Below are 115343 nucleotides of genomic sequence, written 5' to 3'. Positions count from 1 at the left end.
CGCGCTGGTAATGGCGCTCAGCGGATTGCGCAGTTCATGCCCCAGCATCGCCAGGAATTCATCTTTTGCCTTGTTTTGCTCAACGGCCAGCTTTCTTTCCCGCATCTCCAGGATCAGTTTGGCATTGCTTGCTTCCAGTGCCGTGGTGCGCAGGCGCAGCGTTTCGGTTTGTTCTTTCAGTTCTGCATTTTTTTTCGCAAGCGTCACGAAGACCGAGACCTTGGCCTGCAATACCTGGGGGATAATGGGAGTGAACAGGTAGTCCACCGCGCCCTGCTGGTAGGCCTTGAGCTTGTTGATCTCATCTGCCAGGAAGGCGGTAACAAAAATAATGGGGATGCCGGACGAGCGCGGGCGTTGGTGGATAGCCTCGGCGGTCTCAAAGCCGCTCATTCCTGGCATATTGACATCCAGCAGGATCACAGCGAAATCGTCCTGCAGCACATGCCGCAGCGCCTCTTCGCCGGAGCGGGCGCCGATGACGGAACAGCCATTATCTGCCGCCCAGGTTGAAAGCAGATCGGTTAACGCGAACAGGCTTGCAGCGTCATCGTTTACGACTAAAATCTTTGGTGCATATTTCGACGACACGCTATTCCTCGATCACAATTTTTAAGATGAATATATTTGACGTCACACCCCGGACAGGGCAAAACCTTGAAAAAAGGCCTAAAAAAATTAATCCTCTAATAATACTGAACAATTGCAATAGAATAAGAAATTGCAGTAAATTATGTCACCGCTTGCACTTGAAGGGAAAGGAAATTGCAGTTTTTCCGGACACCACTTTCATTTCCCTGTAGCAAAGTTTTTAACGTCTCTTCCGCGCAACAGCCGCCACCTTCAGTTGGAGTTTAGCCTGTATGAACACGATTACCGATATCTCCGATGCTCTCGATCCAAAACTTTTGCTGGCAGCGCTGACGGCCCTGAAAAAAGGCGATTTTTCCATCAAGATGCCTTCAGACCTCACCGGCCTGAACGGAAAAATTGCCGACACACTGAATGAAATCATTGAAAACAGTGCGCACATGGCCAAGGGGATACAGTCCGTCAGCCAGCTGGTCGGCCAGGAAGGCCGTTTGCTGCAGCGCGCGATGGCAGTGCGGGCCGAGGGTGATTGGGGCACCATCGTCAATTCCGTCAACTCGCTGATTGACGATCTGGTGCGCCCGACGACTGAAATGGCGCGCGTCATCGGTGCGGTGGCAAAGGGAGACTTGTCGCAGAGCATGGCGCTGGAAGTAGATGGACGTCCGCTGCAAGGCCAGTTTCTGAGCGCCGCCACCACTGCCAATACGATGGTGAACCAGCTGAGTTCATTTGCCTCGGAAGTGACGCGGGTCGCGCGTGAGGTGGGTACCGAAGGCAAGCTCGGCGGGCAGGCCAACGTGCCCGGCGTGGCCGGTATCTGGAAGGACTTGACTGACTCGGTGAACTCGATGGCAGGTAACCTGACATCGCAGGTGCGTAACATCGCGGATGTGACGACGGCGGTGGCCAATGGTGACTTGTCCAAGAAAATCACGGTGGACGTGCGCGGCGAGATTTTGCAGCTGAAAGACACCATCAATACGATGGTGGACCAGTTGCGCTCATTTGCATCGGAAGTAACGCGGGTGGCGAGGGAAGTCGGCACCGAAGGCAAGCTCGGCGGCCAGGCCTATGTGCCGGGCGTGGGCGGCACATGGAAGGATCTGACCGACAACGTGAACTTCATGGCATCCAACCTGACAGGCCAGGTACGTAACATCGCCGAAGTGACCACGGCTGTGGCCAACGGCGACTTATCTAAAAAAATCGCCGCCGACGCGAAAGGCGAAATCCTCCAGTTGAAAGACACGATCAATGTGATGGTGGATCAGTTAAGCTCGTTCGCATCGGAAGTGACGCGCGTGGCAAGGGAAGTCGGTACCGAAGGCAAGCTTGGTGGCCAGGCGCAGGTGAAAGGCGTAGGCGGCACGTGGAAAGATCTGACCGATTCGGTGAATTCGATGGCGGGTAACCTGACTGGCCAGGTGCGTAATATTGCCGACGTGACGACCGCCGTGGCCAATGGCGACTTGTCCAAGAAAATTACCGTGGATGTGAAGGGCGAGATCCTGGAACTGAAGAACACCATCAACGTGATGGTGGATCAGTTGAACTCCTTTGCGTCTGAAGTGACGCGCGTAGCGAGGGAAGTGGGTACCGAGGGCGAGCTGGGCGGCCAGGCGAACGTGCCGGGCGTCGCAGGTACCTGGAAAGATCTGACCGATTCGGTGAATTCGATGGCGGGTAACCTGACCGGCCAGGTGCGTAATATTGCCGACGTGACTACCGCCGTGGCCAATGGCGACTTGTCCAAGAAGATTACCGCCGATGCGAAGGGCGAGATTCTGGAACTGAAAAACACCATCAACGTGATGGTGGATCAGTTGAGCTCGTTCGCATCTGAAGTAACGCGCGTAGCGAGGGAAGTGGGCACCGAAGGTGAACTGGGCGGCCAGGCGAACGTGCCGGGCGTCGCAGGTACTTGGAAAGATCTGACCGATTCGGTGAATTCGATGGCGGGTAACCTGACCGGCCAGGTGCGTAATATTGCCGACGTGACGACAGCGGTAGCGAATGGCGACTTGTCGAAAAAGATTACCGCTGATGCAAAGGGCGAAATTCTGGAACTGAAAAACACCATTAACGTGATGGTCGATCAGTTGAGCTCGTTTGCATCTGAAGTAACGCGTGTAGCGAGGGAAGTCGGAACCGAGGGTGTATTGGGTGGGCAGGCCAATGTGCCCGGTGTGGCCGGCACGTGGAAGGATTTGACGGATAACGTCAACTTCATGGCGTCCAACCTGACAGGCCAGGTACGTAATATTGCCGATGTGACGACCGCGGTGGCGAATGGCGATCTGACCAAGAAGATCACCGTGGACGTGAAAGGCGAGATCCTGGAACTGAAAAACACCATTAACGTGATGGTGGATCAGTTGAGCTCGTTCGCGTCTGAAGTAACACGCGTAGCGAGGGAAGTCGGTACCGAAGGTAAATTGGGCGGCCAGGCGCTGGTGAAGGGCGTGGGCGGCACGTGGAAGGATTTGACGGATAACGTCAACTTCATGGCCTCCAACCTCACCGGCCAGGTGCGTAATATTGCTGAAGTGACGACCGCGGTGGCGAATGGCGATCTGTCCAAAAAAATTACCGCCGACGTGAAGGGCGAGATCCTAGAGCTAAAAAATACCATCAACGTGATGGTGGATCAATTGAGCTCGTTCGCGTCTGAAGTAACACGCGTGGCAAGGGAAGTGGGTACCGAAGGTAAATTGGGCGGCCAGGCGAATGTTTCCGGCGTAGCCGGCACATGGAAGGATCTCACCGATTCGGTGAACTCGATGGCGGGTAACCTGACATCACAGGTGCGTAACATTGCTGACGTGACGACGGCGGTGGCCAACGGCGACTTGTCCAAGAAAATTACCGTGGACGTGCGCGGCGAGATTTTGCAGTTGAAAGACACGATCAATACGATGGTGGACCAGTTGCGTTCTTTTGCATCGGAAGTGACGCGGGTGGCGAGGGAAGTGGGTACCGAAGGCCGGCTCGGCGGCCAGGCGAACGTGCCGGGCGCTTCCGGCACGTGGAAGGATCTGACGGATAACGTGAACTTCATGGCGTCCAATCTGACCGGCCAGGTACGTAACATCGCCGAAGTAACGACGGCGGTGGCGAATGGCGATTTGTCCAAGAAAATTACCGTGGACGTGAAGGGCGAGATCCTGGAATTGAAAGACACGATCAACGTCATGGTGGATCAGTTGAGCTCGTTCGCATCGGAAGTGACACGCGTGGCGCGCGAAGTGGGCACAGAAGGAAAGCTCGGCGGCCAGGCGCAGGTGAAGGGCGTGGGCGGCACGTGGAAAGATCTGACCGAAAACGTCAACTTCATGGCAGCTAACCTGACTGAGCAGGTGCGCGGTATCGCCGGCGTGGTGACGGCGGTGGCGAAAGGCGACCTGCAAAAGAAACTGACCGTGGCGGCGCAGGGGGAAATCGCCTCGCTGGCCAATACCATCAATGAAATGACGGACACACTGGCGGTGTTTGCCGACCAGGTGACAACGGTGGCGCGCGAGGTGGGCGTAGAAGGCAAGCTTGGCGGGCAGGCCAGCGTGCCGGGCGCATCCGGCACATGGAAAGATTTGACCGAGAACGTCAACCAGCTTGCCGCCAATCTCTCCACCCAGGTGCGCGCGATTGCTGAAGTAGCGACCGCGGTGACCAGGGGCGATTTGTCGCGCTCCATCCAGGTACGCGCGCGCGGCGAGGTGTCGGATCTGAAGGACAACATCAATGAGATGATCCGCAACCTGAAGGAAACTACACAAAAAAATGCGGAACAGGATTGGCTCAAGACCAACCTGGCGCGTTTCACCCGTTTGCTGCAAGGCCAGCGGGATCTGGGCACGGTCACCAAGCTGATCCTGTCGGAACTGGCGCCGCTGGTATCTGCGCATCATGGCGTGTTTTATATGATGGATTCGTCCAACGATACGTCGTTGCTGGAAATGATAGCAAGCTACGGCTACCGGTCCAGCAGTAAGCTGCCGACATCGTTTTTACCGGGAGAAGGGCTGGTAGGACAGTGCGCGCTGGAAAAAAACCGCGTATGGCTGACCAATGTGCCGCGCGACTATATCAAGGTGTCGTCGGGACTCGGATCGGCGCCGCCGACCAATATCGTGGTGCTGCCTATTTTGTTTGAGCAGCAGGTCAAGGCAGTCATTGAAATCGCATCGCTGGACAAGTTCACGCAAACGCACATGGGTTTCCTCGACCAGTTGATGGAATCGATCGGCGTGGTCTTGCACACGATTGAGGCGAACAGCCGCACGGAAAGTTTGTTGAGCCAGTCGCAGTCGCTCGCACAGAAGCTGCAGCAGACCAACCAGGAACTCGCCGAGAAAGCGCGCCTGCTATCCGACCAAAATATCGAGGTGGAACGCAAGAACCGCGAGGTTGAGCAGGCCAAGATTGCGCTGGAAGAAAAAGCAACCCAGCTGACGCTGTCGTCCAAATACAAATCGGAATTCCTGGCGAATATGTCGCATGAATTACGCACGCCGCTGAACAGCCTGCTAATCCTGGCGCAGCAGCTGAGCGACAATCCCAAGGGTAACCTGTCCGATAACCAGGTGGAATATGCCAGGACCATTTTCGGTTCAGGCAGTGATTTGCTGACGCTGATCAACGATATCCTGGATCTGTCGAAAATTGAATCCGGTACGGTAACGCTGGAGCTGAGCGAATCGCGTTTCCCGATACTGGCGTCGTATGTGGAACGCACCTTCCGCCATATGGCCGAAGCAAAAAATATCAACTTTGCGATTGGGCTTGACCAGGGTTTGCCGGCATCGATGCGCACGGACACTACGCGCTTGCAGCAAATTTTGAAGAACCTGTTGTCGAATGCCTTCAAGTTCACTGCACATGGAGAAGTGCGGCTCAACATCGGCCTCGTGAGCTCCGGCTGGACGCCGGATCATCCGCAGTTGCGCAGTGCGGATTCTGTGCTGGCCTTTTCTGTTTCGGATACCGGTGTCGGCATTGCCGCCGACAAGCTCCAGCTTATTTTTGAAGCCTTCCAGCAGGCAGACGGCAGTACCGCCCGCAAATACGGCGGCACCGGCCTGGGGCTTTCCATTAGCCGGGAGCTGGCAAGGCTGCTGGGCGGCGAAATCCGTGTGACCAGTTCAGTCGGCTCTGGCAGCACGTTCACGCTGTATCTTCCTTACAGCGGCAGCGGCGTATTGAACTTCGGCAGCACGTTTTCTTCGGTGGAAAGCACATCCTTGCTGCAGCCTGGCGCCTTTACTATCCAGGATGCGATGAGCAAGGCTGCTGCAAAAACCACAGGTCCTCTGCTGGAAAATTATGCCGAAGCCGATGCCGCATTCGACGACAGGAACCTGATTGCCGGCGGCGATCCAGCGCTGCTGATCGTCGAGGATGACGTCCGCTTTGCAGAAATCCTGCTGGCTTATGCGCGCGAAAAAGGCTTCAAAGGCATCGTCAGCCATAGCGGCGACGCCGCGCTGACGCTGGCCCGCGACTATTCTCCCACCGCCATCCTGCTGGACATAGACTTGCCCGACTGCGACGGTTTTACGGTGCTGGACAGGCTGAAGCGCGACCCCGGCACCCGGCACATTCCCGTGCATATCATGTCCAACTCGAATGAACGAGAACGCGGCTTGCAGCACGGCGCCATTTCCTACCTGACCAAGCCGATCAAACGCGAGCGCCTGGAAGAGGAATTCAACCGCATCCAGCAATTCCTCAGCCGTGGCAAGCGCAGCCTGCTGGTGGTCGAGGATGAAGAACTGCAGCGGACGAAAATCGTGGAATTGATAGGCGAGAGCGACGTCAGCATCACCGCTGTCGACAGCGGCAAGAAGGCGATAGAAGCCTTGCAAACCGCGCATTTTGACTGCATGGTGCTCGACCTGACCTTGCCGGACCTGGATGGTTTCGAACTGCTGGAAATGATCAGCAAGGACAAGAAGTTGCGTGACCTGCCTGTCATCATCTATACCGCCAAGGAGCTGAGCCGCAAGGAGGTGACAAAGATACGCAAGGTCGCCAAGACCATTGTCGTCAAGGATGCCCGCTCACCGGAAAGGCTGCTGGATGAAACGGCATTGTTCCTGCATCGTTCGCCTGCCAGCCTGCCTGAAATCCAGAGGAGGATGCTGGAAGACATGCATGCTTCGGAAGGCGGGCTCGCCGGCCGCAAGGTGCTGATCGTCGATGACGACCTCAGGAATATCTTTGCACTCACCACCGTGCTGGAAAGGCAGGAAATGGCGGTCGTCTTCGCGGAAAATGGCCGGGATGGCATAGAAATGCTGCAACAGGATCCGGAAATTGAAATTGTGCTGATGGACATCATGATGCCGGAGATGGATGGCTACGACACAATGCGGGCAATACGCAAGCTGCCCGAATTCAAGTCGCTGCCGATTATCACGCTGACGGCAAAGGCAATGAAAGGGGATAGGGACAAATGCTTTGAAGCCGGTGCTTCCGACTACATCACCAAACCGGTCGACAGCGCGCAGTTGCTGTCGCTGATGCGCGTGTGGCTGCCGGAATAATGTCCATGGCCGCGACGCCGACACTGGAAGAGATAGAAGTCGACCTTCTGCTGGAAGGCATCTACCGGTATTGGGGGGACGATTTTCGCCATTACGACAGGCGCATGCTGACGCAAAAGATAGGCGGCTTCATGCAGGATCTGGCGATCCGCAACCTCTCCGCCTTGCAGGAGCGTGTATTGCACGATCCCAAGACCCGCGAACTGCTGTTGCAGCGTCTGGTGCTGCGTCCCGGCCGCCTGTTCGACAATCCGAGAAAATGCCATTTCGTGCGGGATGCGCTGGTGCCGCGCCTGCGCACCCATGCCGAAGTGAATATCTGGGTGGCCGAATGCGGCAGCATGGCGGAGGTCTGTACCTTAGCTATTTTGCTGGAAGAGGAGGGCCTGTCGGGCAAGACCCAGATATACGCAACATCGGCGAGCGAGCTGGCACTGCAGGAAATAAGGCACACCGGCTTTACCGGCGAAGAGCTGGAAGAATTCGACGTCAGCTACCGCGACAGCGGCGGAAAACATGCGTTGACGGAATACATGAGCAGGGGCAGTCCTGAGAGCGAAGGCGGTGAAAATCGTTTTTACCTGCGCGAGGACCTGTCGAAAAACATCACCTGGTCGCCATTCAGCCTGGGCACGGACGCTTCCTTCAATGAGTTTGAGCTCATCATGTGCCCGCATGGCCTGTACAAATTCGGGCCGGCATTGCGACGGCGCGCGGTCGGCGTATTTGTTGACAGCCTGTCCAGCTTCGGCGTGCTGGACGTTCCTTCGAGCACAATCAAGACGCTGGAACTGGAAACGCGCTTCGCGCCGCTGTCGCCTGAGTTCGCACTGTTCCGGCAGAACTCACGGCTGCCGCACTGACCGACGTCATCTACTTTCTCCTGCACATTCCCGGCGTTTTTTTTAAACCACGTACCGGTTATTGCTGAAACAGGTCGCCTTGCAGCAGGTATCCGTCCTCCTCCTGCTCTCCCGCTTTGCTTAGTGCATTGGCGCGCACGCCCAGCAGCCGAAATTTTTCGTCCAGCGGCACCCGGCGCAGGCATTCGCCAGCGGCACGGCGTATTTTATCGGCATTGGAGGTAGCAGAAGGTAGCGTAACGTCGCGAGTGACGATGCGAAAATCGGTGTAGCGGATCTTGATGCCTACGGTGCGGGTCACATAACCCTTGCGGACAAGATCATCGGACAGCCGGGTGCAGAGTTCGGTAAAAATCGTGGAAAGCCGATCCCTGTCATGCTTTGCATGGAGGTCGCGTTCAAATGTGGTCTCGCGGCTGATACCTTTCGGCTCTGAACTGGTGCTGATCTCGCGGTCGTCGATGCCGCGTGCAACCTTGTGTAGCCACGCAGAATACCTGGCGCCGAAATTGGTCTGCAGTAGGTCCGGATCGGCGGCGGCCAGATCGCCCACCGTGTGGATGCCCAGGCCGGCAAGCCGCTCGGTCGCCTTGGGACCTATGCCATTGACCTTTTTAACATTCAGCGGCCAGATGCGGGCAGGGATGTCGTCCATGGACAGGATGGTCAGTCCATCGGGCTTTTCCAGGTCCGAACATATCTTTGCCAGCAATTTGTTCGGTGCTACGCCGATTGAGCATGACAGGCCCGTTGCCTCTTTCACCGCGTTCTTGATGCGGGTTGCCAGAAAATGCGTCTCTTCGTCATGTCCGCTGAAATCGATGTAGATCTCATCAATGCCCCGGTTTTCTATTTTCGGCACGATATCAATAACGGCCTGCTTAAAGAGTTTGGAATAATGGCGGTAAGAATCAAAGTCGGTCGGCAGGATGAAGGCATCCGGCGCCAGCTTGGCCGCCTTCATCATCCCCATGGCGGAAAAAACGCCCAGCTGGCGCGCAGCATAGGTGGAAGTGGTGACGACGCCGCGCCCCACATAGTCGCGCAGCCTCGCAAATTCGCGGCTGCCATCCGGCAAATCTACCGGCTTATTGGATGAACGGCCACCGATGACGACGGGTAGCCCGCGCAATTCCGGATAGCGCAGCAACTCCACGCTCGCGTAGAAGGCGTCCATGTCCAGATGGGCGATGCGGCGTTCTCCTTGCGATTTCATTCTGTCTTAACTGGCTTGTCAAATATACTGTGTAGGCATTCAGTATAGCGGGGCATGCAAGGGTGGGCAAGGCCACCCTGTATTGATGGAGTGTTGCAGGAGCCGGCATACTAAATATCCAGGAACGTTCTCGTCAGCGTTAGACATCGCACGGAAGAAGATACAACGGCAACCGACTATGTTAAATCAATATCAAGTATGCAATTACCGCGGATTTTTCGGTTCGGAGCGTCATCATGAGAAAACTGTTCTACTGGATAAGCCTGAGCCTGTCTTTGCTATTGGCAAGCGGCGCGCATGCATGGCAGCCGGCATCGCCTGCAGCGCTGGTTTGCAATAGCGGCCAGCAAGTGTGTGTAGGGGAATCCGGCCGCGCCTGTTACAGCCCATCGGATGGGCAAACCTGCAACCAGGGCATGGTATGCAACACCAACCAGCAGATCTGCGCCGGCAAGCAGGGCAAGTATTGTTACGATCCGTCGCAGGGCCAGACCTGCTCTGCCGGCCTCGTGTGCTCCGCCGGCCAGCAGTCGTGCAGCGGCCAGTATGGACAATCCTGCTTCAGCGCTTCCCAGGGGCAGTCCTGCAATCAGGGGCTGAGCTGTAATAGCGGCGAATTGATTTGCGCCAAAAACGGCACCGCGCTTTGCTATAACCCTTCGCAGGGCCAAACCTGCAATTGACTTTCTGCGGGATGGCCCTGAATGAATGCGCAACAGCACGGGCCGCACATTGCAGCCGGTGCCGCCTTTGTCAAGGCTTGCGGAAACGCAGGATGAACTGGTCGGTCTTGCCGCGAATGGAGGCGTCAAAGATGGCGGCATTGCGCGGATCTGCCGGATTGCGCAGCAGCTGCGATTCGCCGTCAAGGACAAAACCGACTGCGGTCACTTCCTTCTTGACCAGCGCTTCGTCGATACGGTGCAGCTTTGCCATGCCGGCGTCATCCAGCCCTGCGGCAGCCGCATGGTCCAGCACTACATATATACCGCCTGGCTTGAGCGCGTCGAAGGCCGCCTTGTTCAGTTGAACAGCGCCATCGGCGCCGCCCCAGATATGGATGTCATGATAGTTTTGCGAAGTCCACACCAGATCCGCCTTTACCGGCACATTCAGCGTAGCGCCGTTGCCAATCGCTTCATGGACATTGCTGCGTCCCGCTTCGGCGGATACGGGCGGAGGAAGAGGGCGGCCTTTAAGCTTGTCGATCAACAATTGCGGGGTGACGGCATACACCGTTCCCTGCGGCCCTACGGCGGTGCTGAGGACGCGGGTGAAATACCCTTTTCCCGGAAAGTAATCGACCACAGTGTTACCGGGTTTGACTTGCGCAAACGCGAGCATGTCAGCAGGTTTACGGTCTGCATCACGCGCCGTGTCCTCAGCCGGACGACCGGTGTCCGCGGCAAGCGCTGCAGCAGAAGTCAGATCAGCCGCGTGAACAGCAACTGTCGATATGAACAGCGTGCTCGCAACGCAAATTATTCCAAGTACATGGCCCTTGAGCCGGATAGGCAGCAGTTTCATGTTGAGTCTCCAAAGTTTGTTGTGGGCAGATGATATCCCGGGGTAGAGAAATTTGCTGGATTTGCCATTTCCAGAAAAGCAGCCGGATTCAGTCGGATATACCGTGTTTGAGGCTGGCGTCACTCTGAACACGGTCTTTGCATAAAATTCAAAACAAATTTGTATCAATTTATTAAAAGTATCAAAAAAACACCGTTCAGGTTTACACTAAGCGTGTTGAAATATTTCACTGAAGAACAAAAATATAGCAATTACGAAGCAGCGACACTAACCGCAACAGGATTGCAATGACCACGTTTGACGTTAACAAATTACTGGCGCCGATAGGCGCTCCTCAGGGATGCGGCGAAGATCTGTCCTTTTCACGCGAGCTGGATGCCATCGTCGAAGCCAGGCGTTTTGAAGATTCGTCACTGGACCAGGGGGAATGGGTCACAGAAGTAAAAACAGCAGACTGGCCCTTTGTCATCAAGCATTGTGCATCGCTGATAGAAACCAGGAGCAAGGACCTGCGGTTGGCTGTATGGCTGACCGAGGCCAGCGTCAAGGTCGAGCATTTTTCCGGCCTTGCCAGTGGATATCAGTTGCTGGCCGGTTTGTTCGACCAATACTGGGAAGGCATGTATCCGTTGCCGGAAGACGGCGACCAGGACCAGCGCGTAGGCAACCTGTCCTGGATACTGGCGCGCTCCACGCAGTTGGTCAAAGAAATACCTGTTACCGAAGGCCGCGATACCTCGTATTCCATCATCGATTTTGATGCGGCACGCGCACGCGCGGCGAATGCGGAAAAGATTGCGATGGAAGGCGGACGCCCGGAAGAAGGACCGAAACTCGGTGACCTGGAAAATGCCCGCCGCAAAAGCTCCAGGCCTTTTTTTGAGAAACTGCTGCATGATGCCCAGGCCAGCCTGGCCGCGTTGCAGCAGCTGGAGCAGTCAGTGGACGCACGCCTGGGAGTGGATGGGCCCGGTTTTTCTGCCGCCAGGGACGCACTGCAGGGCGCACTGAAAACCATTACCCGTTTCGCGCAGGAATCCGGAGTGCAGACCGGTGTGAGCCAGACGAATGAGGAAGAAGCCGGAATGCCGCAAGAATCAATTGAATCCATGCATAAGACCGTGCCGCCTACCGGCGCCAACGGCCCTATCCAGACGCGCGCGCATGCGCTGGCGCAGCTGCGCGCAGTCGCCGATTTTTTCAGGCGCACGGAGCCGCACAGCCCGGTAGCCTACCTGGCAGACAAAGCCGCTCATTGGGGAGAGATGCCGCTGCATACCTGGCTCAGCACGGTCATCAAGGACGCGGCTTCTCTATCTCATGTAGAAGAATTACTGGGATTACGCAATCCTCCAGAAAACCAGTAATGCCGGCGACGTAAGCAACACAGCCGTCCATGCGACAAAAAAGGCAGGGAAATTTCCCTGCCTTTTTTGTCGGCTTGATTTACCGGCTTGATACGCCGGCATTGATTGAACGCATCGGCACCTACTGTGCAATACGAAACTCTATGCGCCGGTTGCGCGCCTTGCCCTCGGCGGTGTCATTGCTGGCCACAGGCCGGTCCGGCCCCTGGCCCGATGTGCTGATCATGTCGGCTGAGACCCCCTTGTCGGACAGATAGGATTTCACTGTCTCGGCGCGCGTGCTGCTCAAGGCAATATTGCTTGCCCTCAACCCTTGGTTGTCGGTGTGGCCGATGATTTCCAGTTTCTTGTTTTTCAACTTCAGCAACGGAATGCTCAGCTCATCCAGGATGGTCTTGCCAGTCGGCGTCAGCGCAGCCTTGCCAACTTCAAATTCAACAATACGGTTTCCCAGCGTTGTATCCAGCAGGTTCTGCTCAGACGCTGATACGCGCAGACCGTTATTCACTGTGTAGGTCGGGTTGAGGCTGGTGGCAATATCGCTGGCAATCTGCTGCCGCTGCGCTTCATTGCCCACTTCGCCACGCACGCTGACGGTATTGCCATCTACCTTCAACTGACCGCGGCTGATCATCTTCAGGCTGGGGCTGATCAACTTTTGCACATAGGTATTCCAGTTGGCCGGCAGCACGACTGGGCCGACTGCGATCTGGTCGACTACATTTTCCGCGCCATACAGGTCGCGCAGGCGCGCCAGGATGCCGGCCTTGCTGGTTTCATCAGGCACGGTGCCGCTGACAAGGATCTGCCCCGGCTTGGGCGTGGCGACAGGCAGTGCAGCTTGCTGCGCCATGGCCGCGCCTGATGCCAATGATATTGATAAGAGGGCGATGTACAGATAACGCATGGCCTTAGGTTCCAATAAAAGTAGTGCGAAACGAATCCAGCGCGGACTTGAGCGAGAGCTCGGGCTGCACTAGGTAGCTGGACAGTTTTTTGAGGCCGTAATCCGCATTCACCTGGTCTTCAACCCATTGCGTATCGTCAAAGGCAATATGGTGTTCTTCGCCTATCTGCGGATCCAGGATGGCTTGCAGCGTACGCGCAGAGGCGCCGCTGAAACCCAGCACCATCGCCGGATGCTTCTGCAATTGCGTGCAAAACAGCGCGAGTTCAAAATCGGCCCGCATCAGAAAAGGCGTGATCAGATGCATCCAGAACGCCGCCACCAGGTAGCGGTACATGGAATCTTTTGGCAAAGGCAGGACGAGGCTTTTTTCCAGTCTCGTGGTGGTGCTGCTCATGACAGGCTGTAGTAACAGTCCCAGTGCAATCAGCAATTGGCGGCCGTTACCTTTGAATCCGCCTTGCGCGAGCATATTGTCCAATCCTCCCAGCGTCTGTATTTCCAGGAAATCGGCAAACGCCGCTTCATACGCATTGCTGCGCAATTCCATGTCTACTCTCGTAGAAGACAGGTTCTGCAAAGGGACGACAGGATCGGGGGCGCTGACGATGCTGACACCCTGAACCGTGAGCCGGTTCCACAGCCGCGACAGGATCACGGGGCTGCAGCTGACAAATTCAGCCGGATCCTCGATTTCCATTGCACTCATCGTCAGGAATGGAAAGCGCCTCTGCGCCATATCGCTGCTGGCGATAATATGGCCGGCAATCGCACGCTTCCGGCGTGGGCCGATGAATGCAAAGTCCAGCGGTTTGGCGCCGTCGTAGCCTATCTTCCAGCGCGGATCGGTTGACAGCAGCGACATGGTTTGCGCCAGCCACTCATCCAATACGTCTATCAGCGGGATATTGTCGGCAGCCTTGATGAAATCGCCACGGCTGGGTATCTTGCCGAAATAGCCGACGCGGGCTTGTGTCGTAGTATTGCTCATTTTACTGCCCCCATTGCTACGGGCGTAGCATTGACTGCTGCAGGCGGAATACCTCCCACGCCTGCTCCTGCCTGCTGCTCAATGGCAGGCGGGCCGCCGCCGAGCACTGTCTCAGGCAATTTCATGCCGCGGAAGCCTTTGCCTTGCGGATTGCTGTTATCTGCCGAAGCATCCGGCTTGCTGATGATCTTCAGATCGACCGCCACAGTGATATTGCCATTGGCCCAGCTAAGCTGGAATACGCCGCCGTCCTTGCGCTTGTTGGTCGCCGCATCGATCAGCCGTTTGAAGCCGAACTTGCCCGGGAAATTGACGATCTCGATAACACGGCCATCGAAGGTCGTTGCAGTAACGCGTGCGCCCGGCGTTCCCTGAGCGTTGGGCCAGATAAGGTTGGTCCATACCGCCTGGGTGTTACGGTAACGCAGCTGCTGGCCGTCAATCTCTATGGTGTATTCGGTAGTTCCCGGAGCGGCATTCGGCAGCATCTGGAATGCCCACTGGCCTTCGCCGCCGTTAGCCGATGGCACGCCGCCGGCGCTGAGCGGCGCCACCCAGCTTGCAAAATTGCCCGTCACGGCGGGCGCCAGTGTGATACCCATATTGGCCCAGGTCCTGGCGACAAGCGTGTCGCCGCGACGCACGACCAGCGGCCCCATGGATGCGTTGACGAATTTGGCAATCGCGCCCTCGCTGCCGAATATCTGGCCTATCTCCGGTGAACTGGCTTCCACTTTGGATTCCGTGGCAAAAGGATATTTGTTGGCCAGTGTTTTCTGGAACGGTTCATAGACCTGGGCCAGCCAGATCTTGTTCATTTCAGACTCGGTCGGCTTGATGATCACGGCAAACGTCTGCATCAGCGGTCGGACAAGAATAGGGCGCAAGGTTTGCTTTTGCGCATCCGTCATGCCGATTAGCATCTGCTCGTCCACATATTTCAGTGTATCCGCCAGCTCGGAGCCGTTGCCGTCCAGCGTCTGTTGCATCAATTGCTTGGCCCCCGGACCGGTATCGCCCTGGTTTTTCAATTGGTTGAAGCGGCTGCGCAGCTTCGATAAATCATCCATATAGCCGCGTAGCAAAGAAGCATCCTTGTCCTTGACGACGACCAGCTTGGCAATGCCGGAAAACTCGCGGCCTATCGGCCCCACTGGAATGTCCGTCTTGGGTGCATTGATATCCAGGCTGATATTCATCTGTGACGGCGCCTGCCTCAGGATGGTTTCCTTGAACCAGCCAATGAAGCCGCGCTGGGCGCGCTGTATGCCCGCATCCACCATTGAAGGATTGTCCCAGGAGGTTTCCTTGTACACGGTATTGATCAGCTTGCTGATCGGGGAAGACTGTGGATCGCCGAGCCGGTTCATCGCATTGACGGCGGCACCGAAACCGTTCAGGTCCGCCACGGTAATGCCCTGCATGAATTTTTGCCATTCCTTCGTGTATTCGGCCTTGTATTGGTCAACCAGCGCCTTCTGGATTTGCTCAGGACTGCCTTCCAGCGTCAGGTCATCCTTGGCCGAGGTTTTCAGCACCCAGTCCGCGCTTTGCAATTCCTTGTTGGCAGCTTCCTTGAATGATTCCGAGACGAACTTTTCCCAGGCTTCGCGGGTGAATGTACCGGGAATCGCATAACTGCCCGCAATCAGTTCCTTGTCCTGGTCGCCGACGATACGGGCTACTGTGACGGCAGGGAAGCGGGTCGAGGCGCGCGCCTTTACATCTGCATACACGCGGTCGCGGGCCGGCATGCCGCGCACGACGCGGCGCAGGTTTTCACGCGACTGGTCTACTAGCGACAGCTTGTTGTCGATGACCGGCCAGGACGGATCACCGATTTGTGCGAGGTAGAAGCTGATGACACGTTCCGCACTGCGTATCATGTCGTCGCGCGTCATGGTGCCGCGGTTACTCTCCAGCCAAGAGCGCCAGAAACGCGTCAGCTGGTCGTTCAGATGACCAGGCTCGGCATGCGTACGGTCGCCCAGCATCAGGTAGGTTTTTAGCGCCTTGTAGGCATCTTCGACATTGGTCGGTGAAGCGTCTTCATACGGGCGCGGCACCTTGCCAGCCGGAGCGGCCGCAAGCTGACCCAGGTTTGTTGCCGTTGCGGATGCGCTTACGGCTGAGGCCACCGCTTGCGGCGGCCTCGCCATCGGCTCCAGCTTGTCGCCGGCCGCATTCATATCGGTAAGAAAGGATTCCAGATTTGCAGCAACCGGTTTCAGCATGACTTCCTTGATGCCGGAAAAATATTCCTCACGCAGCTTGCTCTCCAGCAGGTCGCCCTGATAGAGCCCGAACCCCAGCGACAAGGGCCGGATATCATGATATTTTTCCAGCTGTTCAATTCGTTCCTGCAGCACTTCCAGCGCCTCGAAGCGCGATTGCAGATCCAGCTTCCTGTCTTGCAGCCGGATGGCCTTGTCCAGATCCGCCTGCACATTCATCGTCAACTGGCGGTTGGCGACGTAAGACCAGCTCCACGCCGCCAGGGACAGGCCGACCAGCGCAGTAGCCGCGAAGAAGGCGGCATAGCGCAACCGTATCTTGGTCCTGCTGGCGTATTGGGCGACCAGGTCTTTGTCCGCAAAAATCACCTTGCGGAACAGGTCCAGCAGGAAGAAGCCGTGCTGCGAGGTGATCTCGGTTTTCTGCGGCCTCAGCAGTTTCAGGTTGAAGCGGTCGGCAATGCGCTCTGAAGAGGCGCTGACCGCACTGCCTTCCTGCAAGGCGCTAGTTAGGTAAAAGCCGCGGAACACAGGCTTGAACTGGAAAGGATTTTCTTCAAACAACGTGGCAATGAAAGCCCGCAGCGAATTCTTGATCGAAGAAAACTCCAGCGGAAAAGTGAACACGCCCGGAGGCATGCGGTCGCCGCGGTTCATCGACATATTCGCCAGGCTCATCTGCTTCAGGCCGTCATACAGCTCATCGAAGCTGCGGTCGAAGAAATCCAGCACATCCTGGTTGGTGTTCTTTTGGTTGTAGGGCAGGGTAGCGCCCCATACGCGGTCTTTTTCAGATCGCTCCGTGTCGAGGAAAAATTCGCTGAACCCGGCAATCAGGTCCGCCTTGGTAAATACGATATAGACAGGCGCGAATACTTCCAGCCGTTCGGTCAATTCCTGCACGCGCTGGCGCAGGTTTTTTGCCAGGTTGATGCCGAATTCTGGCCGGTTGCTGGTCAGCTCGGTAATGCTGACGGCGATGATGATGCCGTTGATCGGCGCCAGCTTGCGGTGTTTTTTCAGCAGCGACAGGAAGCCGAACCATTCTTCGCGGTCCTCATCGTGGATCGCATAACGGCCCGCCGTATCGAGGATGATGCCATCGGTCGTGAAAAACCAGTCGCAATTGCGGGTGCCGCCTATGCCATGCACGACTTTGCCGTTTTTGTCCGCAAACGGAAATTGCAGGCCCGAATTGGCAATTGCCGTGCTTTTGCCTGCGGCCGGGTTGCCGATGATCATATACCACGGCAGCTCATACAAGGCTGCCGATCCGGATACCAGTCCCAGCTTGGAAGTCTTGATCGTGGAGATGGCTTCCAGCATGCGCTTGCGTATGGTTTCAACCTCGTTGCGGCGGAGACCGTCCGCCTGGCTCTGCGCTTCATCAGTCTGTTGCTGCAGCATGTTGCCCAGGCGCTCAGCTCCTTGTCTGGCTTTCCAGCGCCGGTAAAGTGTCGCGGCCAGCCACAGCAGCAGCGCAACACCCAGCAAAATGCCTACCCATACAAGGCCCACCTGGAGACTGCTGGCGCCTATCAATAAAAATGCAGCGAGCGCTGCAAAACCGATAAAGACCAAGGTACGGGTATCAGTTAAAAACCGCCAGATTCGTTGCATAATGAGTCAATCTTGTTAATGTTCAATGTTTGCTAGGAATGTGTCACCGGCGCCGTTTCGGTAGCCGCCTGCTCGACCCAAGTGCTGATCGCAGCGACAGCCCGCTCGTGACTATCCTGGTTACTGATGCATATCGCCGCTGCCGCTCCGTTGGACACTTCGTGGTGGGCCAGCGCCAGCGCCGCGATGCCCGCCGCAGCACCGATCTCTCCGCAACCGGAGGCGACTTTCAGGTATTGCGTATTGGGGTCCAGATCGGGGAAAAGTGCTGATCCCGCAGTGATCAGCTCTATCATCCTGTTGCTGCGGTGATCGGTATCGGAAGAAAGCAGGGCCACGTCGACAGCCGCAATCTTGCCATCATCAAGCGCCTGCCGGATCATGTCGGCCAGCAGCTGTTCGCCGGCAAAGCCGGGCGCATCGACAGACTTCTTGCGTGCATCCTGTGCGAGCCTGTGCAGCTTTGCACTGCCATTCACAGCAAACTGTCCGGCCTGCTGCGCATCCGCCAGCAGCAACCCGGCGGCACCTTCGCCTGGAATCAGCGCAATGTTTCCTTGCGGGTCGAGCAGCTTTCCTTCTTCTTCCCATTTGTCTACCGTAGCGGCATCGATATGCGATTCGCAGGCAACGACAATGGCAAGGCATGGCAGCGACTGGCGGAAAGAGTCGAGCATCAGGCGATCTATCGCCGCAAGCGCGCGGGACGGCATTGGCGGCGAGTCAACTGTCAACAGCAATTTTTCCACCGGCCAGCCTTGCTCCAGTACCAGGTGGCTAAGCCACTGTGCCGCGCGGCCTCGCTGCTCTGCGGGCCAGGAACCGGGCAATTGTGCGATAAGGCGTAGCGGCGGCAACAAAATCGCATCCCGTCTTTCAGGGCGCGCGGCAAGATAGTCCGCCAGCAAAGCATGGCCGATCAGCCGTTGCGCCAGTTCAGTAAGCACGGCAGTTCCCAATGTCAGGGCGCGCAACTGCTCATCGGACCAGCTGATGCCCGGCAGGCCGGCATTGATCGCCCACTCAGTAAGGGCGGCCGACTGCCTATCCGTATCGATGTCCTGAATACGGCCGCTCATGATAGGGTAGCCATTACGGTCGGTCAGTTCGGTATCCAGATTAAAGGCTGCCTTGTTCGATGCCAGGCTGGCGGCAAGTTCCTCGGCGGAAGAGCCGCGCGCGGTGCGCAATGAAGAAGCCAGTATCGCCAGCGACAGTTCCTTTTCCTGCTCTGCTGCAGTATCCACTGCAGGGGCATGAGCGGATGCGGACTCCGTGACTGCGGCAGTGCCGGCTTCTGGCTGCGCGGTCGCCAGCCCCCAGGCCTTGACGGCCAGCCAGATCGCTATCAGCACGCCTATGGGCGCTGCAATAAAATAAAAAGCAACCTCGGAGACGCTGGGCATGCGGTTGCCGGAGCGCCAATAGTAGACGACGGCCAGCCATACCAGCGCAAATGTCCCTACGATTATCAAGCCTCGGCCTAGCCATCCACGCATCAAATTGTGTCCCTCATAACATTTACTTACAATTAAGTATCTACGTGCTAGTCAGCTATCGATTAACCCAGATCCACCGTTGTCTGCTGGCTCGCAATCAAGGTCGCGCCACACGCGGTCAGGTCGCCGTGCCGCGCAGCAGGCTTGCCATCAATAATCACGGTCGGATCGCCGCTGACGATGACGGTGACTGCATGTCCAGGCAGGGGGCAGGTCACCTTGTCGCCTACCCGCGCGATCGGCGTACCGCCGCTGTCGCTCTGGGTAGAGGCCTCGATAACCAGGCCGCCGTGCGTGGTCTTGTCGCCCAAGCGGATAAACGGTTTCGCCATATCTTTCCCTTTAGCTTTCTACTTTATTTCTTCATTACCCGCGGTAGGCGCAATTCAGTGTGGCCGAAGTCCATCATCTTCCAGTGTCCGCCCCAGGTCAGGCCCACCGATTCAGCGACTTCGCCAAACAGTTCATACCCCTTCATGGCCCACGCGTCCTTTTCGGAAATCACCAATTTTCCGTCTCTCAGGAACGCGCAATCCGCTGCCAGGCCGTATTGATGGTAGCTTTGGAATGCGGCTGCGTTGGTCACATTGGAGCCCAACTTTGCCAGCATGTCCTGCCGCTCCGGACTGCGGTAGCCTTCAATAATCGCCATGTCGTAGCCGTGCTTTTCCTTCATGATTTTAAAAACCAGCAGCAGGCGCTGCGTGAAATCAACATTCAGCAGTTCCCAGTTGCGGCTGGCGGAACCCAGCATAGGCCGCTGCTGCAATACTTCCTGCGTCGAAAAAAGTGCCGGCGGCAAAGGCGCCGGTGCAACCAGTTGCTCCCCCTTGAGCAATTCGGCGATCTGCAGGTTCACTTCTCGGACAGGCGTTTCAAATCCATCCAGCGTATTGCGTTGGCTTGCGACCATCGCCACCAGCGGCGGCACACCGAGAATCGCGGCGCAGATCAGCATTGCCAGGTAATGTTTCTTCGCCGTCCTCGCCGCTTCCCCTGCGCTAAAACGGGCCGTACTTCCGACCAGGGCCGAAGCCTTGCCGGCCTCCGTTTCCAACCGGGAAATCTTTTGGCCCAGCAACAGTCCGGCGCGGGCGATTATGGCCGCCAGCGCTTCGCGCCCGGAAGGGAACAGCAGCAGCCACGCTGCCAGGCAGGCAAGGGAAAAATAGACGCCAACGATCAGGAAAAGCACGTCATTTCACCTGTAATTGTTACTTACAAATTGAAACTTATTAATATGCATTGCTAATTCAATAATTGGTATTATGTCCACGGAACGACCGTAATTTACCATGCATTTACATTCTAGCAATGCCGTAATTGTAACTAATTCCCCAGCATTAACGTCTGTATTAACGTCTCTCTGCCACAAGGAGTTTTTATTTTGGGAAGCCCCGAAGAAGCCAAGCGAGGTCCATCCAAGCCGAGTCTTTTATCGACGTCCGACGATGCCAATACCGCCAGTAATCCGGGCAAAAATATTTTGTCCGATCTCGAAAATGGCGGCAAAACCAGTACCCCTGGGAAGATTGCCAAACCCGGCAGCAACCGGGCCTGGGGCATAGCACTCGCGGCAATTGTAGTCGTCGGCGCCGGCGCGACCGCCTTGCTTTATGGTAATGGCGAAGGTGCCGCTCCCCGCACCACGATGGCTACCGCGCCAGTCCTGGCGCCGGCGCCTAAAACACCTGCGGCAACCCCGGAACCCGCGCCGGCATCAGGCACGTCGCCCGTCATCGTTGCCACGGTAGCCGGTGCAGATGCGCCACCGGCTTCAACACATAGTGCGGATGAAGATACGGGCAGGATGTCCGGCCTGGCCGCACTGATTGTCGACGATCCGGCGGAAGCGAAAGCAAAGAAAGCGGACGAGGCTCCGGCAAGCCCGGCGATGGCCGCAAAACCTGCGGCAGCCGTGAAGAAAAAACCGGTCGCTGTAAAAGAAAAATCCAAAGCAACCGCTGTCGCACTGGCGTCCCACGCAGAAAGGGAAAAAGCAAAGAAGACGCCGGTAAAGTCGGTGGCGGCAGTGGCGCATGCCAAGGCATCGGATAAGGTAAAAGCAAGACCGCTTCCGGGTAATCCCGCAAACGATAGCGACGTCGCCTTGCTGACGGCAATCGTCGCACATGACAAGGCCGAACCATTTGCGTCCCTTCAGAACACCGCGGGCTCCGCCAAGGCAAAACCGGATGGACGCAACCGCGATATTGTTGAAAGGAAAGCCGGCGATACGACCGAAAGCCTGCTGCTCCGCTGCAAGCGATTGGGCTCGCTAGAAGGCGGATTGTGCCGCTCCAGGATATGCGCGGGCCATTGGGATACCGATGCAGCCTGTTCGTCTTCCGGCACCCAGCCAAAGGTATCCAGTGCAGACAACTGAATCAATTTCAGATTCAGATCCGGGCAAACAGCTTATATCGCCATACTAACCTGATGAAATAGTAGCCACGATGCCAGAATTTTCTTCTCTCTCCAACCCGCTGAATGTACTTAACGGTCTTAGCGTGGGCAATATCAGCAACGCGGGTAATGCCATTGTCAGCGCGCTGGCCGGTGCCTTCGCCAGTGAAAGCCGACTCTATGCACTCAGCCTGCCTAATCCGCCGGAAGAAAGCGGCATATTGGATGGCAGCTTGCTGGTAGAGGGGTTTTCTGCCCGAGAAGAATTGCACGGCACGGGAATGCGCGACATCGTGCTGCTGTCCGTCAGCGCGCACCTTGAACTGAAACACTTGCTGGGACAGGTGGCCAGCCTGCAAATCAGCCTTAGCGACGGTACGCGCGCCAGCTTTAGCGGGCTGGTAAACCAGGCTGCGATGCTAGGCAGCGATGGCGGCCTTGCACGCTACCGCATCAGGCTCGTACCCTGGATCTGGCTGCTAAGCCAAAGCCATACCAGCCGCGTGTGGCAAGACAAGAGCGTTGTTGAAATTATTGAATCGGTGTTCTCCCGCTATGCCGCGCATGCTGCATGGACCTGGAGCGACGATGTTACAGCCTTCATGGCAGACGCCAGACCGCGCAGCTACGTGGTGCAGTACCGCGAAAGCGACTACGATTTCGTGCGCCGCATCCTGACGGAAGAAGGGCTGAGCTGGCGTGTGGAAGAAAATGCAGATGCTCCCAGCAGCCACCAGCTGGTGCTGTTTGCAGATAGCACTCAGGCCGGTGCGACACCGGAAGACGCCACCAGCAAGCACGCGCTGGGCGGCTCAGGCATACGCTTCCACGGCGCGCGCTCACGCGAAGAACAGGATTCCATCCAGGCGCTGGGCGCAAGGCGCGTTCTTAACGTTGCAATTACCACTGTGCTCAGTATGGATTACAAAGGCAAGCAAGCAGTCAGCGCCAGCGTGCCTACTCATCACGTGTATGGCGGCAAGAATGCGCCCGTGCTGGAAAGCTACGACGCGCCCGGACTGTATGCATGGGCCGACGCGGGAGAAGCACAACGTTACGCCCGCCTGCACCAGGAAGCCCACGAAGCCCGCAACAAAACCTGGCTGGCACGTTCCACGGTACGCACCCTGCGCCCCGGCACGCGCTTCACGCTGACCCAGGGGCCGCTGGAAAGCGTCGGCCAGGAAGACCCTGAATATATGGTGCTGGAAGTCGCCAGCGCCGGCATCAACAATCTTCCACGGCCGGCACAGGAAGGCCTGGCAGAATTGTTCGGCCCGCTGCCTCAATTACTGCAAAGCTGCTTGGCCAGTATTTCTGCCACTGGAAAGGCAAGCACATCCCTTGCACAAGACTTGAGCGACGCAGCGGGAGAAGGGCAGGTTGGCAAGCAAATGGGACAGGTCATCGCACAAGCGTCCAGCCTCGGTTACGCCAACCATTTCACGGCAATCCGTTCAGACGTGCCATGGCGGCCGGTGCTGGCGGAAGAGGGCGACACTGCAGGTAACGGCATGCTGCAAAACGCCGCGCCTACCGCGCGCGGCAGCCAGAGCGCCATCGTGGTTGGTGCCGACGGCAGCGCCGAAGCCCGTGGCGCCGATGAGATTTATTGCGATCGCCTGGGGCGCGTGCGCATACGTTTCCACTGGCAAGGCCAGCAGGACGACCGTAATGCCACGTGCTGGGTGCGCGTAGCGCAACGTTCCGCCGGCGGCGGCATGGGCAGCCAGTTCCTGCCGCGCATCGGCCAGGAAGTGCTGGTGCAGTTTGTCGAAGGCGACATAGACCGCCCCATCATCGTCGGCGCACTCTATAACGGCCAGGGTGAAGGCGGCGCCTTGCCGACACCGGGCGGCAAGTCGGACAGCCAGGCAAACCTCAATGTATTTGAGGGCGCACTGGATCACCAGGCAAGCGCCCAGGGCAATCTGGCCGGCGGCAACAGCCCGGTGTGGCATGGCGCCTCCGCCGGCAGCGCCGGGCACGCCAATAGCAGCGCCCAATGGGGGCTGCGCAGCAAGGAATTCGGCGGCGGCGGCTACAACCAGATCAATTTTGACGACACGGACAAGCAAGGCCGCATCCAGCTGAAAAGCACGCAGGCAGCGACGGAGCTTAACCTTGGTCACCTGATTCATACCGCCGACAACTACCGCGGCAGCTTCCGCGGCCAGGGCACAGAACTGCGTACCGATGCCTACGGCGCCTTGCGTGCCGGAGCAGGGCTGCTGCTCACCAGTTATGCCGTGCAGCATAGTGCCTCACAACGCGACTCTGCCGGCGACAATGTGGCCGGCATGGCGCTGCTGAAACAGGCGGCAACGCTGGCCAACAGCTTCAGCGACGCCGCAAAGACGCACCAGACAGTGGAATATGCCAGCCACATCGGCAGCACCAAGCCCGGCGCCAGCGTGATCGCCGCTGAAGACAACAAGGCGCCTCCGCTGAAGGCGCTGCACACTGCCGCCAGCGGCATGCTCAGCCAGGAAAATCCGCAACAGGCACAGAGCGACGCCAGCGCCAGGAGCACGGCGCCGTCCGACGGCAAGCTGCCGCACAGTACCGATCCCATCATTGCCATCAGCGCCAGGGCCGGGCTGGGCATGAACGCGGGCCAGAATCTGCAGTACTCCAATGGAGAGACCGGCGTATTCATGAGTGGCCTGGATACCCAGCTCGTCACCGGCAACCAGTTCCGGCTGCATACGGGGCAGGCAATAGGCATGCTGGCCGGGGCCGTAAAGGCAAGAGAAGGGCAGACCGGCATGCAGCTGATCGCCGCCAAGGACGCAATCGATATCCAGGCCCAGGCCGACGCCATCAGTATCCAGGCGAGGGATGAGGTAGACATCATGTCCTCACACGAGCACATCGACTGGGCCGCGGCAAAAAGCATCAGCCTGAGCACATCCGGTGGCGCCAATATCACCATTGAAGGCGGCAACATTACCGTGCAATGCCCTGGAAAAATCACGATACAGGCCGGCAAGAAGAGCTTTACCGGGCCCGCGACGATAGGCACGCAAATGCCCGTGCTTCCTCGCGGCACCATGAAATTTGATGAAAAATTCCAGTTGCTGGACGCTGGCGGCGACCCTGTCTCCAATATGCGCTACGTGATCATGAAGGATGGCGGCGGCAAGATAGAGGGCGTTACCGACGGACAGGGAATGATCCCTCTGCAGCAGGGCTTCAGCCCCGAAAACATGCAGATCAAGGTTCTTGGAAAAGTCACATAATTCAGCAGAAAATTCAGCAGGGAAGTGGCCGATGTCATACGTACCAAAAGATAAAATCCGCAGCCAGCAGGCAAGGCCCGATACCAAGGGAACGCCGACGTTTAACTGGCAGATGAGCAATACCACATTGGGCGACACCGTCAAGCTGGTGATTCCGCCGATGCACATCCTTCCCATCATTTTCGTACCCGGCATCATGGGCTCGAACCTGAAGGACGCCAAGGGCAACAAGGTATGGAGGCTGGACGCCACCATGGGACAGCCGGTGGGACTCGCCTGGATGTGGGCGAAGAAAAATGCCGCCCAGAGGCAAAAGCTGCTGCATCCTTCGCGCACCAGCGTGGACTCCAACGGCGCTGTTCCCAAGACGCCTGTCGGCAGCATCCACGACAAATCGGAATTCAAATCCCGGGGCTGGGGCGAAGTCGGCCAAACCAGTTATCACGAGTTCCTGCTGTGGCTGGAAACGACGATGAACGACCGCAGCTACAACCCGGCGGAATGGAACGATTTCTTCTACACGTCGGTCAGCGCAACACCGCAGCCCGGCGCGCCACGCCAGGTGCCCAAGCTGTATCCCGGCATCACGATGACGATGAGCGGACTGCCGTTTTACTCTGAAGAACAGGAAATGACGGCGCCGGTGCTATCGGACGATCTGCTGTTGCGCGCAAGGTGCCGGTTCCCCGTATATGCATGCGGCTACAACTGGCTGGACACCAATCTGAATGCGGCCAACCAGCTGAAAGAAAGAATCACCAGTGTCATCGCGCAGAATAACCGCGGCTATTTCCGTTGCGAACAGGTTATCCTGGTCACCCATTCCATGGGCGGGCTAGTCGCACGCGCGTGCTCGGAATTATCCGGCGCCGAGGGAAAAATTGCCGGCATCGTGCATGGCGTAATGCCGGCGGTGGGCGCTGCCGTCGCTTACCGCCGCTGCAAGATAGGCATGAAGGACGAGGATTTCGGCGCCAGCCTTGTCATAGGCTCGGATGGCAAGGAAGTGACCGCCGTGTTTGCGCAAGCCCCCGGCGCCCTGCAATTGCTGCCTTCGCAGGACTATAACCCGAAATGGCTGGATATCAAGGGTCCAGATGGAAAGACCATAGAATCCCTGCCTGCCGGTGATCCGTATTCAGAAATTTATCTGCGCAAAGACCAGTGGTGGGGCCTCGTCAGGGAAGAGTGGCTTTCCCCTGACAATGGAGAACCTATCAGCTGGGGGGAGTTTTCAAAAAACATCGGCAAGGCGAAAGCTTTCCATCAAAGCCTGTCCGGAAAATATCACCCGAACACCTTTGTGTTCTACGGGGCAGGAGATAAAAAACAGGCCAGCTTTGAAAAAATCCAGTGGACGATGAAAAAGGGCCTGCAACCTGAATCGGGAAAAGCGCCCAAACCCGAATCGGTCAAAGACTTCTCCCATGGACAGGTACGCGAAGACGGCACCAACCTCATTTATGTCGGCGGCGAAACCGAGGTTTACAATTTTCCATCAATGGACCCATTCGGCTACACCGCCCCGCAGGTGGTTGAGACCAGTTTCTGGGAAATCGTTTGCGCCAAGCAGGACGGCACCGGCGACGGCACCGTTCCTTCCAGCTCAGGAAAATCGCCCAAAAAATCTGGCGGCGCCAGTGTGAGGCAACAGTTCAGCCTGACCGGGTTTTCACATGAACCCGCCTATAAAGACCCCACCGCACAGCGCGTTACACACTATGCCATTACAAAAATCCTGTCAAAAGCAAAGCTCTCATGACAGGACGCCTGTTTGCCGTTTCCCTATTTTTATTGGCGCTGTCTGCTTGCGACAGCGCAGGCCAAGCAAGCCCCATACAAGAAAGACCCGCGATGACTGCACAATCCACTGACATGAAAACCCATTGCATAGGCCGGCTCCTGATCGATTTGCCGGCTGATTTCGAGCTGGCTGGAAACAATGAAACCTTTCGCCCCGAGAAAAGCGACATCAAGACCGAAGAAAAAATAGAAGCGACTCAATTGGGCACAGGCGTATCTGTCGACGCATTCAACAGCCTGGTCGCCAAGCGGCGAATAGAAATACTCGCGCAGCAGCACATGTACCTGAAACGGCCCATGCTCGCCCATGAAAACAAACTCAGTGACCACAGTACGCTGTTACGTGCCTACGAAAGCATAGATTCCGACAAGGATTCATTCCGCAGCGAGCTGCACGTGCTTGTGGGAGATGTGCACGCTGTGCTCAATATCGTTTCCTACGACGGCAGCTTTGCCACGGCGGAAGACAGGTTGCTCGCGTTCTCCCGCAGGCTGGAACAGTTAAAACCCGATGAGCAAAATGGGCAGGGCTTCTGTTTCGGCTCACTGCTAGTCAAGGGCGCGCTGGACAAGGAAGCCTCGGAGTTGACTTTCCATCATAAAAAACATCCCGACCTCATCCTGAATATTTCCATCGATACCTATGCCAGAAACGACAAGGAAACCCTGCTGCAACGGGTGTCTGGTTCCGGGTTGCTGGGAAGCTTCAATGTCGCACATACCGTCTTGCGCAAGGGAGAGCTTACCGTGGCCGGCATGAAGGCGCAAGAATGGCTGGCGTGGACTGAACTAGGAGACGACAAGCACAAGCAGCATGCGTTCAGCCTTGAAACCATACGGCCGGTGCCGTCGACAGATCATCCACTGCTGGGAATCGAACTGGAAACGGGCCAGCAGGCTCCGAACGGCGATGAACAAAAGGCGTCGCTGAGCGATACGGAAGCGGTTGCGCTATGGGATGCGATTATCCGTACGGTGCGAATCCGATAATTCATTGTCAAATATTGGCGCTACAACAGTGATCGTCTGGACGCGAGGGTCTTATCGAAATTCCAGCTGCCGAAAATTCTCGGACAGAAAGGCGCTCGCCAATCCCGGCTTATCCTTGTACGCAAGAAAATTCATTTTTAGGCGCCCGTCAACTACCGACATGGCGCCAAACACCGGGGCCTTGTCGCCGCTATCAAGCTCGATAGATTCCAGGCAGCTGGCAACCAGAATCCTGGAAACAAGTTTTACGCGTTGATGGCCGATATCCAGGCTATTTAAATATACTTCCGCCCCGGCGCCGCAGAAGCCTCCGCCATTGCCGCCCGTTGAACGGCGTGCAGAAACATACAGCAGTATACGCTGCGAAAGATAGGGCTGCAGTTCCATCGGCAAGAATCTGTTAAGCGGTTCGGCACCTACCATCTCAGGATCAAAGCCTTTTGGCACGGTTTCCAGTATTATCCGCTCCGCAGCGAAGCCGATAGAAAGCCTGCGCGCCTGGTAAGCGTAATTCAAAGTGAATGCCTGCCCGTCTACACAGACGGTAGACGATATACCCAGGCGGGAAGGCTTCACTGCAATGTCGTCATTCGCCGCCGTGCAATATTCTTTGGTATTCATCGACCAAGCAGAAACAGAGCCTGCAAGCAGTAGCGTCAGGACAATGGCAGGTTTCCATCGGCGTACTGAACACGACATCAATTTTTTCTCCCGTGTTGCTAATAATGTGCAGCTTCAGCTGGCCGATTTCTATTCGCGAAACATATAGGTGCAATAGAAATAGCCCACAAAAACATTGATACCTGCACCAGTTTTCTTGCCTTGAATAAAATCGATAGCTTTCACAGCCAAGTAGCACAACAGCAGGGAAGCATGATCATTACGGTGCAACTGAAATTCAATTGTTTTCCTAGGAAACGGGAAGTGTCTTCAGCTGCGCCGCCTTGCTTGCACCGCCGCCAAACGGATGCTGAGCTCCCTTCACCGTAAACTCACCGGGACAGGCAAAAGTAATATTGCCGCCTTCCAGCGTGATGGAGGATTGCCCGGCCTGCAACGTGATTTTCTGGTTGGCGTTGATCTCTATATGGTCGTTGACCGATATCACGGTAATCTGCTTGTCTGCGAGGATTTCCAGTTTGTCTGTATGCGCCTGCAGCGACAGCGGCCCGTTGCCTGCAGTTGCCTGGATGCCGCCGGCCGCGGTGAACAGGCTGGTGGCGTTGCCGGAGACCATGGATGCGGTGTAGGCCGCAGCCCAATGGGTATCGCCCTGCGTGGTCCAGTGCAAGTGCTGGCCGGCGAACAGCACCGTGGTGGCCGGGCTGGCCAGGTTGATGGCGGTAGGACTTTCTATATGCACGATGGGTGAGGCGAATTTTTCCACAGGCTGGGCTGAATCCGTGTTTCTGCCGTCCGTCGCCTGCTTCAGTGCATCCTGGCCGTTAACCTGGCCCTGGTGTTTTCCTTTTTGTTGCGGGTCTATCGCCGCAATAAAGTCGGTTTGCGCCTTGCCGGCGTCTTTGCTGTTGAGCGCCTGTTGCTGCATTGCGGCCTGCGACATCGAATCACTGAGGGATTTTGCACCTTTCAGCTGCGCGACACTTTCTGCCGCATCCATCTGGGTGGATGCCACGCTGCTTCCGCGCCCGGCGCGCATGGTGGTTGACAGCAGCAAGCCTTCTCCTGCCCGTATAACGCTCCACGCGTCGGTGCGCAACTCAAAACCGCTGCCACGATAATTGCCACGCTGGGCAGATAACGGCGATTGCGCAATCAGATACCCCATATTCAGCTGCGAAGCGGCTGTGCTGCTTGCAAGGCGTATGCGCAGCTGGTCTTGTGTATCGTCCACTACCCACTGATTGTGGCCATCTCCATCCAGATTGTTGCTATGCATGCCGGACAGGGTACCGGAATGATTGGCGGCAGAATCGGCGCCGGCGGAGTAGGGCGGCAGGTCGGCGCCGTTATACAGCTGGGCGACAACGACCGGCCTGTCAATGTCCGCCTCAATGAAATCCACCAGCACTTCAGTGCCGATGCGCGGAGTGAAGCTGCTACCCCAGTTGGGGCCTGACAAGGCTTCCGCCACACGCACCCAGGTGCCGGATTTTTCATTGCCCGGCGCATTGCCGGTGGTGTCGGCCAGGCTGCCGGTATCCGTCATACCGCCTGCGTGCGGTGCGCTACCGCGCTGCCAGGGAAACTGGAGCTTGATGCGGTGATCCCGGTCTGTCGTGACAGGCGCACCTTCCAGGCCGACCACCAATGCGATCTGCGCTCCCAACGCGGTGGGAGTCCGTCGCATCGCGCTCAAGGCGGGCACGATGGGTACGGCTTTGCGCAGGCAGGTAAATGTATTGCGGTAGGTGCCTCGCTCCAGCCCATTGGACTCCAGCAAGCTGGCCATGCCCGCATCCAAATTATTGGTGGCGGCATGGTCTACCGACAGCACAGTGAACTCATCTTCGCCCGGCCCGTAACTATCATGCTGGGTCAGGGTAAAAGCGTAACCTGCAGCAAGCTGGCGTACAGCCCCGCCGCCGGCAAACAGCTTGTTGTTGAGTTCCATCGCGCGCAGCATCAATTCGCTTTGCCGGGCCGCAGACTCGCCATTCAGGTATTGTTGTTCAGATGCGCCGTCGTAGATACTCAAAGCCGGCAGTTCGCCATTGTCCAGGCTGGAACTTTGCTCCGCTGCAGTGGCGCTGACCTGGCGATGGTCCCAGCTCGACAGACTGACCGCGTTCGACTGTACCTGGCGCCGTGCGGAAAACCGGTTGATTGCATCGCCGGTGTCCGATGCCCGCACGCCGTGGAAACGCAGGCTGTCGCCGCCCGGCATCCCCGGCAGCGCCGATTGCGCATCAAAAATGACCAGTTTGTGCTTCGCATGCGGGGCATCATTATCTGAGGCCCCATCGCTTTCTACTGCATCCTGTGCATGCTCAAAACGCCAGCTCAGTCCTTCCGATGCAAGTAGCCGCGTAAAAAAATCCAGGTCGCTTTCCCGGTATTGGGTGCAAACGGGCCGAACTGCGAGCGCCTGTGTGGCATCCCACTGGAAATTCGCCTGCGGATAATCGGCCAAAAGGTCGGTAACGATCTGGCGGGCATCCTTATCCTGGAAGATATAGGAATCGCGGCGCAGCCGCAGGAATGACAGAAATGGTTCCAGCCGTAGCCGGTAACGGGCCATGCCGCCATCCGCCCCCAGCCACGAAGCCTGGGTACAGTATCCGTGCCAGGCACGGCGTGAACCGTCCGCCTGCAGCAGGCGCAACGTAATCTCCTCGCCGATGAACTGTTTCAGGTCAACACCGGCCGACAGGCTCAGCGCATCGATATCGAACGAAAACAGCTCATTGACAGCTTCGCGCCCGGTAAACGCTTCTACCGAGAGAGAGTCAGGCAATTCCGAACCCTGGGCCGTCTCCATAGAAATCAGGCGGGCATTCTGGCTGAGCAGGCTACCACTGGCAATTGCGATGGCGCCGGACAATAACTGCGACAAATCGGTCATCGGTCTATCCTTTGACATATGCCTTTACCGAAAAGAAAATCAGGTCAAGGCAAGGTAATGGTGATATTGGCTGCCCGCGGTGCGAGCTTGACCACATCGTTGTAGGCATTGATACTGTTTTCAGTCGAGTGCGACAGCATCCAGTGCAGCCCTGCATAACCGGAAATACCGATCAGCGCGAACACCGAGCAGATAATCCATAGCGGCACTTCATTGCGCAACTTGTTGATAATCTGATCCGGGCGCGCCCAGTGCGGCGCGAAGCCAGCGCCCTTTCCCTTCAGTAGCGCAATTTCATCTCCCAGCCGCGCCGTCAGGTAATTCAGCTTTTCCGAACCTTCGATGATATATTTTCCCTCGAAGCCTAGCAGCAGGCACATGTGGAAGACTTCCAGTGCTTCGATATGAGCCGAACCCCGCGCCCGCAGCTCTTCCAGGCGGCTGAAGAAGTTTTCGCCGGCCAACTGGTCGCCGAAGATCGCCAGCTGCAGCGGGCGGCGCTCCCATGAATCGCGGATAACAAACTGAGAACGCAGGATGATTTCATCGACTGCGGCACAAAACGCGTATTTGGCCGCGTGAACATCGTCCGCCGAGGTCCCCATCTTCTTGGCCCGCCGATCAAACTCATCCAGAAAGGCAACGACATTGTCGGAAAAGCGCGTGCCGTCTTCCGGCGGGCAGCGGTTCTTCAACATGAAGAGTGCGTAAAAACCGTCATACATCAAGTCCAGCAGCGAATGCGGCGTAAAGGAGGTATCTGCTGCCGTGAATGGGGGAGGATTGTTTCCAAAAAGAGAAGGAGCTGTATTGGTCATGAGCTTACCGCCATCAGTTCTAGTTTAAGGTCGCGAATACCGGAGGGCACGTAAATGGAGATGGACTGCGCCTGCATCATGCGTTCGTACAACGGCCCCTTGTTTTCAATCAGGAAGTAGAACGTATCCGGCCTGACCGGTACTGCGGAAGGCACTTGCGGCGAATGCACCAGCTTGATGCCCGGCATCGCAGAAAGCACAAATTTTTCCACATCATCAGGCGCACCGGTCTTGAACCTGAGCGGCACAATGTCCACCAGTTCAACGGCCGGCATATCGGCTGCCACCGCAATATACAGGCTGGTTTCGCCGTTGATCTTGCCGGAATCGAGCAGGCCGTGGTGGTATGAGGGTTTATTTTCCGAAAGGGCTATCGAGAAATACTTGGACGAAATAACGGTATCCAGCAATTCACGGATGATCGAATGAAGCTTGGCAAAACAAGGACCGGGATCCTGGTGCTGATAGGGCGGCAAGTCGGTCAGGGAATTGGTCTTGGAATAGGTCAACAAGGAACCTGCCAGCCCCAACAACTGCTCATATAAGCGCTCCGGATGCAGGTTAGGGTGATGCAGGTAGTGGCTCAGTGAAGCAAACGCAGCGCTGGCAGTGTGCAGCAGCCAGAATGAAGAAATATCTCCACTACGGAATTCGATGACGTTCTTGCTCGGCTCGCGGTGGTGCCCGTACAGCGCATTGACCTTGGCCTGCAATGCGTCCATTAGCCGCCGCAACTGCAGGAAAAGCATGGGGGCGCTACGGATCGACAAACTAGGCGCGACAAAGCTGGGGTCGAGTTCGAAACCACCGGTGGATGCGCGCCGCAAGCGGATGACAGGAAAATTAACAAAAGAATCGCGCGGCTCCATCTCGGAGACAAGACGCACCGTCTTTTTGAGATAACTCAGTTCCGCGTTGACTGCCTGGGTGAACAAGTCCGGCGTATCGAGATTCGACTGCGTGTAGCGGGTGGAATTGCTGGTATTTGCGGCAGGGGAAAAATTTCCGCCAAAACTTTTCAACGCCGGCAATGCCACGTAGTAAGTAACTGACTGCTGCGACAGCGGCAATTCGCTCAGGTCCACTGCTTCGGGCAGATCATCGACGGACGGCGCCCTGACAATTTCGCCGTCCTGAAAAATCAGCGCCAGATCAAGCAGACGCAGGGTATTGTTCGCCAACGCCTCCTTGTCGCATTGCAGGTTGAGGATGCCCCAGGAATAGGGCTGCAGCGCCTGCGCGATATCATGCAGGCGGCGCTCATGATAATGGTCCTGCTGCTGGAAATGCTGAGGGCGCAGAAAAAGTCCTTCGCCCCATAAAACTTTTGCGTTGATATTCACGGCTGTATTCTCACTCGCTATAAAGGTTTGTCTTCAGGCTCGCTTGCCCGGTCGCGGCATCACTGGCACCGCACTGAGGAAAGAGTTTTAAGATCATCCGTATCCGCCTTCACTGCCTGTCCGGTGCCAACCGTCAGCGCGCAGGCTGTCATGCCGACGGTAATACCGGTTTTTTCCGCATCGGCGGCTGCAAACGTAGCTCGCCAGCGCTGTGGAGCAGGGGCGCGGAACAATGCCACCACGCCGACAAAATACGCTTCACGGCTGACTTTTTCGCTGGCCCTGTATTTTTGGCCGGGTACTAAAGTGACTTCCGTCACTTCCAGCAAATCTGTTCCCAACGCATCTTTTTCCTTTTGCGGATTTAAAAAGGTGTCATAGCTTGCCTGCTGAAAGTTCGCCGTCTGCCTCAACTTGTAAATTCTTGCTACCAGCGCGAGCGAGCGTCCGTTTGCATCGGTATTCAAGCTTTCCGATGCTTGCAGGTTGATCAGTATGGTGCGCGGCGCCTTTTGGGCATCCGGTAATTCAGGCATAGGCGGCTTTTTTATGCCGGTTACTTCCAGCGCCGCATTGGCAACAGTCGCCACCGTCCCCACCGCTGCACAGCCGGCAATCGACAACACCAGCACTGCTACACCCATCATCCGGCACGTGCAAGATTGGCTAATCATTTAGTTAATATACTTGATAAATGAAACATCGAAAAAGATAACCAAATTCAACAACTGATGCTGCATTATAAAATAGACAATGGGATTTCAAGCCTGCTTTTTAATGGTGAAATTGTTACTGAAAATATTTGTTTCTAAGTGTGCATTTTTTTAAATTACGTAAATGACCATTTTTATGATGAATTTGAACGATGTTATTAGCTAAAGACGACATGATTTTTTTAAATTTCCAAAATAAAAATATGATACTTACAACTTGTAGCAATTGACTAGCCGAAATCTTGCTATCTTACTATTGCTCGCATGTTAAACAGCTTATAAGATTCACCACTCAATAACTTAATTAATTTGCATTACTTTTTTTCATCTAAATGATTTTAATATTTGCCGGAGAGAAACGCATGCCTGGTCGGAAAACAAAATTCTTGTCGTGTATCGCGACCGCAATACTGTTAAGTGCTTGCGCGCAGATGCCGGATAAAGCCGCTGATGCACCCCCGCCGCCAAGCCTGGATAGCCTGATGACACAGGCTTCTGTTGCCTCTGAAGGCGGCCAGCCGGATAAGGCGGTTAGCGTGCTGAAAAACGCGGCAAACCTGTATCCGGCAGACAAAGCGCCTTGGCTGCGGATGGCCCAGCTCAATTTTGATAGCGCCAATTATGGTGGCGCCATCACCAATGCGCTGGAAGTGCTGCAACGGGATGCAAGCGACAACGTGGCCAACAGCATCATCGCCGTTAGTGGACTCCGGCTTTCGACCAAGGCGCTTGCAGATCTAAGCCAGCGCAGCAACCTGACAGGTTCGGTCCGCACTGAAGCGCAAGACCTGGCGAAGCTGCTGCGTGAGAGCCTGGGAGAGACAGTGCTGGTCCCGACACGCGGCAAGCCTGCAGTGGCAGCAGCAAAACCGGCCGTTGCTGCCGGTGCAGCCGGTACTGCAACGGCAGCGGCTGTACCTCGCGCCACGAAGGGAGTGTCTGCGAAACCGCCGGTGGAAGCGCAGAAGGCAGACAGCAATCCTTTCGGTTCCTTGAAATAAAGAGTCGTCACATATTTGAAAGCAGGCCGATAGATCCGGTCATTTTTTAGCCTCCTAGGGGAACTGTAATGGCAAAACAAGAAAGTGTACAAAAACGATTGCAAAAAGTGCGGCCTCCGCGGGTTCAGATGACCTATGACGTGGAGATCGGCGATGCCATCGAACAAAAGGAATTGCCCTTTGTCGTCGGCGTTGCAGGTGACTTCAGCGGAAAATCGGATTTGCCGCAGCCACGTTTGAAGGACAGAAAATTTGTCGCAATAGACCGTGACAACTTCGATGAAGTCATGAAGGGCCTGCAACCAAAGGCTGTGTATCGCGTGCCCAACGAACTGAGCGAGCAGGGCGGTGAATTTGCCGTCGACCTGACCTTCAATTCCATGGAAGATTTTCGCCCCGAGTCCGTCGTGGAACAGGTAGAACCATTAAAAAAATTACTGGAAGCGCGTACCAAACTGGCCGACCTCAGGAACAAGCTGGCTGGCAATGAAAAGCTGGAAGACATTCTGAACGACGTGCTCAATAGCACGGAAAAACTCGCCACCCTCAGTCAACAGTCCAACAAGCAAGGAACCTGAAATGTCCGCACAACAATTGGCTACCTCCGCTGCCGGGGAAATCACGGAGTCCGGTTTGCTTGATCAGATTGTAGAGCAAAGCAAAGTGGCGAAATCTTCCACTGAACATGCCCGTGCAAAAGACATCATTTCGGAACTGGTCAGCCAGGTGCTGCTAGGCACGGTGGTGGTTTCGGAAAACCTTGCCGCGACCATCGATGCCCGCGTTGCCGAACTGGACCGCCTTATTTCCAGGCAACTGAGCGCCGTCATGCATGCGCCCGAGTTCCAAAAGCTGGAAAGCAGCTGGACCGGTCTGAATTACCTGGTCAAGAACACGTCGACCAGCCAGAGCCTGAAGATCAAGATGATCAATGTGACCAAGAAAGAACTGGTCAAGGATTTTCAGACGGCGCTTGAATTCGACCAGAGCGCGATGTTCAAGAAAGTGTATGAAGAGGAATTCGGCACCTTCGGCGGCGCCCCATTCGGCGCGCTGATCGGCGATTTTGAAGTCACGCGCCAGCCGGAAGACATGTACCTGATTGAGCAGATGTCGCATATCGCGGCTGCGGCCCATGCGCCTTTCATTTCTGCTGCGTCGCCGGAGCTGTTTGGATTGGAAACCTACAGCGACCTGGGCAAGCCCAGGGACCTGTCGAAAATATTCGACACGGTGGAATACGCGAAATGGAAATCCTTCCGCGAATCCGAAGATTCCCGCTATGTGGGTCTGACTTTGCCACGCTTTCTCGGCCGCCTGCCGTTCAATCCGCGTGATGGCGCAACAGTGGAGGGCTTCAATTTTGTCGAGGACGTGGACGGTACGGATCACCAGAAATACCTGTGGTGCAACGCCGCCTACGCTCTGGGTACCAAGCTGACCAAGGCATTCGACGATTTCGGCTGGTGCGCGGCAATCCGCGGTGTCGAAGGCGGCGGTCTGGTGGAAGACCTGCCCACCCATACCTTTAAAACCGACGAAGGCGAAGTGGCATTGAAATGCCCGGCTGAAATTGCCATTACCGACAGGCGCGAGAAAGAATTGAGCGACCTCGGCTTTATCTCGCTGGTGCATTGCAAGGATACGGATTACGCCGCATTTTTCGGCGCCCAGTCCACGCAGAAGGCCAAGAAATACAACACCGACTCAGCCAATGCCAACGCCGTGCTGTCTGCACAGTTGCAGTATATTTTTGCCGTTTCCCGCATCGCGCACTACATGAAAGCCATGATGCGCGACAAGATCGGCAGCTTTGCCGCCGCCTCGAATGTAGAAGATTTTCTGAACCGCTGGCTGACCCAGTATGTACTTCTGGACGATAACGCCAGTCAGGAACAGAAAGCCCAATTCCCGTTAAGGGAAGCATCAGTCCAAGTGTCGGAAGTACCGGGACGCCCCGGGGTGTATCGCGCAGTCAGTTTCCTGCGCCCTCACTTCCAGTTGGATGAATTATCAGTGTCACTCCGTCTGGTCGCGGAGCTGCCTCAATCGACCAAGTCGTAATTTTTTTTAATTTAGTACTTATTTAGGATGATAAATAATGGCAATCGACGTCTACCTGCAAATTGATGGTATCAAAGGTGAATCAACCGATACCGACCACAAGGACTGGATCGAATGTACCGGTGTCCAATGGGAAGTGCTTCAGCCTAAAACTGCTACCTCGTCAACAGGCGGCGGCCATACGGCGGAACGTTGCGAGCACAAAGACATCGTGATCTCGAAACTGGCCGATCTGTCCACACCGCTGCTGCTGCAAAACAGCTCCTCGGGCAAAACCATTCCGAAAGCCAAGTTTGAGTTCCTGCGTGCCGATGCTCAGGGCCAGCGCATCAAGTACTTTGAAATCGAACTGGAAAACGTCCTGGTCGGCGGCGTAGCACCGGCGATTGCGCCAGGCGCGATTTTGGGTGAAGAAGTCCGCCTGAAATACTCCAAGGTGAAATGGAAATACACGCAGCAAAAAGTAGGCGGCGGCTCCGGTGGCAATACTTCCGGCGGCTGGGATCTGTCTGCGAACAAAACGATTTAAATTTTTTTGTAGATCCGCGGGCGGAGTCCTGGTCCGCAGGTTCGCTGCAAACAATAAACGGCATAGCTTGCCGGTATTTTTCTGCGGCGGACTTGCGGGGCAGGCGTTCTTTTAAGCCGCGGTATTTTTTTTGGGAAGCACATTAATGCAAGGTTTCGCCCCAGGGCTGCTGGATAAATTGATGGGAGACGGGAGACATACGTCATCCGGAGATACCGTCACACGTCTTTCAATGGAAGACCTTAAGGATGCAGTCGCACGCGATCTCGAAGCATTGTTGAATACCAGAAAAATTATCCCTGAAGGCCTGCTGGCTTCCTACCCTGAATGCAGTAAATCGATTGCCACCTACGGCTTGAGCGACTTTGCGGGCCTGAGCCTGGCCAGCACAGACGACCGTGCATTTATCTGCCGTTCGCTGGAGCAAACCATTGCCCGGCATGAGCCGAGGCTGCGCAATGTCAAAGCCGCACTGGAAGTGCAGGAAGGCTCGATCAACAGGCTGAATTTCGCCATTTCTGCATTGCTGGTAGTGCATCCAGCGCAGGAGCCGGTCAGTTTCGACGCGGTACTGCAACCGTCCAGCCTGCATTACTCCATCAGCAAGACCCGTAGGGCAGCGCGTGCCGGGATGACACATGGATGAATTGCTTCCGTACTATGAGCGCGAACTAGGTTTTTTAAGACGTTACTCCCGCGAATTTTCAGAACGCTATCCGAAAATTGCCGGGCGTCTGCTGATGGTGGGCGAGGTCTGTGAAGATCCCCACATCGAGCGGATGATACAGTCGTTTGCGCTGCTCAATTCGCGCATCTCAAAGCGACTGGATGACGACTATCCAGAATTCACAGAGGCATTGTTCGATGTCCTGTACCCGCATTACCTGCGCCCGTTTCCTTCCTGTTCGATTGCCAGGATGGATTACAGCGCCGCTGCGGCACAATTGACTGCAGCCAGTGAAATACCGCGCGGCACCGAGTTGGCGACGCGTCCTGTGAAGGGCGTCGCCTGCAAGTTCAAGACTGTGTACGATGTGACGGTTGCACCGATCCGTCTGTCGCAAGCCAGATTCAATGCGATTGCATCGCCGCCGGAAGCGGTAGTGCTGCCGCCAAAGGCAAGCTCCACCATCAGCATTACGCTGGACGCAACCTCGATGCAGGCGGGATTTGCGCAGCTGAACCTGCCGTCATTGCGCGCCTTTATTGACGGTGAATCTTCTTTCTGCGCCGGCCTGCGCGACAGCCTGTTCATGCGCACTCTATGTGCCTACGTCGAGGTGGACCAGAATGGCCGCTGGCTGCCGCTGGCCAAGACGCCAATTGCCGGCGTGGGTTTTGACGAGAGCGAGGCATTGATACCATTTGCGCCGCGTTCGCATCCTGCATACCGGCTACTGACAGAATATTTTACCTTCCCGGAGAAATTTAACTTTTTCGATATCGACATGACGTCGATCAACAAGCTGCTGCCGACTGCCAGCAGGTCGTTCACCTTGCACCTGGTCTTGGGAGGTTTGCGGGCAGATTCCAATATGGCGCGCATGCTCGGCAATTTGTCGGCCAATAACGTATTGCTGGGCTGTACGCCCGTGATTAACCTGTTCAAGCAGAGGGGTGATCCGATACGCCTGACGCATGCCGCGGCACATTATCCGGTGGTAGCAGATTCGCGTCGCGCGTTTGCCTATGAAGTGCACAGCATTGATTCGGTAAAACTGGTGCGCCAGACGCCGCAAGGCGAATCCATTACCGAATTCCGGCCTTTTTATTCGCTCAGGCATGGCGAAACTTCGGAAAAAGAAGGGCATTACTGGGTTGCACACCGCGATGAGATGGTAGCTCTGAAGAGCCCTGGCTACGAGACTGAAATTTCCATCGTTGATATCGACTTTGACCCCGCTATCGTGGAAACCCAGACATTGAGCCTGGAACTGACCTGCTGCAACCGCGATCTTCCTGCGTCACTGACCTATGGCCTGCCGGGCGGAGACCTGTTCCTGGAAGGTGGTTCCATGGTACGTGCGATCAGCTTCCTGCGCAAACCGACTGAATCCCACCGTTTTGAACGGGGCCGGGGTGCGCACTGGCGCCTGATCTCCCATCTGTCACTGAATCATTTATCGCTGTCCAAGGGCGGCCTGGAAGCATTCCAGGAAATGCTGCGCCTGTACGACCTGCCCAGGTCTGCCACGTCGCAGCGCCAGATCGGCGGTGTCATCGATATCGAACACAAGGCGGCAAAAGCCTGGCTACCAGGCAATCCATTTGCGTGCCTGGTACGCGGTATAGAGGTGCGCCTGACCATAGACGAAGAAAGCTTCGTCGGCAGCGGCATCCACGTTTTTGCGCATATCGTGGAGCGCTTCCTGGGCCTGTATGTCACCGCCAACAGCTTTACCCAGCTGGTAATCGTTTCAAATAGAACAGGGGAGGACCTGCTGCGATGCTTGCCGAGAAGCGGAGATTTGAGCCTAGTGTAGTCCAGCGCCTGCTGGATGAGCCCTACCGGTTCCAGTTCTTTCAGGCTGTTCGCATTATTGAGCTTTGGCTCAAGCAGAACGGCGTGCCGCATGACAACGCCGTCGCAGGATACCTGCGCTTCAAGAACAGGGTGTCACTGAGTTTTCCTGCCAGCGAAGTAGATGCGCTGACGCCGTATCCGGCAACGATACAAAGAACGGACAACGAACTTCTGGCAGCGCTGCTGAGCGGAGAGTTGGCCCACATCGGTATGACGCCTTCCTTCATGGGTTTTTTGGGCGGCAACGGCACGCTGCCAGCACACTACACCGAGCGCATCGCAGAGCATCTGCTGTTTGAGAGGGATGAGGGCCCCAAGGCCTTTCTTGACACGTTCTCCAACCGCGCAGTGGCGTTGTTTTACCAGGCCTGGCGTAAATACCGGCTGGAACTGAAGTATGAGCTGGGCGGAGAAGATAAATTCCTGCCGCTGCTGCTGTCGCTGGCAGGCGTCGGCCATGAATCCCTGCAGCGTAGAAACAGCGAAGAGGAAGAGGGTGTATTTGACCAGACCATGGGGTATTACGCCTCGGCGATGATGCAACGCCCTGCTTCAGCAGCGTATATGCAGCAGGTGCTCAGCGAATATTTTGCGGTTCCGGTTGCCATCGAACAGTTTATCGGCTTCTGGTATGACGTGCCGCTGCATCAGCAAACCATGCTGGGCGCGAGCAACGCCATACTCGGCTCGGAAGCCATGGCAGGCTCCCGCGTGTGGCAGCGTGACCTGCGCATGAAAGTAATCTTAGGTCCCTTGGCAAGGAAAGATTTTGAAACTTTTCTGCCAGGAGAAAAAGCAGCCAGGTCGCTGGAAAAGATGCTGACGATGTTCAGCAACCTTTGCCTGGAATATGAGGTGCAGCTGATTCTGCGCAGGCAGGATGTGCACGGCACCAGCCTGGCAAGCGAACGTGAAGGCGGGCGGCTGGGATGGGATAGCTTCCTTACCACGGGTGATGCGACCGAAGACCGCCAGGATGTGAAATATGAAATACATGCGTTGTAAACCGCACAGATATTGCGGCTGCAATATTGAAAGATAAGGCAGGTTCCAGGGCCGGGTTCATCTACTAACAAGGATAAGCATTGATGAGTATCAATCTCAAGACATTGATCAGCAAACTGAACGAGACTTCCCGCACGGCGGCGACGAGGGCGGCAACTATCTGCGTTGGTTTGGGCCAATATGAGGTAGATATTGAACACCTGTTCCTGGCATTGCTGGAGCAACCGCAGAGCGACTTTGTCATCATTTCACGCAAATGCGGCATCAGTGTCGCCAGCCTGGAAGCTGATCTGCGCACGGAAATCAACCGCTTCAAGACCGGCAATGCGCGCACGCCGGTATTCTCGCCACACCTGCCCAAGTTGTTTGAACATGCGTGGCTGCTGGCCTCGCTGGATGCACAGGCCGGCCAGGAACACCAGATCCGCAGCAGCCATTTGCTGCTGGCCCTGCTGACCGAGCCGGACCTGGCACAACTGGCGTATCGCGGATCCAAACTGTTTGTGAAGTTCAAGCTGGACGATTTGAAACACGATCTGGACAAACTGACCGCCGGTTCGCAAGAGGGCAGCAGCGCCGTACCTCTTGGACAACCGGAAGAGGGCGGAGACCCGGCCGGGGATTTGATAACCAGGCCCGCTCCCACCAAAACCCCTGCGCTGGACCAGTTCACAACCAACCTGACGCAACGTGCGCGGGATGGCAAGGTTGACCCTGTCATTGGCCGCGACATGGAAATACGGCAGGCAATCGATATCCTGATGCGGCGACGCCAGAACAATCCCATCCTGACCGGCGAAGCCGGTGTCGGCAAGACCGCAGTGGTGGAAGGGCTGGCCTTGCGCATCGCGCAAAAGGACGTCCCGGAAGTGCTGCACGGCGTGGAAATCCATACGCTGGACATGGGGCTGTTGCAGGCCGGCGCCAGCGTCAAGGGGGAATTTGAAAATCGCCTGAAAAACGTCATCGACGAAGTCAAGAAAAGCCCACATGCCATCATCCTGTTCATCGACGAGGCACATACGATGATAGGCGCCGGCGGCCAGGCGGGGCAAAACGATGCGGCCAACCTGCTGAAACCGGCGCTGGCGCGCGGCGAACTGCGTACGATTGCCGCCACCACCTGGAGCGAATACAAGAAATATTTCGAAAAGGATGCCGCACTGGCGAGGCGTTTCCAGGTCATCAAGGTGGAAGAGCCTTCCGAGGAGCTGGCCTGCGCCATGCTGCGCGGCATGGCGCCGCTGATGGAAAAGCATTTCAACGTGCGCGTCTACGACGAGGCCATCACTGAAGCCGTAAGGCTTTCGCACCGCTATATCAGCGGCCGGCAATTGCCTGACAAGGCCATCAGCGTGCTGGATACCGCCTGTGCCAAGGTGGCACTGGGGCAGAATGCAACGCCGGTCTTGCTGGAAAATATCCATAAACAGCTGGATCGCATCACCGCTGAAACTGCTTCGCTGGAAAGAGAACAGAGCAGCGGCGCCAAACATGCCGCCCGCCTGCAGGAGTTGCGGGAGCTTGCCGTCACCCTCGCCAGCGACCGCGACCTGCTTACCTCGCGCTGGGAGCAGGAAAAACAGCTCACGGAACAAATTAAGACCCTGCGCAGTTCACTGGAGGCAGCAGAAAACAGCGTGCAGGAAAACCGCGCGGATGCGCCTGCTGTTACAAATACCCCCGCAAAATCGGGCAAAAAAACGAGAGATGCAAAGGGTAGCGAAAGCAGCGAAGGCAGCCAGAAACTGCAGGACCTGATCGAACAGCTTAAGCTGCTCCAGGGCGAAACGCCGATGGTGCCGGTACAGGTGGACGGCCACATCGTCGCAGAGATCGTCGCAGCATGGACTGGCATCCCCCTGGGCAAGATGGTGAAAGACGAGATCAAAACCGTGCTGAACCTGAAGAATCTGCTGCAGGAAAGAGTGCTGGGTCAGACGCATGCGATTGAGGCAGTCGCACAAAGGGTGCGCACCTCGCGCGCCAACCTTGATGATCCGAACAAGCCCAAGGGTGTATTCCTGTTTGTGGGTCCTTCAGGCATAGGCAAAACCGAAACCGCACTGGCATTGGCCGACGTGCTGTATGGCGGCGAGCGCAAGCTGGTCACGATCAATATGAGCGAATATCAGGAAGCGCATAGCGTCTCCGGCCTGAAAGGCTCGCCACCAGGCTATGTCGGCTACGGCGAAGGCGGCGTGCTGACAGAAGCGGTGCGGCGCAACCCGTATAGCGTGGTGTTGCTGGATGAAGTGGAAAAAGCGCATCCCGATGTGCTGGAGCTGTTCTTCCAGGTATTCGACAAGGGTGTGCTGGACGATGCCGAGGGCCGCGAGATCGATTTCAAGAATACCATCATTATCCTGACATCGAATGTCGCCTCCAGCCTCATGATGCAAGCCTGCCTGAATAGGGAGGCCGCTGATCTCCCTACGCCGGCCATGCTGGAAGAACAGATCCGTCCGCAACTGATGAAAGCCTTCAAGCCGGCTTTCCTGGGACGCTTGAAGGTAATTCCGTTTTATCCTATCGCTGACGACATCCTGGCCCAGATCATAGAGCTGAAACTGAAGCACATCCAGAAACGCATCAGCGCCAACCACAAGGCAGAGTTCAGCCACGACGACGCGCTGGTGGACGCTGTGCTGGCACGCTGTACCGAGGTCGATTCCGGCGCGCGCAATGTCGACAACATCCTTAACGGCACCTTGCTGCCTGAAATTGCCGAGAGCGTGCTCGCCAAGATGGCGGAAGGCGCGAGCATCGCCAAAATCAAGGTCAGCGCCAACAAGCGGGGCCAGTTCAGGTACACGATCAAATAAGATGATGGCAATCCTTATACAAGCACAAGCTGCGTACCTTTCTAATGCCGCCCCGGGCGCCGGAGGAGGGAGTGCGATGCCGCATCCGCGAACTACTCAGGCTCGCAGTGCAATACATCAGGGCCAGCCATGACACCGGCCGATATCGTCAACATGCTGAGCGGTGGATGGGCGCAGGACAGCCGTCTGCTGCGCCTGACTACGCCCGCGGGGCTGGCGCAGCTGATGGCGGAAAGCTTTCACGGCACGGAAAGCCTGAATGAAGGCTTCCGCCTGGAAGTTACCGCACTCTCCACCGACGCCGATATCGAACTCAAAACCTTGCTCGGGCAGCCTGTATTACTGGAACTGCTGACAGCGGACGGCCTGGAAAGCACGCGCCCCTTCCATGGCCATATTACGGCCGTGGAGGCCGTAGGCGCCAACGGTGGCATGGCCCGCTACAAACTGGTGACCGAGCCCTGGACCGCCATGCTGGCGTTGCGGCGCGACAGCACCACCTACCAGGACATGACGGTGCTGCAAATCCTGGAATCCATTTTCCAGGATTACGAAGGCCAGGGTAAATTATTGCCGTTGTGGCGTATGGACGTAGAAAATCCCTCTGTCTATCCCAAGCGCTCGCTGACAACCCAATACCAGGAAAGCGATCTGGCTTTTGTGCAAAGGCTGATGAACGAAGAGGGTTTGTTCTCGTGGATAGAGCACTCGGGCGATGCGGCCAGCCCCGCGCTGGGTAGCCACACCCTGGTGATTGCCGATCATAACGGCGCCTTCCAGCCCAACCAGCAGGCGCAGGTCAATTTCACGCAGTCGGGCGCCGTGATGCCCGGCGACAGCATGGACCGCTGGCGCAGCGAAAGGCGCTGGCAAACCAGCGGCATAGAGCTGCTGAGCTGGGATTACCGGCAGATCAACACCCGCCCGATCTCCGCACATAGCACAGCAGCCAACAGCAGCAACAGCCTGCCGCTGGTTTCGCAGGACGCGCCGGGCCTGTATAGCTACGAATCCAGGGAACAAGGCCAGCGTATCGCCAACAACCAGCTACAGGCGCTGGAAGCCCATAACAAAATTTTTACCGGTGCGGGCACCGTGCGTTCACTAGCGCCAGGCACTACCTTTACGCTGAACGGGCACGCAGAGCATGATTTGGAAACCAGCAACGATGACCGCAGCTTTGTCGTGCTGCGCGTTGTCCACCAGGCACATAACAACCTGAGTGCCGATCTGCATGCCCATATCGCGCAAAGCCTGGGGCTGCCCTATGCAGACACATCCAAGAATGCAACGCAGCAGGCAGATCCGTTCAGCCTGTCCGGCATACTGCAATCGGCCGACGAGCTAAAGGGCGAAAAGCCCATCTATCGCAATCGCGTGGATGCCATCCGCAGCAAGATACCCTACCGCAACCTGGGCACCGACCAGCACGGCAAGCTGCTGCATCCCAAGCCCACCGTTTATGGACAGCAGACGGCTGTCGTCGTGGGCCCGCAGGGCGCGGCCATCCATACCGACCGCGACCACAGGGTTAAAGTACAGTTTCACTGGCAGCGCGGCGGCAACAGCCATAGCCGTCTGGCGCATCCACAATCAAGCGGTCATACCGGCGCGCCGGCGAACGAGCAATCCGGCACCTGGGTCAGGATTGCAACCTCACTGGCACCCGTTGCCGGAGCCAATTGGGGCAGCAATGCAGTTCCCCGCATAGGACAGGAAGTATTGGTCGATTTTATTGAAGGGGATATAGATCGCCCCGTCATCATCGGCAGCCTGTATAACGGCCAGGGCCAACAAGACGCGCAATACAACCAGCTGGCGCAAGGCGCGGGCACCGCCACCGGCAATGCTCCCGCCTGGTTCCCCGGCGAAAGCGACGGGCATGCCCATCCGGCGGCGCTTTCGGGTATCAAGACCCAGGCCATGGGCGCCAGCCAGCAGGGCAGCGGCGGCTACAACCAGCTGGTATTTGACGACAGCCCCGGAGAAAGCCGGACCAGCCTCCAGAGCCACGCCAGCCCGCATGACGGCGCCAGCGAACTCAACCTCGGGCACCTGCGCCACCAGACCGACAACCAAAGGCTGAACAAGACAGGCTTTGGTAGCGAACTCAAAACCCAGCATAGCGCAGCACTGAGGGCCGGGCAGGGCATGCTGATCACCACCGATGCAAGAGCCAATGCCACCAGCAGCCAGCTGGATTCCATTGAAGCACAAGCGCAGGTAGAAGCCAGCCATGCAATCCAGCTCAGTCTTGCCGAAACTGCGCAGGCCCACAATGCCAAGCTGAAGGACGATAAAAAACAGGATGAGCCGGAACCCGCCAAGCTGCCCGCTCTGCAGCAGCAGGAACACAGCGGGGAAGTGCTGAAGACCAGCGCCGGCATCGATGCCGGCAGCAACACAGACGGTAGCGGCGGCCAGGGGCAGGTCACTGCTTACAGCGACCCGCAGATCCAGTTCAGCAGCCCCGCTGGCATTGCTGCCACAACGCCGGCAGACGCCGTTTTTAATGCCGGCAACACCAGCAGTATCACTGCCGGCCAGGATATTAACTTTGCGGCACAGGGAAACCACCTCCATGCCGTCAAGGCGGGCATCAGCCTGTTCACCTTCGGCAAAGCCGGTGCTGAAACCGGCAAGGACAAGCCCAATAAGGAAACCGGCATCAAGCTGCACGCTGCCGCAGGTAAATTCAGCATGCAGAGCCAAAGCGACGAAACCAGGGTCACGGCCGATAAACAGATCACGGTCGCCAGTATCAGCAAGGCCGTCACCATTGCCGCCCCCAAGCATGTACTGCTGACGGCGCAAGGCGCCTATATCCGCCTGGAAGGCGGCAACATCATGATCCACGGGCCAGGAACCATGGCGTTTAATGCGAGCATGAAGGCGCTGGCAGGGCCGGCCAGTGCCAACCCCGCTTTGCCTGCATTGCCAACAGCTGACGAACTGAAAAAAGATATCGAGCTTAATTTCCACTACAGCGACCTGGAGCCAGTGAAAGGCGCGCCCTACAAAATCACCTTCGCCGACGGTACGTCACGCCAGGGAACGCTGGACGACAAGGGGTATGCGCTGGTCGCAAACGCTCCCAAGGGAGACTATCACGTCGAATACGGCGAAGACCGGCGCGAATGGAAGCCGGAGCCCCTGAAGCCCGATCCCTTGCTGGAACGGGCGCGGCAACAGAAAGACCAGGCAAAGGCAATGATCGATGCAGAACGCAAGAAAAGTGAAACAGGCGAGGACGCATGACAACAGCACCAGACACCAGCCTTCTTAACGACATCGGTAAATTCTTCAAAGACCTGATCCTGGGAGATTTTGAAGAAGACCAGGGCACTGCTGCGATGATCGTTGGCGGCGCCATTTCGCTGATCCCGGTAGTGGACCAGATCATGGATGTGCGGGATGTATCCGGGATGATCTACCGTATCGGTAAAAAAGGTGTTGCCAATGCCAACAAGGATGACTGGATCGACATGGCGCTGGCAGCATTCGGCTGCATCCCCGAGGTAGGCAGCCTGTTCAAGACCATCGTCAAGCCGATCAAGAAATATCGCAAGGAAAGCAAGCTCCTAGGCCACCTTCCAAGCTCTGCGTTGGTGGAAAGCATGCTTGGCAAAAGCAAGGGCGCCGCTATCAAGTTTTTCAAGACTTTCCAGTGGGCAGCCAATACCCAGCAGGCCATTACGTTATCAATGGATGCGCTGGATAATTGCGTCGACTTGCTGACCATCCTGTCCCAACCGCACTGGTGGCTGCCGGAAGACATCCAGTATCTTGCGCGCGACCTGAAACCAAGGGTGGAACAGGTACGGGGCCCGCTGAAGGCTGGTATCCAGGAAGGATCTGCTGCGCTGCAGGAAATGATCAAGGACATGCTTGGCGAAGATGCGCTGTGGGTTGCCCAAAAAGTTACCTATGCCGCTGCCGTAGTGGGTAATAGCGGCGCCAAGCACAATGACAAACCCGCTGCGGCGGCAAGCCACGCCGCGCCGCCGGCAAAACACCATAGCGAGGCACCGGCTGCCAAGGCAAAACCCGAACAGCCCGTGTCGCCCGGTAAAGGCAAAACGCACGAAAAACTTGCAGATTCCAACCGCCAGACCACGCAGGCGGACACCGGGCATACCAGCCACGCGCGACGCACCGCGCGTGAATTGCTGAACGATGTCACCTTTATTCCCCGCGGCCTGGTCGGCGAGCACATGGCTGACTACTACCACATGGAACACAAGCTCAATGCAAAAGGCGCATGGCCGCATGGTGACGTCAAGGGCAAATGGAAATCAGCGTTTCCGCGCATCGTGGGGCCGAATAACAAGGACGAAAGGCCTTCCGAGCTTGTGCCTGAAGATCTGGCCAAAGTCACGTTATCCGGGGTTGATACAATCTGGCAAGTTAATGCGGCAACCTATCATTTTATAGAAGCCAAGACCAGCGAAAGCGCCGGCAGCATGTACGGCATGGGGCAAAAGAAAATGAGGCTGGGCAGCATCCCGACTGCACCTGCAACACTGACCGACAGACAACTGGCACTATGGAGCTTACTAGGGGAGCCAAAAAAGGGAACGCAGATGGGACGAAAATGGATTGCCGCGAGCACATCTCAAAGATCCATGCAATCTGATAGCAATCTGAAAAACCGTTGGGTATACTTGTTTTTAGCTATACCCACAGTCTCTAATCCGTTTGGAAAACACAAAGATCCTAAAGGACTGAGTCTGATACCCGCCGCAGGAATATATGAGCATCTGCAAGCAGTAATTGAAATTCTGGCCTCCGCAGATTTTCATAACGTGAAACTGCACGATATTCACAAACCTACACATGGCGTATCTGAAACCTTTGATGCTGAAGATATTGATTTTGTTGCAGATCGGCGGTTGTCAGTCCCCAAGAAAACAAAGCCAGTCGCTGAGCAAGAACAAGATGAACAAAAAGTAAAGCCACAACAGCCGCCAAAAGCGTCTCGAAAGAAAGGTAAGTAAAGATGGATGTCGTGTTGCCGTTCCCGAAAAAACGTCGCCAACAATTTTTAGATGCCCGGCTATATGAAAAAACCCAAGAGAATCAACAAGATCTATTGGCGGGCAACAGGGACAATCTACAAATTCAGACTCCTGGTACCGAAGCGTACTCGGTAAGCTATGCCATGCTGTATTTGGAGTCGCTGTGGAGCTGGATGCTGGACTATACTGCCGGCTGCGCAATTGAAGGGCTGGCGCCGCGCCTCTCGACAATTGTCGATGCATTTGAAGCTTGGAATGAGGCTCATCAACTGTGGTTAAAGGCAGTTCGCCAAAAATTTCCCGAAGATGGACCTTATGAATACCGGGCAGCGCCAGATTTCAGCTCGACTGCAGATTATGAAGACACAATGCAATTACTTGGCATTGCTGTTCTTTTACGGGACGTTCGATCTATCGGGCGAATAGTCCAGGTAATGCGTAGCCACCGCGGTGAAGATGCCTTATTTGAGCAACTGATAGGCGCTTATGTGGAAGACCCTATCGATATCGAGACCTGCATTTTAGGTAAGCCCTATACCTATTTACTAAACTCATATTATAGCGACTCCGATGACAGCTCTCTGGAAGAAATAGGAAAATATCTAAAGAACTGGTATCCGGCGATGAAAGATCATCCACGCTGGTACGATGGCCACTTACGAGCAAGCAAAGAGGGGCATGCACCATATTATGGCTATTGGGCATTTGAAGCAGGGGCTACAGTCTATCTGCTCAACATCAACGATAGTTTGATTGACCATCTGGTGTACCCAAAGGACTTGGTTGCTTACGGAAAAAGTTTGCGCGAACAAGACCGTTATACCAGCCAAGGCCAGAGTGATGCTCCGCAGGCCGGAAGAGTGCAAGGAGGCCAGCTTTGCCCTTCCGAAGGCTACTGGGAAACACCTGCTCGCGCAAATAGTCGCCGTTTCTTTCAGCAGGGCGAGATCATGCCGGTATTTGACGGTGCTAATTATGGTGCAACAATCTGGCAGCGTAGTACAGACCAAAATTCAGCAGTCTGACAGGCTCGCAATTTCGGCTGCATAAGTGGAATTTAAAATTAATCCTCATATTTTTGATGACCGTGGCCTCAGCATTTTTGAACGATGGTTTATACAAAAACAGCAGGACGTCATTTTGAAAGAATCGGACAAAGAGAAACAAAAAAATAAAATCAATCCAAATGATTTTAATGAATCTCGCCGTCAAAAAATGTTAATTGAAAATTTATACGAAAAAACATCTATCAATCAACAGGCATTATTAGCCGTGGCTGCGGAAAATCTGAAGATAGCGATTTCTGGCACGGAATCTCATTCTTCAAATTATGCAATGCTTTACCTGGAAGCTTTCTGGTCGTGGACGCTGGATTACACAGCAGGGAAACTCATTGAAGAGCTCGCTCCGAGAATTGCAGGGATTGTAGATGCATTTGAAGCGTGGAACGAAGCCGACCAACTGTGGCTGAAAGCGGCAAGAGAAAGGTATCCGGAGGACGGGCCTTATGAATATAGGGGCGCCCCTGATTTCAGCACCCTGGCTGATTATGAGGATACGCTGCAACTTCTGAGCGCTGCAATTTTAGTACGCGATGAACGTTCGGTCATGCGAATCATTCATGTATTACGCAGCCACCGCAATCAGGATTCTTTATTCGAATGCCTGGCTTCGGCCTACACGGATGTGGAAGAAATTCCAGACAACTGCATACTTGGCAAGCCATTTGACATTCTTAGCGAGTTGTTTTTCGCGGAGACCGCAGATGAATCGGAGGCCTTGCTGGAGAAATACCTGAAGAAATGGTATCCCGCAATGAAGGACCACCCTCGCTGGTACGACGGCCATCTCAATATCATCAAGGAAGGCCATGCGCCTTATTATGGCTACTGGGCTTTTGAGGCGGGCGCCGCAGTATATCTTCTCGATCTTGACGACAGCCTGATCGACCATTTGGTTTACCCGAAGGATCTGGTCGCTTATGGAAAAATGCTGCGTGAACAGGATCGATACACCAGCAAAAACCCTGAGGAAGTCTCCGAAATTGGCAGGGTTCAGGGTGGGCAAGCTTGCCCAGCTGAAGGCTATTGGGAAACACCGGCGCGGGCAAACAGTCGCCACTTCTTTAAGCAGGGAGAAGTGATGCCGACATTTGAAGGTGCAAATTATGGCGCAACAATCTGGCAGCGTAGCGTGGATCAAAGTCCAGTTGGCTGAAAATCATATAGCTAACACGTTGATGACTGAAAGAGAATCGTTCAATGAGCGCCGGCGCCAAAATTTTTTGAGCGAAACTCTTTACAAGGAAACGGCCAGGAACCAGCAAGAGCTCATTCGTGGTGAGCAAAAAAATTTATTGCTGGCAGACTCTGATCAAGAAACCGCTTCTGTTCACCATTTTTTGTATCTGGAAGCTTTTTGGGCCTGGATGCTGGATTATACGTCGGGACTTCCTCTCGACGAACTGGCTCCTCGGCTGTCTGGAATAGTGAACTTGTTTGAAGAATGGAACGAGACCGACCAGCTCTGGATGAAAGCGGTAAGAAAAAAATACCCTGAGGATGGGCCTTATGAATATCGGGCAGCGCCAGACTTCAACACTTTGGCAGACTACGAAGACACCTTGCAACTACTCAGCATTGCAATCCTGCTTCGTGATGAAAATTCGGTGTTGCGCATCATTGACGTATTACGAAGTCATAGGGGCTTGGATGCCTTGTTTGAGTGTCTGATTTCGGCTTACAAAGATATGGAAGAAACCGAAGGCACCTGCGTGCTTGGCAAACCATTTGACATCCTCAGTGAGCTGTTTTATGCAGACAGCCCAAAGCAATCAAAAATCCTGCTTGAAAGATATTTAAAGAAATGGTATCCCGCAATGAAATACCATCCGCGCTGGTATGACGGTCATCTTAAAATCAATAAAAAAGGGTATGCACCTTATTATGGTTACTGGGCATTCGAGGCCGCTGCAGCGGTTTATTTGCTTGACCTTGACGATAGCCGGATTGAACATCTGGTTTATCCCAAAGACCTTGTCGCTTATGGAAAGATGCTACGCGCTCAGAACCGCTATACCAGCGAATCCAGATAGAAAGAAAATATGAAACTTAAAAGCCTGACTCTTGCAATGCTGTTCCTACTTTCTGCCGGTAGCGCGCTGGCGCAGTCGTTTGACCAGACAAAGTTTGAATGGACAAAACTCAAAACCGATAAACCCCAGTCGGTGGAGATTGACCAGCAGCACATCCAGTCCCAGAACGGACTGACCTATGTTGCGCTCCGCTCCCCGCAGGAGGCAAATGGGAAAACAGGCTATGCGATTACCGTGTTCGCTTTTGATTGTGCGAAAAAAAGCGCAGCTACTGCGCAAATCGGATTTATGCCCGCGGATTCCGGTGCGGCTGAATGGGGCCAGATGAATAGCGAGAAAATCCTGAAAAAATATTCAGAACCTTTGCCCACCAAATTCCCGGAAATTGTTCCTGCATTTGGCGTGGCCTGCAAGCGGCCCGCAAAATAGCGGCTTTGCGCCCCTTGGCCTTCGTTGGAGGGGCCAGATGGCAAACGAGCTGCCTTGGAGGCAGCCCGCGAATGAAGCCAGTCCAGAAACCGGTATTACCGATTTAACTGCCTCAAGGCTTAGAATCCGGCGCGCAATTCCACATACGCCATCCGTGGCGAACCTACCATGCGGCCGGCGTTGCCATCCACGTTACGCGTGTAGTAGCGGGTATCGCTCAGATTATTAACGCCCACCATCACATCAAAGTTCGGTTTGCCAGGCATTTTCCAATTTACTTGCGCGTTCAGCACACGGAAGCCGGGGATGCGGCCCACGCCACCATCTGCACTTTCCTTTACCGTGTTAGCCGTATCGGAGAACTGCGCGCTTTGCTGCGAGCCGGACAGGTTAAATGTCCAGGCTTGCACGCGGTAGCGTGCGCCTACGGTGCCGGTATTGCGCGAGTAGAAAGGCACATCCATGCCGGCTGTAGTGCCGGATTTCTGGATTGCGCGTGTGTAGTTGTAGTTGGCAAACAGGTTCAGCCCGGCCAGCGCACCGGCATCATCAAAGGTGTAGTCGATTGCAGATTCAATACCGTCGTGATGGGTCGCGCCGATGTTCTGGAAGGTGGCCGGCGTGATACCGGGCACCTGGATGATCTGGTTATCGAAGCGTAGTTTGTAGGCCGTAATTTCTGCACTGACTTCACGCGTTTTCCAGCGCGCGCCCACTTCAGCGGTTTTGGCCAGCTCCGGCTTCAGCGGATTGGCGGCTGTCTGCGAATTGAGCTGCAGGTTTTGTACCGGGCCGAAAGAGGTCGTGTAATTGGTGAACAGTGTCAACGCCGGATTCAACAGATAAGCAATGTTCAGCGAAGGCAGGGATTTGTTGTTGCGGGTTTCAAAACCCTGGTGCGCGGTCAGGTCGTCACGCTCCGACGAAATGTGCTCAAACCGCACGCCTGGCGTTACGCGCCAGGCACCGTAGGCAATACGGTCATCGATATAGGCTGAATGCGCGTCCGTCGCATTGACGAAGGTCGATACCGCGCTGAGTGCGCCGGTGCGGATGGTTTCGTTGTAGCTGTTGTCGTCGCCGCGTTCGCGTAGGTAGCGGTAGCCGACAGTAACATCATTCGTTGTTGCGCCAAGGGCAAAACGCTGGGTATAGCGCGGTTCCAGACCCAGCACCTGGTAGTTGCGGGGCTGGTGCGCCAGTTGCGTCCTGGCCGCATTAATCAGCACGCTCTGGCGGAAGCTTTCGTTGTAATACGCCTTGACCTCAAATTCCTGCGTCGCAGACAACGTGTTCAAATAGCCGATGTCGGCGCCTTTGCGGTCACCGCTCCAGAAATCGGTAGGGCGGGTATTCTGGAACGGGTCCGCATTGTATTGCGCTACCGTCAGGCCGCCGGGTGTTTTTGAATTGACGTCGTAGTAAGACACTTTGCCGTAGATCTCGGCGTTAGGGCTCAATTTGTAACGCAGCTTGATCGCCGCATCATTGACCTTCTCATTGCTGCCGGTACGCCATTCCGAGCCATCCATGCCGGAATAGAGCAGGGCGACGCCCAGGCCGTTGTCCAACTGGTTGCCGATGAAAGCGCTGTACTGTTCATTGTGGCCGCCCTGGCTGAAATTGTTATAGCGCAGTGTCGCATCACCGGTAACGCCGGCAGTGTCGGGAATGGAACGGGTTGTAAAATTGATGATGCCGCCAACGTTCTGCGGGCCATAGCGCACAGCGCCGCCGCCACGTACTACGTCGATCGCTTCAATATTATTCAGGCTGACCGGCGCAAACGACAATTGCGGCTGGCCATAAGGTGCAACAGCGAGAGGTATGCCGTCCAGCAAGACGGTGGAACGCGGGGAGTAGCGCCCCGTCAGCCCGCGCACGCCGATATTCAGCGAGATCGCGCTGCCGGCGGTGCCCGAGTTATCCGTGCTCTGCACGCCCGGGATACGGCGCATTACATCGCCAATGCTGGCGGCGCCGGTATCGTCAATATCTTCCTTGCGCACCACGGTGCGGGCGCCGGGGAAATTTTTAACGCTGTTCTGCAAGCCGCTGCCCAGCCAGTTGCCTGTTACCTGGACACTGTCAAGCACCAGCGGGTTGTCGCTGGAATTGCCGTCCGTCTGCTGGGCCTGCGCCAAGCCGGACAACGCCAGCATTGCAAGCGCCACTGCTGCTGCACAAGGAGTAAGAGAGGGGGTTGTACAAGGGGTATACGTTGAAAGCGAAGCCATGCTGAATTGGTATCCTGAGTGATAGAGCCCGGTACCGAGCTAAAACACGAGGAGCGGCGGTGAAGGGCATTTAAGGCGTATGGTGCAGAGCGTATGATCGCTCAATCCCTCAAATGATAACACTTCTTATTTGCAAATAGCAATGATCCTCATTCAGAAATTTACTGGTATCGTGGCGAGTCCGGCTTACCCCGCACGCCACCCTGAGCTTGCAAAGGCTGAAGAACAGGGACGTTGACCAGATTTCAGATGCTAAAAAGACGCTGCAAACTGATGCACTAGCTTGCAGCGTCTTTGTTTGCTCACGCCAAATCCTGCTCCCGTAGAAACTCAACCCGCCGGTCCTTCAGCAGTGGCAGGGCGCGCTTCACCACCAGCGACTGGTAATGCTCTGATTGCCTGTGCGCTTCGAGCGCGGCTTTATCTCGATAACTTTCAAGCAGCAACAGGCTGCCGGGAGTATCCACTCCCATATACACCTCGTACCCAAGGCAACCCGGCTCAGCCAGCGATTTCGGACGTAGTTCGGCGATGATGGAAAGCACCCGGCCGATTGCACCGCTCGCGGACTGCCAGCGCGCAATCACTTTGATCTGCTCGGCCGTGCTCATGTCGATTCTCCGCGCAATGCCTGGACAATCGCCTGCGCCAGCGCGCCGCCCGATGCGGGGTTCTGCCCAGTCATCAGGCGTCCGTCAACGATGACTTTTTCCTGCCATACAGCGGTCGATGAATAGTCCGCACCTTCGGCCCGCAATGCATCTTCCAGACTGAAAGGCACGTCGGCTTGCGCGTAACCGGCTTCCTCCTCGTTCGAGAAAGATGTCAGCTTGCGGCCGCTAACCAGTGGAGAGCCATCTTCTAGTGTCACGCCCAGGAAGGCGGCAGGACCATGGCAGACGGCTGCGACGATCTTTCCAGCATTCCAGGCACGGGCGACGGCGCGTTTCACATCCGGGTCATTCGCAATATCCACCATAGGGCCCAGGCCGCCGGGGAAGAAGATCGCGTCGTAATCGAGGACATCCACTTCCGACAACTTGCGGCTGCGCGCCATGCGGCGGATTGAAGAACTATTACGAAAAGCAAGTTGAGCAGGGTCATTCTCATCGTAACCGTCTTCCGGTGGGGTACCTCCCAAAGGGGATGCATACTCAACCGCGATGCCGGCGTGATCGAACACTTCAAAGGGATGGGCGACTTCCGGGAAGAAATAACCTGTCTCACGTTTGTTCGGGCCAATCTCGCCCGCGTTTGTCAAAATAAACAGTACATGTTTTGTCGTATTCATGGCCAGCTCCTATTTTCAATAAACCCGGCACGTCGCCGTTGGTAGTAATATAGGTAAAGGGAGCAGGGCGGGGTAGATACCGATACACTGACTCAGTGTCAAATTATTTAATACAATTAGACGTCAATGAAATATGAGTGAACTATCACCCGTGCTGGATGAGTTACGTGCAATGGCCATCTTTGCGATGGTCGTACGCAGCGGAAGCTTTTCCGCCGGCGCGCGCGCGCTGGGGCTTACTCGGGCGGTGGTGAGCCACCATATCCGGGCACTTGAAACCAAACTGGGCTTGCCGCTTGCGCAACGCAGTACGCGCAGCTTCAGCCTGACGCCGGCCGGAGAAGCGTTCCGCGTGCATTGCGAACGCCTGCTTGACGAGGCGCATGACGGGATACGCGGCATGGAACTACTGCGGGCTGAACCACGAGGAGAAGTCCGCATTACCTGCTCGCATCACTTCGGCAACAAGCGCATCTTGCCTGCGCTGCTGGAGTTCCGCCGGCGCTATCCGGCGATCCGCCTGCATGTGGCCATGAACGACGCCAACGTGGACCTGGTGCAACATGGGATAGAGCTGGCGGTACGTGCCGGCCCGCTTGCCGATTCCGCACTGATCGCACGCCGCCTGGTCCGCGAGCCGACCATGCTGTGCGCCTCGCCGGCCTATCTGCGGCGCTATCGGCCGTCTGCCTCAATCGATGATCTTGAACAGCATCGCTGGATACTTTATCCGCCAAACCAGCGAACCGTCGGCGTACGCATCGGCGGGCAGGACCTGCAGATACCAATCCGCGGAGATGTAGCGACCGACAGCGCAGCCGCGCGGCTGGCCTTCGTGCTGGCCGGGGAGGGCATTGCGCGCCTGCCGGCTTATGATGCCGCTGCGTTGCTTGCCTCGGGGGATTTGGTACGGGTGCTTCCTGAAATCGAAACCACACCGCTAGAGATCTACCTGGTTCATTCGCAGCGCATCGGCCCAAGCGCGCGGCTGTTGCGGGATTTTTTGCTCAACACGGCGAGTGATGAAGAAAACTAAAGCCACCATGCCGCGCCAAAGCCTCTAACAATCAAGGCGACTTACATACTGAGGTGCCCTTGCGTGTTTGGATACCAAGCACACAAGTCCTTCTTGGCTCTTTTGGCTACGCAGCGAGACCCTTGGCCAGGACGTCGGCAACAGTCTCGTTCAAATCGAGTCCGCGTTCGGTTGCCAGTGCGTGCAATTGTTTTACCAACTCGCCATTGAGTTTGACCGCGAATGGCACCAGGCCAAGCGCCTGGTCGCGCTTGCGTTGCTCGCGTTTATCAACGGCAGCATTGTCGGCATTGCCAAAACCAGCTGCACCCGGCGCCGCCATTTTACCCATCAGCTTTTTGGCATCGCTCTTTGCCATTCCCGTTTTTTTCATGTTGAATCCTCTTTAAAGACGCCATTCTACGCGCTTGTCGCAGATGCAGGCTGGAACTGGCTTAGCGCTGGACGTCTCACTTAATCTTACCGTCCATCCAGGTCATTTGGCGACACTTCCAAGCGTTTAGGCGCCATAAACCTCCACTTCGTCACATCAGTCTCGACCGCAGTGCAGTTGGTCGCTAGCCTGACGCTATCAACCAACCATTGGAACCTATCTATGAAGAATTTTAAACTGACTGTGTTTTCCGCTTTGACAGCGCTGGCCATGGCGCTTACCACCACCTGCATACATGCCGCAGGATTTCAGCATGCGTTTGCCGCCGATCCCGATGGCAAACCACTGGAGATCGGCATCTGGTATCCGAGCCAGACTACCCCGCAGCCCACCTCCAAGGGACCAACAACAATGTCAGTTGCGGTCAATGGCCCGGTAGAAGGGCGCGCCTTGCCGCTGGTGGTGATATCGCACGGCACCGGAGGCTCGTTCCTGGGTCACTGCGATACGGCCATTGCATTGGCCGACGCGGGTTATATTGTTGCGGCCGTTACCCACAGGGGCGACAACTATGCCGACCAGAGCCGCAGTGTATTCATCATGGATCGCCCCAAACAAATGAGCCGTGTGATCGACTACATGTTGTCAGGCTGGGGCGGCCGTGAAGCAATCGATGCCGCACGTATCGGCATGTTCGGATTCTCTGCCGGCGGCTTTACGACACTGGTAAGCATCGGCGGGCTTGCCGATTTTTCCAAGGTAGGGCCGACCTGCCGCGAACATCCGGAAGATTTTGCTTGCGAATTGATAGCAAAGGCCGGGCAGGCTGGCATCGAACCGCCCGATGCCAGCCCTGCGCAGGATCATCGCATCAAGGCTGCGGTTGTGGCAGCCCCAGCGCTGGGGTTTACATTCTCGCCGGACGGATTGAAAAACGTCGAGATACCGGTGCAACTCTGGCGTGCGCAAGACGACATCATCCTGCCGCACCCCCGTTATGCCGAAGCAGTCCGGCTGGCTCTCCCGAAAGCACCCGACTACCACGTGGTGCAAAAAGCCGGCCATTTTGATTTCCTGGCACCTTGCAGCGCTGCGCTTGCGAACGTTGCTCCCGCCATCTGTAAAAGCAACGCCGGATTCGATAGGAGGGCGTTTCACCAAACCTTCAACAGCGCTGTGGTCGATTTTTTTGACCAGAATTTGAAGCATAACTAAGTCGTTTAACAGGCTTTAAATTTTATTAGGTCGCAATTCATGCCCATTCAGCGCCTTTTCATCTGCTGCTCAGCTGGGCCAGCGCCGCTTTGCTCGGCAACCGCCCGAAAATGCGTGTCGAGGAAAAGCAGGCCGCATTGACCATCCTGCTGAAGTTTGTTTTCGTACCGTTCATCATCAATGCGGCTATCGGTCATCTGGGCCAGGTCAATTACCGCATCGTTGACGTGTTCAAGTACTACGCGCTAGAGGCAGTCCAGCGCCCTTACTTCATCGCGGATATGTCAGTGCTGTGGCTGCAGATCGCGACGGCCATCATCTATTGCATCGATGTCGTGCCGTTCGTGGTTGGCTATCTGACTGAGTCGTACCTGCAGGACAATAAAATCAAGTCTGTCGATATCACGGCGTCTGGCTGGTTTTTCTGCCTCATGTGCTACCCGCCGTTTAATGGCGCTGCCGGCTCTTTCATCCCGACCAATGTGCCTGACCATGTCGCCAGTTTCGCAAAAATGATCGACGCGCCCCTGATCGGCGTTTACCTGCATATCGTGCTGAACGTGATCGCACTGCTGTTCCTGCTGGCTTACGCCTCCTGCAGCGTGTCGTTAGGCTGGAAGTGCAGCAATTTAACGAGTAGGGGAGTGGTGCGGTCGGGGCTGTATGGGATTGTCCGGCATCCGGCCTATGTCTGCAAAAATGCGGCCTGGTGGATATTCGCAGGATCTGTTGCGGTTCATGAGGCAGCAGCAGGGCGCCCGTGGGTGTTTAACCTGGTGTGCCTGGCTGTTTTTACTTGTGTTTATGCCATGAGGGCAATTACTGAGGAAAGGCACATGCGCTACACAGATGACGACTATGCCGTGTACTGCAGCAAGGTGCCCTACCGATTTATACCGAATATTATTTGACCTGGCGGGCTGCCTGCAGGCGGTTTTTTGACCCATTTTCAGGCCGGCGTCTGAATTAAATTTGGCTTTCGATACCGGCAATTTCTTCAGCAGATGGATGTTTGTGTGATTTCCAGCGTATCAATTTCAAGCCTGCCACCGCGCAGGCTTTTTCTTTGGTGGCATCTGCTTTTTAACGCTCCTTACGCTCATGTGTTTTGTCTTCTATTTCGATTACGGCTATTGGTTTGGAGGCTTTCGCTAAGATTGCCATTGATCTATTGCTCTTTTAAGAAGCTTCAAATCGTTATCCTCCCACTTTTCTTCTTTTGCAATTGAATACACGTCTGTCGCAACAGCAGCAATTGCATCGCCAAATTCAGAAATTGAAAATACAAAATTGCCTACCATCTCAGATTTTGAATGATGGTCAATGAATTCTACTTTGGCATGAGTATCACTGATAGAGCTTACGGCAATGTGATATGGGCCATCCATAAATCTAAGAAACACAGAGTTAGATTCTCTAAGAGATAGCGTACGTAACTCTTGAAGCCACCAGCTTAAAATTATGACGACAAAATCATTCCATCCTTCCGCAGGAAAATCCTTATTTTTAGTTGAGACCCATAATCCCCCCGTGATTTTTCCACTTTTACTTCTTATAAAACTCAACTTATCAAATTTAATATCAATTTTATTCATAACGCTCTAATGATCAGGATGAAAATAAGATTGAACCAGATATGCATGTTTCTGCCTTATCAATGTTTAGGTTGGCAGAGTAACATGAATTTCCGTGACGTAGAGGCGGCGGCGCAGCCGTAAAATATCCCGCCTTATTGACTAGGTTAAAAGCTCCAGCTGGTCAGATTGCGCGGACTTCGCCGCGGCTAACCCGCGACCTCGGGATTTTTAGCCGGGCATCCCCAGTTGGTGTTTGCCTGGAAGCGCCAGCCGACCTAGCCACCCTCATGAAGACAAATCAGCCTTTACGCCTGGCGCAGCATCGTTAGCAATTTTGCATTAGAATCTTTGCTTTCAGGCAAACAAGCAGAGACGTGCAACAGCTCGAACTTTTCCCATTTGCCCATTTAAGTGACGTGGAAAAACAACAGGCTTTAGATTTTATTAGGTCGCAATATTGGATCCTCCGAAACACCAGGGGTTGGCGGTTTGGAGACAAAACGCGGCGCAAGGCGTATCGCAAAATCGCGGTCGAAAAAAAACGCCTGCGATTAGCAGGCGTTTCAAAGCGAGAGATTTTGGACTACTTAGCTTGCTGCCGGCTCAAGTGCAAAAAGGGAAGAGATTGCCCAAATTGCGGCCCCAAATATGCAGCCTAAACGTTTCCACACCCTACGGGCTATTTTACATAATATAAATTATGCGAAATCATTAGGCGCTTAAGAAAGTGGATAAGCGCGGTAAATCGGGCGGTTTTGGCCTCCACAATATGGGCATGGTTTCATGCCTACCGCACTTCAATCGACAGCAGCTTAGAAAGTCTAAAATCTCTCGCTTTGGAACGCCTGCTAAACGCAGGCGTTTTTTTTGAGCCTCAATTTTCCGATAGCATTGCCGTCGTTTTGCATCAAGCGATTTCCAAGCACGAAACGAGCGAAGTTGCCAGTATTGAGCCGAAATTAAATTTAGGCACTGTTGCTTTTCTGCGTCACTTAAAACCTCAAATGGGAAAAGTTCGAGCTGTTGCACGTCTCTGCTTCTTTGCTTGAAAGCAAATATTCTAATGCAAAATTGCTAACGACGTTGCGCCAGGCACAAAGGCTGAGTTGGTCTTCATGAGGGTGGCCAGGTCGGCTGGCGCTTCCAGGAAAACACCAGCTGGGAATGCCCGGCTAAAAATCCCGAAGTCGCGGGTTAGCCGCGGCGAGATCCGCGCAACCTGTCCCGCCGGAGTTTTTTATCTCGGTCGATACGGCGGGATATTTTACGGCTTTGCCGCCGCCTCTACGCTAAGGCGACGACGACGCCTGTTTCCAAAGTCGAAGACATACCACAGCACGATAAAGACGACTGGAAACAAGAAAGCACCAATCAATATCAGCAACGGATAGTCAGTTCGATGACGAACAAACCAGATACTAGGCCCAGGTGCTTCCTTGATAATAGAAGGTTGGACGATGATTTCTTTTGGAATAGGTGCGTGATACTGCTCGGTGGGCTTAGCCTGCACCGGCGCAACAACCACAGGCTTCGGATGTAAATCCTTCAGTGTGAGCTTGGCGCATTCCTGATCGGTAAAGGTTTTCTTGCCGTCAGCATCAATGCAAACGTTAACTGCGGCGGCAGCAACACCAGAGGCAAAAAGCAAAATGGCCAATATGAATGTTTTCATATCGACCATTTTAAAGCGTTGCGTCACGGAAAATCAAGTACTAAACAAACCAAATTTAATTCAGATGCCGGCCTGAAAATGGGTCAAAAAACCGCCTGCAGACAGCCCACTAGGTCAAATAATATTCGGTATAAATCGATAGGGCACGTCGTGGCAATAACCGGAATAGAAATCATCTGAGTACCTCATGTGCCTTTCCTCAGTAATCGCCCTCATAGCATAGACACCGGTAAAAACAGCCAGGCACACCAGGTTAAACACCCACGGGCGCCCTGCTGTTGCCTCATGAACCGCAACAGATCCTGCAAATATCCACCAGGCCGCATTCTTGCAGACATAGGCGGGATGCCGGACGATGCCGTACAACCCCGACCGCACCACTCCCCTACTCGTTAAATTGCTACACTTCCAGCCGAGCGAAACGCTGCAGGAGGCATACGCCAGCAGGAATAAAAGTGCGATCACGTTCAACACGATATGCAGGTAAGCACCGATAAGGGGCGCATCGATCATGCCGGCGAAACTGGCGACGTGGTCGGGCACATTGGTCGGAATGAAGGAGCCAGCCGCGCCATTAAACGGCGGATAGCACATCAAGCAAAAAAACCAGCCAGACGCCGTGATATCGACGGACTTGATTTTGTTGTCCTGCAGGTGGGACTCGGTCAGGTAGCCAACCACGAACGGCACCACATCGATGCAGTAGACAATGGCCGTCGCGATCTGGAGCCACAGCACTGACATATCAGCGATGAAGTAAGGGCGCTGGACTGGCTCCAGTGCGTAATACTTGAAGACGTCAACAATACGGTAATTGACCTGGCCTAGATGGCCGATAGCGGCATTGATAATGAACGGCACGAAAACGAACTTCAGCAGGATTGTCAATGCGGCCTGCTTTTCCTCGACACGCATTTTCGGGCGGTTACCGAGCAATGCGGCGCAGGCCCAGCTGAGCAGCAGATAGCTTTTTGCTGGCTTGCCATCGCCGAATGCGAAGTAAGGCAGCAAAACGAGCGTGTACACCCAAAACAGCGCTTGCATGACAATCCCGTTAGTCAGGTGGACGCCGGACAGCCAGTGCAGTGTTTGCGGCTCCCAGATGGCTGCATACAGCCTTACGTGATAGACGCTGAACCGAGTATAGAACTGCAGGCTCAGATAAAGCACCAAAATAGTGCTGCAGTAGTTCGTGGCCAACTGGCGGACGCGATCGAGCGCAGGTGACATAGTGATGGCGAACATGCTTATCCTCTTGGTGCAGGTTGTGGACGTATGGAGTGTTGAACAGGCGGCATAACGGCGACAGCGGGAAATTGCCTAGGCTCAGGCCGTGATTCATTGCCCTGACTGCTCAACACGATGGCGTTAGGCCGATAGGTGGCAGGTTCACCGGCCAGCGAATTCTTATTTTGCTTTCCGGCGACATCGAAATCTTGGAAATAGCCGTGGTTGACGATATCCCTGCAGAGATGTTCCGGCATCGATATCGGTGTGGCTTGCTGCGTGTAGCAGCTGCATCGGCCAGCTGTCGCCATACAAGCGACTGGCGCAGGCGCAACGGTCGGCGTCGTTATCTCATCATATTTCGGCGCAGTCTGCGGCAGACCGTCAACACGTGCCGTATTCTCATATACGTACTGCTTTGCATCTTCCCGAGCATTCAGATATGACGCTACCTTCTTAGCGCCCGGAGGTGCCGCAGCAGCTTGTCCCAGCGTCGTCACCCCATTGGCCGATACCGCATCAGCATCAGTGTGTTTCTTCGTGAACCGATACACGTAAAACGCTGCAGCGATCAACAGTACCGGCACCGCCGCAAGCACAAAAACACGCATGGGAATACTGCGCTTGACAGTGTGCACCTCAGCCGACTGATAGTAAGCATAGGCTGCTTTGTCGTACTTCCAATGGTGCTTAATCGAATCTCTCCGCCCTGCCGGTTTATCGCAGTTATCACGTGCGCTCGCCCATTCGTGTATCGTCGCCCTCTCCGTGCCCCACGTCCGTACGATATGCAAATGCTTGCCGACCAAACGCCGAATAGACGAATCGGCCAGTAACGGATGCTGCGTAATCAACACCAGATCAATCCCTTGATGCCGATGGGTCTCCAACCTGGACACATATTCCGGCACGTCCTTACTTACCGTACGCGGCCTAAACACTGACTGGCATTCATCAATGACTACGATGGAGTTAGCTGGACATTCAAACCACTTCTGCGGGTCGATTTCTTCCCACGGCAACTTGAGGCCTTTGATGCCGGAATAATAGACTGGCCTGTTGTCCTTCTCGGCCCAAGCTTTCACGTAGCTCAGCGCATAGAGGGTCTTGCCGTTGCCCGGAAGTCCGGTAAATAGGTTAATCATTTTTTTATCGCCAATTTGGTGATCGTATCGCTACCAGCCAACTTCACCACCAGCGCTGCAGCAAACGATGAAACAATCAATGACAAGGCTTTATCCACCCATACGTAACCGAGCAATTGAGCAATCTCAACAGGCATACCCAACAGCGAAGACTTCATCAAACTGACCAGCGCATCCGTACTGGCTTTAAAGCCTGTATAGGTCACAAAGCCCATACCGAGCGCCAGCAAAACACGTCCCACCAGCGAAGCGGCCACGGTGCCCAATGCACCCATTAACGCAGCAACAAAAAACGGCATATCAGCTCCTTAAGACAGCGCCAGACACCATGCGATAACTCGCCATAGAAGCCAGCAACATGATGGCCGCACGAAACGCCAGCAGCACATCGCATAATTTCGACAAAGGAAGAATGACGGTCTGACCCATTGCATTGATGGTCTTATCCTGCAGGCAGGAACCGCTCATGCCCCAACCGGAAGAATCCAAATTCCCTTGACCAAGATCGACTTTTTGCGCGTTGTCGATGGTAGGCAGCGTGCTTTTCATGGGGTCATCGCCAGACAGCAGCTGCTTGCCCAACACGACCTGCGGATTCTTATCATCGTGGTCTTCGCAGTACTGCTTACGTTGCTGCTGCAAGATCGCGCATGTAATCGCGTCACCGTCGCAAGTCGTATCACCACAGGTGCCGGACACCGTCGAATTTTTGCAGACGTTCAGTTCTGGATGCTTGGTACACATATCGTCAGGATTTGGGTTGTCGCCATTACCGCTTGCACCGGTGCTGCCAGACGTTGAGCCTGTTGATCCAGTCGAACCTGTAGACCCTGTTGAGCCAGTCGAGCCGGTTGACCCTGTTGACCCTGTTGACCCTGTAGAGCCAGTTGATGTGCCACCTGATGATGTAGACGTCGTCGTGGTGGTCGTGCCACCGCCTCCCTGATCGCCTGTGGACGTGCCAGAGGTAGACCCGACACCGTCGCCACTTGTGCTGGTAGTGCTACCGCCTGTAGACGTGGTGCCTGTACTGCCGGTGCTACCTGTACTAGTGGTTGTGCTGGTCGTGCCGCCATCACCGGATGTGCTTCCCCCGGATGTGCTAGAAGTACCGCCATCGCCCGTACTTCCACCGCCGCTGGTACTGCCACTGGTTGACGTCGAACCGCCGCCTGTTGAGCCAGTCGAGCCACCCGATGAGGTCGTAGATGATCCTTGCGGTGGAGGCGCTACGCATTGACCTGTCTGCACATCAAGTTGCGTGCCAGTAGCGCAGGTTTTTTGCCTGCACTGATTAACCGCTGAAATATAGTCTTCGTAAATCTTACAAGTCGGCTTGACATCGCAGGTATCCGAATTTGCAGGGAAATTAAACTGCGGCGAAGGGCACTGCTTCCGGCAAGTATCCTGATAAGCCTCATAGCCACTAAAGCAACCGTCAGCCTTATGCATACTATAAAAATTCCGATAAGTACCGTCGCCATTAGGCAGCGAGCAATAGTAACTACCGTTCGTTAGCGTCGCCTCAAAAGCCGCACCCGTATTAGCCGCACAAAGGGCCGAAGGCGTGGGGAAAGGACCAGAAACCGGACCACCCTCGGCAACCCAGTTAAAACCGACCACGCCAACCGCAGAAGCGTGACCACAGAAGCCAAGTGCGATCAAGAGGAAAACAATATCCAGAATGCGCCGCAGACGGCCACCAACACAATAACTCCAAGCATTTTGAGGTCTCATAGTCGTTAACGAAAAAAAGGGAGCCGGAGCTCCCTAGTGCAGCTTGAAATTAGAGTGCGCGAGCAATCCACTTGAACACTTTGGTGCCAACCACAACCACCAGAACAGCAGCACCTACAACGCCAACCGCTGTACCTGCATCGGTGATAGCACCTGTAACGGAGCTTGTATCGACGCCACCAGCGGCGTAAGCGGAAGACATACCGGCACCAGCAGCAGCCAAAGCGGCCAGTTTCAATTTAATCGACTTCTTCATTTGCATTTCCTTTCAGAACATTCGCCACTTGCTTGATTCCCCAGGCTAGAGCCCACAATGCCGCGACGGACATCGAGATTTCCAAACCTTGGTCAGGCGTCAAAGATAGGAGTGACGTTGATCCTACCTCCGCTCCTGTTTGAAGCACATAATTGCATGTGCTCAAATCCGTTTTTGACGTATCCGGCATCAGCTGTAGCGAGCCGTCAGGATTAGTTGCCGCTGATACGCAGATCGCCATTTTTAACCTTGCGTTTCCACCGCTTCCAGCGTGTGATCGACTGGAATAATTTTGAGAACTTCGCCGCTGTCTTTATCTTTCATTTGAAACGGCTTGCGCTGATAGCCGCCGAGCGCACAGACCACAGATACGTCGTCGCCCTTCTGCCCCAGACGGCCTTTGCTTTTGACCTCGACCACTTGCGGCCTGCTGTATGCGTCAGGCGCTGGCGTCAGAATGCGGGTAAAGCGATTGCCTTCATATTGGCGTGTTTCTTCGATACGGCCTTTGACAAACACACGCATTGGCGTAGGCTCTTTACGTGCTTCATTCGGGTTACCTGCTGGTGCTGTTGTAGACATGATTTTCCTTAAGCGGCTAAGCGCATAGTTTCCCTGCTGACTGAAAATTCAGAGCGATTGCGCGCAGGTTGAAAACACAATCGTCTGTCCGTCCTGACTGGCGAAAAGTCAGCCGGAAGAATGCTGTCATTGGCGATCACCACCACGTCGGAATTGCGCCAGGACACACCGGCTTCTTCCAACAATTTTCGGTTTCGATAGAACACCGTTTTTGCGAACTGATCGCGTGTCACTTCATCACCCAGGGTGACCATCGAAGACCAGAAGCCATACAGGCGCGCGCCGGTAGAGTCACCATAGACATTTTTGAGCCTTGTCAGGACGGCTCTCGATTCCCTGACCGTATTCATGGCTTGTTTTCCTTCACGGAGTAGCTTTTCTATCTCTCTGTCATAAACGCCCTGCAGGTACGCGTCGGAGAGTTCATCAACGCGAGGGTTTTTCTCGAAGTCATACTGCAATTTGTCACTGTGAATTTCGACCTCTGCACGCAAGCGGCTATCTGCGAGCCGCTGCAAAGCGTCGATTTTTCTCTGTACCCGATCCCTGTTTTGCGGATCGTCAGCGCCATACAGATGGATAAATAAATTGGTGAAATAGCCTCGCAGGCGGCTGCGTTCGTGCACCTGAAATTCAGTGCCTTTGTGGTAAAACTTCACGGTCGTGGTCTTACCGGCGAAGTAGACGGCCATGTCGTATTTGGCTGCACCCTTTTTGCGCCTGGGGAAGCTCAGCAGTTGGACGCCATCAAAAAATTCCTTGCAGGCCGGTTTCGGCAGGCGATAGACAAGGGCCACGTCCACTCGGTGAACCGTCCATACGTCGGCGTGCGGCAAGTCGGTATTGAGCAGCTCGGATACCAACGCCACGAAATCGCGGCAGGCCTGCAGGAAATTCGTCGGGCCGCCGTACACGTTATGGCCACACGTAATTTTGTGGACAGAGCCTTCTATGAGCAGGTAAGGCTCGGTCGGCACCAGCTCAGGGCGTCCGTTTTTATTGATGATCCAATCTTCATATTTGGGAATGACCGATATACGGGAATCCCAGGAGCCAAGCAGCTCGCCGGCAAACAGTTCGTACAGCACTTCGCCGCTGGCCATGTCTTCGCCGGAACGCAAAATGCATTGTTCTTCAATGCGCCGGATCACTGATCGGTCGAGCGCAGGTGACTTCAATTTGATGGTGTCGTAGGCCATGAAGTTATGAAGTTTTTTCGTTATCGTGTAAAACGTGCAAATTCCCTAAATCGGGACTGTCAGGCGGTGCTACCACGCTCGCCTGACAAAAAACGTGCGCGGATTTTCCAGAAAAAAGCGCGTTTTCAGCGTCCGGACGGTGGCGGGCAAGCCGCCCCTCGTCCAGACCGCTGAAACGCGCTTGCTGAGCCGCCAAAGCCCTTGCAGCGACGGATTCCGCGATGCGTTTATCGGCCAGTGCGCGCAAGGCTGCTTTGATGTCATGGATAGAGATACGCTCACCGGAGGTGTAATACAGCGCCGTGCGCACGGAGCGTCCAGGGAACATTTCGGCATATCGGTCACGATAAGTTTTAACCTGGCTAAACATTGTGAGAAAGTCAGGCGTTACACCGGAACACAGCACGCCGGCGCGACAGACTACTTGCCATGTAAAGCAATCTAGCGATTTCATACGGATGCATCCTCCGACTCGCGGTAGAGGACGGACAGGCGATCAATGAAGCGGTTTTCTTCTACAGTGAAATCACGCTGCTTCCTAATGTCAGATAGCTGCTGCAGACGATTCAGCAAGCGCATGCGGCGCAAGCGGACAACTACCTGTTGCCCGTTATACAATTTGACTTCCAGCCAAAACCTGAAGACCAAAACTGCCAATACCCCGATCTCCAGGACGAATAAGGCCTTACCGAGAATCACGTAGAGAGGATCACAGACCATGGCCCACCCCATCGAAGTAGGTGACATCATTTGGCCTGCAGTAGCAATCGTGCTGTTCATAGGCTCGGTCGTCATGATGTTCAAAATCTTGAACAACAAGCGCGACCGTGACGAAATCAAGGCAAACGACGCCCGACTGCGCGAAAACCAGAAACGGGTGCGACGCGGCGAGGACATTCTTCGCTAAAGGGATTGGTGTCATGATTTTTCGTGACGCGTCACGGAAATTGCTGCAGCAGCTTTTTTGCGCTGGCGGTAGAGTTTGGCGCGCTGAGCCGGTGTCAGGGCGTCAGGCTTGCGCGGACGACCTCTTACAGGCGTTGCAAACGTGTCACGGGTAAACCGGTCTTCTTGCTGTTTCATGATAAAGTCCCGTAAACATTTCGCTAAGAAATCATTTCGCAAAGAAATGTACATTTCAGAGCGAAATGTAGTCAAGGAGAGAATCTTTTATGAAAAGCGTGAAATATTTGGAAATGTTGCAGTCAAAGCAACAACTTGGCATCACCGAAATGGCGAAGCTTCTTAAAATTACTCAGCCAGCAATGAGCAACATCTTCGCGGGACGAAGAATTATGGAGAACGAAACTTGCATCGCTTTAGCTTTGGCGCTGCAAATCGAGCCCATCAAAATCATCATGGCAGCAGATATGGACCGAGCAGAACGATCAGGCCAAAAGTCGTTATGGGAAGTTTTTACCGCGAGGATGGCAGCGACCGCTAGCGCCCTCCTCTTGGCTTTCGTTGTCAATTTATTTTTGACACCGACACCTGCGGAGGCTGCAACCAGTAGGGCTGCTTTGGAAGAACAATCGCAGGAATATAAATTATGCGAAATTATGGTCCCACGAGAAATACCTCGAAACACTCCAAAAATGCTTTTCAGCAACAATCCTCATAGCCGCCTTTAGAGCGTCTTTTTTAATCTAACTAAGCGAATGGGAATGAAGAAAAATGAGGCTCCCAAACATCCGGTCGACGAAAAGACCGGGAAACGTGGTGGTTGTCATCTGGTAGGCGCCGGCCGCCCTGGTGCGGATGGTGTTGCCTGCCGTATTGGCGTAATTGAAAAACACCCGTGGATATGTATCGTACGAAACAAATATTTTGACGTTGCCTGGCGCTCAGCCGAACAAGGCGCGATTACCTTCAGCACCTTTGCCGGGAAACTGGTCGAGGATTTGTAACGACCGTTGTCTCTTGCTGCCCGGTCCTACTCGACATCCTTGCAATGCTTCATACTCGACTGTAACTGCTTGCGGGCACGGTGGATTAGCACGTAAAAATTTTCCTTGTTAATCGCCATTTCTTCACAAATTTCAGTGACGCTGAGCGCGCTCAATTCATGTTTGACGAAGACGTCGGCTTGAATGCCAGGCAAGTCGCGCAGTGCGCTTTCAAACGCGGCCCAAAACTGCCCTGCTGAAAGTGCTTGCTCGGGATCGCGGCATGCGCTGGACATCAGCCCGGACTGGCGATCTGGCATGGTGTGGTCCAACGGATCTGCGATATCGTCGACATCGACGCTGGAATATTCCAGGCCAATCTCTGATCGCGTGCCTTTGGTACGCAAAACATCGCTGATCTTGTGCTTCAAGATCCCGAAGGCCCAGGTTTGGAAACTTGCCTGCGCCGAAAAACTGCCTTGGCCTTTAAATGCACCGATCAAGGCTTCCTGAACGGCCTCTTCCGCCAGATGATTGTCATACAGCCGTAAAGTGGCAAATCTGAGCATCAGGCGGCGCAGCTTTTTCAGCAATTCTTGATTATCAAAAAGAAACTGCGACGCAGGAATCAAGTTTGCTTTTTCCGAAAAGTCCATTTTGTCGATCATTGGATTCCGTTCGTGGCCATTTTGCAAAATTGCAAGCAAATTATAGATACGACCGTACGAACCGTCTCTAGCTCTTATGGTTGATTACTTTTCGGTCCTCCAACAAGATTACAGTCGCCAAGATCGGCTCGATGCCAGCAACGGAACACCATGGACCGCAACAGATCCTGCGAATATCCACCACGCCGCATTTTTGCAGACATAGGCCGGATGTCGGAGGATCCCATGCAACCCCGACTGCACCACTCCCCTACTCTTTAAATTGCTGCACTTCCAGCCCAGCGATACCCTGCAGGAGGCGTACGCCACCAGGAAGAGCAGCGCAATGACGTTCAATACGATATGAAGGTAAGTCCCGATCAGAGGTGCATCGATCATGCGGCGAAACTGGTGACATGGTCGGGCACATTGCTCGGTATGAACGAGCCGGCAGCGCCATTAAACGGCGGGTAGCACATCAGGCAAAAAAACCAGCCGGACGCCGTGATATCGACGGACTTGATTTTGTTGTCCTGCAGGTGGGACTCGGTCAGGTAGCCATCCAAGAACGGCACCACGTCGATGGTAGACAATGTGGACATTGGTGCTGATAGCGCTGCAACTGGGCCTGCAGGCGGACGGGCGATGGCTTGCCGCCGCCATAAGCGGACGCGGCTGCATGGTGGTGCTTGGTGCGATAGTTTGCGGTATGGATGTTGCTCCCGAGGACGCCCGGCCTGAAAGCCGGGCATCACGATTATTTCTTCATTTCATCCTTTTTCATCTCGTCCTTGGCCATAGCATCCTTCTTCATGTTGTCCTTGGCCATTTTGTCCTTGTGCACGGCGGGCTTTTTCATGTCGTCTTTCTCCATACCTTTGCTCATGTCATCCTTTTTCATGGCGTCCTGCGCGTACACGGCGCCGGACATCGTCAGGCAAGCGGCGATCAGTGCGATGGTGATTTTTTTCATAATGGTTCCTCGATAGGTGAAGTTAAACAACGTGGGTACTGCGTTAAAGGCGGTCCGGGATAGAGATCGATACACAATCAACTGCCACCGAACCAGTTATACCCCTGGTCTTCCCAGTAGCCGCCAGGGTAGGTATTGGTGACAAAAATGGCCTGTATGTGTTTTGGATTCTTATAGCCGAGCTTGGTCGGCATGCGCAGCTTCATCGGAAAACCGTAGCGGGGTGGCAAGGGCTGGTCGTCGTAGGTGAGCGCCATTAGCGTTTGCGGATGCAGGGCAGTGGCCATGTCGATGCTGGTGAAATAGTCGTCGGCGCATTTGAAACCCACATATTTCGCGCTCAGGTCGGCACCCACGTGGCGCAGGAATTGTGCGAACGGCACACCGCCCCATTTACCGATGACGCTCCAGCCTTCGACGCAGATATGCCGCGTGATCTGCGATTGCTGCGGCATGGCGCGCAACTGCGCCAGCGTCCAGGGCTTGCGCTCGGCCACCAGGCCGCTCAGTTCCAGGCGCCAGTCGCCGCCGTCGACCTCGCGGATCTCGTCTTCGCCGTAGTAGGCGTTGAACGGGAACGGTCGGGTGATCATGCTGTCAGGATAAGTCGGCGCCAGGCGGGTGGGATCGAACAGCAGCCCCTGGATGCGGTCGTTGAAACGCGAGATGCCGGTCAGCGCCTGGTCGATGCTGTCCTGATCGCTGATCGAGCAGCCAGTCAGCAACGTCAGGCCGCCGAGGGTCAGGCTACGCTGCAGGAAGGCGCGGCGCGACGGTCTGGCGATCCTGGCGATGCTGTCTGCCAGCATCGCCGCGCCCTCGCCGGGGATGATAATCTCGCGTTTTTTGAATAGTTTCATGATCTGTTTTCCTTGAGACAAGCGCTTAGCGACCGCGCAGCATGGTCAGCAGGGTGCGCGGCACCAGCGCCACCATCACAACATGCACGACGATGAAGGCGCACAACCCGCTCATCGCAAAAAAGTGCACGCGGCGCGCCGCTTCATAACCGCCCATCAGCTCGCGCAACATCGGAAATTGCACGGATTTCCACAGCACCAGCCCGGACAGCACCAAAGCCAGGCTGTCGACCATGACGAACAGGTAGGCCAGCCGCTGCACGCTGTTGTAGTGACCCGGCTCAGCGTGGAGCAGTTTGCCTTTCAGCGCTGCGCCCAGGTCGCGCAGCAACTGGCGCGGCGTGACCGGGAAAAACTGCCGCTGCAGACGGCCGGAGAACAGGTTGATCGACAAATACAGCATGCCGTTGGCGAACAGTAGCCACATCGCCGCGAAGTGCCACTGCAAGGCGCCGCCGAGCCAGCCGCCCAGCGTGATGGTGCTCGGAATATCGAAATCGAAAAAGCGCGTGGCGTTGTAGATACGCCAGCCGCTTGTCACCATCAGCACGACGGCGACGGCGTTGAACCAGTGCGTGACGCGCAGCCAGCCCGGATGAGTGATGCGCGGATCGCGGCCCATCACAGGCCCCCTGCCGTTGCGGCCAGGCATTGCGCCTCGTCGGCGCTCTGGAACGCAGCCCAAAACTGTCCTGCTGAAAGTGCCTGCTCGGGATCGCGGCATACGCTGGACATCAGCCCGGACTGGCGATCTGGATTTGCAGAACGCTTGCATGGATTGTTCATGGTTGTTTCCTTTTTTGCAAAATCGCAAGCAAATTATAGATACGACCGTATGAACCGTCTCTAGCTCTTATGGTTGATTACTTTTCGGTTTTCCAACAAGATTACAATCGCCAAGATCGGCTCGATACCAGCAACGGAACACGGAATACGGTAATCTTTGTCGCGGCGACGATGCTTTGGCAATGTCGCTTCGAGTCCGTCGATTTGTACTTGGAGTGCCTGCATAAGAGCCCAAGCAATTGCTTAGAAGCTGGCGGTTAGTAGGCCGGCGTTGCGCAAATGAAAAAATCAACTACTTGGTCGTGAGGCTCCCTATCCACGAAACGCCAGAACGATTCACCGTCTGAGGTGAGCTTCGGATGACGCAAAAAAAAGAGCCCTTCCGGGCTCTTTCGTTTTTCTGCAGGCCCCGTGGGGCCTAAGCGTTATCTTAAGCTTGCTTGCGGCGGCGCGACAAAACGGCAAAGGCGCAGAGGCCCGCGAACATGAGGGCCAAACTTTGCGGCTCGGGCACAGCGGAGACCAGGGAAATATTATCGATGGCGAAGTCATTGCCGTCGGCAACGCCGTTCAGGTCGATCAGCTTGAAGCGGATGTTGCCACTGAGGTTCAGCGTGGTGTTCAGGGTCTGCCACTGGCCGGTCGTGCTGTTCATCGCCAGTTGGCCCAGATCGATGACGGACGCGTCGTCAAGGTTCACGGCTATCGCATCCAGCACGGCTGGGTTACCGCTGTAGATGCCCGCAGCGGAGAAGCTGAAGGTGTAGCTGCCAGCAGCCAATCCAAGGAGCCTTTCGGACCAGAAGGCCGCGGTTGTATCAGCGCCGCCATTGGCGATCAGCATATTGCCGTCGCCGGTGAAGCTGGACCAGCTAGGGTGAAAGTTGTTCGGGTTGGTGCCCACGCCGTAGAAATTCGGCGACCACAGATCAGGGTTCGCACCGGTGGAGTGAGCAATGTCAGCGCCCAAGGTGTACTGAGAATCGAAGCCGCTGGCGCCGGCCGAGAAGTCACCGTTGGTGATCAGATTGATCGGATTAGCGTGGGCAGCAACACCCGCCAAAGCCAGGACACTGCAAGCAAGAATTTTGATCATAATTTTTATAGGGATTGACCGTTGATGCACCACCCACTGCGGCGCGCGCAGCGATTGTATCATGGCATCGTTCTACTGGCGGTTGCATACGCAACACCTTTTGTCGCAAGCGACGATGTATTGGTCGTATGCCTGTATTTCAGCCGCAGGAACTGATTCAAGCAAACCACCGGGCAAGCGCCTGCCCAAGTGATTGTTCATCAGGCTTGCTGTCGGAAGCCCAGGCAACAAATCCGTCAGGACGTATTAACACGGCACCCAGGCCCAATTGATCTTTCGCCGGGAACGAAACATACGCTACCTGCTTGTTGCATGTATTTGCTAAAGTTTTCAGCAAAACGTTCTTATCGAAATCAAGCAAGATCCCGCGGCCATCTTGCATTAGCTGGCCAACCGTCGTACCGTCTTCGAATTCAAAATTGGCAACGCTATAGCCGACTAAAGGATGGACGTCGCCTAGATCATAGTGCGTGGAAATACCCCAGACCCTTCCTGCCATATAGGTCGCGCCATCGCGCGTGTTCATTAGCTCGCGAAAAATGGCATGCAGAGCGCGCGCAGCGGGGCTTGGATTCATGATGGCGACCTGGGCGCGCGACCAGTCTAGAACCTGCGCCCCGATTGGGTGTCGTTCAGCATGATAACTATCCAGCAAACCTGCGGGCGCCGCTTTTTGAATGCTTGCGGCGAGCTTCCACCCCAGGTTCATGGCATCGCCTAGTCCCAGGTTGAGTCCTTGCCCTCCGAGTGGCGAATGAATGTGCGCAGCATCTCCCGCCAACAGTATTCGTCCATTGCGGTAGCTTGTGGCTTGCCGTGCGCGGTCAGTCCAGGTGCTTGCAATATGTAGGGTGCTAATAGTCACGTCGGTGTTTGAAATACGGCGCAATACCTCTTGCACGTGCTCCCGCGTGATCGGCTTGTCCGAGCTGTGAAACGCTCCGCCATCGAAATCCTGCATGATCAGGTAACCTGGCTGTGATTGGAGGTACATGCCGGCAGGCGTCACGTTTCGGCCTGGGCTGAGTTTCTCCGGATCGGCAATGTCCACCTTGGTCGAGTAACCGGTAAATTCTGGTTCTGTACCAGGGAACTCAAATCCACCCTCCTTGCGGACCACGCTGCGGCTTCCATCGCACCCCACGAGCCATTTGCTCTGAAAAGACTGCCCGCCCGACTGCACAGTTACTCCATCCGCGGTTTGATGAAAACCGGTGATCGCAAAGCCCCGCCTGATTTTTACTCCCAGGGTGTCGGCCCGGTGGGCCAGCACCGTTTCGAGCTCCTCCATTTCAGACACCAGGCTGGTATCGGTTGAACTTGGCAGACGATACTTCCACTGCGAAGTGTCGATATCGCCATCATGAAATGGAATTCCGGCGAAGTGCCCTACTTGACGATGCTGCCCTTTTGCAGCATGTGAGTGCGGGTTTTTAACCCGTTTAGGTACTTCAAGTTCATTGAGCAAGCCACGACGGTATAGCGCGTCAATCGTAGGCGCCGAGAGTCCGCGTATCCCAAAAGGGATCTGCTTTAATGGCGAGTGAGGATTCTCAGCCTTTTCCAATATCAGTACCGAGCATTTGGCCAGGGCCAGTTCACAAGCGAGGAATAGGCCTACCGGTCCTGCGCCGGAAATGATGGCATCGTGAATGGAATGATTTTGTGCGGGTTTCGTGGTTTCAAGCGGGGTGTTCAAGTAAGACTTTCAGATAGAGAATGATTAGAGCCGAAAGATACTTGAATGCTCCCGCATCAGGCTTGTATAAACGCGCCAAAATCCTTGCCGACCGCCCTTTTCTCTCTTTTTGATTTTCGCGCAAATGCCGCCGGCGTAGTACCGGTGTAGCGCTTGAATTCGCGGCTTAGATGGGATTGATCCGTGTAGCCCAGCTCATGCGCCAGATCGGCAAGACTGGAATCTGGATAAAGCCATAATTGGTTGCGCACCTGCTCAAAGCGCATCAGGCCTGACACATCCTTTACCGTATGGCCGGAAGATTGCTTGAATTTTCTTTCCAATGTGCGAACCGTCGCATGGGCCGCTTCCGCTACCTGGCTTACGGGCATGCTGCCGCGCGCATCCCGCATGGCGACGCCAGCTTTGAATAACATACTATCCATGGCAACCTGCGTCCGGGCATGCAGGAAATATTGTTCTACCTGAGCCAACGCTTCACCGACCTTACCTGCACGAATCCATTCACTCAACGTGGATTGAAGCTGAGCGACAGGATGTTCAGCTATGCGCACGCCATCTTTGCCGGATGGCAGCCCGAGCAAATCGAATATGGTCCAGGGAAAACACCTGACACCAATGATTTCAAGACAATTTTTTGTACTAAAAATAACAGGCTGATTAAGCAACCCCATTACAAACGGCGATGCCAACGGCTGCAAGCCGCTGCTGGAAGAAATGCTGCAGGCACTACCGAAATAAAAAATAATCTCGGCATAGCCATCGGGCATTACTTCAAAACTCGATCGCAGTTCTCCAAAGTCTCTCCGGTTGTACCAAAAACACTTGATGGTGTCTCGCAGCTCTTCAGGAGGTTCAAACTCCTGGTGCAGCATGTCTTGGTGCAGCATGATTTCCTTTAAAAATAATTAGATAAATGCAATTTCTTCAAAAAAAAACCGAAATGCCAATTCCAGTGTACCCGATGACTGTCTCAATCAGCACAACCCCTGCCCGTGCGGCATGATGATTGCGGCCCGGTCCGTTGCCAGGCCGCTGCCGGTGTAGAATGTGCGTCCAACCGGATTCGGCTGATAACAGGCTGATACAAAGCGAAAAAACAGCGAAAACTCACACTGTAGGGAGTATGGAGATGGCAATGCGAATGATGATGATCCTGTGCTTGAGCACCCTCATGATGCTTAGTCCGGGCAAAGCGGCGTCTGCCGAAGCTGCCGGCCACATTACCGGCGTTGGCGGCGTATTCTTCAAGGCAAAGGATCCAAAAGCGCTTGCAGCCTGGTATCGCGATGTGCTCGGCCTGCCGGTGCAGGCCTGGGGCGGCGCGATGCTGCGCTACGACGCGCCACAGCATCCTTCGATGCTGGTCTGGAATGCATTCCCTGCCTCAACGACCTACTTCGCACCATCGACCAGCGAGTTCATGATTAATTATGCAGTCGACGACATGGACGCATTCCTCTCGCGGCTGCGCGAGAAAAGTGTCGCCATCCTGAAGCAAAACGACGATACTACCGGCCGCTTCGCCTGGATTCTTGATCCGGAAGGCAACAAGATCGAGCTTTGGGAGCCGAAACGCACGACTACTCCCCCCTGACAGGCACGACCGCCAGCGGGCGATGCCGGGCTGTAGAGCCCTTCTCCAGTTTGCCGCCCTGCTTGCGAATACGCTCCACTGCCTTCTTCATCATTTTTTGGAATTGTTTCATGGAAATTAAGGTTAACTTTCTCGATAAGCTTCGTCTTGAGGCCAAATTCGATGATTTCACGGTGGTGGCTGACCAGCCTATCCGCTATAAGGGCGACGGCTCGGCACCTGGCCCGTTCGACTACTTTCTGGCCTCGTCGGCCCTGTGTGCCGCGTATTTCGTCAAGTTGTACTGCGACACCCGCAATATTCCTACCGAGAATATCCGCCTGTCGCAGAATAATATTGTTGATCCAGAAAACCGCTATCAGCAGATTTTCAAGATCCAGGTCGAGTTGCCGGCGGACATCTCCGCCAAAGACCGGCAAGGTATTTTGCGCTCCATCGACCGTTGTACGGTAAAAAAAGTGGTGCAAGCCGGCCCCGAGTTTGTGATTGAAGAAGTAGAGAATTTAGATGCAGATGCTCAGGCCTTGCTGACGTTGAAGCCGGCTTCTGAAGCGAACACTTATATTACGGGCAAGGATCTGCCGCTGGAGCAAACCATCGCCAATATGTCGGGCGTTTTGGCGGCCCTTGGCATAAAGATTGAAATCGCTTCGTGGCGCAATATTGTTCCCAATGTCTGGTCGCTGCACATCCGCGATGCGCACTCGCCGATGTGTTTTACCAATGGCAAGGGAGCGACCAAAGAAAGCGCGTTGGCGTCGGCGTTGGGAGAGTACATCGAGCGTCTCAATAACAACCATTTTTATGCCGGAACGTTTTGGGGCGAAGACATCGCCGATGCGGCATTTGTACATTACCCCAACGAGCGCTGGTTCAAACCCGGCCGGAAAGATGCGCTGCCGGCTGAAATTCTGGATGAGTACTGTCTGCAAATTTACAATCCCGACGGCGACTTGCGTGGCTCGCATCTGATCGACACGAACTCCGGCAATGTAAAGCGCGGTATCTGCTCGCTGCCGTATCTGCGGCAGTCAGACGGCGAGGTGGTGTATTTCCCGTCCAACCTGGTCGAAAACCTCTACGTCAGCAACGGCATGAGTGCCGGCAATACGCTGGCCGAAGCACAGGTGCAATGCTTGTCGGAAATTTTCGAACGGGCGGTCAAACGCGAAATTCTGGAAGGTGAAATCGCCTTACCTGATGTGCCGCAAGAAGTGCTGGCGAAATATCCTGGCATTCTGGCAGGCATACAAGGGCTGGAAGAACAAGGCTTTCCCATACTGGTGAAGGATGCGTCGCTGGGTGGCGTGTACCCAGTGATGTGCGTCACCTTGATGAATCCGCGGACAGGCGGTGTATTTGCTTCGTTCGGCGCGCACCCAAGCTTGGAAGTGGCGCTGGAACGTAGTCTGACGGAATTGCTGCAAGGCCGCAGTTTTGAAGGCCTGAACGATCTGCCCCAGCCCACCTTTGTCAGCAACGCCGTGACTGAGCCGAACAACTTCGTTGAACACTTCATTGATTCCAGCGGTATCGTGTCGTGGCGCTTTTTCAGTGCGAAAGCTGACTACAATTTTGTTGAGTGGGATTTTTCTGGCCAGGGTGAAAACTCTAATGCCGAGGAAGCCGCGACCTTGTTCGGTATTCTCGAAAACATGGGGAAAGAAGCATACATGGCGGTGTATGACCAGTTAGGCGCCACTGCCTGCCGGATTTTGGTGCCGGGTTATTCAGAAGTTTATCCGGTAGAAGACCTGATCTGGGATAACACCAACAAAGCGCTGTTGTTCCGCGCCGATGTCTTGAACTTGCATCGCCTGAACGATGCCAGCCTGGAAGCCTTGCTTGAGCGTTTAGATGACAACGAGCTTGATGACCACAGCGACATCGCGACATTGATCGGCATCGAATTTGACGAGAATACGGATTGGGGCCAGCTCACGGTTCTGGAGTTGAAGCTGCTGATTCATCTCGCCTTGCAGCAATTTGAAGATGCGCATGAACTGGTGGGAGCCTTCCTGCAATACAACGAAAACACCATGGAGCGCGGATTGTTTTATCAGGCCTTGAATGTGGTGCTGGAAGTGATGCTGGATGACGGCCTGGAACTGGACAATTACGTGGTCAATTTCCGCCGAATGTTTGGAAATCCTCGAATGGACGCGGTGCTGGGGTCAGTGGATGGCAGCGTGCGCTTCTTCGGCTTAACGCCAACAAGTATGAAACTGGAGGGGCTCGACAGGCACCACCGCCTGATCGACAGCTACAAAAAATTGCACGCTGCGCGTGCCAAGGCTGGGGCTGTATCCAGCTAGACTTACTACCTACGGCCGGATCTGCGTGATGACGTTATCCCCGGCACAAACACATGCGCGATACCAGCGTGAGCATTTGTGCCAGGGTACATCACGTAGTGGACTGCCGCGAGGCACGTCTCTTCTGGGCGCACTTATTTTCAACGCGGCCATGCGCCACTCCATACCTGGTAGAAAAGTTTTAGGGTAGCGGTTTTGCCGGTAAACTGATCAGCACAGCGATTTTTTCGGGCGCCATGCCGCCTTGTCATGCCTGAGCCTTGAGCCTGCTACGATGCGCTGCCTGCTTCGCGCGATTGCCACACGCAGCCATGCTGCACCATTTCCTGGCCCGCCTCTTTGTATGATCGGCAAACATCAGTGTGCAGTTGTGTCCCTCGCAGGCTTTTACATAACTGAAGTCTTCCTCGCAGATCAATTTTGCAAGGGCTTCGGCTATTGGCAACAGCAATGATTCAGGCGAGCGCCAGCGCCTTGTCGTCTGTAGTTCCATTCCCGATCCACCGTCATTTTGCTGAAACACCAGCTGGCTGAACGCCTCATCCCTTTCGAGCAAGGTATTCAAGGGCTTTAGCGCTTCCAGCGCATCGCTTGTGAGTGGCTGCCCCATGTGGCCGCGAACAAAGCTTCGAAACCATTCCCGCAAACCCCTGGCCTGATCGGCCACCCGGTCAAGTTCGCCCGGCATCGTGCGCTCCTTCACGGCCGCCAAAATGTCTGGCGACACCAGCTTGGCCTGGGCCAGCCAGCTGAGCAAGCCATCTCCGTCGCCGATCCAGTCAATCGCATCATCCACAGGCGTCGCTATTGAATTAAGAAAATCCAGCCCGGAGGCATCGGCAATGAACATTGCGGGCGGGTGACGGTGATCGACCATAAAACTTCCTTTCTCAGAAGCAAGCGCTGAACGAAATATAAGTAACCAGTAAAAATAGTATTGACAAGTTACATCTGAATATATAACCTATAAATCACATCATAACAGGTTATTCATCACATTTCAAAGGAGAACAGAATGGCAGAGAGTAATCTTAGCGTCGTCCTCGTGCACGGTGCCTGGGCAGATGGGTCAAGCTGGGCCCGTGTCATTACGGGTTTGGCGGGAAAGGGCGTAAAAGCGCATGCCGCCCCACTGCCGCTGACGTCATTCCCGGATGATGTCGTCGCCCTTCATAGAACGTTGAGCCGTACATCAGGGCCAGCGGTGCTGGTTGGCCATGCTTACGCGGGGGCGGTCATCGCAGAAGCTCGCTCGGATAAGGTCAAGGCGCTTGTTTATATCGCGGCCCTTGCGCCGGACGAGGGGGAAAAAGTTGCGGATGTGTTTTACCGTAACCCACCGCATTCGCAGGCGCCGGCACTCGCTCCTGACGAGAACGGCTTGATCTGGCTTCCGCAGGATGCGTTTGGCGCCGCTTTCGCACAGCATGCATCGAAAGAGGATCTGGCGGTGCTGGCTGCGGTGCAGCGGCCAATTTCACCGGCTTGCATCACGGTCCCGGTTGCCCGCCCCCTATGGAGAGAGGTGCCTTCCTGGTTCCTCATTGCGGAGGATGACCGGATGATTGTGCCTGAGACGCAGCAGTTCATGGCAGAACGGATGAACGCGCGCGTACAGACGCGTCCTGTCGATCACACACCAAGCGTCACAGCTCCCGGTGTCGTAGTGGACATCATCATGGAAGCGATTCGCGGCATTTCCTAAACCTCTCGGGTGTTTTGGCACCCACCATCAATCTAACCAGATGGAAACATATCTCCAGGTTACTTCACTGAGCGAGATAACCCTCTTATATCCAATAAACAGGTTATTAATTTATTTTAAGGAGAAACAACATGACTGCAATTAAATATCAAACCGTGAATGTAGATGGCTTCAATATTTTCTACCGCGAGGCTGGCACCGCCGGTGCGCCGAAGCTATTGCTACTCCACGGATTTCCGAGCTCCGGCCACATGTTCCGCGATTTGATTCCTGAGCTGGCGGATCGCTTTCACATCATCGCACCCGACCTGCCCGGCTTTGGCAAATCGGACATGCCGGCACATGACCAATTCGCCTATACTTTTGACAATCTGGCCAACGTCATTGAACGCTTTACCGAAGTGGTTGGTTTCAATCGTTACGCAGTTTACGTATTTGACTATGGCGCACCTGTCGGCTTCAGGCTGGCCGTACGGAATCCGGAAAGGATTGCCGCCATCATTTCGCAGAACGGTAATGCCTACGAAGAAGGGCTTAGCGACGGCTGGAATCCCATCCGCGCCTACTGGCAGGATGCGTCCCAGGCGAACCGCGATGCACTGCGCGCCTTCCTTGCCCCTGAAACTACCAATTGGCAATACACGCACGGTGTGAACGATGCCAGTGCCGTCTCGCCCGACGGCATTGCTCTTGACAACTTTTACCTGCAGCGCCCTGGCGCGGCTGAAGTCCAGCTTGATCTGTTCGGCGACTATAAATCCAATATCGCGCTGTATCCGGCCTTCCAGAACTATTTCCGCACCCACAAACCACCTTTCCTGGCGGTGTGGGGGGAAAATGATCCGTTCTTCCTGCCGCCGGGTGCAGAGGCTTTCAAGCGTGACATCCCCAATGCGCAAGTGCATTTCTTCGATACCGGCCATTTCGCCCTGGAGACGCACGCCGAAGAGATCGGTCACGTGATCGGGAGCTTCCTGGCCGGCAAACCGTAAAACAGCGATGCGAGTAGCCATCGCCACAAATTCAACGGGCCAGCCCCCTCGCCCATCAACAAAAATGTAGGAGAAATAGAATGTCGAAACCAGTCGCAATTGTCACCGGCGCTAGCTCGGGAATAGGAAAAGCTACCGCACTTCGCCTGGCCCGTGACTTTGGAGTAGTCGTTCTCGTCGCGCGCGGCGGCGAGAAGCTGGCAGAGGTTGGAGAACAGGTGAAAGCGATCGGCGCCGAAGCGCTGGTCCTTGAACTTGACCTGATGGAAGCCTCTGCAGCCGAAACGGTCGTGAAAGAAACAACGAAGCGCTTCGGCCGCATCGATGCCCTGGTGAACATCGCTGGCGCGGTACCTGGGTTGGACGTATTCCAGATGAGCGATGAACAGTGGAACGCAGGTATGGAACTCAAATTCCAAGGGGCCCGCAGGCTCGCGGTTCACGCCTGGGGCGCACTGAAAGCGTCGGGGGGTGCACTTGTTTTTACATCCGGCAATGCCGCTGTCATCCCCAAGGCCGGTGCTGCTGCGGTAGGCGCGATCAACGCCGCAGTGGAGGCTTTGTCCAAGGCATTTGCGGAACGCGGCATAGAAGATGGCGTACAAGTCAACAGCATCTCGCCGGGAGCAACCATGACCGGCCGCCGTCAGGCCATGCTTGAAAAAGCAGCCACGTCCAAAAACATCGGCGTTGAAGAGGTCAAACTGCAATTTCTCAAGCAGGCAGGCATCAGCCGTTTCGGCGAGGCCGGGGAAATTGCCGACCTGATCGCCTTTGTTGTCTCACCTGCCGCACACTGGATGACAGGGACAGTATTGCGCATGGACGGCGGCGAGGTTAAATCAACCTGATGAAGTTCATCTGGCTCCAGACATGACCCGGAGTGCCGAAAGCCAGAAAGCCTGCTATTAAATAGCAGGCTTTTTTGCGCGTATTCCCTGTGTCGCAACAGCGTGTCCTTTTTGCATGCGACATTTGCCCTCACGGCCTGGTAAAAACCCGGAACAACAACAAATTGTTGCTACGTCGCCGCGAAATCATCGCTGTTTTGTTACCGCTTGTAAATGTTGAAACGGCTTTGACGCTCCTTAGAAAGACCTTTTATTTGTAATTCAGGTCTGCCTTGGGCCGATAGATACCGTTGGGAAGTCGCAAATTCTGTTGCACGTGTTCAGTTACCTGATCCTTTTGCATGCATGTGGAGGGCTTATGAGGGAAAAATGTTGTTTTACTACGGCAAAAGATCACGGTGGCTTTGTTACTATTTGTAAGTATTGAAACCTTATTCTTCGTTTTTAGCTCCCTACAGAGGCATTATCCCGTTCTTTTTGCACGAATAAACTTATCGCTAGGCAAGCTACGAACGCCATTTTTAGGGGGCTTCCTCTAATTATTAGTATTGTTTTTAAGCACGCTTTTTCGCGGCACTAATTGTAAAGATTTTCGGATAAAAATCGTGCAATAACCAGCATGCCCACCATAGCACCAGCGCACCAATTTTTTCGCAGAACTTCCGCTGCAATATATTCATGGCGACCAAGGGAGCCAGAAACGGCAGGCGAAATACTGATCGCCGCCACGCTTCATTTTATTGTGCAGATTGCTTTTTCAAATCCGGGCATACGGTTTTTACGGACATAAACGACGCATTTGAACCCGCTATTCCACCCCCGCTCTATCGCCTCTTTTTTTCGTTCACCACCCATTATTTTTTTGTATGACCGCGCATGCAGCATTTCTCGTCGTCAGCAGCTTTTTCTCTCTTTTCCCAGGCGTTTTTGCCCTGCTTTGTCCGCGGATAACCGCAATTGACAGCTATGGCACCACAAGATAAGTTACCAATAAAATTGCCTTATGGAAATTTTTATCGACCTCGCGCCGATAAAACGTCGTTTTCTGGGTGCAATTGAAGCCGGCTCATTAAAGCGGCTGTTACTTGTTCGGTAAATATGATGGATATCATATTTGAAACGCCAGTATTGCGGCGGGAAGCAAGAACCGGGAAGAGTTTTGGCCGTGTATAAGCGGTCGGTTTTAGACGAAGGACGTACTAGTGACGAACCAAAAACAAAGGGGTGCACCATGAACAAAGTGCCATATCAGTATAGAAAACAGTTACACAATCTTTCAAAAAAGGGATTGCCTCTCGCGCTGACGCTGCTGCTGGCGGCCTGCGGGGGAAGCAATGAAGCTTCTGATCCAAACGCAACACCCAGGGCCCTCAAATCCCTGGCTGCCGGCGCAAATGTGGAAGTGGTGCTGACGCCTGTCAGCGCCAGCGCAACCTCCTCAGAACGCGGCGACCTGTCTGCCGCCGCAGCCATCGACCACGACGAAGGCACACGCTGGGGCAGCGGATTTTCCGACGACCAGTCGCTGACATTGGACTTCGGTACATCCCAGACCATCAACCGCGTGCATATCGACTGGGAAAACGCACACGCCACTCAGTATCTGCTGCAGGTTTCCGACGACAACCAGCATTGGACCACGATCAAATCCGTGGACAATAGCCAGGGCGGCTCCGAGGACATAGGCGGACTCTCAGGCCAAGGCCGCTACCTGCGCATGCAGGGTGTTAAACGTTCCACGCAATACGGCTATTCCATTTTTGAAATCCAGGCTTTCTCCGGCACGCCGGTGGTGACCCAGCCTACCCCGCCTGACAACGGAGGCGGTTCCACAACGCCACAACAGCCTGTCGATACCAGCAAGCCTGGCGTGTCCATCACACCGGTCGCAGCGACAGCGTCGGCATTGGAAAACCCGGGTCTGTCAGCCGCCATGGCAATCGACGGCAAGCTGACTACCCGCTGGTCCAGCTCCTTCGAAGACGGCGCCTGGATACAGTTCGATTTCGGCGCCAAGACCCAGGTCGGCTACATGAAGCTGCAATGGGAAAACTCCTACGGCAAGCAATACACGCTGCTTGTGTCGGATGACGGCCAGAAGTGGACGCAAGTACGGAACGTGACCAACGGCCAGGGCGGCACTGAGGAGTTCTTCAACCTCGGCGTCAACGCCCGCTACATCCGCCTGCAAGGCGTGGCCCGCGCAACACAATACGGCTACTCGCTGTTTGAAGTCAACTTCAAGAGCCCAGGCAGCGACAACTCGCTGGCAAACTCGACCACGTCCGAGCTGAAATTCCCGACCAGCGGCGCCGGCCTGGCCCCATTGCCTACTACCGTCGATCCGCTGGAAACACTGCAATTCTCGCTGCCGGACGGCACGCTGGTCACCCGCTTCGGCGCACGTGGCCTGGCCCGCCATGGCCGCGAGCGTGGCGAGGAATGGAATGAAATCGGCTACGGCCCTAACGAAACTGTCGATCCTGTCACTGGCTTGCCGGTGGATAAAGGCCCAGGCAATTATCTGACCTTCGTACCTCAGTACTTCCAGAACCGCACCTGGGGTGTAGAGGTGATTGATAACAGCCATGTGGCCGGCGTAACCAAGCCGACGCTGACTGTAAACCAGTACACCACCGTTGATTTCCTGAAAGGCGGCATTGCCTTCTTCCGCGCGATCGACCGGCCGGGTGTCACAGGCTACGGCTGGATGTCTCCCGGCCAGCTCGTGGATGACAACGTCCCTATCTGCAATCCGGTAGCCTTCCCTGTCAACGGCAAGCTGACCAATGCCAACGGCATCAACAACGGCTGCACCATCATTGTCAAAGAATATCCTGGCATGAATGCGCTGGATGCCAACGGCTTCCCGAACGGCGGCAATATCCCGGCCCGTCCACTGGTCAGCGGCGACGTCATCGAAGTATCGCCATCCATGTTCACCACGACGACCTCGATGGCCGCCAAGGGTGACAACGGCGGCATCCGCTACTACTCATCCGAATGGGTATACGTAGTGGGAACGGGTCTGCGGCCATGGTACGGCGTACAGCCGCGCCTGAACTCGGTACCGTTGCCAGCGGAAACTCTGTCGGGCGGTTTGGGTTCAGTGTCCTATAACTACTCGGACAATGCACTGTTCATGTTCCAGCAGCCACATAACAACGTCGGCATGCAGGACGTACAGCGCTTCGTTGAGGGACGCCGTCTGGTGCATACCAACTTCACAACCGGCAACCACAACGAGCCTGGCAATGACCGCTACAACCCGGCTGTCGGACTGCAAGGCCAGCGTTTCAACCAGTCTGCCTGTATCGCCTGCCACGTCAACAACGGCCGTAGCGTAGCTCCAACGGCATTGGGCCAGCGGCTTGACAGTATGTCCGTCCGGGTTGCCATGTTTGGCGCGACCGGACAACAGTTGCCGCATCCGCAATACGGCACCGCCGTCCAGATGAACGCGGTATCGTCAACCGGGACAGCCCAAAACTGGGGCAACGGCGTGAACGTAGGCGGATTCGAAACCAGCACGGTCAAGCTTGCAGACGGCACGTCCGTTGAATTGCGCAAGCCGACACTGGCATTCGAAGGTCCTGTGCCGGATGCTTTCTCGCTGCGTGCAGCCCAGCCTATGATAGGTACAGGCTTGCTCGAAGCGATACCGGAAGCGGATATCCTCTCACGTGTCCGTTCGACACCGGACCAGGACGGCATCAAAGGCCAGGCCAACTATGTCTTCGATCCGGAAACCGGCGCAGTCCGCATGGGCCGCTTTGGCTGGAAGGCATCCAAGGCATCGCTGCGTCAACAGGTAGCTTCCGCACTGCTGCTGGACATGGCTGTCACCTCGCCTGTTTATCCTAGCCTGTCCTGCAGCACTAATCCTGCCGGCTGCGCTTCTGCCGGAGCACAGAAGGGTATCTCGGAGTCCGATCTGCAATCGATCTCCAACTACCTGTCACTGGTGGCAGTGCCGGCCCAGCGTAGCATCCCTAGCGGCTTCCCTAAAGGTGTAGCTCCATTGGATGAACTCCGTGTCGATCCTGCACTGGTAAGCGCCGGCGCCAAAGTCTTCCAGGGCATGCGTTGCGCATCCTGCCATACGGCGGAAATGAAGACTGGCCCTGGCCACCTGTTCGCCGAACTGCGTAACCAGACCATCCATCCGTACAGCGACTTGCTGCTGCATGACATGGGTACAGGTCTTGCCGACAAGTTTGCCGAAGGCCAGGCCAAAGGCAGCATGTGGCGTACATCACCATTGTGGGGTATCGGCTACAGCGCCAAAGTCATGGGTGACAGCACCAAAGTCGGTTACCTGCACGATGGCCGTGCCCGTAACCTGACTGAAGCCATCCTGTGGCACGGCGGCGAAGCAGATGCAGCACGCCAACGCTTCCAGGCACTGTCCACAACGGACCGCAATGCACTGCTGGCCTTTATGCAGTCGCTGTAATGAGTCAAGAGCCCAAAAGAAATTGAGGGCTTGAAATTCAGGCTTGATGTACCGGCCGCCGCGCAGCCCTGCTGCTCGGCGGTTTTTTACGTCCCCGGCTGAGATGTCGCGGCAATTCGCGCTAAGCAGTTCTTCCTTTGCATACCGGCATGAACTTTTCCCCTTCATGCGAGTAGAACTACCCGTCATGGCACTAACTTTAGTACAAGATTTCAATGTGCGATAATTCCCCAAAAAAAATGCCCATTTGAAACTTATTGCAAAATATTCTATACTTTCTATACTTTCCACGGCAAATCTTAAATAGCGTTCTGGACAGGCCTGCCTGAGTGCCAGCAAATAGAAACGCGTTCAACAAAGGATCACAGGGCAAGTGCATTACGTGAAATGTTGATGGACGTATCTCATACAACATCGCACCACATTCTCTTCATTCTACTTACTAGCTTTCAATATTTTCAACCAAAAAACTAGAAAGATCCCGCAGATGTTTCAGCCAACCTACTCCAGCGCAAATGGTTATATTTCCGAGAATTTTTTCACCTTGGAGTTCGACGAAGCGCTCGACGCCGCGAATCCGCCTTTAATAAATGCGTTTGACGTACAAGTCGGCGGCGTCGGCGTCACCGTAACCGGCGTGACAGTGAACAGCGTCTCGCATTCGGTCATCCTGAGCCTCAGCGGCCCGGCCTTCACCGCTGGCGATATTGTCGAGTTCTCCTACAGGGATCCCACCGGCGGCAACGACGTCAATGCTATCCAGGGAACCGATGGAGCCGACGCCGCCACCTTCAGCTCCAGCACAATCGTGTTCGGGGTACGGCCCGGCCCGTCCGCGCCGCCGACACCGTCATTATCGAGCGGCAGCGATAGCGGCACCCTGGGCGACCGCATCACCAACGACGCCACGCCGACCTTGAACGGCACCGCGGGCGCTAACGCCACCGTCAAGCTGTACGACACTGATGGCACCACCTTGCTGAGCAGCACCACCGCCGACGGTTCCGGCAACTGGAGCATCACCAGTTCCTCGCTGAGCGATGGTAGCCACACGCTCAAGGTGACCCAGACCGATAGCGGCAGCAATACCTCGCCACTGAGCAGCGGGCTGGTACTGACCATCGACACTACAGTCGCCGCCCCAACCGCGCTGGCCCTGGCCTCCGGCAGCGATAGCGGTACTCTCGGCGACGGCATCACCAACGTCGGCACGCCAACGGTGACTGGTCATTCCGAGGCCAATGCGTTAGTGCGCCTGTACGACACAGACGGTACGACCCAGATCGGCAGTGCCACTGCAGACAGCTCCGGGAACTGGAGCATTACCAGTTCCTCATTAAGTACCGGCAGCCATACGCTGACCGCTCAGCAGACCGATGTGGCAGGCAACATCTCAGCCGCTTCCAGCGGCTATACCTTTACGCTGGACACGATCGGGCCGGTCGGCATGGCGTTGAGCACGGCATTGGTAAACATGTCCAGCGCCACCAGTGGCTCCACGGTGGCCACACTGTCGGCCCATGACGACACCGCCATCCAGTACGACTTTGCCCCCGGCAACGGCACCATTGATGCCGACAACGGCAAGTTCACCGTATCCGGTAACAATCTGGTGGCGGCGCAGAACTTGACCGCCGGCACCTACCACATCTACATGCAGGCTACCGACGCAGCCGGCAACGAGTCCTTCCAGCTCTTCAGCATCGACGTGGTCGATGCACCCAGCGTCGCCTCCATCGGGCGCGTCTCCAGTTCAACGGTGCCTACTGCCACTACGTCGATCGACTACATGGTTACCTTTAGCCAGTCAGTAACCGGCGTAGATATCAACGATTTCACACTTACCGCCAGCGGTAACGCTGCCGGCACCATTGCCTCCGTCTCAGGTAGTGGCGACACCTACACCGTCACCGTTAACGGCATCGGCGGCGACGGCACATTGCGGCTGGACCTGAAAAACAGCGGCACCGGCATCCAGAACGGTTTGTCCATAGGCATCATCGACGGCTTCAGCGCGGGCCAGAACTACAAACTGGATCACACCGCACCGGCATCGCCATCTGCTCCTACGATGACCGTAGGCACCGACACCGGCGGCTCCAACACCGACGCCATCACCCAAAACACTGCGCCCATATTTACCGGCACCGGAGAAGCCAACGCCGCAGTCATGCTGTACGACACCGACGGTACGACACTACTGGGAAGCACCACCGCCAACAACTCGGGCAACTGGAGTATTACCAGCAGTGCGCTGAGTACAGGGACCCATACGCTGACCGTCAAGCTTAGCGACCTTGCCGGTAACGTATCCACCGCCAGCACCGGACGTACAGTCATCATCGATACGAGTGCTGCGGCACCCCCTACGCCAACCGTGGCAGCCTCCAGCGACGGCGGCGTGCTCGGCGACGGCATCACCAATGTCGCCACGCCGACCATTACCGGTACCGCGGAGGCCAACGCCAGCATCACGCTTTACGATACAGATGGCACCACGGTTCTGGGTACGGCGACCGCCGATGGCGCCGGTGTATGGAGCATAGTATCCAGTACACTAACAGGCCCCGGCAGCCATACGCTGACCGTCAAGCAAACCGACCTTGCCGGCAATGTCTCTGCTGCCAGCGGCGGCCTAGTGTTGACGATCGACACTACTGTGCCTGCAGCACCGAGCGTGCCAGTGCTGGCCACCGCCAGCGACAGCGGTACGCCGGGCGACCATATCACCAATGTGGCTGCACCAGTCGTCACCGGTACCGCCGAGGCCAACGCCACCGTCAAACTGTATGACACGGACGGCACTACGGTGCTTGGCACCGCCACTGCTGATGGCTCTGGCAACTGGAGCATTACCAGTTCCTCCCTATCGCTCGGCAACCATACGCTGACGGCCAAACAAAGCGACCTTGCCGGCAATGTCTCTGTGGCCGGCGCCTCGCTCGTGCTGACGATCGAAGCGCCGCCGGCTCCGCCAGCAACCATCATCGATGGCGTCTCCGTCACTGAACATCCTGTTGCGCTGCCGGGCGGCGGCATCGGCACCCAAATGGACATCCCTATCGTCACCGCTAACCGCACAGACACTACCGGCAATGCCGGCGTAGCCGATATTCCGCTGGTCACCACGGGCGCCACCAACCTGCTTACGGCCCAGGTGGCTCCAGGTTACGGCCTGACGGCAACGGGCGGGCCAAGCCAGCCAGCCGGCAGCTCGACCGAACATCTGATCCAGGCGATCCTCGCTGCAACCCTGGACCACCCCACCGCTGACCAGACACACCTGACCGGCAACGGGGTAGCATTCCTGAACCAGCTCGCCTCCACGGTACCGCTGATAGTGGAAACCATTACCCCGCTCAGCACACCCACAGCCCCCACCGGAGCATTGACACTGACCGGCACCAGCACATCGACCCAGCATACTGCACTGGTCATTGATGCCAGCCATCTCCCTAACGGCAGCCAGCTGGTACTGAACTCGGTGGATTTTGCTGCCATCGTCGGCGCAGTCACCGTTACCGGCAATACCAACGGTCAAATCCTGACCGGCGACGCTGCTAGCCAACAGTTCATCGTGACGTCCACTACCGCCAGCTCGGTATTTGCGGGCGGTGGCAACGATACGCTGCAATTTCTTTCGCCAACGACGCAAGCCGGCAGCACAGTGACCAGCACGTTGTTGCATGGGGGGGGAAGGCAATGATATTGCTACTTTCAACGGCACCTTGTCGGATTACACTCTGAATGTGCATGATGGCTATATCGTCATCAGCGCCAATGCCCATCCGCAGCAGCAAGCCACGCTTATTAATATCGAAAGTTTGAAATTTTCCGACACGACTGTCTCAGTGGACAATCGCACCGCGCTCACCTCGCTTTCCGGCCTTTACCAGGATGTGTTGGGCCGCCAGGCAGACTGGCTGGGGTTTGCCTACTGGGGCAACCAGCAGAAAAATGGCGTGAGCCTCGGGCAAATCGCAATCGACATCATGCAATCCCAGGAGTCACAGGCATTACATGCAATAGTCTTCAACGGCAATGCCGCCCATGACATCGATTTGCTGTATCAGGGCATTTTTAATCGCGCAAGTGATTCAGCGGGACTCGCCTATTGGGTCAACCAGATGCAGCATGGAATGACGTTGGAAAGGGTAGCGACCAACTTTGTTCTTGCGCCGGAAATGACGGGACATAACATCTCAGCCCAAAATTGGGACTTCCTTGCTTGAAGAAAGATAGTGGATTGATTAGCTGTAGCCGCCCCACAGGGACTGCGAGGCGTTCCCTGTGCAAGAAGCTGCGTCAACCGAGTATCGGGCGATACCCGGTCTACATCGTCTTCGTTTAATTTGCCAGAATTGCCGGCAAGCTTGTTGCCACCGCAATCAGGAGAGCCAGTTCGGTTCCTGAAAAAATATTCTGTTCGAATGCCTCGGAATCAATAATGCCCAGCACCCGCCCATCCTTGGCAAGCAAGGGCAGGCAAGCTTCTGCCTGCACCTTGGGATCACAGGTGTAATATTCTCCGCCTGCAGCCACATAGGATTCAACATTGTTGATGATGCGGCCTTTCCCGCTCAATCCAACCGTACTGTTGTTGCTGATTGCAGCAAATTCAGGCGTCAGCGGAAATTCGGCCCGGGAAGCGGCGCCGAAATAGGCAAGCTTGACCAGTACAGATTCACCCCGGGGATTGATGCGACTCTGGTAGACGCCGAACCATTGGCTGCCGCTATGCTGGCGGTAAAATTGGACGACAGCGCCCACCTGCTGCAGCAAGCGGAGGTTGGCCGGCGTTTTTCCACACAGGGTGGCTTCCAGGTCATAAAACTCAGATGCCAGCTGGTCAAACAGCGAGCAAGAGCCGCCCTCGCCTAACTCCGGCACCTGGTATTGCCACTGCGGCGCGATATCGGTGATTTCAATGGCAGAATGGAGTTGCTGCTGAAAATCCGCAACCTGCTCCGCAAAATCAGTTGGCAATTCGGCTTGGTTAATGCTGCTATTGGCAAGATAAAACGCGAGGGACATGATAAAAAATTCCGGCAATTGAAAACCGGCTTAGTCTATCAGAAAACCGGAATCGGACCAGCCGTGCCGGCAATGGCCGCAATATCGGCGGCCATACTTTGGTGAGCCGTTCATGACGAATCGCCCTCCTTCGCACCCTGGGAAAGCCGAAACTGCAAAGGCAGCTCCAGCTTTCGCTACCCTGCTTTTACGCCATGTGTTCACTACCGTGTTTTAACATCCGATTCATGAAGCCGATGATGCCACAGTGGATGGGCAGGGATCGGCAAATAAAACGGCAACGTCACCTGCACGCCGCTCAACAACGGCACGCTGATTAATGGTGCCCTTGTCCGTCAGTTCATAAGCATGCATCGCCGGAGGCTCGGCCAGCAGCACCAGACGCTCAATACGCATGGAAGCCGCCTTGTTTCCGGCATTAAACGTCCCCAGCCTCTTGCCGAGTTCGGCGAGCAATAACGGATGGCCCTGCAACTGCTCAATGGACATCTCTGCCAACTCTGGAACAAGCCGGCCACAGGCAACAGGGTCGGACCATACCAGTGCGCCAACCCTGTCGCCGCCGTCGTGGGTCAGCACCGCTTCTTTTATCAAGGGGCTGCAAGCCTCTATCAAGCGTGTACGCAAGGCCGCCGTACGGACCCAGGTGCCATTGGCCAGCTTGAAATCCTCGGCAAACCGGCCGGCAAATCGCAACCCTGCAAGCGGACGCTCGGGGTCGACAAAACGCACCGCGTCGCCGAGTAAATAATAACCTTCATCGTCAAAGGCATTTCCTGTCTGTTCCGACGCATTCAGATACTGTCTGAAAATATTCGGTCCCCGAATACGCATCTCGTAACGTCCCGGCAAGGTCTGGTCTTCGATCAGCTTTAGCTCGACACCGGATACCGGCAGGCCTATACAGCCCACGTCGTCAACACCCCAGTATTGCGTGACAGCAGGGCCGGAACTTTCCGTCGCACCAAACACCGAAGTCAGCACGATGCGCTCCCCTGTTGTGTTGACCGCCAGTTCCTGAAAGCGGTCATAGATACTGCGAGCCAATACCGCGCCGCCATAGTAAACATACTTGAGGCGGGAGAAGAAATGGCGTGCAAACTCGGGATCACGCTCAAGCGCCGCGACGAGCATGGTCAGGCCGATAGGCACGTTGAAATATAGCGAGGGCGCAACCTCGCGCAAATTGGCGAGCGTCGCATCAAAGCGGCCGGGAATCGGGCGACCGTCATCAATGTACAGCGTGGCGCCAAAACGCAACACGCGGTTCAGCACGATATTGCCGCCCATGACGTGATGCCATGGCAGCCATTCAAGGTATACCGGCACATCTACCGGATCACGCTCGAAAACGCGCGCGGTCATTTCCTGCGCCGCGGCTATCATGGCGCGTGTCTGTACTACCGCTTTGGGAATACCCGTGGACCCAGACGTAAACATGTACTTTGCCGGTAAGCCGCTGCCGAGTGCGGCATGCCGCGTCGCCAGATCGGCGGCCGGCCTGGCCGACAGCCATTGCGAAAACGGCACAATGCCCAGCCCCGCCCCATCAACAGCGACGGTATGCTGCGGCGGACTGTCCAGCGCTGCCAGGGCGCCTGCAAAGCGCTTTGCATCCTGAACAAAAACAATGTAAGGCGCAACCAGCGCAACCGTAGCGCGCAGGCGGGCATAATCGCCGCCCAGCAACGCATACGCCGGCGACACCGGAGCAACCGGCACGCCGGCATGCAATGCCCCCCAGGTCAGCAATGCTTGTTCTGTCGAATTTTCAGACAGAATGGCGACAGGGCGTTCGCTAGAGGCGCCACACTCTATCAGCGATGTGGCGATTGACCGTACAGCAGCCCATACCTCGGCAACCGTCAGTCCTTGCCATTGGCCGGCGGCGTCGCGCTGCATCAGCATCGGGCTGTCCGGCCTGATTTTGCTCCAGTGTTCCAGCCAATCGGTCGTACACGCAGGATGGTCAGGCAATTCTGCGCCGGACTGAAGGAGGATGACGCCATCCGCGCGCCGTTCGACGTTCGCGGTGGGGGTCCTGAATCCGACTTCCCTGAACGGGTGTTCGGCAACAGATGAATAGGTAGAAGAAGACATGTCTCGTATACTCTTTCTTATGATCTAAAGGCCGGCAAGGCAATAAGCCGCGCGCCGGCCAGCGGTTAATCACACTGCCAGCACCTCACACAGCCTCCAGAATTGTGGCGATGCCCTGCCCCCCGCCTATGCACTGGGTCGCCAGCGCAAATTGCCCGCCTTCCCTGCGCAACAGCGATGCCGCCTTGCCGACCAGCCGGGCGCCTGTTGCGCCTAGCGGATGGCCAATCGCCAGGCCGCCGCCATCCAGGTTCAGGCGTGCGTCGTTAAGGCCTAGTTCGCGGATGCATGCAATGGCCTGGCTGGCAAAGGCCTCGTTAATCTCAATCACATCCAGATCCGCCGCCGACAATCCTGCACGCGCCAACGCCTTGCGCGTAGCAGCTATTGGCCCGACACCCATCAGACGCGGAGGGCATGCCGCCACAGCTGCGGTCTTCAGTTTTGCCAGTGGCCGCAGGCCGTTGTTGCGAGCGAATTCCTCGCTACAGATCAGGACGGCAGATGCGCCATCCGTAAGCGGCGACGATGTTCCTGCAGTGACGCTGCCGTCGTCCGCAAACACTGGTTTCAAGCCAGCCAGAGCGGCGGCATTCGTACCGGGCCGAATACAGCCATCCTGATCCAGCATACCATCTGCTGTCTGGATCGGTACTATTTCATCCTTGAAATTTCCCCGCTCCCGCGCGGCAGCCGCCTTGGCATGAGAGCTTACCGCAAGCGCATCCTGTGCTTCGCGGCTAACGCCATATTCCCGTGCCACATTTTCTGCCGTCATTCCCATGGAGGTATAGGCATCCTTGAAATCGCGCTCCAGAACCGGATTATTGGAACGGTTAAAGCCGCCCTGAGGAACCCGTGTCATCGATTCAATGCCGCCGCAAATGAATGCGTCGCCTAACCCAAGCGCAATCTGGCCCGCTGCGTAGTGGATTGCCGACATCGACGAACCGCAAAAACGGTTGATTGTCATACCCGGAATCACGTCGCCGAAGCCTGCAATGAAACCTGCCAAGCGTGCAATATTTTGCCCCTGTTCGGCCTCCGGATAAGAGCAGCCCACGACAATGTCTTCGATCTGGGCTGGCTGCAAGCCGGTGCGCTTCAACAGTCCTGCCAGCACCGCGCCCAGCAAGTCGTCCGGTCTGACCCCGATCAGCCCCCCTTTCCTGGCGAAATGAAACGGCGAACGGGCAAATTCTGCGATGACTACCTGATTCATGCTGTACTCCTTCAAATTTATATAAGTGGCGTGCAATCCGCCGGCATTCAAATATTCAGGCCTGTTATGGGTTAAGAGGGTTGAGAGGCCGCTTTGGAACACTGCTCAAACCGAACATCCGCATAATCAGTTCACCATGCTGGTTTTTGAGTTCCAGGCGCGCCTTGACAGTGCCTCGTTTAGGCTTATCCGGTATCAGCAAAATCTCGACCAGCTCGCGCTCAGCGGTCAACACATCACCGGGGCGCACGGGCGCAAACCAGCGCAGCTCATCAACGCCTATCCCTATTACCGGGATTTCACCAAACAAGCGCGCTTGCACACTCAGTTTCATCGTTAGCGACGCAAGGTGCCATCCGCTGGCAATCAATCCGCCAAACGGGCTGCTACGTGCCTTATCGGCATCGATATGAAAGGGCTGCGGGTCGAACTTGCGGCCGAAGTCGATAATATCTTCCGCTGTGACGGTAACGGGTGGGCTGGTCCAACGCTCACCGATAACGAGGTCTTCCAGATAGCGTTTCATGGATCATGCCTCTTTTGGGGCGGCACCGGAATCGGCTACCGCAGGTGCAGCCGCGAAGGTTTTTCCGGCCGCAGCCAGTTGCACCAGCAAGGGATGCGGTTGCCATTGCCCACCTTGATAAGCGTTCTGGAATTGACGTATGGAGGTTAGTACCTTATCCAGCCCCAGTTCGTTGGCATAAAACATCGGGCCGCCGCGCGTGGCGGGAAAACCGTAGCCCGTGGTGTACACGACATCGATGTCGGAGGCACGTTGTGCGATTTTTTCAGACAGGATAGCAGCCCCTTCATTGACGAGGGCAAATACGAGGCGCTCGACAATTTCCTGGTCCACAATCTGCCGCTGCGGTAAATTATGCTGCCGCCTGTAAGCAAGCAGGATCTCGTCGACTTCCGTATCCGGTTGCGGAGTACGCTTGCCTGCTTCATAGCGGTACCAGCCTTTACCCACTTTCTGCCCGAGCCGGCCAGCTTCACAGATGCGGTCCGCAATGCGTGAATACACCATGTCCGGCTGCTCTACATAACGCCTTTTGCGGATGGACCAGCCGATATCCAGTCCGCTCAGGTCGCCGACAGCAAAAGGCCCCATCGCCATGCCCCACTGTTGCATGGCCGCATCGATCTGTTGCGGCGTGCAGCCTTCATCGAGCAGAAACAGCGATTGTTGCAAATATTTTTGCAGCATGCGGTTGCCAATAAAGCCGTCACATACACCGGACGACACCGGGGTCTTGCCGATCCGGCGCGCAAGCTGCATCACGGTCAGCAGCACATCGTCAGCCGTCTGTCTACAATCGACCACCTCCAGCAAGCGCATCACATGCGCTGGCGAGAAAAAGTGCATACCGATTACATCCTGTGGCCTGCTGGTGACATCGGCGATTGCATTGATATCCAGCATCGACGTGTTGGTTGCCAGAATCGCACCCGGCTTCGTGATACGGTCGAGATCACGGAATATAGATTGCTTCAGGTCCAGATTTTCAAACACGGCTTCCACAACGATATCTGCAGACGCCGCGGCGTCAAGCGTCGTCGCAGGGCTAATCAGCTTGAGCGCCGTGTCAAGGGTTTCGAGCGTCATGCGTCCCTTGGCCAGTCTGGCCTCGTAGACCTTTGCAATTGCTTTGCGGCCCCGCTCCAGCGCCTCCGGATTGACGTCTATCAATGTGACGGGCATGCCTGCGTCTGCAAAACAGATGGCGATCCCGGTTCCCATGGTGCCCGAACCGATCACTGCTACTCGTTCCATATTGCGAAGCTTGGGAGTGCTGGTCAGGTGCGCCACCTTTACAGCCTCGCGCTCTGCAAAAAAAACGTGGCGCAATGCCTTGGATTCGGGTGAGCCGAGCAGTCCCAGGAAGCATTTACGCTCGAATGCCAGTGCCTTATCAAAAGACTGCTCTATTGCCGCAACGCAGCAATCGACGATCTGCAATTTTGCAGGGCTTCCCTGGCCGGGACGGCTGAGCTTGCTACGCAGCTGCTCAAAGTGGCCAGGCTCCAGGTTTTCGACACGGGGAGCGAGCTCACGGGTACGGCGAAGCGCTTCCGGCTTTCCAATCAGTTGCAGGGCAAATGTGACAGCCGCAGTTGTCACATCGCCATCTACGACGGTGTCCACCAGACCAAACTTCCCTGCCTGTTCTGCGCTGATAGAACTTCCATTAAGCATCATTTCGGCAGCGCTTTCTATCGGCGCCAGACGTGTCAGGCGCTGGGTTCCGCCGGCGCCTGGCAGAAAACCGAACTTCACCTCCGGCAAGCCAAGTTTCGCACCGGACGCGGCAACGCGGTAATGCAGCGCCATGGCCAGCTCCAGCCCTGCGCCAAATGCAAAGCCGGAAATGGCAGCAACGAGTACTTTGCCGATCTTGTCACAGCCCTCAATCAATTCAGGCATCGTGGGAGAAGTCGCCTGAGCAGGCGTGTTGAACTCACGCACATCGGCACCGCCGCAAAAGATGCCTCCGGCGCCAACGATGACGATCGCCTGGATATCGTCATTCCCGGCAGCATCAAGCAATTGTGCGCCGAGCCTGATGCGCTGGGCGCCAGACAAACTGTTGACCGGTGGGTTATCAAGTTTAAGGATAGCCACGCCATCCCTCACCTCGTAATCTCTTTGCTTCCGCATATCGTCTCCTGTGGATTTTCTGTCTAAGCCGGGCACCGCCGTGCGCAAATACCGCCGACTGATGTCGATGCGATCGAGTGTGACACTGTCAAGTTTCAAAGTCAATAGCGTGTTTTTAAATTTTCTTGGCGCCAGGAAAATCATCGCTTTCCGTTTTTGCACTGCATCATTATTTCTTTCGGAGATGATCGTTAATAGCTTTTCCTGGCGTAATTACAGCGTATTGTCCCTCGCTAAAAAAAACATTTGTCACCGCCGATTCTTGCTGCTACTATCAAATCTAGAACTTAACATTGTCATGTTTAAAGAGTGGACAAAAGGCAGATTGCCAGTCCAATACCTACGAGTCAGGAACGGCTATAGCCGGAAAAATAATGACCGATCAACATATAGAGACACGAGGCGCGCCGGCATTGCGCCTCGTCGCAGTAAAAAAAGCCTTCGGCCCCACGGAAATCATCCGCGGAGTGGACTGGACCGTTGCGCAAGGCGACTGTCACGTATTGATAGGCCCCAATGGAGCCGGAAAATCCACGCTGTTCAACCTGATCAGTGGCCGTATCAAGCCCAGCAGCGGACAGATTGAATTGAACGGACGTCCCATTACCAAGCTGGGAGCAAACAAGATCAGCCGCAGTGGACTAGGCCGCAGCTTCCAGACCAACAATCTCTTTGTGCGTATGAGCGCATTTGAAAACGTCCGCATCGGCGCCTTGCGGGCTGTCGGATACGGACCCTCCTTCTGGCGCGGTCTCCCGCGTGGAGGGGCTGCCGATATGCGCGCACTGGAGGTTCTCGATGAAGTCGGCTTGCTGGAAAAATCACGTGTTGCCGCGGGCCTGCTGACTTATGCCGACCAGCGAGCACTGGAAATTGCACTTGCCATCGCCGGCGGGCAGAAAGTGCTGCTTTTTGACGAGCCCACCGCCGGCATGAACAGAGAGGAAACTGCGCGTGTCATCGGGCTGCTGCAACGCCTGCGCACCGCAGATTCCGAGCGCACTATCGTCATCATTGAGCATGACATGAACGTCGTTTTTGAACTGGCTGACCGGATTTCGGTACTGGTGTACGGGCAGATCATTGCCACCGACACCCCTGCACGCATCCGTACCAACCGCAGTGTGCAGGAGGCCTACCTGGGCGTTCCCACGGAAGCACCTGCATGCAAGGAACCGTCATGAAAAGAGAATTCCATTTTCCTGCGCTGTTTTCCGCTCGCGCCGTTATCGCCGGCTATGGACAAGGCCAGGTGCTGCACGGCGTTGATCTCGACGTCGCCGCGGGTGAAACCGTAGGGCTGCTTGGCCGCAACGGCGTCGGCCGCTCCACCCTGCTCAAAGCAATCATGCGGCTGCTGCCGGCGGCAGGCGATATCAGCATGGCTGGCGCCCCTTTGGGACAGGCATCAACCCACGCTGTCACCCGCGCTGGTATTGCCTACGTGCCGGAAGAGCGAGCCATTTTCCCGGATCTTACCGTGCGAGAGAATCTTGCCGTAGGCAAACGCGGGCGCAACTTTCACGGCCATGAAGACAGTGCCGGCGCCAGCTGGAGTGAAGAAGAATTCATGGACATGTTTCCTAACCTCAAACGGCGCGCCAACACCGCCGGCGGAGTCCTTTCAGGCGGTGAACAGCAGATGCTGACAATCTGCCGCGCGCTGATGGGCCAGCCGCAACTCATCCTCATCGACGAACCAACCGAAGGCCTCAGCCTGGCGATGGTGGAACAAGTAGCGGTGCTGCTGCGCGAGGTGGCGCGACGCGGCGTGGCAATTCTTCTCGTCGAACAAAAGCTGACGATCGCACTCGACCTGTGCGACCGCATCAGCGTCATGGGCCATGGCCGCATTGTTTTTGATGGAAGCGTAGATCAGTTCCGTAGCGACACGAACGTGCGCGCGCAATGGCTGGAAGTGTAATCAAATAAAAGCCCACAAGGGCATCTTAAGGAGACTTTTCATGTTGAGTAATTCCGGATTCAAAAATGTGTGTTCCAGCCTGGCCTGGATTGCCGGCGTAACCGCTGCCATGCCCTCCCTGGCAGCCGAGCCAATCAAGGTCATGCTGATAGACCCGATGTCGGGACCGCAATCGGCAACTGTAGAACGTGCAAGCAAAAACCTGCAATACGCCATCAAACGCCAGAACGATGCCGGCGGACTGAAGGGGCGCCAGGTTGAGCTGGTCACCTGTGATAGCAAATTCAATCCCAAGGACGGCAAGAATTGCCTCGACCGCGCTATAGGCGATGACATCCACTATGTATTCCAGGGGGTAGGCTCCAACGTCACTCTAACCCTGCTTGACGGCATCGAAAAATACAACGCCCGCAATCCTGGCAAGGAAATCGTGTTGATGAACTGGGCTGGGCTCGATGAAGAAATGACGAACAAATATTGCTCGTTCTGGCAATTTCGTACGGACGCCCATATTGGCATGAAGGTTAAGGCGCTAGTCACCTGGCTGGCAGCAGATCCCAGCATCAAACGGGCTTACCTGATCAACATGGATTACTCCATGGGCCAGGGCGCCACCGCTTCCGCCATCCATTTTTTGAAACAGATGCGACCGGACATAGAGATCGTCGGTTCGGAATTACACCCTGCAAACCGGGTGCAGGACTTTACTCCTTACGTTGCAAAAATTCGCGCTTCACGGGCTGACGTAGTCATCACCTCCAATATCGGAACAGACTTGAACCGGCTGGTACGTGCTGGCAACGATATCGGCCTGAATGTGCGCTGGGTTACGACTTACGCCTCCCAATACGGACAAGTCACGGCCATAGGCCAGAAGGGCGTAGACCATATTTTTCAGGCGGGCGACTCCATCATGAGCATGGACGAACCTGCTCTCGACAAACTGCAGGATGAGTGGCGGGCCGCCGGCCAGGGAGACTTTGAAAGTATCCGCATCTACCGCAGCTGGCTGTTCCTGTCAAACTCCATCGCCAAGGTAGGGCCGGAAAAGCCGCTGCAGGTAGCCAAGGCGATAGAAGGCATGACTGTCAGCATTGGCGGCTACCAGGCCAGCATGCGCGCGACCGATCACCAGGCCCAGCTCCCGCTCAATATTTCGGTACTCAGCACAGCAGCCAAATACAAGCAGGAAAGCACACCCTGGGGCTTCAAGCTGCTCAAAGTCTATCCTGCCGCCCAAATGAGCGAACCGACGACATGCCAGATGAAACGTCCATCCGGAGCATGAAAACCGCAGCGTATAACCTTAAAGCGAGATCCGCATGGAAACCTTGGCGCTAGGCCTGTTCAATGGCATCACCTACGGCATGCTGCTATTTTTGATGGCGGCCGGCCTCACGCTGGTGTTCAGTATGCTTGGTGTGCTCAATTTTGCGCACACCGCGTTTTACATGCTGGGCGCTTACTTCGGCTACACCTTCTCCCAGCTTCTTGGCCTGGGGTTCTGGTGGGGGCTGCTGGCGGCCCCGGTCTGTTGCGCTGTGCTCGGGGCACTGGTTGAACGCTTCGGCCTGCGGCATGTACTGCGGTACGGCACCCTCGGTCCGCTGCTGTTCACTTTCGCTCTTGATGTCGTTCTGGTGGAGTTGGTAACGCTGGTGTGGGGCAAACAGCCGGTGTCGTACCAGGTGCCGCACGCTCTCGACTTCGCCCTGTTCACTCTCTACGGCATTGAATATTCGGCGTATCGCGCATTTGCCCTGGGCATGGCGCTGGTGGTGCTGGCAAGCCTGTTCCTGATGCTGAAGATGACGCGCATAGGGGTTACAGTGCGTGCATCGCTATCGCATCCGGAAATCGTCAATGCGCTTGGCCACAACCTCCCTGCCCTGCGCGCCGGTGTGTTCGTCCTCGGCGCAGCCCTGGCTGGACTGGCGGGTGCACTGGCAGGCAATATGCTTGGCACGGAACCGGGCATGGCCAACCAGCTCGGCACCGTATTGATGATCATCATCGTAGTCGGCGGCCTCGGTTCTCTGGCAGGCGCCTTCGTCGCGTCGATACTGATCGGGGTACTTCAGACGCTGGCAATTTCCAGCGGCCTGTCATGGGGAGATTTTCTAGGTCCGCTGCAACATTGGGCAAGCCTGTTTGTCGGGACCGGCACGCTGAGTGAACCATTGAGCCGCTACGCAACGCTGATTCCTTTTGTGATGGTAATCGCGATCCTGGTGTTCAGGCCACGCGGATTGATGGGGAAACGAGAATGAACAATACCGCCGACTCAATACTGGCAGCACCACAGGCCACGAACGCCGCACGCTATACGGCTTATCTGCCTCCACGCCGTTCCCTGCAAAGCCAGGCTACGCCATGGATATTGACACTACTGTTGATGCTGGCCCTGCCTTTCCTGTTTTCCGGCATGCTCGGTGTTTCGGTGCTGACCCAGATATGCACCGCCATCACCTTTGCGCTCGCTTACAACATGCTGCTGGGAGGAACAGGCCTGCTATCGTTCGGACATGCCCTTTACTTCGGTATCGGCGCCTACACCACGGGCCATTTGCTGAACGGCTTCGGCGCCGCCGTGCCGGTAGTCCTGCTGCCCCTGGCCGGCGGTCTGGCAGCACTGCTGGCGGGAGCTGTACTGGCATTATTTACCGTGCGCCACGACAAAACCACTTACGCCATGATATCGCTGGCAATCGGGCAGCTTGCATTTGCCGCAGCAACGATCATGACATCCTGGTCGGGCGGCGATTCCGGCATTCGCCTCAATCCGGCTGATGCAAATGGCTGGGGAATCGATTTTGGCTCTCCTCGCGCCATGTATTTCCTGATTGCCGGATGGACCTGGCTCTCTGCCCTCGCCATGTTCATGCTGACACGTACACCACTCGGACGCCTGATGAACGCGACCCGCGACAATGCCGAACGTGTCGAGTTTGTCGGCTTCAGCCCTGTCGGAATACGCGGTCGCGCGCTGACACTGTCGGCCGGCTTTGCGGGCATTGCCGGCTCCCTGTATGCACTTGGCATGCAGGTCGTCACGACTGACACATTCGGATTGCCGCAAACATCAGTCGTCATGCTGCAAACCTATATTGGCGGCTACGGCAGTTTCTTTGGGCCTGTACTAGGCGCAGTACTGATGACATTGTCGGCGGCCCACCTGTCGGCGCTGACAGACGCCTGGCCGCTGTACATCGGCGCATTCTTCCTCATCGTCATTATTTTTTCACAGCAGGGCCTGGTAGGCGCGGCAACCAATGCCTGGACTTATTTTCCCCGTGCCTGGAAGGAACAGGGCACCGTCCGCCTTGGCACCAGCCTGCTCAAGCGTTTGCTGTTCAATCTGATGACTGTTGCAGGCTTCATCGGCTTGGTCGAAATGATTCAGTCATGGTCGCAAAACAGCAGCGCGCCAGTGACGATACTGCAAGGCGCCGCCTCATTCTCCATTGATCCCCACGCACTGTGGCACTGGCTCGCTGCCGCACTGTTGCTGATTCTGGGCATCACCGGTTTGCGCTGGATGCGCAGACCTGCGCACTAGGCTAGGCAAGTTGGGAAAATCAGGCCGATGGGGCGAGCTGGCGCCATCCCCAATCGGGAGAATCGCAATGCGCAGACTTGCGCTTTCGTCCGATACAAAATTTGCAGCAGCGGCAAAAAAACATCAAAAAACGGCGACCGGCTACACAGAATAGCCGGCGTCCCGGTAGCAACTGCTTGCATCTTCGCCGCAAAACAGCGCCTGCCGCGAAGGCAAGTCTAAAAAATAAATTGATAACAACACCAATGGAGACAACACATGAGCATGAGACCCATCCTTCCGCCAGGAACGATAGACGTACAGCAATTTATCGATAACCAAAGATTTTCACCGTATCAGTGGCTGATTCTCATTCTCTGCTTCCTGACTCTTGCCGTGGACGGTTTCGATACCTCCTCCATCGGATTTGTGGCGCCAGCGCTGACGAAGGAATGGGGAGTTTCAAAGCTTGCGCTTAGCCCCTTGCTCAGCGCCTCGCTGATCGGCCTGGCACTCGGTGCACTCGTCGCGGGGCCGCTGGCCGATAAACTGGGCCGTAAGATTGTCCTGGTCGTGTCAGTCGTGGCATTCGGCGTCTTCAGCCTGGCTTGCGCATACGCAGATTCGATTGCAACGCTCACTGTCTGGCGCTTTCTCACTGGCCTCGGCCTGGGCGCAGCCATGCCAAACGCGACGACATTGTTGTCGGAATATGCTCCGGCGAGGCGGCGCGGACTGCTCGTCAACCTGATGTTTTGCGGGTTTTCACTCGGAGCAGCGGGCGGCGGCTTTGTATCTGCTGCTGTCATTCCTGAATTTGGATGGCGCAGTATATTCATTATTGGCGGAATCATGCCACTGGCCCTGGCAGCCTTTCTTTTGCTGCTGCCAGAGTCGATCCGCTTCATGGTAATACGCGGATGGCCGGTGCAAAAAATTAAAACAGTGCTGCGCCGCATTGCAGGCATCAAAGAAGTGGACGCAACGCGATTTACACTGACAGAGGACCAAAGCGGCATTCACAGCTCACCCTTGGCGGTGATCCTCTCGCCTCGCTACCGCACCGGCACACTGATGCTCTGGCTGACCTATTTCATGGGCATGCTTGTCTATTACCTGATGACAGGCTGGCTACCGACACTGATCAAGGATTCCGGCATGACGCTGCGAGAAGCCTCTCTTGTCTCTGCCGTCCTCCCTATTGGCGGCACATTGGGCGCACTCAGTTTCGGATGGCTGATGGACAGGATGAACCCGCACGTCGTTGTTGGCACGGCATTTTTCTTTGCAGGCATCTCCGTCTGGTCATTGGGCCAGGTGGTGGGAAATATTACCTATCTTACTGTACTGACATTCAGCACAGGCCTGTTCATAGGCGGGGCGGCGATATCCATGTCCGCTCTGGCAGCGTCGTTTTATCCGACCCAAGGCCGCGCATCCGGTGTCGCGTGGATGCTGGGAATCGGGCGTTTCGGCGGTGTATTAGGCGCAGTGGTAGGCGGCACATTGCTCCAGATTGGCCTCAGTTTCGCGACGATCCTTGGCTTGCTGGCAATACCGTCGTTCATCGCCGCAGGTGCGTTATTTTATAAAAACTCTGCCCATGGCAGCCGTCAATATCGCCTGGCAAGTACAAGTAATACCTGACCGTTTTTTGGCAAGCATAGCTGTTCAGGAAGCCGGCCTCCGTCAAACGACAAGGTTCTCGGCCGGCCTTTTTTTTTGCACAGACCTCGTTTTTATCGGAAATCATATGTTGATCAAAATTGAAACTGCATTGGTTGACCCTGCGAATTTCAAGGGCGAACCACTCTCAATAAATCGCCGCACCTTGCTCAAAGGGGCCGCCGCCATGGCGGCGATGGGCGCCGGCCTATCAGCTAAACCTGCGAGTGCTGCAGTATCACAGCCAAATGAACTTGGGGTAGCAGCTGCTGCGGCGGCAATCAGGAACGGTGAAATGACGGCAGAATCCTATGCTGCCGGATTGCTTGCAAGAGCACGCAAGAACGCCGATCTGAATTCTTTCATCACGTTAGATGAAGGTGCCGTGCTTGAGGCCGCAAGATCCGCCGACCTGGCCAGGGCAGCCGGCAAAATTTCGCCACTGCTAGGGGTTCCATTTGGCATCAAGGACAGCTACCTGACGCGCGGACTTAAAACCACTGTCGGTACTGCTGTGCTGGACAAATACATACCTGACCGTGACGCTGCCGTCGTTTCGTCCATTCGCAACGCCGGCGCCATTGTCTTCGGCAAGAACAACCTCGTAGAAATGTCGTATGGCCTGACGGGGAATAACACTCATTATGGGCAGGTAAAAAATCCGTATGACAAGACTCATGTCACCGGCGGCTCTTCAAGCGGCGCGGGCGCGTCCGTCGCTGCCAGAATCGTGCCGGCGGCACTTGGCGGTGACACAGTAGGCTCCATCAGGGTACCGGCTTCGCTATGCGGCGTCGTGGGGTTCAAGCCTACTCCTGGACGCTGGCCGGACGATGGAATTGCGCCGATTTCTGGCACCCTCGACACCGCCGGCATCCTGGCGCGTAGCGTTGAAGATTGTATCCTTGTTGACAGCATAGTAAGCCGCTCGCCTTCATCGAACGTAATTGCGCGGGCCGGGCTGAAGGGTACCCGTATTGCCTATGCTCCCAGGCAGTATCTGGATGTCGTAGATTCTGACATCGAAAAGCTCTTTCTCGAAAACCTGCTGAAATTAAAAGATGCAGGTGCGGAGATCATCGAACTGGATCTCGGCGATGACTTTGCTTCTCTGACAGCAAGGGCGACATGGACCATCATGGCCCGCGAAGCCAGGCCGGCAATAATGGAATTCATCAAGAAAGAAAACATCTCTGTATCGTTCGACGATATCTATCAGGATCTTGATCCTGACATTAAAGGCGTATGGAATAGCATCGTACTTCCCGGCGGGCCCGGCTATAGCTCCGACGAAAAATTCAGCAACGTGCTGAAAAAAGACCGACCTGAATTGCAGCGCCGTTTCGCGCAAATGGTGTTTAATCGAGCAGACTGCATTATTTTTCCAACCACGCCATGCGCCGCGCCTGCCATTGCGAACCAGCGCAAGTTCATCGTCGGCAGCAAGGAGCATCCCTATCTGGTGCTTGCAAGGAATACAATTCCAGGCAGTTGCGCCGGTCTTCCCGGGATCAGCCTTCCGGCTGGACTTTCGCAACAAGGTTTGCCTGTTGGTATAGAGATCGATGCGGCGCCAGGACAAGACAGGAATCTGCTTGCCCTGGCGCAGAATATCGAATCCGTCATCGGTTCGATTCCTGTGCCTTCCGGCCTGCGTTAAGTCAAGGCAGGCGGGATGGAAAATTTTGTTGTAAATCCCATCCTGTCCTTAGTTCTGTCCTTAAATATAAGCATGGTCAGGTTCTGTCCGCTTAACATTTTCGTCCAGCCAAACATTACAATGAAAAGTTAAATATAGATGTGATTTTGAGCTTGCAGTGACCTTAGCTACCTGGATGTCCACCCAGAAATCCTCAATAAATCATCGCAACTATGATATCGTTCGTACTTAAACTTTCACCGTAAAGATCATGGCCACAACAAATATCAACGCCCCGGTCGCAACCAAAAAAAATGGCTGGCATCACGGAAATTTGCGCGAAGAAATGGTCGTCCGCGGGCTGGAACTCATAGAGCTACGCGGTGCTTCCGAGCTTTCGTTGCGGGAAGTGGCCCGCTTGGCAGGCGTATCTCAAACAGCGCCGACCCATCACTTCGGCGACAAGGAAGGTTTGCTTGCGGCCATCGCTTCTGCGGGCTTTCGCCTGCTGATGAGCGAACGCATGGCTGCGCTGAAGGATGGCATGAGCAAGGAAGAGCGGCTGCGCGTCGTAATGCGGGTGTATGTCGCATTCGCACTACAGCGGAATGAACTTTTCCACCTGATGTTCGGCCCGCGCATCTCCGATAAGCGCGAGCATCCCGAATTAATGGAAGCCAGCCAGGGCTCATTCCAGTTCCTGAATAATTCAATCGCCGAATTCATGGCTGGGGATGCCGATGCTGCGCGCCCTCCGCGTTTTTCTGCGCTCGCCGTGTGGTCCGGCATGCATGGTCTTGCCACGCTTCTCGCAGACAGGAAAAGCGGCCTTTTCCAGGTTCCGGATAATCTTGTCGACCAGGTATGCGAAAGTGTCACCAATGTCCTGCTTGGCGGCCTGGTTGCCGTGCAGGTTCATGCGCAAACTCAGCAGGCTGCATTGCCTGAAAAATCTGCCCGGCCGACCAGGGCTGCGAAGGCGCCACGAGCTGCGCCAAAGCCCCGTGTCCGCAAAACACCAGAGCCCGAATAAAAGGCCGCCAGGGCTGCCCGGCGGCTTTGTATCTACGCAGTACGATCCGCCCGGTCCTTGTCGTTCAGCGCCTTGATGGAATCGCGGGCATTCGCCCAGTCATTGTTCGACCAGTCCTTGAAATGATAGAAGTTGCCCCCGGTGGCAAGCGAGTTGGCTCCGTCTATCGTCAAGGTCTGTCCGGTCAGCCATTGAACGCCGTCGGCCATCAGGAAGGTGGCCAGGTTCTGCAATTCCGACATCTCCCCTACCCGGCCCATAGGACTGCCCTCATCCCTGCCTGAGTCTTCGCGGCCCGGATACAGGCGCTTGCTCATGCCATCGGTGGGGAAGGCGCCCGGAGCAATAGCATTCAGGCGGATGCCGTAGCGGCCCCACTCCACTGCCAGGGATTTTGTCATGATATTGACGCCAGCCTTGGACATGGCGGACGGCACGACAAAGGGGCCGCCATTATTGACCCAGGTAACCAGAATCGATACGACGCTGCCCGGCAAGCCGGCCTCTATCCACCGCCGCCCAATAGCGTGCGTAACGTAAAACGTGCCATGCAACACAATGTTGGCAATGGCATCGAAGCCTCGTGTAGACAAGTCTTCCGTACGGCTGACAAAATTTCCTGCGGCGTTATTGACCAGGCCGGTCAACGGCCCCTCCTGCCATATTTGCTCTATCATGGCGTCCACCGCTTCCGCATTGCGGATATCGACAGCGATACCCTTGACGCTGCCGCCAAAGCGATCCATCAGCTCGCGGCCCGTCTCTTGCAACACATTTTCGCGGCGACCGCAAATATAAATCTCGGCGCCGAGTTCCAGGTATTTCGCGGCAATTTCCTTGCCCAGGCCTGAACCGCCTCCGGTGACGAGAATGCGTTTGCCTTTCATCAATTCTTGCTTAAACATGTGTGCTCCTTGGATTGGTTGTTGTGTGGGATACTGGGGGATTGCTGCCCAACGCGGTCGCACCGCTGTCTGCCATCGCCGCGATCTGGGCAGCGGTGTAGCCTGCTTCACTCAGGATTTGCGCGCTGTGTTCGCCAAGCGCGGGCGCGGGCCTCATCGTGCCGAGCGGGGTTCCCGACCAGCTGGTCGGGTTACCCAAGGTGCGGACAAGGCCCTGGCTGGGGTGTTCTTCCTCAGCGATGAAGCCAGTCGCCACCAGGTGCGGATCCTCGAGCAGATCATCAATGGAATTGATTTTCTGGTGCGGGATATCCGCTTGATCGAGCAAGGTTTGCCATTCAGCCGTAGTGCGTTCCGGCATGACGGAAGCGACCCATGCGTACACATAGCGGATATTGCGTGAGCGCGCGCGCTGCGTGCAAAACCGCGGATCGGCAAAGAGCTCCGGTCGGCCGACAGACTGAAAAAAGTTGCGCCAGTGCTTGTCGTTATAGATCAGCACGCACAGATAGCCGTCTGCCGTGCGGTACGGCCGGCGGTCGTGCGACAGCAAGCGGTCATACCCCGCCTCGCTCACTTCAGGCTCAAAGCTGCGTCCCGCCATGTGGTCGGCCAGCACAAAGTGGGCTACGCTTTCAAACATCGCCACTTCCACTTCTTGTCCGCGTCCGCTACGCTCACGCGCATATAGGGCAGCGGTAATCGCGTAGACAACGTGCAGACCGGTAACCCGGTCTGCCAGGGAAACAGGCGCGTAGGCCGGCTGTTCAGTGCCGTATTGCTGCATCAGCCAAGGAATCGCGGTCGCTCCCTGGATGAGGTCGTCATAGGCAGGACGGTCTGCGTAAGGGCCCCGCGCGCTGAAGCCGCAGGCATTCACGTAAATCAGGCGCGGGTTGACCGCAGAAAGCGCGGCATAGTCAAGCCCCAGACGCTTCATTGCCGCCGGACGGATATTCGACAGCAATACGTCTGCATCCTGCGCCAGCTTCAACAGTGCCGCACGAGCCGCCGCCTGCTTCAGGTCCAGCACCAGGCTGCGCTTGCCGCGATTATTGTGCATGAATACATGCCCCATGCCCTCGCCCTCATTGCGCATCACCCCTGCCTCGCGCACATTGTCACCTTCAGGCGCCTCCACCTTGATAATATCGGCACCCAGGCCAGCCAGCGTAACGGTCGCCAATGGCCCCAGCACAATAGAGGTCAGATCAAGCACGCGAACTCCAGCCAGCGGCCCCGCGCCGAGTTCGGCATCGATTGCATCGTTCATTAAAATTCCTCCGTTTTAATTGCCATGATCGAGGTAGCGCCTGTAGTAATGCGCCGGTGTAATTGCTCGGTTTCCGGCAGCACGCGCTGAAAATAGAAGTCGGCAGTCTTGATTTTTCCCTGCAGGAAATCTGTAGCGTCGGAGCCTGCCTGCAAGGTGTCATGCGCCGCACGGGCCATGCGAAGCCATGCGCCGCCCATGGCAACAAGACCGAACAAGCGCAGGTAGTCGGACGCCGCGGCGCCGACCTCAACCTGCACCCCGCCCGCACCGAGCGTCCGCAGACGCGTGCTGGCGTGGCGCAGTAAAGCAAGTGCAGCTGCCAGAGCGCCTGCCATCGTATCCAGCGCTGCATGATGCCGGCCCTCGCTAACGAGCGTTTCCAGCCCGTTCAGGTAAGCTTGTAGTACCCGGCCGTCGTCGAGGCCGATCTTGCGGTGTACCAGGTCCAGTGCCTGGATTGCATTCGTTCCTTCATACAGGGGTACGATACGGGCATCGCGGTACAGATGCTCCATGCCGTTTTCATGCACATAACCATGGCCGCCGAACACCTGGATTCCCAGGTAGGTAACTTCCAGCGCGCAATCGCTGATGAAGCTTTTCAGCACAGGAGTCAGGAGTGCCAGCCGGCCTTCCGCCAATTCACGTTCAGCCTGGTCCGGATGGCGAGCCTTGATGTCAAGCGCAAGCGCGGATTCGATGTAAAGTGCCCGGCTACCCTCAACCAGTGCTTTCATTTTCAGCAGAGCAATGCGCACATCAGGATGCCCGATGATATGCGAAGGGCCGGGCTCGCTCTTTGCCGCATCCGGTGTGCGCCCCTGGCACCTTTCCTTGGCGTACGACAGCGCATTTTGAAAACTGATTTCTGCCGCTCCCAGGCTCTGCACCGCGACGCCGATGCGTGACGAATTCATCATCGTAAACATCGCCTGCATGCCGCCATTTTCCTTGCCTAACAGCCAGCCCTGCGCTTCTTCGAAATGCAATACCGCCGTCGCCGAGGCCCGGATGCCCATCTTGTGTTCGACTGAACCGCAGGCAACACCATTTCCGGCCCCTGTTCCCGGCAAGTATTTAGGCACGACGAACAGGCTCAGCCCGCGCGTTCCTTCAGGCGCATCCGGCAGTCGCGCCAGCACCAGGTGAACGATGTTTTCTGTCAGGTCATGGTCACCGCCGGATATGAATATCTTGGTGCCGCTGACTTGATAAGAACCGTCGGCCACCGGTATAGCGCGGGTGCGCAGTTGCGACAGGTCTGAACCGCCTTCGGCCTCGGTCATGCACATGGTGCCGGCCCACTCTCCCGCCGCCAGCCTGGGCAGGTAGGTCTGCTTCAATTCTTCGCTTCCATGCGCCAGCAAAGCCCTGTATGCGCCTTGCGACAAACCTGCATACATACCGAATGACATTGAGCCTGACGCCACGAACTCGCGCACGATCAATCCTAGCGAGGCCGGCAGGCCTTGCCCGCCGTATTCGGGATCGGCCGCAAGCGCGGACCAGCCGGCTTCACGGTACAACCGGTACGCACGCTTATAACCCGGCGGCGTGGTGACAGCGCCTTCCTCGAACAGGCAGCCTATATTGTCGCCCGGCAAATTGATTGGCAACACGGTTCCCTGCACGAATGTGGCAGCACTGTCGAGCACCGCCAAAACTACGTCCAGGCCGACTTCTTCATAACCGTCCAGCGTGCCGATGACGGTTTCATAGTGAAACACCTTCTCCAGCAAAAAGCGTACATCACGCAGGGGAGCTTCATAGGTTGGCATAAATGGCACTCACAGAAAAAGGAGGTAAAAAATTCCAGGATCCAGGCTGCCGTGGCCGGCAGAAAAGCATTCATGGAGCATCAAAACTTAAACTTGACAGTGTTATGTTACTCGCACATACTGCATCATGCAAGCCTGAAAAATCAAATTTAAATCAACAAGGAGATTTCGCCATGCACGACAAAGGAACACATCTTTTTCCCGCAATGGAACGTATAGACTTTGGCAAGCCTGCAGCAAAAGCGCTGGCTGCAGAAGCGGAGCGGCTTGGCAGCAAGCGGGTTTTTCTCATCGTCAGCCGCAGTCTCAACAACGGCACTGATGAAATCGCCAAGATCGTCGCGGCGCTCGGCGAACGTTTTGCGGGCCTGTACGACGGCGTGCCTCAGCACACGACGCGCGAAGGCGTTGTCGAAACTACCCGTGCGGCACTGGCTGCAGGGGCTGACCTGCTCGTCGCAATCGGCGGAGGCTCGGTAGTTGACGCTGCCAAGATTACAAGCTTGTGCATGGAACATAAGATTCTGGATGCCGATGGTCTGGATGGTTTCGAGGTCAAGTTTGACCAGTCCGGACGGGTCAGCATGGCTTCCTTCAAAGGTCCAAGCGTGCGCATGATCGCGATTCCGACCACGCTGTCGGGGGGAGAATATAACGCCGGCTGTCTGGTGACCGATCCTCGCCGCAACCTGAAGCAAACTTTCTTTCATCGCAAGATGATGCCCGTCACCATCATCCTTGACCCTGCGCTGCTGCGCCACGCGCCAGCGCCTTTACTGCTGGGGTCCGGCACGCGGGCCATGGACCATGCCATTGAGGCCTTGTGTTCGCCGCGCGGCACCCCTCTGACAGACGCTGCCGTGCTGCGCGGCCTGACGCTGATGGCTAAATGGTTACCGCGCAGCCATGCCGACCGCAATGACCTTGAAGCCAGCCGCAATTGCCAGACTGCTTCCTGGCTATGCTCTTTCGGCCTGCAATCCCGCGTGCCCATGGGCGCCAGCCATGCTATTGGCCACGTGCTCGGCGGTACTTGCCACGTGTCGCATTTCCTGTGCACGCCGGTAATGATGCCCGCCATCCTGGAGTACAACCGTCCTGCGTGCGAGGAAGCACAGCAAGAGCTTGCAGCCGCCCTGGGCCGACCGGGAATGGCGGCAGCAGACGCGTTCCGGGAATTCTGTCTCGGACTGGGCCTGCCTACCAGCCTGCGCGAGGTGAATGTATTGCCGGACCAGTTTGATCTGATTGCGGAAACGACGATGAAAGAAGAATTTTTTATCTACAGCAACCCGTGCCCGGTGGCCTCTCCCTCGGACGTGGTGGAAATATTGAAGCTGGCTGCCTGAACCTACCGCCCTGCTTTTCTGTTAGCCAACGTTAACCAACAACGGAACCACTATCATGACCACTACCAAACCCATTCTCGTTACCGGCGCTGCCGGCAGGGTCGGCGCCATAGGGCGCACCGTGACCCAACTGCTGATCGAAAAAGGTTTCCCTGTTCGCGCGATGGTGCGCAAGGAAGACGAACGCGCAGAGGCCTTGCGCGCCATGGGCGCCGAAGTCGTGACCGGCAACCTGCTCGATCTTTCCGATATGCACCGCATCATTGCGGGCTGCGAGTCCATCTATTTCGGCATGTCGGTGTCGGACGCCTACCTGGCAGCCACTGTGAATGTTGCCGCCGTGGCGCTTCACCATGGTGTAAAGGCATTTGTCAACATGTCGCAAATGACCTTGTCACAGATGAGCATTACCGAAAGCACCGACAGCCCGCAGCACAAGCTGCACTGGCTTGCCGAACAGGCGCTGAACTGGTCCGGCCTGCCGGTCGTTCACGTGCGGCCGACCGTGTTTCTGGAAGGTTTTTTCTTGCGTTTCTCGGCCCAGGCAGTCAAACAGTCCGGTGAGATCCGCCTGCCTTTCGGCGAAGGAAAGACCTCCCCGATTGCCGCCGATGACGTAGCGCGCGCAGTCGCCGCCATCTTGTCCTCCCCTGCCGCGCACATCGGCCATACCTACCACCTGACCGGTCCACGCTCGGAAAATATGCATTTTTATGCACAGGAATATGCGCGGGCCCTAGGCCGGACAATTACCTATCAGGACATACCCGTCGGCCCATGGAAGGATTCCCTGGTTCAGGCCGGCTTGCCGCCGCACCTGGTCAACCATCTTGCAGTCATGGCCGATCTGCATCGCGCGGGAAGGTATGACCGGCAGTCCGGCGAAGTCCTGGCGCTGACCGGCCGCGAGCCTACCAGCGTAGGCGATTTCGTGCAGCGTCACGCGGCGGCATTTTCAGCCGCTTAAACCTTACGGACCTTTCATGAAAGCAAACCTATGAAAATCGGCATCCCCGCCGAGACACGGCCGGGCGAGACGCGCGTAGCGGCAACGCCCGAAACCATCAAGAAATACGTTGCGGCCAAACATCAGGTCATCGTGCAGTCCGGCGCCG

General features: G+C 55.7%; 96 protein-coding genes and 1 pseudogene (1 of these 97 running past the window's edge). 49 read left to right on the top strand and 48 right to left on the bottom strand.

The window, feature by feature from the left end; genetic code table 11:
• Window positions 1-591 carry the beginning of a response regulator gene (locus ACO0LO_RS24690; protein WP_422968416.1) on the bottom strand. The gene continues 1026 nt to the left of window position 1, outside the view, so 591 of the gene's 1617 nt are visible here — the first part of the coding sequence; the start codon lies at window positions 589-591; the stop codon falls past the left edge of the window.
• A 272-nt stretch (window positions 592-863) separates the two neighbouring features.
• Here ACO0LO_RS24690 and ACO0LO_RS24685 point away from each other — a divergent pair, with 272 nt between their 5' ends.
• Entirely contained in the window at window positions 864-7136 is a 6273-nt protein-coding gene (locus ACO0LO_RS24685; RefSeq protein WP_422968414.1) for a HAMP domain-containing protein, read from the top strand.
• Window positions 7137-7141: 5 nt separating this feature from the next.
• The gene (locus ACO0LO_RS24680; protein WP_422968411.1) at window positions 7142-7999 is read left to right on the top strand and encodes a CheR family methyltransferase; all 858 of its coding nucleotides are present in this window, start codon (window positions 7142-7144) and stop codon (window positions 7997-7999) included.
• Between the two features lie 58 nt (window positions 8000-8057).
• Here the strand turns inward: ACO0LO_RS24680 and dinB are convergent, their stop codons facing one another.
• A complete protein-coding gene (gene dinB, locus ACO0LO_RS24675) occupies window positions 8058-9215 on the bottom strand; it encodes a DNA polymerase IV (RefSeq protein ID WP_422968409.1) in 1158 nt (385 codons plus the stop codon).
• A 236-nt stretch (window positions 9216-9451) separates the two neighbouring features.
• Between dinB and ACO0LO_RS24670 the strand changes: the two genes are divergently transcribed.
• Entirely contained in the window at window positions 9452-9898 is a 447-nt protein-coding gene (locus ACO0LO_RS24670) for a hypothetical protein (protein ID WP_422968407.1), read from the top strand.
• A gap of 70 nt (window positions 9899-9968) precedes the next feature.
• Here ACO0LO_RS24670 and ACO0LO_RS24665 read toward each other — a convergent pair whose 3' ends face one another.
• Window positions 9969-10742, bottom strand: coding sequence for a class I SAM-dependent methyltransferase (locus tag ACO0LO_RS24665; RefSeq protein WP_422968405.1), 774 nt, complete (start codon window positions 10740-10742; stop codon window positions 9969-9971).
• A 287-nt stretch (window positions 10743-11029) separates the two neighbouring features.
• On the opposite strand from ACO0LO_RS24665, the gene tssA reads away from it, so the two are divergent.
• The gene (gene tssA, locus ACO0LO_RS24660; RefSeq protein ID WP_422968403.1) at window positions 11030-12109 is read left to right on the top strand and encodes a type VI secretion system protein TssA; all 1080 of its coding nucleotides are present in this window, start codon (window positions 11030-11032) and stop codon (window positions 12107-12109) included.
• Between the two features lie 121 nt (window positions 12110-12230).
• Here tssA and ACO0LO_RS24655 read toward each other — a convergent pair whose 3' ends face one another.
• From ACO0LO_RS24655 to ACO0LO_RS24630, 6 genes are all read right to left on the bottom strand, one after another.
• Window positions 12231-12962 carry an OmpA family protein gene (locus ACO0LO_RS24655; RefSeq protein WP_422968401.1) on the bottom strand — a complete coding sequence of 244 codons (732 nt, stop codon included), beginning with the start codon at window positions 12960-12962 and terminating at the stop codon, window positions 12231-12233.
• A gap of 58 nt (window positions 12963-13020) precedes the next feature.
• On the bottom strand, window positions 13021-14007 hold the full coding sequence (tagF, locus tag ACO0LO_RS24650; protein WP_422968399.1) for a type VI secretion system-associated protein TagF: 987 nt from the start codon (window positions 14005-14007) through the stop codon (window positions 13021-13023).
• Entirely contained in the window at window positions 14004-17861 is a 3858-nt protein-coding gene (gene tssM, locus ACO0LO_RS24645; RefSeq protein ID WP_422968397.1) for a type VI secretion system membrane subunit TssM, read from the bottom strand. Before tssM ends, tagF begins: the two co-directional genes overlap by 4 nt.
• 32 nt (window positions 17862-17893) lie before the next feature.
• Window positions 17894-19336 carry a hypothetical protein gene (locus tag ACO0LO_RS24640; RefSeq protein WP_422968395.1) on the bottom strand — a complete coding sequence of 481 codons (1443 nt, stop codon included), beginning with the start codon at window positions 19334-19336 and terminating at the stop codon, window positions 17894-17896.
• An 86-nt stretch (window positions 19337-19422) separates the two neighbouring features.
• Window positions 19423-19692, bottom strand: coding sequence for a PAAR domain-containing protein (locus ACO0LO_RS24635; protein ID WP_422968393.1), 270 nt, complete (start codon window positions 19690-19692; stop codon window positions 19423-19425).
• Window positions 19693-19715: 23 nt separating this feature from the next.
• Window positions 19716-20555 (bottom strand): M15 family metallopeptidase, encoded by an 840-nt coding sequence (locus ACO0LO_RS24630; protein ID WP_422968391.1) that lies wholly within the window; start codon window positions 20553-20555, stop codon window positions 19716-19718.
• Window positions 20556-20747: 192 nt separating this feature from the next.
• Between ACO0LO_RS24630 and ACO0LO_RS24625 the strand changes: the two genes are divergently transcribed.
• The 4 genes from ACO0LO_RS24625 (at window position 20748) to ACO0LO_RS24610 (ending at window position 27801) form a co-directional block, all read left to right on the top strand.
• Window positions 20748-21746, top strand: coding sequence for a hypothetical protein (locus ACO0LO_RS24625; RefSeq protein ID WP_422968389.1), 999 nt, complete (start codon window positions 20748-20750; stop codon window positions 21744-21746).
• 70 nt (window positions 21747-21816) lie between these two features.
• Entirely contained in the window at window positions 21817-25008 is a 3192-nt protein-coding gene (locus tag ACO0LO_RS24620; protein WP_422968387.1) for a type VI secretion system Vgr family protein, read from the top strand.
• A 31-nt stretch (window positions 25009-25039) separates the two neighbouring features.
• Window positions 25040-26770: an esterase/lipase family protein gene (locus ACO0LO_RS24615; protein ID WP_422968385.1), complete on the top strand. Its 1731-nt coding sequence runs from the start codon at window positions 25040-25042 to the stop codon at window positions 26768-26770.
• A 92-nt stretch (window positions 26771-26862) separates the two neighbouring features.
• Window positions 26863-27801: a T6SS immunity protein Tli4 family protein gene (locus tag ACO0LO_RS24610; RefSeq protein ID WP_422968383.1), complete on the top strand. Its 939-nt coding sequence runs from the start codon at window positions 26863-26865 to the stop codon at window positions 27799-27801.
• A gap of 51 nt (window positions 27802-27852) precedes the next feature.
• Here the strand turns inward: ACO0LO_RS24610 and ACO0LO_RS24605 are convergent, their stop codons facing one another.
• From ACO0LO_RS24605 to tssJ, 5 genes are all read right to left on the bottom strand, one after another.
• Window positions 27853-28422: a hypothetical protein gene (locus tag ACO0LO_RS24605; RefSeq protein ID WP_422968381.1), complete on the bottom strand. Its 570-nt coding sequence runs from the start codon at window positions 28420-28422 to the stop codon at window positions 27853-27855.
• Between the two features lie 289 nt (window positions 28423-28711).
• Complete coding sequence (locus ACO0LO_RS24600) at window positions 28712-31327, bottom strand: type VI secretion system Vgr family protein (RefSeq protein ID WP_422968379.1); 2616 nt, start codon at window positions 31325-31327, stop codon at window positions 28712-28714.
• Window positions 31328-31371: 44 nt separating this feature from the next.
• Window positions 31372-32145 (bottom strand): type IVB secretion system protein IcmH/DotU, encoded by a 774-nt coding sequence (icmH, locus tag ACO0LO_RS24595; RefSeq protein ID WP_422968377.1) that lies wholly within the window; start codon window positions 32143-32145, stop codon window positions 31372-31374.
• Window positions 32142-33488 carry a type VI secretion system baseplate subunit TssK gene (gene tssK / locus ACO0LO_RS24590; protein WP_422968375.1) on the bottom strand — a complete coding sequence of 449 codons (1347 nt, stop codon included), beginning with the start codon at window positions 33486-33488 and terminating at the stop codon, window positions 32142-32144. The genes icmH and tssK overlap by 4 nt, the downstream gene beginning before the upstream one ends.
• Window positions 33489-33547: 59 nt before the next feature.
• Window positions 33548-34135 carry a type VI secretion system lipoprotein TssJ gene (gene tssJ / locus ACO0LO_RS24585; protein WP_422968373.1) on the bottom strand — a complete coding sequence of 196 codons (588 nt, stop codon included), beginning with the start codon at window positions 34133-34135 and terminating at the stop codon, window positions 33548-33550.
• Window positions 34136-34683: 548 nt separating this feature from the next.
• On the opposite strand from tssJ, the gene ACO0LO_RS24580 reads away from it, so the two are divergent.
• The 14 genes from ACO0LO_RS24580 to ACO0LO_RS24515 all read left to right on the top strand — a co-directional run bounded on the left by ACO0LO_RS24580 (window position 34684) and on the right by ACO0LO_RS24515 (window position 52690).
• Window positions 34684-35202 (top strand): hypothetical protein, encoded by a 519-nt coding sequence (locus ACO0LO_RS24580; protein ID WP_422968371.1) that lies wholly within the window; start codon window positions 34684-34686, stop codon window positions 35200-35202.
• 68 nt (window positions 35203-35270) lie between these two features.
• Window positions 35271-35780, top strand: coding sequence for a type VI secretion system contractile sheath small subunit (tssB, locus tag ACO0LO_RS24575; protein ID WP_422968369.1), 510 nt, complete (start codon window positions 35271-35273; stop codon window positions 35778-35780).
• Window position 35781: 1 nt separating this feature from the next.
• Window positions 35782-37266 (top strand): type VI secretion system contractile sheath large subunit, encoded by a 1485-nt coding sequence (tssC, locus tag ACO0LO_RS24570; RefSeq protein ID WP_422968367.1) that lies wholly within the window; start codon window positions 35782-35784, stop codon window positions 37264-37266.
• A 37-nt stretch (window positions 37267-37303) separates the two neighbouring features.
• Window positions 37304-37795, top strand: coding sequence for an Hcp family type VI secretion system effector (locus ACO0LO_RS24565; RefSeq protein ID WP_394780053.1), 492 nt, complete (start codon window positions 37304-37306; stop codon window positions 37793-37795).
• Window positions 37796-37940: 145 nt separating this feature from the next.
• Window positions 37941-38441, top strand: coding sequence for a type VI secretion system baseplate subunit TssE (gene tssE / locus ACO0LO_RS24560; RefSeq protein ID WP_422968365.1), 501 nt, complete (start codon window positions 37941-37943; stop codon window positions 38439-38441).
• Window positions 38434-40278 carry a type VI secretion system baseplate subunit TssF gene (gene tssF, locus ACO0LO_RS24555; RefSeq protein ID WP_422968363.1) on the top strand — a complete coding sequence of 615 codons (1845 nt, stop codon included), beginning with the start codon at window positions 38434-38436 and terminating at the stop codon, window positions 40276-40278. The genes tssE and tssF overlap by 8 nt, the downstream gene beginning before the upstream one ends.
• Window positions 40242-41324, top strand: a complete 1083-nt coding sequence (gene tssG / locus ACO0LO_RS24550) for a type VI secretion system baseplate subunit TssG (protein WP_422968361.1) — start codon at window positions 40242-40244, stop codon at window positions 41322-41324. Before tssF ends, tssG begins: the two co-directional genes overlap by 37 nt.
• An 83-nt stretch (window positions 41325-41407) precedes the next feature.
• Window positions 41408-44149 (top strand): type VI secretion system ATPase TssH, encoded by a 2742-nt coding sequence (gene tssH / locus ACO0LO_RS24545; protein ID WP_422968359.1) that lies wholly within the window; start codon window positions 41408-41410, stop codon window positions 44147-44149.
• A 129-nt stretch (window positions 44150-44278) separates the two neighbouring features.
• A complete protein-coding gene (locus ACO0LO_RS24540) occupies window positions 44279-47407 on the top strand; it encodes a type VI secretion system Vgr family protein (RefSeq protein WP_422968357.1) in 3129 nt (1042 codons plus the stop codon).
• Window positions 47408-47538: 131 nt separating this feature from the next.
• Window positions 47539-49146, top strand: coding sequence for a hypothetical protein (locus tag ACO0LO_RS24535; RefSeq protein WP_422968355.1), 1608 nt, complete (start codon window positions 47539-47541; stop codon window positions 49144-49146).
• Window positions 49147-49148: 2 nt separating this feature from the next.
• Window positions 49149-50192, top strand: a complete 1044-nt coding sequence (locus ACO0LO_RS24530; RefSeq protein WP_422968353.1) for a PoNe immunity protein domain-containing protein — start codon at window positions 49149-49151, stop codon at window positions 50190-50192.
• Between the two features lie 25 nt (window positions 50193-50217).
• A complete protein-coding gene (locus tag ACO0LO_RS24525; RefSeq protein WP_422968351.1) occupies window positions 50218-51384 on the top strand; it encodes a PoNe immunity protein domain-containing protein in 1167 nt (388 codons plus the stop codon).
• On the top strand, window positions 51335-52261 hold the full coding sequence (locus ACO0LO_RS24520; RefSeq protein ID WP_422968349.1) for a PoNe immunity protein domain-containing protein: 927 nt from the start codon (window positions 51335-51337) through the stop codon (window positions 52259-52261). Before ACO0LO_RS24525 ends, ACO0LO_RS24520 begins: the two co-directional genes overlap by 50 nt.
• Window positions 52262-52270: 9 nt before the next feature.
• The gene (locus ACO0LO_RS24515; RefSeq protein ID WP_422968347.1) at window positions 52271-52690 is read left to right on the top strand and encodes a hypothetical protein; all 420 of its coding nucleotides are present in this window, start codon (window positions 52271-52273) and stop codon (window positions 52688-52690) included.
• Between the two features lie 119 nt (window positions 52691-52809).
• On the opposite strand, the gene ACO0LO_RS24510 is transcribed toward ACO0LO_RS24515, so the two are convergent.
• The 3 genes from ACO0LO_RS24510 to ACO0LO_RS24500 form a co-directional block, all read right to left on the bottom strand.
• Window positions 52810-54852 (bottom strand): TonB-dependent receptor family protein, encoded by a 2043-nt coding sequence (locus ACO0LO_RS24510; RefSeq protein ID WP_422968519.1) that lies wholly within the window; start codon window positions 54850-54852, stop codon window positions 52810-52812.
• Between the two features lie 377 nt (window positions 54853-55229).
• Window positions 55230-55538, bottom strand: coding sequence for a putative quinol monooxygenase (locus tag ACO0LO_RS24505; protein ID WP_422968345.1), 309 nt, complete (start codon window positions 55536-55538; stop codon window positions 55230-55232).
• Entirely contained in the window at window positions 55535-56218 is a 684-nt protein-coding gene (locus tag ACO0LO_RS24500) for a type 1 glutamine amidotransferase domain-containing protein (protein WP_422968344.1), read from the bottom strand. Before ACO0LO_RS24500 ends, ACO0LO_RS24505 begins: the two co-directional genes overlap by 4 nt.
• Before the next feature lie 133 nt (window positions 56219-56351).
• Here ACO0LO_RS24500 and ACO0LO_RS24495 point away from each other — a divergent pair, with 133 nt between their 5' ends.
• Window positions 56352-57254: a LysR family transcriptional regulator gene (locus tag ACO0LO_RS24495; RefSeq protein WP_422968342.1), complete on the top strand. Its 903-nt coding sequence runs from the start codon at window positions 56352-56354 to the stop codon at window positions 57252-57254.
• A gap of 106 nt (window positions 57255-57360) precedes the next feature.
• On the opposite strand, the gene ACO0LO_RS24490 is transcribed toward ACO0LO_RS24495, so the two are convergent.
• On the bottom strand, window positions 57361-57627 hold the full coding sequence (locus ACO0LO_RS24490; protein WP_422968340.1) for a hypothetical protein: 267 nt from the start codon (window positions 57625-57627) through the stop codon (window positions 57361-57363).
• Between the two features lie 222 nt (window positions 57628-57849).
• On the opposite strand from ACO0LO_RS24490, the gene ACO0LO_RS24485 reads away from it, so the two are divergent.
• Complete coding sequence (locus ACO0LO_RS24485) at window positions 57850-58842, top strand: alpha/beta hydrolase family protein (protein ID WP_422968338.1); 993 nt, start codon at window positions 57850-57852, stop codon at window positions 58840-58842.
• Window positions 58843-58979: 137 nt separating this feature from the next.
• A complete protein-coding gene (locus ACO0LO_RS24480) occupies window positions 58980-59753 on the top strand; it encodes a methyltransferase family protein (protein WP_422968336.1) in 774 nt (257 codons plus the stop codon).
• 240 nt (window positions 59754-59993) lie between these two features.
• On the opposite strand, the gene ACO0LO_RS24475 is transcribed toward ACO0LO_RS24480, so the two are convergent.
• Window positions 59994-60437, bottom strand: coding sequence for a hypothetical protein (locus ACO0LO_RS24475; protein WP_422968334.1), 444 nt, complete (start codon window positions 60435-60437; stop codon window positions 59994-59996).
• Window positions 60438-61174: 737 nt separating this feature from the next.
• Between ACO0LO_RS24475 and ACO0LO_RS24470 the strand changes: the two genes are divergently transcribed.
• Complete coding sequence (locus ACO0LO_RS24470) at window positions 61175-61468, top strand: hypothetical protein (RefSeq protein ID WP_422968332.1); 294 nt, start codon at window positions 61175-61177, stop codon at window positions 61466-61468.
• Between the two features lie 215 nt (window positions 61469-61683).
• Here the strand turns inward: ACO0LO_RS24470 and ACO0LO_RS24465 are convergent, their stop codons facing one another.
• From ACO0LO_RS24465 to ACO0LO_RS24445, 5 genes are all read right to left on the bottom strand, one after another.
• Entirely contained in the window at window positions 61684-62118 is a 435-nt protein-coding gene (locus ACO0LO_RS24465; protein WP_422968330.1) for a DUF4124 domain-containing protein, read from the bottom strand.
• A gap of 87 nt (window positions 62119-62205) precedes the next feature.
• On the bottom strand, window positions 62206-63336 hold the full coding sequence (locus ACO0LO_RS24460; protein WP_422968328.1) for a methyltransferase family protein: 1131 nt from the start codon (window positions 63334-63336) through the stop codon (window positions 62206-62208).
• A gap of 2 nt (window positions 63337-63338) precedes the next feature.
• The gene (locus ACO0LO_RS24455; protein ID WP_422968326.1) at window positions 63339-64463 is read right to left on the bottom strand and encodes a zonular occludens toxin domain-containing protein; all 1125 of its coding nucleotides are present in this window, start codon (window positions 64461-64463) and stop codon (window positions 63339-63341) included.
• Entirely contained in the window at window positions 64460-64762 is a 303-nt protein-coding gene (locus tag ACO0LO_RS24450; RefSeq protein ID WP_422968324.1) for a DUF2523 family protein, read from the bottom strand. The genes ACO0LO_RS24455 and ACO0LO_RS24450 overlap by 4 nt, the downstream gene beginning before the upstream one ends.
• Before the next feature lies 1 nt (window position 64763).
• Entirely contained in the window at window positions 64764-65105 is a 342-nt protein-coding gene (locus tag ACO0LO_RS24445) for a virulence factor TspB C-terminal domain-related protein (RefSeq protein WP_422968322.1), read from the bottom strand.
• Between the two features lie 310 nt (window positions 65106-65415).
• On the opposite strand from ACO0LO_RS24445, the gene ACO0LO_RS24440 reads away from it, so the two are divergent.
• Window positions 65416-65703, top strand: coding sequence for a hypothetical protein (locus ACO0LO_RS24440; protein ID WP_422968320.1), 288 nt, complete (start codon window positions 65416-65418; stop codon window positions 65701-65703).
• Between the two features lie 546 nt (window positions 65704-66249).
• Here the strand turns inward: ACO0LO_RS24440 and ACO0LO_RS24435 are convergent.
• From ACO0LO_RS24435 to ACO0LO_RS24420, 4 genes are all read right to left on the bottom strand, one after another.
• Entirely contained in the window at window positions 66250-66456 is a 207-nt protein-coding gene (locus ACO0LO_RS24435) for a major capsid protein (protein ID WP_422968318.1), read from the bottom strand.
• A 243-nt stretch (window positions 66457-66699) separates the two neighbouring features.
• Window positions 66700-67038, bottom strand: coding sequence for a single-stranded DNA-binding protein (locus tag ACO0LO_RS24430; protein ID WP_422968316.1), 339 nt, complete (start codon window positions 67036-67038; stop codon window positions 66700-66702).
• 8 nt (window positions 67039-67046) lie between these two features.
• Window positions 67047-68237, bottom strand: coding sequence for a phage/plasmid replication protein, II/X family (locus ACO0LO_RS24425; protein ID WP_422968314.1), 1191 nt, complete (start codon window positions 68235-68237; stop codon window positions 67047-67049).
• Between the two features lie 4 nt (window positions 68238-68241).
• The gene (locus ACO0LO_RS24420) at window positions 68242-68691 is read right to left on the bottom strand and encodes a hypothetical protein (protein WP_422968312.1); all 450 of its coding nucleotides are present in this window, start codon (window positions 68689-68691) and stop codon (window positions 68242-68244) included.
• Window positions 68692-68955: 264 nt separating this feature from the next.
• Between ACO0LO_RS24420 and ACO0LO_RS24415 the strand changes: the two genes are divergently transcribed.
• Window positions 68956-69144 (top strand): hypothetical protein, encoded by a 189-nt coding sequence (locus ACO0LO_RS24415; RefSeq protein ID WP_422968310.1) that lies wholly within the window; start codon window positions 68956-68958, stop codon window positions 69142-69144.
• An 11-nt stretch (window positions 69145-69155) separates the two neighbouring features.
• Here the strand turns inward: ACO0LO_RS24415 and ACO0LO_RS24410 are convergent, their stop codons facing one another.
• Window positions 69156-69320, bottom strand: a complete 165-nt coding sequence (locus ACO0LO_RS24410; protein ID WP_422968308.1) for a hypothetical protein — start codon at window positions 69318-69320, stop codon at window positions 69156-69158.
• Window positions 69321-69409: 89 nt separating this feature from the next.
• On the opposite strand from ACO0LO_RS24410, the gene ACO0LO_RS24405 reads away from it, so the two are divergent.
• Window positions 69410-69868, top strand: a complete 459-nt coding sequence (locus ACO0LO_RS24405; RefSeq protein ID WP_422968306.1) for a helix-turn-helix domain-containing protein — start codon at window positions 69410-69412, stop codon at window positions 69866-69868.
• Between the two features lie 33 nt (window positions 69869-69901).
• Entirely contained in the window at window positions 69902-70144 is a 243-nt protein-coding gene (locus ACO0LO_RS24400) for a hypothetical protein (protein ID WP_422968304.1), read from the top strand.
• A gap of 26 nt (window positions 70145-70170) precedes the next feature.
• On the opposite strand, the gene ACO0LO_RS24395 is transcribed toward ACO0LO_RS24400, so the two are convergent.
• The 9 genes from ACO0LO_RS24395 to ACO0LO_RS24355 form a co-directional block, all read right to left on the bottom strand.
• On the bottom strand, window positions 70171-70791 hold the full coding sequence (locus ACO0LO_RS24395) for a sigma-70 family RNA polymerase sigma factor (protein ID WP_422968302.1): 621 nt from the start codon (window positions 70789-70791) through the stop codon (window positions 70171-70173).
• A 374-nt stretch (window positions 70792-71165) separates the two neighbouring features.
• Window positions 71166-71372, bottom strand: a complete 207-nt coding sequence (locus tag ACO0LO_RS24390) for a hypothetical protein (RefSeq protein WP_422968300.1) — start codon at window positions 71370-71372, stop codon at window positions 71166-71168.
• Between the two features lie 155 nt (window positions 71373-71527).
• Complete coding sequence (locus tag ACO0LO_RS24385) at window positions 71528-71743, bottom strand: pentapeptide MXKDX repeat protein (RefSeq protein WP_422968299.1); 216 nt, start codon at window positions 71741-71743, stop codon at window positions 71528-71530.
• 77 nt (window positions 71744-71820) lie between these two features.
• Complete coding sequence (locus ACO0LO_RS24380) at window positions 71821-72603, bottom strand: molybdopterin-binding protein (RefSeq protein ID WP_422968297.1); 783 nt, start codon at window positions 72601-72603, stop codon at window positions 71821-71823.
• 25 nt (window positions 72604-72628) lie between these two features.
• Entirely contained in the window at window positions 72629-73255 is a 627-nt protein-coding gene (locus ACO0LO_RS24375; protein WP_422968295.1) for a cytochrome b/b6 domain-containing protein, read from the bottom strand.
• Window positions 73225-73389 (bottom strand): hypothetical protein, encoded by a 165-nt coding sequence (locus ACO0LO_RS24370; RefSeq protein WP_422968293.1) that lies wholly within the window; start codon window positions 73387-73389, stop codon window positions 73225-73227. Before ACO0LO_RS24370 ends, ACO0LO_RS24375 begins: the two co-directional genes overlap by 31 nt.
• Before the next feature lie 430 nt (window positions 73390-73819).
• Window positions 73820-74548: a PEP-CTERM sorting domain-containing protein gene (locus ACO0LO_RS24365; protein WP_422968291.1), complete on the bottom strand. Its 729-nt coding sequence runs from the start codon at window positions 74546-74548 to the stop codon at window positions 73820-73822.
• Window positions 74549-74642: 94 nt separating this feature from the next.
• Entirely contained in the window at window positions 74643-76184 is a 1542-nt protein-coding gene (locus tag ACO0LO_RS24360; RefSeq protein ID WP_422968289.1) for an FAD-dependent monooxygenase, read from the bottom strand.
• A gap of 56 nt (window positions 76185-76240) precedes the next feature.
• Entirely contained in the window at window positions 76241-77074 is an 834-nt protein-coding gene (locus tag ACO0LO_RS24355) for a helix-turn-helix domain-containing protein (protein WP_422968288.1), read from the bottom strand.
• Between the two features lie 254 nt (window positions 77075-77328).
• On the opposite strand from ACO0LO_RS24355, the gene ACO0LO_RS24350 reads away from it, so the two are divergent.
• On the top strand, window positions 77329-77781 hold the full coding sequence (locus ACO0LO_RS24350) for a VOC family protein (protein WP_422968286.1): 453 nt from the start codon (window positions 77329-77331) through the stop codon (window positions 77779-77781).
• On the opposite strand, the gene ACO0LO_RS24345 is transcribed toward ACO0LO_RS24350, so the two are convergent.
• On the bottom strand, window positions 77768-77893 hold the full coding sequence (locus ACO0LO_RS24345) for a hypothetical protein (RefSeq protein WP_422968284.1): 126 nt from the start codon (window positions 77891-77893) through the stop codon (window positions 77768-77770). The genes ACO0LO_RS24350 and ACO0LO_RS24345 overlap by 14 nt on opposite strands.
• Here ACO0LO_RS24345 and ACO0LO_RS24340 point away from each other — a divergent pair.
• Window positions 77892-80096, top strand: a complete 2205-nt coding sequence (locus tag ACO0LO_RS24340) for an OsmC domain/YcaO domain-containing protein (RefSeq protein WP_422968282.1) — start codon at window positions 77892-77894, stop codon at window positions 80094-80096. The genes ACO0LO_RS24345 and ACO0LO_RS24340 overlap by 2 nt on opposite strands.
• A 247-nt stretch (window positions 80097-80343) precedes the next feature.
• On the opposite strand, the gene ACO0LO_RS24335 is transcribed toward ACO0LO_RS24340, so the two are convergent.
• Complete coding sequence (locus tag ACO0LO_RS24335) at window positions 80344-80946, bottom strand: CGNR zinc finger domain-containing protein (RefSeq protein WP_422968280.1); 603 nt, start codon at window positions 80944-80946, stop codon at window positions 80344-80346.
• Window positions 80947-81111: 165 nt separating this feature from the next.
• Between ACO0LO_RS24335 and ACO0LO_RS24330 the strand changes: the two genes are divergently transcribed.
• The 6 genes from ACO0LO_RS24330 to ACO0LO_RS24305 all read left to right on the top strand — a co-directional run bounded on the left by ACO0LO_RS24330 (window position 81112) and on the right by ACO0LO_RS24305 (window position 92332).
• On the top strand, window positions 81112-81801 hold the full coding sequence (locus tag ACO0LO_RS24330; protein WP_422968278.1) for an alpha/beta fold hydrolase: 690 nt from the start codon (window positions 81112-81114) through the stop codon (window positions 81799-81801).
• A gap of 131 nt (window positions 81802-81932) precedes the next feature.
• Window positions 81933-82793, top strand: a complete 861-nt coding sequence (locus ACO0LO_RS24325) for an alpha/beta fold hydrolase (protein ID WP_422968276.1) — start codon at window positions 81933-81935, stop codon at window positions 82791-82793.
• An 80-nt stretch (window positions 82794-82873) separates the two neighbouring features.
• Window positions 82874-83644 (top strand): SDR family oxidoreductase, encoded by a 771-nt coding sequence (locus tag ACO0LO_RS24320; protein WP_422968275.1) that lies wholly within the window; start codon window positions 82874-82876, stop codon window positions 83642-83644.
• 1231 nt (window positions 83645-84875) lie between these two features.
• Entirely contained in the window at window positions 84876-88100 is a 3225-nt protein-coding gene (locus ACO0LO_RS24315; RefSeq protein WP_422968273.1) for a di-heme oxidoredictase family protein, read from the top strand.
• A gap of 487 nt (window positions 88101-88587) precedes the next feature.
• Window positions 88588-91806 (top strand): Ig-like domain-containing protein, encoded by a 3219-nt coding sequence (locus ACO0LO_RS24310; RefSeq protein ID WP_422968271.1) that lies wholly within the window; start codon window positions 88588-88590, stop codon window positions 91804-91806.
• Window positions 91787-92332, top strand: a complete 546-nt coding sequence (locus ACO0LO_RS24305; RefSeq protein ID WP_422968269.1) for a DUF4214 domain-containing protein — start codon at window positions 91787-91789, stop codon at window positions 92330-92332. The genes ACO0LO_RS24310 and ACO0LO_RS24305 overlap by 20 nt, the downstream gene beginning before the upstream one ends.
• Before the next feature lie 115 nt (window positions 92333-92447).
• Here ACO0LO_RS24305 and ACO0LO_RS24300 read toward each other — a convergent pair whose 3' ends face one another.
• From ACO0LO_RS24300 to ACO0LO_RS24280, 5 genes are all read right to left on the bottom strand, one after another.
• Window positions 92448-93134 (bottom strand): GAF domain-containing protein, encoded by a 687-nt coding sequence (locus ACO0LO_RS24300; RefSeq protein ID WP_422968267.1) that lies wholly within the window; start codon window positions 93132-93134, stop codon window positions 92448-92450.
• A 225-nt stretch (window positions 93135-93359) separates the two neighbouring features.
• Window positions 93360-95234 (bottom strand): AMP-binding protein, encoded by a 1875-nt coding sequence (locus tag ACO0LO_RS24295; RefSeq protein ID WP_422968265.1) that lies wholly within the window; start codon window positions 95232-95234, stop codon window positions 93360-93362.
• Window positions 95235-95319: 85 nt separating this feature from the next.
• The gene (locus tag ACO0LO_RS24290; protein WP_422968263.1) at window positions 95320-96456 is read right to left on the bottom strand and encodes a thiolase family protein; all 1137 of its coding nucleotides are present in this window, start codon (window positions 96454-96456) and stop codon (window positions 95320-95322) included.
• A gap of 64 nt (window positions 96457-96520) precedes the next feature.
• Entirely contained in the window at window positions 96521-96982 is a 462-nt protein-coding gene (locus ACO0LO_RS24285; RefSeq protein WP_422968261.1) for a MaoC family dehydratase, read from the bottom strand.
• A 3-nt stretch (window positions 96983-96985) separates the two neighbouring features.
• The gene (locus ACO0LO_RS24280) at window positions 96986-99121 is read right to left on the bottom strand and encodes a 3-hydroxyacyl-CoA dehydrogenase NAD-binding domain-containing protein (protein ID WP_422968259.1); all 2136 of its coding nucleotides are present in this window, start codon (window positions 99119-99121) and stop codon (window positions 96986-96988) included.
• A gap of 374 nt (window positions 99122-99495) precedes the next feature.
• Here ACO0LO_RS24280 and ACO0LO_RS24275 point away from each other — a divergent pair, with 374 nt between their 5' ends.
• The 8 genes from ACO0LO_RS24275 (at window position 99496) to ACO0LO_RS24240 (ending at window position 108920) form a co-directional block, all read left to right on the top strand.
• Window positions 99496-100305 (top strand): ABC transporter ATP-binding protein, encoded by an 810-nt coding sequence (locus tag ACO0LO_RS24275; RefSeq protein ID WP_422968257.1) that lies wholly within the window; start codon window positions 99496-99498, stop codon window positions 100303-100305.
• The gene (locus ACO0LO_RS24270; protein ID WP_422968256.1) at window positions 100302-101045 is read left to right on the top strand and encodes an ABC transporter ATP-binding protein; all 744 of its coding nucleotides are present in this window, start codon (window positions 100302-100304) and stop codon (window positions 101043-101045) included. Before ACO0LO_RS24275 ends, ACO0LO_RS24270 begins: the two co-directional genes overlap by 4 nt.
• Window positions 101046-101085: 40 nt before the next feature.
• A complete protein-coding gene (locus ACO0LO_RS24265) occupies window positions 101086-102333 on the top strand; it encodes a branched-chain amino acid ABC transporter substrate-binding protein (RefSeq protein ID WP_422968254.1) in 1248 nt (415 codons plus the stop codon).
• Between the two features lie 34 nt (window positions 102334-102367).
• Entirely contained in the window at window positions 102368-103315 is a 948-nt protein-coding gene (locus ACO0LO_RS24260; protein ID WP_422968252.1) for a branched-chain amino acid ABC transporter permease, read from the top strand.
• On the top strand, window positions 103312-104604 hold the full coding sequence (locus tag ACO0LO_RS24255) for a branched-chain amino acid ABC transporter permease (protein ID WP_422968250.1): 1293 nt from the start codon (window positions 103312-103314) through the stop codon (window positions 104602-104604). The genes ACO0LO_RS24260 and ACO0LO_RS24255 overlap by 4 nt, the downstream gene beginning before the upstream one ends.
• Window positions 104605-104862: 258 nt before the next feature.
• Window positions 104863-106230: an MFS transporter gene (locus tag ACO0LO_RS24250; protein WP_422968248.1), complete on the top strand. Its 1368-nt coding sequence runs from the start codon at window positions 104863-104865 to the stop codon at window positions 106228-106230.
• The gene (locus tag ACO0LO_RS24245) at window positions 106187-107908 is read left to right on the top strand and encodes an amidase family protein (protein ID WP_422968246.1); all 1722 of its coding nucleotides are present in this window, start codon (window positions 106187-106189) and stop codon (window positions 107906-107908) included. The genes ACO0LO_RS24250 and ACO0LO_RS24245 overlap by 44 nt, the downstream gene beginning before the upstream one ends.
• A gap of 250 nt (window positions 107909-108158) precedes the next feature.
• Complete coding sequence (locus tag ACO0LO_RS24240) at window positions 108159-108920, top strand: TetR/AcrR family transcriptional regulator (RefSeq protein WP_422968244.1); 762 nt, start codon at window positions 108159-108161, stop codon at window positions 108918-108920.
• Window positions 108921-108952: 32 nt separating this feature from the next.
• Here ACO0LO_RS24240 and ACO0LO_RS24235 read toward each other — a convergent pair whose 3' ends face one another.
• The 3 genes from ACO0LO_RS24235 to ACO0LO_RS24225 are packed head-to-tail and all read right to left on the bottom strand — an operon-like array spanning window position 108953 to window position 112879.
• A complete protein-coding gene (locus ACO0LO_RS24235; RefSeq protein ID WP_422968242.1) occupies window positions 108953-109825 on the bottom strand; it encodes an SDR family oxidoreductase in 873 nt (290 codons plus the stop codon).
• Window positions 109818-111098, bottom strand: a complete 1281-nt coding sequence (locus ACO0LO_RS24230) for a CaiB/BaiF CoA transferase family protein (protein ID WP_422968240.1) — start codon at window positions 111096-111098, stop codon at window positions 109818-109820. Before ACO0LO_RS24230 ends, ACO0LO_RS24235 begins: the two co-directional genes overlap by 8 nt.
• Window positions 111098-112879 (bottom strand): acyl-CoA dehydrogenase C-terminal domain-containing protein, encoded by a 1782-nt coding sequence (locus ACO0LO_RS24225; protein WP_422968238.1) that lies wholly within the window; start codon window positions 112877-112879, stop codon window positions 111098-111100. The genes ACO0LO_RS24230 and ACO0LO_RS24225 overlap by 1 nt, the downstream gene beginning before the upstream one ends.
• Window positions 112880-113052: 173 nt before the next feature.
• On the opposite strand from ACO0LO_RS24225, the gene ACO0LO_RS24220 reads away from it, so the two are divergent.
• From ACO0LO_RS24220 to ACO0LO_RS24210, 3 genes and pseudogenes are all read left to right on the top strand, one after another.
• Complete coding sequence (locus ACO0LO_RS24220) at window positions 113053-114228, top strand: iron-containing alcohol dehydrogenase (protein ID WP_422968236.1); 1176 nt, start codon at window positions 113053-113055, stop codon at window positions 114226-114228.
• A 55-nt stretch (window positions 114229-114283) separates the two neighbouring features.
• Window positions 114284-115195, top strand: coding sequence for an NAD(P)H-binding protein (locus tag ACO0LO_RS24215; RefSeq protein ID WP_422968234.1), 912 nt, complete (start codon window positions 114284-114286; stop codon window positions 115193-115195).
• Between the two features lie 30 nt (window positions 115196-115225).
• Window positions 115226-115343: pseudogene (locus ACO0LO_RS24210) on the top strand (NAD(P)(+) transhydrogenase (Re/Si-specific) subunit alpha); the annotation flags it as partial.

This window comes from Undibacterium sp. TJN25, assembly GCF_049339885.1.
Lineage (GTDB): Bacteria > Pseudomonadota > Gammaproteobacteria > Burkholderiales > Burkholderiaceae_D > Undibacterium.
The sequence above is the reverse complement of the archived record's forward strand: the minus strand, read 5'-3'. Positions and strand labels throughout refer to the sequence as shown.

Bases quoted from the DNA above. Each gene is read 5' to 3' on its own strand.
- ACO0LO_RS24270 (WP_422968256.1), top strand. From the start codon at position 100,302: ATGAAAAGAGAATTCCATTTTCCTGCGCTGTTTTCCGCTCGCGCCGTT.
- ACO0LO_RS24265 (WP_422968254.1), top strand. From the start codon at position 101,086: ATGTTGAGTAATTCCGGATTCAAAAATGTGTGTTCCAGCCTGGCCTGG.
- ACO0LO_RS24275 (WP_422968257.1), top strand. From the start codon at position 99,496: ATGACCGATCAACATATAGAGACACGAGGCGCGCCGGCATTGCGCCTC.
- ACO0LO_RS24295 (WP_422968265.1), bottom strand. From the start codon at position 95,234: ATGTCTTCTTCTACCTATTCATCTGTTGCCGAACACCCGTTCAGGGAA.
- ACO0LO_RS24520 (WP_422968349.1), top strand. From the start codon at position 51,335: ATGGCGCAACAATCTGGCAGCGTAGCGTGGATCAAAGTCCAGTTGGCT.
- ACO0LO_RS24410 (WP_422968308.1), bottom strand. From the start codon at position 69,320: ATGAAACAGCAAGAAGACCGGTTTACCCGTGACACGTTTGCAACGCCT.
- ACO0LO_RS24290 (WP_422968263.1), bottom strand. From the start codon at position 96,456: ATGAATCAGGTAGTCATCGCAGAATTTGCCCGTTCGCCGTTTCATTTC.
- ACO0LO_RS24395 (WP_422968302.1), bottom strand. From the start codon at position 70,791: ATGATCGACAAAATGGACTTTTCGGAAAAAGCAAACTTGATTCCTGCG.
- ACO0LO_RS24220 (WP_422968236.1), top strand. From the start codon at position 113,053: ATGCACGACAAAGGAACACATCTTTTTCCCGCAATGGAACGTATAGAC.
- ACO0LO_RS24450 (WP_422968324.1), bottom strand. From the start codon at position 64,762: ATGCCGTTTTTTGTTGCTGCGTTAATGGGTGCATTGGGCACCGTGGCC.
- ACO0LO_RS24620 (WP_422968387.1), top strand. From the start codon at position 21,817: ATGCCAGAATTTTCTTCTCTCTCCAACCCGCTGAATGTACTTAACGGT.
- ACO0LO_RS24260 (WP_422968252.1), top strand. From the start codon at position 102,368: ATGGAAACCTTGGCGCTAGGCCTGTTCAATGGCATCACCTACGGCATG.
- ACO0LO_RS24515 (WP_422968347.1), top strand. From the start codon at position 52,271: ATGAAACTTAAAAGCCTGACTCTTGCAATGCTGTTCCTACTTTCTGCC.
- ACO0LO_RS24610 (WP_422968383.1), top strand. From the start codon at position 26,863: ATGACTGCACAATCCACTGACATGAAAACCCATTGCATAGGCCGGCTC.
- ACO0LO_RS24540 (WP_422968357.1), top strand. From the start codon at position 44,279: ATGACACCGGCCGATATCGTCAACATGCTGAGCGGTGGATGGGCGCAG.
- ACO0LO_RS24215 (WP_422968234.1), top strand. From the start codon at position 114,284: ATGACCACTACCAAACCCATTCTCGTTACCGGCGCTGCCGGCAGGGTC.
- ACO0LO_RS24305 (WP_422968269.1), top strand. From the start codon at position 91,787: ATGGGGGGGGAAGGCAATGATATTGCTACTTTCAACGGCACCTTGTCG.
- ACO0LO_RS24330 (WP_422968278.1), top strand. From the start codon at position 81,112: ATGGCAGAGAGTAATCTTAGCGTCGTCCTCGTGCACGGTGCCTGGGCA.
- ACO0LO_RS24365 (WP_422968291.1), bottom strand. From the start codon at position 74,548: ATGATACAATCGCTGCGCGCGCCGCAGTGGGTGGTGCATCAACGGTCA.
- tssE (WP_422968365.1), top strand. From the start codon at position 37,941: ATGCAAGGTTTCGCCCCAGGGCTGCTGGATAAATTGATGGGAGACGGG.
- ACO0LO_RS24415 (WP_422968310.1), top strand. From the start codon at position 68,956: ATGGCCCACCCCATCGAAGTAGGTGACATCATTTGGCCTGCAGTAGCA.
- ACO0LO_RS24355 (WP_422968288.1), bottom strand. From the start codon at position 77,074: ATGCTGCACCAAGACATGCTGCACCAGGAGTTTGAACCTCCTGAAGAG.
- ACO0LO_RS24280 (WP_422968259.1), bottom strand. From the start codon at position 99,121: ATGCGGAAGCAAAGAGATTACGAGGTGAGGGATGGCGTGGCTATCCTT.
- icmH (WP_422968377.1), bottom strand. From the start codon at position 32,145: ATGACCAATACAGCTCCTTCTCTTTTTGGAAACAATCCTCCCCCATTC.
- ACO0LO_RS24345 (WP_422968284.1), bottom strand. From the start codon at position 77,893: ATGAAACAATTCCAAAAAATGATGAAGAAGGCAGTGGAGCGTATTCGC.
- tssA (WP_422968403.1), top strand. From the start codon at position 11,030: ATGACCACGTTTGACGTTAACAAATTACTGGCGCCGATAGGCGCTCCT.
- ACO0LO_RS24510 (WP_422968519.1), bottom strand. From the start codon at position 54,852: ATGCTGGCGTTGTCCGGCTTGGCGCAGGCCCAGCAGACGGACGGCAAT.
- ACO0LO_RS24250 (WP_422968248.1), top strand. From the start codon at position 104,863: ATGAGCATGAGACCCATCCTTCCGCCAGGAACGATAGACGTACAGCAA.
- tssG (WP_422968361.1), top strand. From the start codon at position 40,242: ATGCTTGCCGAGAAGCGGAGATTTGAGCCTAGTGTAGTCCAGCGCCTG.
- ACO0LO_RS24315 (WP_422968273.1), top strand. From the start codon at position 84,876: ATGAACAAAGTGCCATATCAGTATAGAAAACAGTTACACAATCTTTCA.
- ACO0LO_RS24605 (WP_422968381.1), bottom strand. From the start codon at position 28,422: ATGAATACCAAAGAATATTGCACGGCGGCGAATGACGACATTGCAGTG.
- ACO0LO_RS24255 (WP_422968250.1), top strand. From the start codon at position 103,312: ATGAACAATACCGCCGACTCAATACTGGCAGCACCACAGGCCACGAAC.
- ACO0LO_RS24580 (WP_422968371.1), top strand. From the start codon at position 34,684: ATGACACAGGCTTCTGTTGCCTCTGAAGGCGGCCAGCCGGATAAGGCG.
- ACO0LO_RS24225 (WP_422968238.1), bottom strand. From the start codon at position 112,879: ATGCCAACCTATGAAGCTCCCCTGCGTGATGTACGCTTTTTGCTGGAG.
- ACO0LO_RS24350 (WP_422968286.1), top strand. From the start codon at position 77,329: ATGATGATGATCCTGTGCTTGAGCACCCTCATGATGCTTAGTCCGGGC.
- ACO0LO_RS24245 (WP_422968246.1), top strand. From the start codon at position 106,187: ATGGCAGCCGTCAATATCGCCTGGCAAGTACAAGTAATACCTGACCGT.
- ACO0LO_RS24495 (WP_422968342.1), top strand. From the start codon at position 56,352: ATGAGTGAACTATCACCCGTGCTGGATGAGTTACGTGCAATGGCCATC.
- ACO0LO_RS24655 (WP_422968401.1), bottom strand. From the start codon at position 12,962: ATGGCGCAGCAAGCTGCACTGCCTGTCGCCACGCCCAAGCCGGGGCAG.
- ACO0LO_RS24670 (WP_422968407.1), top strand. From the start codon at position 9,452: ATGAGAAAACTGTTCTACTGGATAAGCCTGAGCCTGTCTTTGCTATTG.
- ACO0LO_RS24400 (WP_422968304.1), top strand. From the start codon at position 69,902: ATGAAGAAAAATGAGGCTCCCAAACATCCGGTCGACGAAAAGACCGGG.
- ACO0LO_RS24320 (WP_422968275.1), top strand. From the start codon at position 82,874: ATGTCGAAACCAGTCGCAATTGTCACCGGCGCTAGCTCGGGAATAGGA.
- ACO0LO_RS24530 (WP_422968353.1), top strand. From the start codon at position 49,149: ATGGATGTCGTGTTGCCGTTCCCGAAAAAACGTCGCCAACAATTTTTA.
- ACO0LO_RS24370 (WP_422968293.1), bottom strand. From the start codon at position 73,389: ATGAACAATCCATGCAAGCGTTCTGCAAATCCAGATCGCCAGTCCGGG.
- tssJ (WP_422968373.1), bottom strand. From the start codon at position 34,135: ATGATGGGTGTAGCAGTGCTGGTGTTGTCGATTGCCGGCTGTGCAGCG.
- tssM (WP_422968397.1), bottom strand. From the start codon at position 17,861: ATGCAACGAATCTGGCGGTTTTTAACTGATACCCGTACCTTGGTCTTT.
- ACO0LO_RS24615 (WP_422968385.1), top strand. From the start codon at position 25,040: ATGTCATACGTACCAAAAGATAAAATCCGCAGCCAGCAGGCAAGGCCC.
- tssB (WP_422968369.1), top strand. From the start codon at position 35,271: ATGGCAAAACAAGAAAGTGTACAAAAACGATTGCAAAAAGTGCGGCCT.
- ACO0LO_RS24455 (WP_422968326.1), bottom strand. From the start codon at position 64,463: ATGATTAACCTATTTACCGGACTTCCGGGCAACGGCAAGACCCTCTAT.
- ACO0LO_RS24505 (WP_422968345.1), bottom strand. From the start codon at position 55,538: ATGAGCACGGCCGAGCAGATCAAAGTGATTGCGCGCTGGCAGTCCGCG.
- ACO0LO_RS24310 (WP_422968271.1), top strand. From the start codon at position 88,588: ATGTTTCAGCCAACCTACTCCAGCGCAAATGGTTATATTTCCGAGAAT.
- ACO0LO_RS24340 (WP_422968282.1), top strand. From the start codon at position 77,892: ATGGAAATTAAGGTTAACTTTCTCGATAAGCTTCGTCTTGAGGCCAAA.
- ACO0LO_RS24385 (WP_422968299.1), bottom strand. From the start codon at position 71,743: ATGAAAAAAATCACCATCGCACTGATCGCCGCTTGCCTGACGATGTCC.
- ACO0LO_RS24500 (WP_422968344.1), bottom strand. From the start codon at position 56,218: ATGAATACGACAAAACATGTACTGTTTATTTTGACAAACGCGGGCGAG.
- ACO0LO_RS24230 (WP_422968240.1), bottom strand. From the start codon at position 111,098: ATGAACGATGCAATCGATGCCGAACTCGGCGCGGGGCCGCTGGCTGGA.
- ACO0LO_RS24380 (WP_422968297.1), bottom strand. From the start codon at position 72,603: ATGAAACTATTCAAAAAACGCGAGATTATCATCCCCGGCGAGGGCGCG.
- ACO0LO_RS24565 (WP_394780053.1), top strand. From the start codon at position 37,304: ATGGCAATCGACGTCTACCTGCAAATTGATGGTATCAAAGGTGAATCA.
- ACO0LO_RS24335 (WP_422968280.1), bottom strand. From the start codon at position 80,946: ATGTTCATTGCCGATGCCTCCGGGCTGGATTTTCTTAATTCAATAGCG.
- ACO0LO_RS24375 (WP_422968295.1), bottom strand. From the start codon at position 73,255: ATGCCTGGCCGCAACGGCAGGGGGCCTGTGATGGGCCGCGATCCGCGC.
- ACO0LO_RS24420 (WP_422968312.1), bottom strand. From the start codon at position 68,691: ATGAAATCGCTAGATTGCTTTACATGGCAAGTAGTCTGTCGCGCCGGC.
- ACO0LO_RS24240 (WP_422968244.1), top strand. From the start codon at position 108,159: ATGGCCACAACAAATATCAACGCCCCGGTCGCAACCAAAAAAAATGGC.
- ACO0LO_RS24325 (WP_422968276.1), top strand. From the start codon at position 81,933: ATGACTGCAATTAAATATCAAACCGTGAATGTAGATGGCTTCAATATT.
- ACO0LO_RS24405 (WP_422968306.1), top strand. From the start codon at position 69,410: ATGAAAAGCGTGAAATATTTGGAAATGTTGCAGTCAAAGCAACAACTT.
- ACO0LO_RS24390 (WP_422968300.1), bottom strand. From the start codon at position 71,372: ATGTCCACATTGTCTACCATCGACGTGGTGCCGTTCTTGGATGGCTAC.
- ACO0LO_RS24475 (WP_422968334.1), bottom strand. From the start codon at position 60,437: ATGAATAAAATTGATATTAAATTTGATAAGTTGAGTTTTATAAGAAGT.
- ACO0LO_RS24460 (WP_422968328.1), bottom strand. From the start codon at position 63,336: ATGTTCGCCATCACTATGTCACCTGCGCTCGATCGCGTCCGCCAGTTG.
- ACO0LO_RS24235 (WP_422968242.1), bottom strand. From the start codon at position 109,825: ATGTTTAAGCAAGAATTGATGAAAGGCAAACGCATTCTCGTCACCGGA.
- tssH (WP_422968359.1), top strand. From the start codon at position 41,408: ATGAGTATCAATCTCAAGACATTGATCAGCAAACTGAACGAGACTTCC.
- ACO0LO_RS24430 (WP_422968316.1), bottom strand. From the start codon at position 67,038: ATGTCTACAACAGCACCAGCAGGTAACCCGAATGAAGCACGTAAAGAG.
- tagF (WP_422968399.1), bottom strand. From the start codon at position 14,007: ATGAGCAATACTACGACACAAGCCCGCGTCGGCTATTTCGGCAAGATA.
- ACO0LO_RS24685 (WP_422968414.1), top strand. From the start codon at position 864: ATGAACACGATTACCGATATCTCCGATGCTCTCGATCCAAAACTTTTG.
- ACO0LO_RS24300 (WP_422968267.1), bottom strand. From the start codon at position 93,134: ATGTCCCTCGCGTTTTATCTTGCCAATAGCAGCATTAACCAAGCCGAA.
- ACO0LO_RS24435 (WP_422968318.1), bottom strand. From the start codon at position 66,456: ATGAAGAAGTCGATTAAATTGAAACTGGCCGCTTTGGCTGCTGCTGGT.
- ACO0LO_RS24665 (WP_422968405.1), bottom strand. From the start codon at position 10,742: ATGAAACTGCTGCCTATCCGGCTCAAGGGCCATGTACTTGGAATAATT.
- ACO0LO_RS24600 (WP_422968379.1), bottom strand. From the start codon at position 31,327: ATGACCGATTTGTCGCAGTTATTGTCCGGCGCCATCGCAATTGCCAGT.
- ACO0LO_RS24635 (WP_422968393.1), bottom strand. From the start codon at position 19,692: ATGGCGAAACCGTTTATCCGCTTGGGCGACAAGACCACGCACGGCGGC.
- tssF (WP_422968363.1), top strand. From the start codon at position 38,434: ATGGATGAATTGCTTCCGTACTATGAGCGCGAACTAGGTTTTTTAAGA.
- ACO0LO_RS24680 (WP_422968411.1), top strand. From the start codon at position 7,142: ATGGCCGCGACGCCGACACTGGAAGAGATAGAAGTCGACCTTCTGCTG.
- tssC (WP_422968367.1), top strand. From the start codon at position 35,782: ATGTCCGCACAACAATTGGCTACCTCCGCTGCCGGGGAAATCACGGAG.
- dinB (WP_422968409.1), bottom strand. From the start codon at position 9,215: ATGAAATCGCAAGGAGAACGCCGCATCGCCCATCTGGACATGGACGCC.
- ACO0LO_RS24285 (WP_422968261.1), bottom strand. From the start codon at position 96,982: ATGAAACGCTATCTGGAAGACCTCGTTATCGGTGAGCGTTGGACCAGC.
- ACO0LO_RS24485 (WP_422968338.1), top strand. From the start codon at position 57,850: ATGAAGAATTTTAAACTGACTGTGTTTTCCGCTTTGACAGCGCTGGCC.
- ACO0LO_RS24490 (WP_422968340.1), bottom strand. From the start codon at position 57,627: ATGAAAAAAACGGGAATGGCAAAGAGCGATGCCAAAAAGCTGATGGGT.
- ACO0LO_RS24425 (WP_422968314.1), bottom strand. From the start codon at position 68,237: ATGGCCTACGACACCATCAAATTGAAGTCACCTGCGCTCGACCGATCA.